The sequence below is a fragment of the Enterococcus sp. LX10 genome (assembly GCF_023539285.1).
Lineage (GTDB): Bacteria > Bacillota > Bacilli > Lactobacillales > Enterococcaceae > Enterococcus > Enterococcus faecalis.
This window is the reverse complement of the sequence record NZ_CP092784.1, coordinates 668,872-784,214: the sequence shown is the minus strand read 5'-3', so window position 1 is coordinate 784,214 and position 115,343 is coordinate 668,872. Positions and strand designations below refer to the sequence as shown.

115 protein-coding genes, 2 tRNA genes, 1 pseudogene, 1 riboswitch and 1 other annotated feature (2 of these 120 only partly in view) are annotated in these 115,343 nt (G+C 37.6%); of the genes and pseudogenes, 25 read left to right on the top strand and 93 right to left on the bottom strand.

The window, feature by feature from the left end:
* Positions 1-278: the 5' portion of a DNA polymerase III subunit alpha gene (gene dnaE, locus MKZ30_RS03795; RefSeq protein WP_033600700.1), read on the bottom strand. The gene continues 3,052 nt to the left of window position 1, outside the view; only the first 278 of its 3,330 coding nucleotides appear in the window; the start codon lies at positions 276-278; its stop codon lies off the left edge, out of view.
* 117 nt (positions 279-395) lie between these two features.
* Between dnaE and MKZ30_RS03790 the strand changes: the two genes are divergently transcribed.
* Complete coding sequence (locus MKZ30_RS03790) at positions 396-581, top strand: YjzD family protein (protein WP_002355945.1); 186 nt, start codon at positions 396-398, stop codon at positions 579-581.
* A 54-nt stretch (positions 582-635) separates the two neighbouring features.
* Here MKZ30_RS03790 and MKZ30_RS03785 read toward each other — a convergent pair whose 3' ends face one another.
* The 3 genes from MKZ30_RS03785 to MKZ30_RS03775 form a co-directional block, all read right to left on the bottom strand.
* Positions 636-1,832: a multidrug efflux MFS transporter gene (locus tag MKZ30_RS03785; protein ID WP_002381323.1), complete on the bottom strand. Its 1,197-nt coding sequence runs from the start codon at positions 1,830-1,832 to the stop codon at positions 636-638.
* 208 nt (positions 1,833-2,040) lie between these two features.
* On the bottom strand, positions 2,041-3,447 hold the full coding sequence (locus MKZ30_RS03780; RefSeq protein WP_016614762.1) for an NCS2 family permease: 1,407 nt from the start codon (positions 3,445-3,447) through the stop codon (positions 2,041-2,043).
* Positions 3,448-3,600: 153 nt separating this feature from the next.
* Entirely contained in the window at positions 3,601-4,176 is a 576-nt protein-coding gene (locus MKZ30_RS03775; RefSeq protein ID WP_002386206.1) for a DUF1361 domain-containing protein, read from the bottom strand.
* 205 nt (positions 4,177-4,381) lie between these two features.
* Between MKZ30_RS03775 and MKZ30_RS03770 the strand changes: the two genes are divergently transcribed.
* A complete protein-coding gene (locus MKZ30_RS03770) occupies positions 4,382-5,185 on the top strand; it encodes a Cof-type HAD-IIB family hydrolase (RefSeq protein WP_010775688.1) in 804 nt (267 codons plus the stop codon).
* Between the two features lie 115 nt (positions 5,186-5,300).
* Here the strand turns inward: MKZ30_RS03770 and MKZ30_RS03765 are convergent, their stop codons facing one another.
* From MKZ30_RS03765 to MKZ30_RS03740, 6 genes are all read right to left on the bottom strand, one after another.
* Positions 5,301-6,272: a hypothetical protein gene (locus MKZ30_RS03765; RefSeq protein WP_502799337.1), complete on the bottom strand. Its 972-nt coding sequence runs from the start codon at positions 6,270-6,272 to the stop codon at positions 5,301-5,303.
* A gap of 252 nt (positions 6,273-6,524) precedes the next feature.
* Positions 6,525-8,135: an aspartate 4-decarboxylase gene (gene aspD, locus MKZ30_RS03760; RefSeq protein WP_002355939.1), complete on the bottom strand. Its 1,611-nt coding sequence runs from the start codon at positions 8,133-8,135 to the stop codon at positions 6,525-6,527.
* A gap of 159 nt (positions 8,136-8,294) precedes the next feature.
* Complete coding sequence (gene ndk / locus MKZ30_RS03755) at positions 8,295-8,705, bottom strand: nucleoside-diphosphate kinase (RefSeq protein ID WP_002381321.1); 411 nt, start codon at positions 8,703-8,705, stop codon at positions 8,295-8,297.
* 109 nt (positions 8,706-8,814) lie between these two features.
* Entirely contained in the window at positions 8,815-9,468 is a 654-nt protein-coding gene (locus MKZ30_RS03750; protein ID WP_033600702.1) for a DUF4767 domain-containing protein, read from the bottom strand.
* Between the two features lie 42 nt (positions 9,469-9,510).
* Entirely contained in the window at positions 9,511-10,455 is a 945-nt protein-coding gene (locus MKZ30_RS03745; RefSeq protein WP_202566408.1) for an aminoglycoside phosphotransferase family protein, read from the bottom strand.
* A gap of 76 nt (positions 10,456-10,531) precedes the next feature.
* The gene (locus tag MKZ30_RS03740) at positions 10,532-12,718 is read right to left on the bottom strand and encodes a lipoamidase (protein ID WP_033600703.1); all 2,187 of its coding nucleotides are present in this window, start codon (positions 12,716-12,718) and stop codon (positions 10,532-10,534) included.
* Positions 12,719-12,880: 162 nt separating this feature from the next.
* On the opposite strand from MKZ30_RS03740, the gene MKZ30_RS03735 reads away from it, so the two are divergent.
* Entirely contained in the window at positions 12,881-15,118 is a 2,238-nt protein-coding gene (locus MKZ30_RS03735; protein ID WP_002383429.1) for an ATP-binding cassette domain-containing protein, read from the top strand.
* Positions 15,119-15,221: 103 nt separating this feature from the next.
* Here the strand turns inward: MKZ30_RS03735 and MKZ30_RS03730 are convergent, their stop codons facing one another.
* The 3 genes from MKZ30_RS03730 to MKZ30_RS03720 are packed head-to-tail and all read right to left on the bottom strand — an operon-like array spanning position 15,222 to position 17,557.
* A complete protein-coding gene (locus MKZ30_RS03730) occupies positions 15,222-15,878 on the bottom strand; it encodes a 5'-methylthioadenosine/S-adenosylhomocysteine nucleosidase (RefSeq protein WP_002379209.1) in 657 nt (218 codons plus the stop codon).
* Between the two features lie 16 nt (positions 15,879-15,894).
* On the bottom strand, positions 15,895-16,950 hold the full coding sequence (locus MKZ30_RS03725; RefSeq protein ID WP_002387048.1) for an endonuclease/exonuclease/phosphatase family protein: 1,056 nt from the start codon (positions 16,948-16,950) through the stop codon (positions 15,895-15,897).
* Positions 16,951-16,972: 22 nt separating this feature from the next.
* Entirely contained in the window at positions 16,973-17,557 is a 585-nt protein-coding gene (locus MKZ30_RS03720; protein ID WP_249958783.1) for a hypothetical protein, read from the bottom strand.
* A gap of 176 nt (positions 17,558-17,733) precedes the next feature.
* On the opposite strand from MKZ30_RS03720, the gene MKZ30_RS03715 reads away from it, so the two are divergent.
* Positions 17,734-18,468 carry an alpha/beta fold hydrolase gene (locus MKZ30_RS03715; protein ID WP_002358908.1) on the top strand — a complete coding sequence of 245 codons (735 nt, stop codon included), beginning with the start codon at positions 17,734-17,736 and terminating at the stop codon, positions 18,466-18,468.
* Entirely contained in the window at positions 18,465-20,996 is a 2,532-nt protein-coding gene (gene mprF, locus MKZ30_RS03710) for a bifunctional lysylphosphatidylglycerol flippase/synthetase MprF (RefSeq protein WP_002358907.1), read from the top strand. The genes MKZ30_RS03715 and mprF overlap by 4 nt, the downstream gene beginning before the upstream one ends.
* A gap of 70 nt (positions 20,997-21,066) precedes the next feature.
* Here the strand turns inward: mprF and MKZ30_RS03705 are convergent, their stop codons facing one another.
* Together MKZ30_RS03705 and MKZ30_RS03700 are read right to left on the bottom strand one after the other, a co-directional pair.
* Complete coding sequence (locus MKZ30_RS03705; RefSeq protein WP_002383425.1) at positions 21,067-21,879, bottom strand: pyruvate, water dikinase regulatory protein; 813 nt, start codon at positions 21,877-21,879, stop codon at positions 21,067-21,069.
* A gap of 12 nt (positions 21,880-21,891) precedes the next feature.
* Positions 21,892-22,521 (bottom strand): helix-turn-helix transcriptional regulator, encoded by a 630-nt coding sequence (locus tag MKZ30_RS03700; protein WP_002355926.1) that lies wholly within the window; start codon positions 22,519-22,521, stop codon positions 21,892-21,894.
* 169 nt (positions 22,522-22,690) lie between these two features.
* Here MKZ30_RS03700 and ppdK point away from each other — a divergent pair, with 169 nt between their 5' ends.
* Complete coding sequence (ppdK, locus tag MKZ30_RS03695) at positions 22,691-25,336, top strand: pyruvate, phosphate dikinase (protein WP_002383423.1); 2,646 nt, start codon at positions 22,691-22,693, stop codon at positions 25,334-25,336.
* Between the two features lie 113 nt (positions 25,337-25,449).
* Here the strand turns inward: ppdK and MKZ30_RS03690 are convergent, their stop codons facing one another.
* From MKZ30_RS03690 to sfsA, 16 genes and pseudogenes are all read right to left on the bottom strand, one after another.
* The gene (locus MKZ30_RS03690; protein WP_002358903.1) at positions 25,450-25,782 is read right to left on the bottom strand and encodes a putative quinol monooxygenase; all 333 of its coding nucleotides are present in this window, start codon (positions 25,780-25,782) and stop codon (positions 25,450-25,452) included.
* Between the two features lie 34 nt (positions 25,783-25,816).
* A tRNA-Arg gene (locus MKZ30_RS03685) sits at positions 25,817-25,890 on the bottom strand.
* A 320-nt stretch (positions 25,891-26,210) separates the two neighbouring features.
* Positions 26,211-27,404 carry a GNAT family N-acetyltransferase gene (locus tag MKZ30_RS03680; RefSeq protein WP_033600704.1) on the bottom strand — a complete coding sequence of 398 codons (1,194 nt, stop codon included), beginning with the start codon at positions 27,402-27,404 and terminating at the stop codon, positions 26,211-26,213.
* A 57-nt stretch (positions 27,405-27,461) separates the two neighbouring features.
* A complete protein-coding gene (gmuD, locus tag MKZ30_RS03675; RefSeq protein ID WP_002355921.1) occupies positions 27,462-28,856 on the bottom strand; it encodes a 6-phospho-beta-glucosidase GmuD in 1,395 nt (464 codons plus the stop codon).
* An 83-nt stretch (positions 28,857-28,939) separates the two neighbouring features.
* Positions 28,940-30,217 (bottom strand): PTS sugar transporter subunit IIC, encoded by a 1,278-nt coding sequence (locus tag MKZ30_RS03670; protein WP_002355920.1) that lies wholly within the window; start codon positions 30,215-30,217, stop codon positions 28,940-28,942.
* Between the two features lie 65 nt (positions 30,218-30,282).
* Positions 30,283-30,603 carry a PTS lactose/cellobiose transporter subunit IIA gene (locus MKZ30_RS03665; protein WP_002355919.1) on the bottom strand — a complete coding sequence of 107 codons (321 nt, stop codon included), beginning with the start codon at positions 30,601-30,603 and terminating at the stop codon, positions 30,283-30,285.
* 22 nt (positions 30,604-30,625) lie between these two features.
* Positions 30,626-30,952: a PTS sugar transporter subunit IIB gene (locus MKZ30_RS03660; RefSeq protein ID WP_002355918.1), complete on the bottom strand. Its 327-nt coding sequence runs from the start codon at positions 30,950-30,952 to the stop codon at positions 30,626-30,628.
* 275 nt (positions 30,953-31,227) lie between these two features.
* Positions 31,228-31,638, bottom strand: a complete 411-nt coding sequence (locus MKZ30_RS03655) for a DUF3284 domain-containing protein (protein ID WP_002355917.1) — start codon at positions 31,636-31,638, stop codon at positions 31,228-31,230.
* Positions 31,638-31,838, bottom strand: coding sequence for a DUF3188 domain-containing protein (locus tag MKZ30_RS03650; RefSeq protein ID WP_002355916.1), 201 nt, complete (start codon positions 31,836-31,838; stop codon positions 31,638-31,640). The genes MKZ30_RS03655 and MKZ30_RS03650 overlap by 1 nt, the downstream gene beginning before the upstream one ends.
* A gap of 13 nt (positions 31,839-31,851) precedes the next feature.
* Positions 31,852-32,070, bottom strand: a complete 219-nt coding sequence (locus tag MKZ30_RS03645) for a hypothetical protein (RefSeq protein WP_002378139.1) — start codon at positions 32,068-32,070, stop codon at positions 31,852-31,854.
* Between the two features lie 43 nt (positions 32,071-32,113).
* Positions 32,114-33,577: pseudogene (locus tag MKZ30_RS03640) on the bottom strand (PTS sugar transporter subunit IIC).
* Between the two features lie 141 nt (positions 33,578-33,718).
* Complete coding sequence (locus tag MKZ30_RS03635; protein WP_104807305.1) at positions 33,719-34,036, bottom strand: PTS sugar transporter subunit IIB; 318 nt, start codon at positions 34,034-34,036, stop codon at positions 33,719-33,721.
* 228 nt (positions 34,037-34,264) lie between these two features.
* Positions 34,265-36,970, bottom strand: a complete 2,706-nt coding sequence (locus MKZ30_RS03630) for a sigma-54-dependent transcriptional regulator (RefSeq protein ID WP_002381314.1) — start codon at positions 36,968-36,970, stop codon at positions 34,265-34,267.
* Positions 36,971-37,014: 44 nt separating this feature from the next.
* Entirely contained in the window at positions 37,015-38,316 is a 1,302-nt protein-coding gene (locus tag MKZ30_RS03625) for a DEAD/DEAH box helicase (protein ID WP_002383417.1), read from the bottom strand.
* Between the two features lie 26 nt (positions 38,317-38,342).
* On the bottom strand, positions 38,343-39,341 hold the full coding sequence (locus tag MKZ30_RS03620; protein WP_002383416.1) for a Gfo/Idh/MocA family protein: 999 nt from the start codon (positions 39,339-39,341) through the stop codon (positions 38,343-38,345).
* Positions 39,342-39,446: 105 nt separating this feature from the next.
* Positions 39,447-40,178 carry a DNA/RNA nuclease SfsA gene (gene sfsA, locus MKZ30_RS03615; RefSeq protein ID WP_002383415.1) on the bottom strand — a complete coding sequence of 244 codons (732 nt, stop codon included), beginning with the start codon at positions 40,176-40,178 and terminating at the stop codon, positions 39,447-39,449.
* A gap of 198 nt (positions 40,179-40,376) precedes the next feature.
* On the opposite strand from sfsA, the gene MKZ30_RS03610 reads away from it, so the two are divergent.
* From MKZ30_RS03610 to zwf, 3 genes are all read left to right on the top strand, one after another.
* Positions 40,377-40,745 (top strand): DUF4828 domain-containing protein, encoded by a 369-nt coding sequence (locus tag MKZ30_RS03610; protein ID WP_033601123.1) that lies wholly within the window; start codon positions 40,377-40,379, stop codon positions 40,743-40,745.
* A 171-nt stretch (positions 40,746-40,916) separates the two neighbouring features.
* Positions 40,917-41,585, top strand: coding sequence for a transcriptional regulator EfaR (gene efaR, locus MKZ30_RS03605; protein WP_002358896.1), 669 nt, complete (start codon positions 40,917-40,919; stop codon positions 41,583-41,585).
* Positions 41,585-43,108 carry a glucose-6-phosphate dehydrogenase gene (zwf, locus tag MKZ30_RS03600; protein WP_002383412.1) on the top strand — a complete coding sequence of 508 codons (1,524 nt, stop codon included), beginning with the start codon at positions 41,585-41,587 and terminating at the stop codon, positions 43,106-43,108. Before efaR ends, zwf begins: the two co-directional genes overlap by 1 nt.
* Positions 43,109-43,159: 51 nt before the next feature.
* On the opposite strand, the gene ileS is transcribed toward zwf, so the two are convergent.
* The 17 genes from ileS to MKZ30_RS03515 form a co-directional block, all read right to left on the bottom strand.
* The gene (gene ileS / locus MKZ30_RS03595; RefSeq protein WP_033601125.1) at positions 43,160-45,940 is read right to left on the bottom strand and encodes an isoleucine--tRNA ligase; all 2,781 of its coding nucleotides are present in this window, start codon (positions 45,938-45,940) and stop codon (positions 43,160-43,162) included.
* Between the two features lie 310 nt (positions 45,941-46,250).
* A complete protein-coding gene (gene divIVA, locus MKZ30_RS03590) occupies positions 46,251-46,952 on the bottom strand; it encodes a cell division protein DivIVA (RefSeq protein WP_002355904.1) in 702 nt (233 codons plus the stop codon).
* A 151-nt stretch (positions 46,953-47,103) separates the two neighbouring features.
* Entirely contained in the window at positions 47,104-47,886 is a 783-nt protein-coding gene (locus MKZ30_RS03585; protein WP_002355903.1) for a YlmH family RNA-binding protein, read from the bottom strand.
* Positions 47,887-47,912: 26 nt separating this feature from the next.
* Positions 47,913-48,170, bottom strand: coding sequence for a YggT family protein (locus MKZ30_RS03580; RefSeq protein WP_002355902.1), 258 nt, complete (start codon positions 48,168-48,170; stop codon positions 47,913-47,915).
* Between the two features lie 28 nt (positions 48,171-48,198).
* The gene (locus tag MKZ30_RS03575) at positions 48,199-48,843 is read right to left on the bottom strand and encodes a cell division protein SepF (RefSeq protein ID WP_002355901.1); all 645 of its coding nucleotides are present in this window, start codon (positions 48,841-48,843) and stop codon (positions 48,199-48,201) included.
* A gap of 13 nt (positions 48,844-48,856) precedes the next feature.
* On the bottom strand, positions 48,857-49,534 hold the full coding sequence (locus MKZ30_RS03570) for a YggS family pyridoxal phosphate-dependent enzyme (protein WP_002358890.1): 678 nt from the start codon (positions 49,532-49,534) through the stop codon (positions 48,857-48,859).
* 16 nt (positions 49,535-49,550) lie between these two features.
* On the bottom strand, positions 49,551-50,783 hold the full coding sequence (ftsZ, locus tag MKZ30_RS03565) for a cell division protein FtsZ (protein WP_002355899.1): 1,233 nt from the start codon (positions 50,781-50,783) through the stop codon (positions 49,551-49,553).
* Positions 50,784-50,809: 26 nt separating this feature from the next.
* Entirely contained in the window at positions 50,810-52,132 is a 1,323-nt protein-coding gene (gene ftsA / locus MKZ30_RS03560) for a cell division protein FtsA (RefSeq protein ID WP_002355898.1), read from the bottom strand.
* Positions 52,133-52,305: 173 nt separating this feature from the next.
* Entirely contained in the window at positions 52,306-53,430 is a 1,125-nt protein-coding gene (locus MKZ30_RS03555; RefSeq protein ID WP_033601126.1) for a cell division protein FtsQ/DivIB, read from the bottom strand.
* Between the two features lie 8 nt (positions 53,431-53,438).
* Positions 53,439-54,530: an undecaprenyldiphospho-muramoylpentapeptide beta-N-acetylglucosaminyltransferase gene (gene murG, locus MKZ30_RS03550; RefSeq protein WP_002355896.1), complete on the bottom strand. Its 1,092-nt coding sequence runs from the start codon at positions 54,528-54,530 to the stop codon at positions 53,439-53,441.
* Positions 54,531-54,534: 4 nt separating this feature from the next.
* Complete coding sequence (gene murD / locus MKZ30_RS03545; RefSeq protein ID WP_010715078.1) at positions 54,535-55,905, bottom strand: UDP-N-acetylmuramoyl-L-alanine--D-glutamate ligase; 1,371 nt, start codon at positions 55,903-55,905, stop codon at positions 54,535-54,537.
* 22 nt (positions 55,906-55,927) lie between these two features.
* The gene (gene mraY, locus MKZ30_RS03540) at positions 55,928-56,893 is read right to left on the bottom strand and encodes a phospho-N-acetylmuramoyl-pentapeptide-transferase (RefSeq protein ID WP_002368238.1); all 966 of its coding nucleotides are present in this window, start codon (positions 56,891-56,893) and stop codon (positions 55,928-55,930) included.
* A gap of 27 nt (positions 56,894-56,920) precedes the next feature.
* Positions 56,921-59,149: a penicillin-binding protein gene (locus MKZ30_RS03535; protein ID WP_002383404.1), complete on the bottom strand. Its 2,229-nt coding sequence runs from the start codon at positions 59,147-59,149 to the stop codon at positions 56,921-56,923.
* Positions 59,149-59,556: a cell division protein FtsL gene (gene ftsL, locus MKZ30_RS03530; protein ID WP_002419342.1), complete on the bottom strand. Its 408-nt coding sequence runs from the start codon at positions 59,554-59,556 to the stop codon at positions 59,149-59,151. The genes MKZ30_RS03535 and ftsL overlap by 1 nt, the downstream gene beginning before the upstream one ends.
* A gap of 16 nt (positions 59,557-59,572) precedes the next feature.
* A complete protein-coding gene (gene rsmH, locus MKZ30_RS03525) occupies positions 59,573-60,529 on the bottom strand; it encodes a 16S rRNA (cytosine(1402)-N(4))-methyltransferase RsmH (RefSeq protein ID WP_010710705.1) in 957 nt (318 codons plus the stop codon).
* Between the two features lie 14 nt (positions 60,530-60,543).
* Complete coding sequence (gene mraZ, locus MKZ30_RS03520) at positions 60,544-60,975, bottom strand: division/cell wall cluster transcriptional repressor MraZ (protein WP_002355890.1); 432 nt, start codon at positions 60,973-60,975, stop codon at positions 60,544-60,546.
* 287 nt (positions 60,976-61,262) lie between these two features.
* Complete coding sequence (locus MKZ30_RS03515) at positions 61,263-61,655, bottom strand: DUF3397 domain-containing protein (RefSeq protein WP_002383401.1); 393 nt, start codon at positions 61,653-61,655, stop codon at positions 61,263-61,265.
* Positions 61,656-61,899: 244 nt separating this feature from the next.
* Between MKZ30_RS03515 and MKZ30_RS03510 the strand changes: the two genes are divergently transcribed.
* Both MKZ30_RS03510 and MKZ30_RS03505 read left to right on the top strand, forming a co-directional pair.
* On the top strand, positions 61,900-62,865 hold the full coding sequence (locus MKZ30_RS03510; RefSeq protein ID WP_002383400.1) for a magnesium transporter CorA family protein: 966 nt from the start codon (positions 61,900-61,902) through the stop codon (positions 62,863-62,865).
* Positions 62,866-62,932: 67 nt separating this feature from the next.
* On the top strand, positions 62,933-63,043 hold the full coding sequence (locus tag MKZ30_RS03505; RefSeq protein ID WP_002383399.1) for a DUF4044 domain-containing protein: 111 nt from the start codon (positions 62,933-62,935) through the stop codon (positions 63,041-63,043).
* Between the two features lie 90 nt (positions 63,044-63,133).
* Here the strand turns inward: MKZ30_RS03505 and recN are convergent, their stop codons facing one another.
* From recN to MKZ30_RS03450, 11 genes are all read right to left on the bottom strand, one after another.
* A complete protein-coding gene (gene recN / locus MKZ30_RS03500) occupies positions 63,134-64,807 on the bottom strand; it encodes a DNA repair protein RecN (protein ID WP_033601127.1) in 1,674 nt (557 codons plus the stop codon).
* A gap of 17 nt (positions 64,808-64,824) precedes the next feature.
* Positions 64,825-65,274, bottom strand: coding sequence for an arginine repressor (locus MKZ30_RS03495; RefSeq protein ID WP_002358881.1), 450 nt, complete (start codon positions 65,272-65,274; stop codon positions 64,825-64,827).
* 138 nt (positions 65,275-65,412) lie between these two features.
* Entirely contained in the window at positions 65,413-66,228 is an 816-nt protein-coding gene (locus tag MKZ30_RS03490; protein ID WP_002383397.1) for a TlyA family RNA methyltransferase, read from the bottom strand.
* 13 nt (positions 66,229-66,241) lie between these two features.
* Complete coding sequence (locus MKZ30_RS03485) at positions 66,242-67,123, bottom strand: polyprenyl synthetase family protein (RefSeq protein WP_002355879.1); 882 nt, start codon at positions 67,121-67,123, stop codon at positions 66,242-66,244.
* Positions 67,123-67,353, bottom strand: a complete 231-nt coding sequence (locus MKZ30_RS03480; protein WP_002383396.1) for an exodeoxyribonuclease VII small subunit — start codon at positions 67,351-67,353, stop codon at positions 67,123-67,125. The genes MKZ30_RS03485 and MKZ30_RS03480 overlap by 1 nt, the downstream gene beginning before the upstream one ends.
* A gap of 1 nt (position 67,354) precedes the next feature.
* Positions 67,355-68,701, bottom strand: a complete 1,347-nt coding sequence (gene xseA / locus MKZ30_RS03475; RefSeq protein WP_002355877.1) for an exodeoxyribonuclease VII large subunit — start codon at positions 68,699-68,701, stop codon at positions 67,355-67,357.
* Between the two features lie 9 nt (positions 68,702-68,710).
* A complete protein-coding gene (locus tag MKZ30_RS03470) occupies positions 68,711-69,556 on the bottom strand; it encodes a bifunctional methylenetetrahydrofolate dehydrogenase/methenyltetrahydrofolate cyclohydrolase (protein ID WP_002419352.1) in 846 nt (281 codons plus the stop codon).
* 103 nt (positions 69,557-69,659) lie between these two features.
* The gene (gene nusB, locus MKZ30_RS03465) at positions 69,660-70,112 is read right to left on the bottom strand and encodes a transcription antitermination factor NusB (protein WP_002355875.1); all 453 of its coding nucleotides are present in this window, start codon (positions 70,110-70,112) and stop codon (positions 69,660-69,662) included.
* Complete coding sequence (locus tag MKZ30_RS03460; protein WP_002355874.1) at positions 70,105-70,536, bottom strand: Asp23/Gls24 family envelope stress response protein; 432 nt, start codon at positions 70,534-70,536, stop codon at positions 70,105-70,107. The genes nusB and MKZ30_RS03460 overlap by 8 nt, the downstream gene beginning before the upstream one ends.
* Positions 70,537-70,868: 332 nt before the next feature.
* Positions 70,869-71,189 carry a MazG nucleotide pyrophosphohydrolase domain-containing protein gene (locus MKZ30_RS03455; protein WP_002355872.1) on the bottom strand — a complete coding sequence of 107 codons (321 nt, stop codon included), beginning with the start codon at positions 71,187-71,189 and terminating at the stop codon, positions 70,869-70,871.
* Positions 71,190-71,202: 13 nt separating this feature from the next.
* On the bottom strand, positions 71,203-72,267 hold the full coding sequence (locus MKZ30_RS03450; protein WP_002391500.1) for a M24 family metallopeptidase: 1,065 nt from the start codon (positions 72,265-72,267) through the stop codon (positions 71,203-71,205).
* Between the two features lie 171 nt (positions 72,268-72,438).
* Here MKZ30_RS03450 and MKZ30_RS03445 point away from each other — a divergent pair, with 171 nt between their 5' ends.
* On the top strand, positions 72,439-73,254 hold the full coding sequence (locus tag MKZ30_RS03445; protein ID WP_002355870.1) for a metallophosphoesterase: 816 nt from the start codon (positions 72,439-72,441) through the stop codon (positions 73,252-73,254).
* Positions 73,255-73,324: 70 nt separating this feature from the next.
* On the opposite strand, the gene psiE is transcribed toward MKZ30_RS03445, so the two are convergent.
* The 4 genes from psiE to rplU form a co-directional block, all read right to left on the bottom strand.
* Positions 73,325-73,777 (bottom strand): phosphate-starvation-inducible protein PsiE, encoded by a 453-nt coding sequence (psiE, locus tag MKZ30_RS03440; RefSeq protein WP_002355869.1) that lies wholly within the window; start codon positions 73,775-73,777, stop codon positions 73,325-73,327.
* A 197-nt stretch (positions 73,778-73,974) separates the two neighbouring features.
* Positions 73,975-74,262: a 50S ribosomal protein L27 gene (gene rpmA / locus MKZ30_RS03435; protein ID WP_002355868.1), complete on the bottom strand. Its 288-nt coding sequence runs from the start codon at positions 74,260-74,262 to the stop codon at positions 73,975-73,977.
* Between the two features lie 12 nt (positions 74,263-74,274).
* A complete protein-coding gene (locus tag MKZ30_RS03430) occupies positions 74,275-74,619 on the bottom strand; it encodes a ribosomal-processing cysteine protease Prp (RefSeq protein WP_002355867.1) in 345 nt (114 codons plus the stop codon).
* 31 nt (positions 74,620-74,650) lie between these two features.
* Entirely contained in the window at positions 74,651-74,959 is a 309-nt protein-coding gene (gene rplU, locus MKZ30_RS03425; protein ID WP_002355866.1) for a 50S ribosomal protein L21, read from the bottom strand.
* A gap of 19 nt (positions 74,960-74,978) precedes the next feature.
* Positions 74,979-75,054: a sequence feature (ribosomal protein L21 leader region), on the bottom strand.
* Positions 75,055-75,226: 172 nt separating this feature from the next.
* Here rplU and MKZ30_RS03420 point away from each other — a divergent pair.
* A tRNA-Arg gene (locus MKZ30_RS03420) sits at positions 75,227-75,300 on the top strand.
* A gap of 49 nt (positions 75,301-75,349) precedes the next feature.
* Here MKZ30_RS03420 and MKZ30_RS03415 read toward each other — a convergent pair.
* The 10 genes from MKZ30_RS03415 to MKZ30_RS03370 all read right to left on the bottom strand — a co-directional run bounded on the left by MKZ30_RS03415 (position 75,350) and on the right by MKZ30_RS03370 (position 81,195).
* A complete protein-coding gene (locus MKZ30_RS03415) occupies positions 75,350-75,655 on the bottom strand; it encodes a hypothetical protein (protein ID WP_002388873.1) in 306 nt (101 codons plus the stop codon).
* A 7-nt stretch (positions 75,656-75,662) separates the two neighbouring features.
* Positions 75,663-75,947 carry a hypothetical protein gene (locus MKZ30_RS03410; protein ID WP_033601277.1) on the bottom strand — a complete coding sequence of 95 codons (285 nt, stop codon included), beginning with the start codon at positions 75,945-75,947 and terminating at the stop codon, positions 75,663-75,665.
* Positions 75,948-75,966: 19 nt separating this feature from the next.
* Complete coding sequence (locus MKZ30_RS03405; RefSeq protein ID WP_033601278.1) at positions 75,967-77,523, bottom strand: cutinase family protein; 1,557 nt, start codon at positions 77,521-77,523, stop codon at positions 75,967-75,969.
* Positions 77,516-77,914 (bottom strand): hypothetical protein, encoded by a 399-nt coding sequence (locus MKZ30_RS03400; RefSeq protein ID WP_033601279.1) that lies wholly within the window; start codon positions 77,912-77,914, stop codon positions 77,516-77,518. Before MKZ30_RS03400 ends, MKZ30_RS03405 begins: the two co-directional genes overlap by 8 nt.
* Before the next feature lie 12 nt (positions 77,915-77,926).
* Positions 77,927-78,211 carry a hypothetical protein gene (locus tag MKZ30_RS03395; protein ID WP_002361397.1) on the bottom strand — a complete coding sequence of 95 codons (285 nt, stop codon included), beginning with the start codon at positions 78,209-78,211 and terminating at the stop codon, positions 77,927-77,929.
* Complete coding sequence (locus MKZ30_RS03390; RefSeq protein ID WP_033601280.1) at positions 78,204-78,614, bottom strand: hypothetical protein; 411 nt, start codon at positions 78,612-78,614, stop codon at positions 78,204-78,206. Before MKZ30_RS03390 ends, MKZ30_RS03395 begins: the two co-directional genes overlap by 8 nt.
* 452 nt (positions 78,615-79,066) lie before the next feature.
* Complete coding sequence (locus tag MKZ30_RS03385) at positions 79,067-79,498, bottom strand: VOC family protein (protein WP_002355856.1); 432 nt, start codon at positions 79,496-79,498, stop codon at positions 79,067-79,069.
* Between the two features lie 102 nt (positions 79,499-79,600).
* Positions 79,601-79,960, bottom strand: a complete 360-nt coding sequence (locus MKZ30_RS03380) for a nucleotide pyrophosphohydrolase (RefSeq protein ID WP_033600975.1) — start codon at positions 79,958-79,960, stop codon at positions 79,601-79,603.
* Entirely contained in the window at positions 79,953-80,252 is a 300-nt protein-coding gene (locus MKZ30_RS03375) for a hypothetical protein (RefSeq protein ID WP_033600969.1), read from the bottom strand. Before MKZ30_RS03375 ends, MKZ30_RS03380 begins: the two co-directional genes overlap by 8 nt.
* The gene (locus tag MKZ30_RS03370) at positions 80,233-81,195 is read right to left on the bottom strand and encodes a helix-turn-helix domain-containing protein (protein ID WP_010828632.1); all 963 of its coding nucleotides are present in this window, start codon (positions 81,193-81,195) and stop codon (positions 80,233-80,235) included. The genes MKZ30_RS03375 and MKZ30_RS03370 overlap by 20 nt, the downstream gene beginning before the upstream one ends.
* A 126-nt stretch (positions 81,196-81,321) precedes the next feature.
* On the opposite strand from MKZ30_RS03370, the gene proC reads away from it, so the two are divergent.
* A complete protein-coding gene (gene proC, locus MKZ30_RS03365) occupies positions 81,322-82,137 on the top strand; it encodes a pyrroline-5-carboxylate reductase (protein ID WP_033600970.1) in 816 nt (271 codons plus the stop codon).
* 59 nt (positions 82,138-82,196) lie between these two features.
* On the opposite strand, the gene mapP is transcribed toward proC, so the two are convergent.
* Positions 82,197-83,021 (bottom strand): maltose 6'-phosphate phosphatase, encoded by an 825-nt coding sequence (gene mapP, locus MKZ30_RS03360; protein WP_033600971.1) that lies wholly within the window; start codon positions 83,019-83,021, stop codon positions 82,197-82,199.
* Positions 83,022-83,086: 65 nt separating this feature from the next.
* Entirely contained in the window at positions 83,087-85,255 is a 2,169-nt protein-coding gene (locus tag MKZ30_RS03355) for a PTS transporter subunit IIBC (protein WP_033600972.1), read from the bottom strand.
* 280 nt (positions 85,256-85,535) lie between these two features.
* On the opposite strand from MKZ30_RS03355, the gene mdxK reads away from it, so the two are divergent.
* From mdxK to bopD, 4 genes are read left to right on the top strand one after another with little or no spacing between them, the layout of a single operon-like run.
* Positions 85,536-87,830: a maltose phosphorylase MdxK gene (mdxK, locus tag MKZ30_RS03350; protein WP_033600973.1), complete on the top strand. Its 2,295-nt coding sequence runs from the start codon at positions 85,536-85,538 to the stop codon at positions 87,828-87,830.
* Entirely contained in the window at positions 87,823-88,491 is a 669-nt protein-coding gene (gene pgmB / locus MKZ30_RS03345) for a beta-phosphoglucomutase (RefSeq protein WP_002355844.1), read from the top strand. Before mdxK ends, pgmB begins: the two co-directional genes overlap by 8 nt.
* The gene (locus MKZ30_RS03340; protein WP_002366316.1) at positions 88,481-89,488 is read left to right on the top strand and encodes an aldose epimerase family protein; all 1,008 of its coding nucleotides are present in this window, start codon (positions 88,481-88,483) and stop codon (positions 89,486-89,488) included. Before pgmB ends, MKZ30_RS03340 begins: the two co-directional genes overlap by 11 nt.
* Before the next feature lie 23 nt (positions 89,489-89,511).
* Positions 89,512-90,522, top strand: a complete 1,011-nt coding sequence (gene bopD, locus MKZ30_RS03335) for a LacI family transcriptional regulator BopD (protein ID WP_002358859.1) — start codon at positions 89,512-89,514, stop codon at positions 90,520-90,522.
* Positions 90,523-90,595: 73 nt separating this feature from the next.
* Here bopD and MKZ30_RS03330 read toward each other — a convergent pair whose 3' ends face one another.
* From MKZ30_RS03330 to MKZ30_RS03310, 5 genes are all read right to left on the bottom strand, one after another.
* Entirely contained in the window at positions 90,596-90,805 is a 210-nt protein-coding gene (locus tag MKZ30_RS03330) for a hypothetical protein (protein ID WP_002355840.1), read from the bottom strand.
* A gap of 169 nt (positions 90,806-90,974) precedes the next feature.
* Positions 90,975-91,496, bottom strand: a complete 522-nt coding sequence (locus MKZ30_RS03325; protein ID WP_002383374.1) for a GNAT family N-acetyltransferase — start codon at positions 91,494-91,496, stop codon at positions 90,975-90,977.
* Positions 91,489-91,983 carry a tRNA (adenosine(37)-N6)-threonylcarbamoyltransferase complex ATPase subunit type 1 TsaE gene (gene tsaE, locus MKZ30_RS03320; RefSeq protein ID WP_025189182.1) on the bottom strand — a complete coding sequence of 165 codons (495 nt, stop codon included), beginning with the start codon at positions 91,981-91,983 and terminating at the stop codon, positions 91,489-91,491. The genes MKZ30_RS03325 and tsaE overlap by 8 nt, the downstream gene beginning before the upstream one ends.
* 141 nt (positions 91,984-92,124) lie before the next feature.
* On the bottom strand, positions 92,125-93,108 hold the full coding sequence (gene pta, locus MKZ30_RS03315) for a phosphate acetyltransferase (RefSeq protein ID WP_002355836.1): 984 nt from the start codon (positions 93,106-93,108) through the stop codon (positions 92,125-92,127).
* Between the two features lie 155 nt (positions 93,109-93,263).
* Entirely contained in the window at positions 93,264-93,944 is a 681-nt protein-coding gene (locus MKZ30_RS03310; RefSeq protein WP_002363309.1) for a uracil-DNA glycosylase, read from the bottom strand.
* A gap of 133 nt (positions 93,945-94,077) precedes the next feature.
* On the opposite strand from MKZ30_RS03310, the gene MKZ30_RS03305 reads away from it, so the two are divergent.
* Positions 94,078-94,947, top strand: coding sequence for a Cof-type HAD-IIB family hydrolase (locus tag MKZ30_RS03305; protein ID WP_249958782.1), 870 nt, complete (start codon positions 94,078-94,080; stop codon positions 94,945-94,947).
* A 49-nt stretch (positions 94,948-94,996) separates the two neighbouring features.
* On the top strand, positions 94,997-95,521 hold the full coding sequence (locus tag MKZ30_RS03300) for an LURP-one-related/scramblase family protein (RefSeq protein ID WP_002355833.1): 525 nt from the start codon (positions 94,997-94,999) through the stop codon (positions 95,519-95,521).
* A gap of 184 nt (positions 95,522-95,705) precedes the next feature.
* On the opposite strand, the gene MKZ30_RS03295 is transcribed toward MKZ30_RS03300, so the two are convergent.
* The 3 genes from MKZ30_RS03295 to MKZ30_RS03285 form a co-directional block, all read right to left on the bottom strand.
* Positions 95,706-96,269 carry a GNAT family N-acetyltransferase gene (locus MKZ30_RS03295; protein ID WP_002383368.1) on the bottom strand — a complete coding sequence of 188 codons (564 nt, stop codon included), beginning with the start codon at positions 96,267-96,269 and terminating at the stop codon, positions 95,706-95,708.
* Positions 96,270-96,365: 96 nt separating this feature from the next.
* Positions 96,366-97,586: a 3D domain-containing protein gene (locus MKZ30_RS03290; protein WP_033600838.1), complete on the bottom strand. Its 1,221-nt coding sequence runs from the start codon at positions 97,584-97,586 to the stop codon at positions 96,366-96,368.
* 248 nt (positions 97,587-97,834) lie between these two features.
* Positions 97,835-98,602: a putative ABC transporter permease gene (locus MKZ30_RS03285; RefSeq protein WP_033600839.1), complete on the bottom strand. Its 768-nt coding sequence runs from the start codon at positions 98,600-98,602 to the stop codon at positions 97,835-97,837.
* Between the two features lie 125 nt (positions 98,603-98,727).
* Between MKZ30_RS03285 and MKZ30_RS03280 the strand changes: the two genes are divergently transcribed.
* Positions 98,728-100,455 carry an ABC transporter ATP-binding protein gene (locus MKZ30_RS03280; RefSeq protein ID WP_002363303.1) on the top strand — a complete coding sequence of 576 codons (1,728 nt, stop codon included), beginning with the start codon at positions 98,728-98,730 and terminating at the stop codon, positions 100,453-100,455.
* Positions 100,445-102,211 carry an ABC transporter ATP-binding protein gene (locus MKZ30_RS03275; protein ID WP_002383364.1) on the top strand — a complete coding sequence of 589 codons (1,767 nt, stop codon included), beginning with the start codon at positions 100,445-100,447 and terminating at the stop codon, positions 102,209-102,211. The genes MKZ30_RS03280 and MKZ30_RS03275 overlap by 11 nt, the downstream gene beginning before the upstream one ends.
* A 51-nt stretch (positions 102,212-102,262) precedes the next feature.
* Here MKZ30_RS03275 and MKZ30_RS03270 read toward each other — a convergent pair whose 3' ends face one another.
* Both MKZ30_RS03270 and mgsA read right to left on the bottom strand, forming a co-directional pair.
* On the bottom strand, positions 102,263-102,811 hold the full coding sequence (locus tag MKZ30_RS03270) for a folate family ECF transporter S component (RefSeq protein WP_002385065.1): 549 nt from the start codon (positions 102,809-102,811) through the stop codon (positions 102,263-102,265).
* A 30-nt stretch (positions 102,812-102,841) separates the two neighbouring features.
* Positions 102,842-103,009: riboswitch (THF riboswitch) on the bottom strand.
* A 66-nt stretch (positions 103,010-103,075) separates the two neighbouring features.
* Positions 103,076-103,498 carry a methylglyoxal synthase gene (mgsA, locus tag MKZ30_RS03265; protein ID WP_002355823.1) on the bottom strand — a complete coding sequence of 141 codons (423 nt, stop codon included), beginning with the start codon at positions 103,496-103,498 and terminating at the stop codon, positions 103,076-103,078.
* 185 nt (positions 103,499-103,683) lie between these two features.
* Between mgsA and MKZ30_RS03260 the strand changes: the two genes are divergently transcribed.
* Positions 103,684-104,787 (top strand): ABC transporter ATP-binding protein, encoded by a 1,104-nt coding sequence (locus tag MKZ30_RS03260; RefSeq protein WP_016614024.1) that lies wholly within the window; start codon positions 103,684-103,686, stop codon positions 104,785-104,787.
* A gap of 50 nt (positions 104,788-104,837) precedes the next feature.
* On the opposite strand, the gene MKZ30_RS03255 is transcribed toward MKZ30_RS03260, so the two are convergent.
* The 4 genes from MKZ30_RS03255 to MKZ30_RS03240 form a co-directional block, all read right to left on the bottom strand.
* The gene (locus MKZ30_RS03255) at positions 104,838-105,455 is read right to left on the bottom strand and encodes a hypothetical protein (RefSeq protein WP_002355821.1); all 618 of its coding nucleotides are present in this window, start codon (positions 105,453-105,455) and stop codon (positions 104,838-104,840) included.
* A gap of 127 nt (positions 105,456-105,582) precedes the next feature.
* On the bottom strand, positions 105,583-106,470 hold the full coding sequence (gene rsmA, locus MKZ30_RS03250) for a 16S rRNA (adenine(1518)-N(6)/adenine(1519)-N(6))-dimethyltransferase RsmA (RefSeq protein WP_016614025.1): 888 nt from the start codon (positions 106,468-106,470) through the stop codon (positions 105,583-105,585).
* An 18-nt stretch (positions 106,471-106,488) separates the two neighbouring features.
* Positions 106,489-107,073: a ribonuclease M5 gene (gene rnmV / locus MKZ30_RS03245; protein ID WP_002383361.1), complete on the bottom strand. Its 585-nt coding sequence runs from the start codon at positions 107,071-107,073 to the stop codon at positions 106,489-106,491.
* Positions 107,070-107,840, bottom strand: a complete 771-nt coding sequence (locus MKZ30_RS03240; protein WP_002358846.1) for a TatD family hydrolase — start codon at positions 107,838-107,840, stop codon at positions 107,070-107,072. Before MKZ30_RS03240 ends, rnmV begins: the two co-directional genes overlap by 4 nt.
* A gap of 134 nt (positions 107,841-107,974) precedes the next feature.
* Between MKZ30_RS03240 and MKZ30_RS03235 the strand changes: the two genes are divergently transcribed.
* A complete protein-coding gene (locus MKZ30_RS03235) occupies positions 107,975-110,197 on the top strand; it encodes a HelD family protein (protein ID WP_033600841.1) in 2,223 nt (740 codons plus the stop codon).
* Positions 110,198-110,317: 120 nt separating this feature from the next.
* A complete protein-coding gene (locus MKZ30_RS03230) occupies positions 110,318-110,923 on the top strand; it encodes a hypothetical protein (RefSeq protein WP_033600842.1) in 606 nt (201 codons plus the stop codon).
* Between the two features lie 58 nt (positions 110,924-110,981).
* On the opposite strand, the gene MKZ30_RS03225 is transcribed toward MKZ30_RS03230, so the two are convergent.
* The 4 genes from MKZ30_RS03225 to MKZ30_RS03210 all read right to left on the bottom strand — a co-directional run.
* Positions 110,982-111,203 (bottom strand): hypothetical protein, encoded by a 222-nt coding sequence (locus MKZ30_RS03225; RefSeq protein WP_249958781.1) that lies wholly within the window; start codon positions 111,201-111,203, stop codon positions 110,982-110,984.
* Positions 111,204-111,302: 99 nt separating this feature from the next.
* Positions 111,303-113,312 (bottom strand): methionine--tRNA ligase, encoded by a 2,010-nt coding sequence (gene metG / locus MKZ30_RS03220; protein WP_002355813.1) that lies wholly within the window; start codon positions 113,310-113,312, stop codon positions 111,303-111,305.
* 187 nt (positions 113,313-113,499) lie between these two features.
* Positions 113,500-114,891: an amino acid permease gene (locus tag MKZ30_RS03215; RefSeq protein WP_002383357.1), complete on the bottom strand. Its 1,392-nt coding sequence runs from the start codon at positions 114,889-114,891 to the stop codon at positions 113,500-113,502.
* Positions 114,892-114,931: 40 nt separating this feature from the next.
* Positions 114,932-115,343, bottom strand: the final stretch of a protein-coding gene (locus MKZ30_RS03210) for a GRP family sugar transporter (RefSeq protein WP_002355811.1). It continues 452 nt past the right edge of the window; 412 of the gene's 864 nt are visible here — the last part of the coding sequence; its start codon lies off the right edge, out of view; it ends in the stop codon at positions 114,932-114,934.

The window sequence follows — 115,343 nt, the reverse complement described above, 5'->3', positions numbered from 1 at the left end:
AATTGCTGATACCCTTTTAAATTTTTAGCAAATAAAAGCAATTCGGAATGCCCTTCTTTTTCTGCTGGGGTATATTCTAATCTTAAACCGATAATTGGTTGAATTCCCGCTTCTTGGCATGCTTCATAAAATTCAACCGCCCCATGCAAGACATTGATATCGGTAATCGCTAATGTTTGATAACCTAACGCTTTCGCTTGTTTTACATAGGAACGAATCCTAACCGTACTAGATAAAAGCGAATAGGAAGTAACGGTATGTAATTGTGGAAATGACATTGGACAGCTCCTTTTTGAATCCTTGCTATTTTTTGCCTCTTCTCTTATTTTCCTATCGCGGATTCTTTACTTTTAAAGAAAATATGCTAAACTAAGAGCTAGAAAAGAGGTGCTCATATGCGTTATCTTGTTGTATTTTTCTGGACCTTCGCATTAGGCCAAGTCGTTGGATATATCGGCGGTGCATTATCTGGTGGTTCATACGACTTTAAAATGACAACGATTCTATCGTTGGCAACAGCCGTTATTATTTTATTAATTGCACACTTTGCAGTACCGAAAGAAACCAAACCTGTTAAATAAGAAAAAACCAGTTACTAAAGTTATTGTAACTGGTTTTTTTATCTTTTCAACTGTTTAGAGCTTTTTATTTAAAACTTTTCGGAAATTAAAGAAGGACAACCCAATGTTTCCTAAAACGAAACAAGCGGTTACCAGAAAAACAGAAGAATAGCCAAAACCATGGGCAACTGTCGACCCTACCATCGGTCCTAAAACTTGACCGAAATTACTACACATCTGATTGTAACTATAAACTCTACTTACGCCCTCCGTTGGCGTTATTTTACTAATTAACGTATTAATTGATGGCATTAATGCGCCTGTTGAAAAACCTAAAAGGAATCGTAAAACGCCTAACTGAAAAGGTGTTTGCACAAACGCCATGGGAATGTAACAAATAAAAGAAAGAATTAATCCGCCTAATAAAACTTTTTGGTTCCCAATGCGGTCCCCAATTTTTCCCAAAGTTGGAGAAGAAATAATTGCTGAAACGCCGGCAATCGAAACAATCAAACCACTAACAAATAATACATTCTCTGTATCGCCACTTAAAGATCGAATATACAGCGTTAAGATTGGGCTGATACTTGTAATTCCTAATTGTAAAATTAACGTAGTCACAAACAAACCAATCAATACTGAAACATGATCCATCTTACTAAAAATTTCTTTCGTCGTTAATAAATCCTTTTTCTCAACTGGTTGAAAATCTTCTTTAACTAAAAAGATAGTCAACAACGTTGTAATGAATAAAATAACGCCGGTAATAATAAAGACATTTTCCATTCCAAACCACTGTGCCAGCGCACCGCCAATCGATGGCGCAATTAACGTCCCAGCAATTGCACCTGTTGATAATGTTCCTAGAGCCCAGCCATTTTTCTCTTTTGGCGCCTGCGACGCAATCATCGCTGTTGCGTTAGGAATATAGCCGGATAAAATCCCGTTCATAAAACGCATAATCAGCAGCCAGTATACATTAGGGACAAACGCTAACGCCCCCATTGTGATCGTCATTCCTGCTGCAGCCCGAATCATCATAATTTTCCGACCTTTTCGATCAGCTAAATTTCCCCAAATCGGTGCAACAATCGCAGCAGCAAATGCCGTGACAGAAATTGCCAATCCAGAAAACAACTCTACTTGACTCTTAGGCGTCCCTAATTGTTCAACATATACTGGAATAAACGGCATAACTAAGCTAATACTCGCCCCTGTAAAAAAGCAACCAATCCATGCGACTAATAAATTCTGCTTCCATTTTATTTTCATACTTTTATCCACCTTATCACCTCTTCACCTACCACTATACTCTAAAAGAGTGAATCTCTCAAAAGAAAATTCTTTTAAAAAAAGTCTGGCAGACCGGCCAAAACGACCAATCTGCCAGACTTCTTAACACTTGGGCTTAAGATAAATAGCTGAATAAATGCAACACCTTCGAAGCTAACCGCTGTTATCTCAGCCTCACTTCTGTTTACTATAAAATAGCTAAGATTACAAAGTTTAAGATAAACAACGCATCAATGACCCAAATAATTGGTGAAACTTCTTTGGCTTTCCCTTTGACTACTTTCACCACTGCATAAAAGATGAACCCAGCAGCAATCCCATAAGAGATGCTATAACATAATCCCATGAAAATTGAAGCAAAAAATGCTGGAATCGCATCTTCTAAATTCGTCCAATTGATGTCTTTGAAAGAAGCTAACATCATAATTCCCACTAAAATTAACGCTGGAGCCGTAGCTTGTGCCGGCACAATAGCAATAAGTGGTGAAAAAAGACTACTTAGGGCAAATAGAATTGCTACCACTACCGATGTTAAACCTGTTCGACCACCCGCACCGATTCCTGCTGCACTTTCTACATAAGTTGTCGTATTCGATGTACCAAAAATCGCACCGATAGATGTTGCAATAGCATCTGCAAATAGAGCTTTGTCCATTTTAGTGCTGAAGCCCTTACTATCTTCTAAAGCTAATTCATCTTCTTTAGAGAAAATTCCTGTTCGACGTCCCGTACCGATAAATGTTCCAATTGTATCAAACGTATCTGATAAACTGAAGGCAATAATGGTCATTAAAACTTGAGGAATTTTTGAAGAATCGCTAAACAATGACTGTAAGCCCTCAGCACCAAAAGCAGCGCCAAAAGTTGTACCTAATTCTTGAAATGAATTGCCCAACGAATTAGCATGCCAATCAACCGAAGCAGTGTCTACCACCCCCATTGGAATTGCGACTAACGTAGTAACCACAATGCCAATTAAAATAGCCCCACGAACATTGGTGACAACTAAAATCGTTGTTAAAACTAACCCAATTACCGCCAAAATAATAGCTGGATTATCAAAATTTCCTAAAGCGGGCACGATACTCGAACCATTCACAACACCATTTTGAGGTTCTGCTTGTACTGTGAAACTTAGTAAGCCAGCATTTTTCAACCCTACATAAGCGACAAAAATTCCAATCCCACCACCAATAGCATGTTGCAAACTCTCTGGAATTGCTTTAATAATCATTTTGCGAATTTTTGTCACTGTAATCAAAATATTAATCAAACCACAAATAAAAACCATTGCTAATGCTTGTTGCCATGTATACCCCATCCCAAAAACGACCGTAAACGTGAAGAAAGCATTGAGTCCCATCCCCGGTGCTTGAGCGTAAGGTACATTAGCAAACAGCCCCATAATTAATGTACCGATGATTGAAGCAATAATGGTCGCTAAAAAAACAGCCTGAAAAGGCATCCCTGTTTCTGAAAGAATGGACGGATTAACAAATAAAATATAACTCATTGCAAAAAAGGTCGTAACCCCTGCCATTATTTCAGTTGATACCGTTGTCTTGTTTTCCTTTAATTTGAAAAACGTATTCATAATTGCACTTCTCTCCCTTAAAATCCATGTTTTCGAATAATTACTCTTTGATTATAAGAGAATCGCTATCTTTTTACAACAAAATATTAACTATTATATATATTTTTCTATATAATGTTCGTGTTTTGTAGATATAAAAAAAAAGAAAAAGCTTTACATTGCTTCTTCTTTTCCTAATAATTGGATTAGCCCAAACAACAGCATCTGTAGAAACATCATTAATAAAATAAACATTAATTTTTGAAGGGACCAGTCAAAAAAGATAATTTTCACTGTTTCAATTGGACTCATAAAAAGATAGACACTGTGTAATCGATCAAAACGTCCAACATAAATCGCCAAAGCAGACAAGAAATGAAGGCTGGCTTGAAAGACTACAATTGTTCTATAGTCACAATAACTTTGCAATTTCTGACTAACAGTTGTTACTGTTTTCATCCCTAAAAGTCCATATATAACAATCCCGCTAGTTAAGCAAACAAACGCCCACCAATCACCAATTTGGTTTGCAAAAATCGTATTAAAGCCTCGATAAATAGATAGCGTTTCTAAATGAAAAAAATCCGTAAATAGGTACGGCGCATTAGGATAAAAAATTAACCAAGCAAAACCTATCAACCAATCCCTTTTACGTTTTTCTGCGTTTAAAAGATAACTAAGTTCAATTGGAATATAGGCTAACAACACGTTCAACGCCATAAAATGAAAATGCGTAGCAAATAACCACATATAGATACAATAGATTAAGGTGATCACTCGTAAATAATTTCTAGAATTTTTCAAGATGCTCTGCGCTCCTTTTTCAAACGGTTTATTTTAGTGTAGCATACTTCTTAAGCTTTTTTTTAAACCTTATAAATGAACATGCTTCTCCCCTTGATAATCTTCGGTTTTATGCTAGACTGAGTAAAAGGCATTTAGGAGGAATTTTTACTTGAAAAAATTAATTGCTATTGATTTAGACGGCACAACATTAAATGCACAGTCTTTAATCAGTCCAAAAACCGAACAAACACTAAAAAAAGCGATTGACAACGGTCATTACGTCAGTATTGCCACTGGACGTCCCTATAGAATGAGTCATCAATTTTACCAACAACTTGGCCTAACGACCCCTATGGTTAACTTTAATGGCGCTTTAGTCCACATTCCAGAGAAAAAATGGGACTTGGAAAGCGAAGCCAATATTGAACGTGACCTAGTCTTTGATATTTTGGCACAGAAAAAAGAATTACAATTAGATTTTGTTGCTGCTGAAAACAAAGAAACATTTTATATCGATACGTTAGATGGGTTCGATCCGAAATTTTTTGCTTCCAAAGCAACCTTAGATAATTTACTTAATGCTAAAAATTTACGAAGCAATCCTACCTCAATGATGGTTCGGACCACGCCAAACCAAGCTGAAAAAGTTGCTGATACATTGACAAAACAATATGGTGATTATATTGATGTCCGCACTTGGGGCGGTCCAATGCCTATTTTAGAAATGGTCGCAAAAGGAATTCAAAAGGCCCATGGCGTTGATCAAGTGGCGAACTTTTTATCTGTCAAACCAGCTGATATCATTGCTTTTGGCGATGAACATAATGACGAAGAAATGTTAAGTTATGCTGGTTGGGGTGTTGCTATGAACAATGCCACGGATAAAATTAAATCCGTAGCCAACGATGTCACTGAAAAAACAAATGATCAAGATGGTTTAGCAGATTACTTAGAAAATTATTTAGATCTATAAAAGGCTAAAATAAAAGTATTTCTTTAAAAAGAACTCACTTTGGTTTAGCTGATAATCTTAAGATTACGAAAGTAGGGCATAAGTCGAAACGACTTATGCCCTACTTTCGTTTTTCTTATTCCTTCAATGAATTTTGAAACGGGCTGATTTTTTCAGCCAATCTTTGATAAGTAGTAAAAGACGGATGCTGTAGCTCTTGTTCTTCGTTAACGGATAAAGTTTGTTGTGTCGTAATGGCCTTTGTTAGTGCATCTGCAAAATGAATAAAAGAATTGTTGGTTTGTTTATTGTATCCTGGTGAATAATATTTCGATTGACGATAAAAAGGCCGCAGAGCTGTTTCTGTGATTTTTTCCTGTTCATCTGAAAAGTATTCATCATAGCTGACATGTTTTATTTTCTGCTCTTCTGTTATCACTTGAAGTCGACCGATTAGGCCATTGCCTAAATCTTCTGCGTAACCGATATACGTTTCTTTCGATGGCTCTTTTAGCCAAGTATCCATCTCTGCTGCTAAAGGCATTAATCCTTCACGCGCAGAAGTTGATGAACCACGTACAGTATAAAAATTACCTGTGACACGATTTTCGTCACGCATTTGTTTTTCTACATAAGTAATACCATTAACAACGGTGACTAACGTATCGTCTGTACGCGTTTTGCTTGCTTGAAATTCAGGATAATCCGACAGGCGTTTGTTGACACCCGAATAGCGTGTATCGTAATAAGGATCACTAGCAAACTCTGTAAACTCAACATTCAGAATCCGTTGCGTTTCAGGTTCCGTAATAATCTCTACAATGCCGTAATTTCCGCCAGTAAATACACCTTCATTTTTATAATAGTTACCCGTCATTAATCCCAAAGGCGGTTGATTGGACCAAAACATTTTTTCCTTTTTTTCTTCTGGTGTATATTTTGCTGGTGGGGTTGTCCCAAATGTCGTTTGTGTGGCCCCTGTAACCACTTCGTACGTATATTCATGAGAATCAAAAGTCAATTGATTAGCAATCAGTTCGTCATTTTTAGTCGGCGCTTGTTTTTCCACCGCAGAAGTCGTTTGATTGGTGACGGTAACTTGCTTCACTTGCTTTGTCTCTTGCGGTCCACTTGTTGTTTGTTTCGTTGACTCTTGATCTGGCGCACAACCAAAATAAATAATCCGATAAAAACCAACATTCCTTTAATATGTTTCATTCACTTTTCTCCTTTTTATAAACGCTTAATTTCCTCTTATCTCCAGTGTAGCAAACATTTATAAACCAAAACTGACGGAAAAATGAATAAATAATAAACAAAAACGCTAAGTCTCCTGCAGCTTAAGAGACTTAGCGTTTTTTTATTTAATTGCTTGGCGCTTTTGGCGCAACCACTCTTCTTTAATGTGTTCAGATAGGCGAATCATTCGTTTACCAACTTCACTATATTGGTTAGTAGCTAAATTGGCTAAAGAAATTCGAACTGACCATTTGTCACTCCCGAAAGCATCCGCTTTTAAAAGCATTAATTTTTCTTTTTCTGCTAAAGAGGTTAATACTTTTGTGATCGTCCACGATTTCGTTAAATAACTTGAAAATTCTGGGCCATAACGTTTTTCTGTCCAATCTCTAAAGTTAATTTCACAATAATATGCTGTATTTAAACTTGCTAAAGGCTCTTCAATGCCTAAGGTGCGAAACAAGAGCTTTTCACGCGTATGACAAATATCCATCACTTCGTCTTTATATGCTTGACCGTCTTTTAACAAAGCATACAAACTAAATAAAGCCATCATCGCTTGCTGAATAGAAGAAAGTCCCGCTGCATGGTTCAACGCAATATCGCGGCTGTCTGCGACCAAGCGGCTGATAAAGTTAATTTGGCTTGTGTCTGCATTCAATGTAGCATAACGTGCCTGTAATTCCATTTTTCGAGCCACTGGCAATTCTTTTAATAATTGATCAAAGATGTTCTCTTGGCTGACCGCAATGGTCCCCACACGCCAACCGGTAGCGCCAAAGTATTTAGAATAAGAATAGATACAAGCTGTATTGTAAGGTAACTCCGTAAATAATGAACGGAAAGCTGGCACAAAGGTTCCGTAAACGTCATCTGTTAAAATCATTAACTTAGGGTTATCCACTGCAACGATTTGTTTGATTTGTTCAATGGTAGGTTTTCCCATAGCATTAGCAGTTGGATTGCTGGGATTTACGACAAAAACCGCTTTGATGGACGGGTCTTTTAGTTTATCAATTTCCTTGTTTGAGTATTGATACGTCGTTTTTCCATCAATAATCATTTGCTCTGCTTTGATTTTAACTACGTCAAAATCATAACGTGGTAGTTCTGGAATTTCTAGATAAGGAGCAAACGTTGGTAATAACAACGCAATACGATCACCTTTTTCTAGTAAATAATTATTTGCCAACGTATCAAACAAGTAACAAATCCCTGCTGTACCACCTTCAACGGCAAAAATATCAAAGGGTTGTGCTTCGCTGGAAAATAATTCTTGATTTAAATATGCTTTAATCGGTTGTTCACACGCCTTCAAGCAACGAACAGGATTCGGATAATTATCCCCAATCACATAGTCTAACATGGCATCTAACCACATTTCCTTATCCATCCCAAAATAGTTATGCTCTGCTGTCCAAATTTCTTGTAAGAAGGTTGCCCCTTTGCTAGGATTTTCTGCTAAAAAGTTTAAGAAGCGTTGCGTTCTACCAAAACTTGGCTGAATCATACCAGCCGTTTGTTCGCTCCCCTCTCTTAACGTTTCTTTTGTAGCAAATTGACCTAATAAAAAAAAGGCTTCCCTTGGTGTTGGCGCCGTCCAATTAGGATTGCCTCGCCCTGCATTTAGCAATGTTTCTAAATTATGATTTTCTTCATGTAATTTCTTCTCTAAAAATAGACTTAATTCAAACGGACTAAGGTTTTCTGTCAATTCATCACTTGTTATCATTTTATCCTCCTGAAGCACACGCAGTCATTTAGTATTTAGTATGTAGTCTATACTACTCTTCTACCTCCAGATGTCAACCATTTAAGCGGAATATTCTGACAATTAATAAAAAAGAAACAATCCTTTATAAAAAATAAAGGATTGCTTCTTTTTCGCTGATTAACCAAAGAACCGTTGCATCTCAATTTTTGCTGATTGAACAGAATCAGAAGCATGGATTAAATTTTTGGTGACAGACAACCCATAATCCGCTCGTAAGGTGCCACTTTCAGCATCTAACGGATTCGTTGCTCCAACTAATTTACGCACTTTTTTAACCACATTGTCCCCTACAACGACCATCACAACCACTGGGCCACTTGTCATATAGGCTAATAATTCAGGGAAAAATAGTTCATCTTTTAAATGCTCATAATGTTCCTTCACTGTTTCTACTGTTAGTCGTTCGAATTTAAGGTGCAATAAGTCAATACCTTTATCTTCAAAACGTTGAATGATTTTGCCAACTAACTTCCGTTCAACGCCATCTGGCTTAATAATTACTAAACTTGTTTCCTTCATTTTTTCCATCCCTTTCAAAACTTCCTTTTGCCCTTTCCCAAGGGGTAGCTACAGAATAAAATGAAAGCGGATACTTTGTCAATGATAAATTTTCTTTTCCTTTTGATTAAATAAAAAATTAAAGATTATTCACAAGGTTTGTGAATTGTTCTTTCAGTTCTGTATTACTTGTTTCTTTTAAAAACAAATAAGGTTGCTCTTCTACTGGCTGTTCTTTACTCACATAAACTTTGGCTTCACCATTCACTAAAGTAAATAAATAGACATGCTTCTGGGCAACTTGTGTCGCACTGTCAGAGTATACTGCCACCAGACAATAACCCCCTTCGTTGCCAGTTTCTGACCAATTTAACCAAATGGGATTGTTCCCAATAGCTGGTTGTATTTTAGGTTCATAACTCAATAAATCATCAGGCACTTGAATCGTGTAAAAAGCTACAGAGTGACCTGGTTGGTACGCTTGATAGTTCTGATTGCGTTCTTGACCCCAGGTTTCCATGTATTGTCCTAACTGTTTTGCTTTTTGCTGATTCCAAATCGTCCCTTCTTCTGTAACTAATTCAGTTAATTCTTGTGTTTGCGTTGTTTGCTCTAATTCCAACGCCGTGGTTTGACTAACTTCGGTTGCTGAAATTGCTCTTGTTTCTTCAGTATTTACATTGTTTATTTGTACGGTTTGTACTTTCTGTGATTCCTCTTTCGATTTTTGCCAACCACAGCCAGATAAAACGCTTCCAACAACCGCTATCATAATAATCCCGTTTAGTTTCATTCCTTAAACTCCTGTTTTTATTTTTATTCTATCGAAATAAACCTAAAATCTCAATCCCTTTCTTTGGATAGTTGAAAACCATTTGGGAACTAGTAATTCTCCACAATTATAGTCCTCTAGTAATTGTTGGTATTGCTGTTCCATAGTCCTGATTTCTTTTTCACCAAAGCTCAGTGCCCAAACTAAAGAATAGAGTCCTGCGTGAAAAGTATAAAGCTTTTGAAACTGCCAAAATAAGGTAGGAACTTTCCCAGCAAAATAACCTTGTAATTGACCATAAGCAAACAATGGCGAAACATTTCTTGAAAAAAATTGTAACTTGTAAAATTCTTCATAAGGATCCCCAAAATCCCATCGATTAAAATCAATCACACCGACCTGCCTAGTTGGCAAGTAAATAAAATTTCCCACATGGAAATCTCCATGCTGATAAACCACAGGCCGTTGTTGCAATAATGGTAATTGTTTTTCTAAATATGAAATTATTGGCTGCTGGTACGGCATACAAAATTGAGATTTCTTATACTTATTTAGTTGGCTCTGCTTTTTTTCGTATAAATTTCGCGCAATCTCTCTTTGACTAATCCTTTCAGGCAACAAAAGCTTATGGATTTTGTTTAAATAGTGGCCTGCCTCTACGCCTAAGTTCAGTTGTCTTTTGGGAGAAAGAGCGGGTAAAACATCGCTTAAGTCTTCACCTTCTAGATACGTTAATAACATGTATCCTTGTTCACTTTCAGGAATAGGTGCACATAAAAAAGGTTTAGAACTGGGAAATCCTAACGCCGCTACTTTTTTGATAAATTGATATTCTTGTTGTTTAGCTAATAACTCTTCTTGTTGAAAAATTCGTAATAAAAAGGTTTCTTGATTTTTGGTAACTTTAAACTTTAAATCAGTTGACCAACCACGGTGAATAGCTTCAACTTTTTGCCATTGCTGAAACGCTGGAATCTTCTCAAACGCCCTCATTACTTTCGCCTCCATTTCCCTATTGGTTTTAGTATACCAAAGAAAAAAGGCTGGAGACAATTGGGGATAAATTGTCTCCAGCCTTCACTGGTTATCGTTTTCTAGTTTTCCTTATATAAATCATTCCACTCGTTACTAAGAAAGCTCCTCCTAAAACAATCCAGAAAGTACTAGGTACTTCTGCACCTGCTTTTGGTAATACTTTTTTAGGAAGCTGTTCTTGTTTCCCAATCATACTTTTATTAGAAAAAGCATGCGTACTTTCTGTTGATTTGGTTCCCTGATTTGCTGATGAATTCAGCGAATTATTTAAGGATGACTCACTAGTAGTTTTTCCAGCTTTGTCTGGGTTTTGGTTTTGGTTTTGATCTTTTCCTTCGATTGGTCCTTCACTTGTTTTTGTTTCTTTGCCTTTATCTGGTTCGCCGCTTGCATCTGGTTCTTTGTCTTTTTCTGGTTCGCCGCTTGCATCTGGTTCTTTATCTTTATCTGGTTCGCCACTTGCATCTGGCTCTTTGTCTTTTTCTGGTTCTTCTACATGTGGTTGATTTATCTTGTGGTTATTTTCAAATAAAGCGCCTAATTGTAGCAATGTTCGGTCTTCATTTAATGCACTATTAAATTGAATCCCCAAAGGCAGTCCTTCTTTTGAAACGTAAGTTGGCACACTTAATGCTGGATGTCCAAATAAATTTGCTTGTTGTGTAAACGGTGTATATGTGAACGCCGTCAGCCATTGGTCATAAATCAATTGTTTTTGTTCTGCTGGTGACAATTGATCAATTTTTTCCATCTGTGCTGCATGTTCTGGTTTTAGTAACGGATTATCAATACTAGGTGCGGTGGCAGCTGTCGTTGGTGTTAATAAGATAGGATACTGTTGATAAAATTCGTCCATCGCTTGTGCTTGTAAAGCAATATCTGTCCAAGCCGCAGTTGTCTCTTCACTCGTTATATTTTTTCCTGTTTGAAAAAGCGCCCATGTTAACAGTTCTACATCATTTCGTTCAAGCGGTCTTTTCAATTTCTGCCGCGCCATAAAATCGGCAATTCCTGCTGAGCCAGCAGCTACAGTATAATAATTTTTCATTAGACGTTCCCCATCAACAGGGTGCTTCACTTCAACCAATGTGTACCCTTGGTCTTTTAAAAAAGCAACAGCTTCAGCGACCGCCTCTTTTGCTTCGGCACTTACAGGCGTTCCGGCAGGGGATTCTGTTGTATAAGCAATGGGTTGCGCTTGACTTAAATGTCCCGCAGGAAGATCTTTTTTGGTTAATAAGGTTTCAAACAATGCATTTGTATCCGCCACGGTTCGACTTAAACCAAAGTGAACAGTTTGACCTTTTGCACTATTAGAATTGCCAATGATTACTCCTCTAGAAGGTTTCAAGCCTACGGTGCCTGTCCAAGAAGCAGGGATGCGGATAGAACCACCAGCATCACTTCCAGAAGCAATGGGAACAAATGCCGCGGCAACACTAGCACCCGCTCCGCCTGAAGAACCACCTGAATAATGGTTAGGATTCCATGGATTGACGGAAACGCCATATAACTTTGAATCTGAAATATTCTTCCAACCTAATTCTGGATAATTCGTTTGACCAATGATTATGAATCCAGCATTTTGTAGTGCTTTGACAAAGGTCGATGTCCCACCAGCTACTTGATCTTGGAGAAAACCAAAACCGTTCGTGTTGCTTTCACCTTTCAAGGATTGTCCTAACCCTTTTAGTAAGAGCGGCACACCTAGAAATGGTTGACCTGTATCTTGTAAAGCTTTTGCTTCTGTCAAAGCCGCTTCTTCTCGTAAAGTAATGACCGCATTTAATGTAGGATTTTCACGTTTAGTGATGGCCAACGCAATTTTTACTAATTCTTCGCTCGTTACCTTTTTTTCTCTTACTAAAGTTGCTAACTCCAGTGCAGTTGCTTGTTTATAATCTGCTTCTGAAAAAACATTCTCTGCAGAAACAGCTTTTCTATCTGTATCACTATTTTGTATCTCATTTGTGGTTTCAGTAGTTACTGCCACCACATTTCCGCTACTGCTTTCGGCGATTGCCGAAGAGGATTCTTTTTCCTGCATCACCGTTTGGCTAGTAGTTTCAGATTCCAAATTAGCTACAGTCTGACTGGTTTCTGTTGTTACTGATTCCGTCTCTGTTTGAACGGTTGTTTCTAGTATACTTTCTTGTGCCAACATTGGTACCCCTACCAGTGTTTGGCTAATTAATAAAATAATCCCTAACTTTTTGAACAAAATCGACTTCTTCATAAGTCACATCCTTTATCTATTAATACAGATAAAAAAATCTGTATTACTTATAGCATAAATGAAAGCGATTAAAAAGTAAAGTTCTCTTGAAAATTCCAATGTTCAACTTTTAGGCTAGGTTCTTTTTATATGCTAAAATAGAATAGAAACGGAGGTTTTTTAATGGAATGGATTGAAATTAAGCACGCAACACAAAATAATTTGAAGAATGTCTCTGTCAATATCCCTAAAAAGCAACTAACTGTTGTTACTGGACTTTCGGGTTCAGGAAAGTCCTCCTTAGTATTTGACACATTAGCCGCTGAATCACGTCGTGAACTAAATGATACATTTAGTTCGTTTGTTCAAAATTACTTACCCAAATATGGTCGTCCAGAAGTTGAAAAAATCGAGAATCTTCCTGTTGCAATTGTCATTGACCAGAAAAAAGTAGCAGGTAATTCTCGTTCGACAGTGGGAACGTATACAGATATTTATACGTTTTTACGTTTGCTGTTTTCACGAGCAGGTTCTCCATTTGTTGGTTATTCAGATACTTTTTCGTTTAATCATCCAGATGGAAAATGTCCAACATGCGACGGCTTAGGAAAGATTACCGAAATCAATCTTCATCAGCTAGTTGATTATGACAAATCATTAAACGAAGGGCCTATCGATTTCCCCACATTTACAGTTGGCAACTGGCGGTGGAAGCGTTATGCCCATAGTGGTCTATTTGATTTGGATAAAAAAATCAAGGACTATTCTCCTGAAGAGTTAGCATTATTTTTATATGCTCCACAACAAAAACTAGCTAATCCACCCAAAGAGTGGCCTCATACAGCTTTGTATGAAGGAATAGTCCCGCGCATGCAACGTAGCATATTGCATACAGACGAAGGCAAACGTCATCAAAAATACCTTAATCACTTTGTTACCGTAAAAAGATGTCCTGATTGTTTAGGAAGTAGAGTCAATGAACGTGTTCGTAGCTGCAAAATTAATCAGAAAAGTATTGCTGATGCTGTTGACATGCCACTCACTGAATTACATTCTTTTATTCGTTCAATGGACCTATCCTTAATAAAAAATATTCAAGAAGAGCTACTTGTACGTCTAGAAGCATTAATTAATATCGGTCTCTCCTACCTCACATTAGGACGAGCAACTGAAACACTTTCTGGTGGTGAAGCACAGCGGATTAAAATTGCTAAGTATGTAAACAGCGCCTTAAACGATATTATGTATATTTTAGATGAACCAAGTGCTGGCTTACATCCAAAGGACATCGAACGGATCAGTCGTGCGTTGCTCAATTTAAAAAATAAAGGAAACACCGTGGTTCTGGTGGAACACAATCCACAATTAATTAGAGAAGCTGATTTTATCATCGATATAGGACCTTTCGCAGGCGAAAATGGTGGCCATGTCCAGTTTTCAGGAACGTATGACGCATTTCTAGCCTCCAAAACCTTGACTAGTCAAGCGCTTCAAGAGCCGCTCCCTTTAAACGACCAACCAAGAAAAGCAAGGAAGTCTTTAACAATCGAACATGCGACACTGCATAATTTAAACAATCTATCTGTCGAAGTTCCGTTAGGAGTTTTGACTGTTATTTGTGGGGTCGCTGGTTCAGGTAAATCATCATTAGCGGAAGAAATTTATCAAAAAGCCCAAGCTGATAACCAAGAAATTATTCATCTTTCACAAAAAAGCATTACCGCAAATTTACGATCCACACCAATGACCTATCTCAATATTTTTGATAAGGTCCGCAAACTGTTTGCGGAAGAAAATCATGTTAGTCCAGCTTTATTTAGCTATAATTCCAAAGGCGCCTGTCCTACTTGCAAGGGGAAAGGCATAATTGTCTCCGATATGTCTTTTATGGAGGATGTTACTAGTATTTGCGAAACCTGTCACGGAACGCGTTACAAAGAAGAGGTGCTTCATTATCTGTATAACGGAAAAAATATCGTTGAAGTACTAGCTTTAAGCGTTAAAGATGGCTATGATTTTTTCAAAGACCAGCCTTTTGCTCTTTCATTAAAAAATTTACTGGAAGTTGGCTTAAGCTACCTTAAACTCAATCAATCGCTCTCAACATTATCTGGTGGCGAATTGCAAAGGGTAAAATTAGCAGACACACTTCACCAAAAAAAAGCTATCTATTTAATGGATGAACCTACAGATGGCTTACACTTAATTGATATCCAACAAAGTCTTCAACTTTTCAATCGAATGGTAGAAGAAGGAAACAGCTTGATTTTATTAGAACATCACATTGATGTGATTAAAAGTGCCGACTGGTTGATTGAACTAGGTCCCGAAGGTGGAGAAAATGGCGGACAGCTTCTTTTTACAGGAACCCCAGCAAATATGCTAAATTCCACTCATTCTATTACTAAAGGCTATCTATAAAATAATTGGAACAATAACAATGTTACTTTTATCCCCAACCTATATTACTTTTTAAGCTTGGAACAAAAATCTTTCTGGATTTTTGTTCCAAGCTCTTTCTTTTTTAATTTATATATGCACAGACCAATTCAAATACTTTTTCCATTGCCTGTGTTTGTGTATCTTCTGTTACTTTGACTGCGTTAGCATCCGCTCTATCGCAAATAATTCTTATAGAAACAAAAGCACAATCATTTAAAAAGCAGCATTGTGCAATAGCTGCGGATTCCATATCCACACAGTCAATAGAGAATTGTTCAATTAAGTTTCTTTTTTCAGTTGTGTCACAAACGAAGCCTTCTCCAGTTCCAAAACGAACACACTTTATCTTTTCATCTAGATGTTGAAGTTCGGCCAGCATTCCTTTATCTCCTTTATAGTACAGCTGATAAGGAAATTTATTGATTGACTGTCTTTCACGAATATCGTAATGGCAGTATTCCTCACCTAGCACCATCTCAAAGAGTTGCAGTTTTTCATTTAAACAGCCACAAATACCGATATTAATTAGTTGTTCTATTTGAAATGAATCAATAAGTATTTGACTATATAGCGTAGCATTCGTCTTTCCTTGTCCTGCACAAACCATAATGACTTGCGATGTTTTTTGTTCATAAATATAAAATGTATTTTTTGCTAGCTGTATCTTTCGTTGTGGTGGAAAATATTCCAATAATTTTTGAAGCTCTAAATCCATTGCGGCAATAACCCCTAATTTCATCTATCTCCTCCTTTTTCTATTTCAACCCAACTTCCATCTTCACAGGTTGGTGATCTGTATATTTAAATTGTTCGTCCTTTGTTTTCACGCTATGAACAGCCACATTATCAGAAACAATAAAACCATCAATTACATACACTTGGGATGTTTCATAAGAGCCAGTGTAAGGCTTATTAAGCACCCGCACAGTCGGTTGTTGATCATCATAAGCAAGTGAAAAATGTTTAGGTAAGTCTGCTGGATCAATTTCTCCTGGTACCCAACCAGCTTCCCCTAAGTCAGGATATCGATGACTGCCTTTGAAAACTTGATTAAAGTCACCTCCAGCAATTACATAGTTTCCTTTAGCGTATTCTTGGGATAATACGTCAGCTAACTTTTTGCTTTGAGCAATCTTCCCTTCCCCATTGTCATAGGCTTCCAAATGTAAGTTAAAAACCACTAATTCTTTGTCTGTGCCTTTAATTGGAAAGCGCGTTTCTAGAAGTGCTCGTTTTAAGTTACTAATGCTAACGGGCCAACGAAAGGGATTGGGTAAAGCAATGCGTTTGGCCTCTGTTATTTTTTCATTTGATAATGTTAATAAACCACTTTCTACTCGTCCAATCGGCGGCCAAGGAATGGGCACATAATCTACCTTAAAATTATAAGCAAATGCGCTGTTCAGCTGTAGCTGTTTTTGTAATTCTTCCTCTTGATTGACTTCATAAGAACGTTGCGAGCGACGATCGACTTCTTGGAATAAGTAAATCATCGCTGGTAATTCTTTCAAGGTTTCTTCAATGCCTGTTAAATTCTGTTGGACCATTGCCTTATTAACTGGTTGGACAGTTTTGCCACCGTCCATAAAAAAATCTTCTGTTTGTCCTAGGCCAGCATAGCCTATGTTATACGTGACTAAAGAAATGGATTGCTTTTTTTCGATGGTTTGCTCTGAAAATTGTTTATTTATAGCAACTGGTTCAACCGCTCGTGGTCGAAACTCTCGGAAGGTTAAATATCCTATCAAAATTAAAGCTATGCTTAAAAGAAGGACCATCAAGCTACCGAGATATTTAAAAAACTTTTTCATTGATTCCGATGTTCCTTTCACATTATGTCAAACCAAAAGTAGCAATTATCTTCGTTGCTACTTCTTCTGGTGTCATGTTTGAATTATTTATTTTCGTTATTTTTACATTTGGAAATGTACCTTCTAGTTCACCTTCGTGGCTTACTAATCGATGTTCTTTGAAGGTATTGAGTAATTCTTTTCGAGAAAAGTCGACATCGCGTTTTGAAGGTTTTGCCTCTAGCCGCTCTGGATGAACATTCCGTTCTAGGCGGATTTCTGTTGAAGAGACGAGTTCAACGAAATAAACGGACTCATGTTTACTAAGAAAAATTTCTGATATTTCTTCTAAAAATTGAAAATCCTGTTCTTGATCAAAAGCAATCACCACTGTAAAAATAATGTTTTTTGTTGTATTTGTGGCTGGATTTTCTACAAAGGCATGAAAAAGTTCCTTTCTAACGGAATCAGACAATTGAAACGCACGTTCCGTATACCCAAGATAGTTTGCAAATAAGTCAATGGTTTGATGATTAAATAGTAATTTAGCATCTAACTGCTTTTCTAAAGCCTTGCCAACGGTCATTTTCCCGACAGCTCGGGCACCAATTAAAACGATTAAAGACATCAACTTTCCCTCCTCTAGTCTAATTTTTAGGTGGCTATCTTCTACTATATCACACTATATTACAACACCTTACAAAACTGTTCGGAAAATTTTCTGTTTTTTATTACAAAAAAAAGACAAAAGACTCTATAATGAGAGAGGACTCGATTGATTATAGATGAGATAGGTGACGGAGAATGGCAATAGAAAAATATTTTCAAACAATAGATGGCAGTCAAATTTTTTATCAAATTTTTGGCAAAGAAACAAATTACCCCCTTGTGTTACTTCATGGTAATGGCAATGATCATACTTTTTTTAATTATCAAATTTCTTATTTCTCCAAGGAGTATCAAGTTATTGCGGTGGATACCCGCGGACATGGACGTTCCACCAATACACAAAGTCAATTAACTTTTCCGCTTTTGGCAGAAGATTTAGCTGGTATTATTCAACAAGAACACTTAACAAAAATTAATTTATTGGGCTTTAGTGACGGAGCAAATATTGCCATGGTTTTTACCCATTTATATCCTGATTTCGTCAACAAACTCGTCTTAAATTCTGGAAATGTCACCATGTCTGGTCTAAAAAAATATGTAACGATTGCCACTTATTTTCAATATTGGTTTTGTCGTATTGGCGCCTTTTTTTCAAAAAAATTGCGCGCACGGCTCCCTATCGTGGCTCTGTTATTTGAAGATACTGGACTGACAAAACAAGATTTAGAACACATCCCCTGTCCTACTCTTGTTATTACTGGCAGTCGAGATTTAATTGCGCTTTCCCATTCACGGGCGATTGCTGATGCCATTCCTGCTGGCAAATTGGTCTTGGTAAATAAACAAGGTCATTTATTTGCCAAAAACTCACCAGATATTTTTAATAAAACAATCGAAAAATTCTTAAAGGAAATGAAGGTGTCTAAATGAAACAAATTATTCATTGGATCAAAACGCATACAGGATTACTAAAAACACTGTTTGTTATTGCGGTCTCAATTATTGTTGTTGCCCAACTTTTATCAATTGGTAAAACGATCTCATTTGAACAGTTAAAACAGATTTTTGATGAGATCCCGCTATGGAAATTGTTATTGATGATGGTTATCGGTTTAGTTTCCGTTACTCCGATGCTAAATTATGACTTAACATTAAATCGCATTTTAAACTTGAAAGTCTCAAAACGGGAACTCCTTGAATCTAGCTGGATTGTCAATACAATCAATAATATTGGTGGATTCGGTGGTTTGGTCAGCATGGGACTTCGTTCTGAATTTTATGGAAATAAAACAGAGGAAAAGAAAATTTTACCTGCGTTAACCCATATTTTACTTTTTGTGTTATCCGGTCTATCTATTTATAGTATTCTTTGCTTTTTCCTTGTTCAGTTTGATCCAAAGATGGCTTATTTACAGCAATATTGGATTTGGTTATTAGGTGGCGGTCTTTATTTCCCATTACTTTATCTTATTTTACATTTCCAAAAAAATAGTTCCTTTGGTAACCTCGATGCAAAAAATCGCTTATCTCTAGTTGTTTCTTCGTTTTTAGAATGGACAGGTGTTTTAATTACCTTTATCAGTATTGGTTACTTATTAGATGTACCGATTCCTTTAATTGATATTGTTCCTTTATATGTAGCAGCTTCGATTATTGGGATTGCTTCGATGATTCCAGGGGCTTTAGGTAGTTTTGATGTCATGATGATTTTAGGACTGAGCAACTTAGGTGTCGATCGTGAAATTATTGTTTTGTGGTTATTGCTCTATCGTTTATTCTATTATATTATCCCTTTCTTAATTGGCTGTTTGTTCTTTACAAAACACTTAAGCCAAAAATTGGATACTCATTATCGACAATTACTGAAACAAATTACTTTGGAAATTGCCCACAAATTGGAAGTGGTTTTACTTTATTTTTCAGGAATTATGATGGTGCTCCTAGCCACTATTCCAGAAGCCTTCACTCAAGTGCATTGGTTAAGAGATATTAACCCCTTCCGTTCACATATTATTATTCAAATTCCGAGTATTGTTTTAGGCTTTGCATTATTAATTATGGGACGTGGGATTGCTGATCGTGTTAAAAGAGCCTATTATCCAACGATTATTTTATTAATTGGTGCTATCTTGTATTCATTTGTTGTTGACTTTAGTATGTTTTCCATTTTCTATTTAGCTATTTTATTATTTATCGTTATTTTTTCAAAATCAGAATTGTACCGTGAACAACTGGTTTACTCTTGGGAGTGGATGACGATTGATGGGTTTATCTTTGGCTTGTTGACCTTATTATACCTAGTCATTGGTGTTTATAATTTACCGAACTTCCCACACCATCGTCATCATTTTGTGGAATTTTTCTTGTTCCCTTCCGAACGGATCTGGTTGTCAGGATTTATCGCTATCCTCTTAGTTATGAGTTTTAACTTTCTATTTGTTCGCTACCTCCAAGGGAAAAAACACCAAGTTGGTGAGTTTCCAGAAGATAGTATCTTGCATAATATCTTAACAACTTATGGCGGGAATATTGATAGTGAACTTGTCTTTCTTCATGATAAACAGGTTTTCTTATATCCCAAAGAAGAACCGACTGTCTTTTTACAATTCAACACCATTAATAATAAATGCGTTGTGATGGGCAACCCTTCTGGGAACAAAGAAGATTTTCCTGCGGCGATTGATGCATTCCTTAAAGAAACAGATCGTTTCGGCTATGTACCCGTCTTTTACGAAACCAATGAGGACAGCGTGATGTTACTACACGAATACGGCTACGAATTTATCAAAATGGGCGAAGAAGCCTTAGTTAATCTAGAAACATTTACGATGTCTGGGAAAAAATTCAAAGGTACCCGCGCAGTGTTTAATAAAATTACCAAAGCCGGCTATTCATTTGACGTACTCCAACCTCCTTTTAGTGCCGAACAAATGCACGAATTAAAAGCTATTTCGGATAGTTGGTTAGACAATCGAAAAGAAAAAGGCTTTTCACTAGGATTTTTCGATGAAGCGTATCTTCAAAGAAACCCAATTGCTGTTGTCCGAAATGCTGAAGGAGAAATGGTCTCTTTCGCTAATATCATTCCTAGTTACACAAATGAAGTTGGTACCATTGACTTGATGCGTCACCATAAAGAAAAAGCCCCTTCTGGAAGTATGGATTTCCTATTTATTCATTTATTTGAATATATGAAAACAGAAAATATTCATTATTTCAATTTAGGGATGGCTCCGTTAGCAAACGTTGGTCAATCAAGAAAAAGTTTTATTCAAGAACGGATTGCTGCGTTAATTTATGAATTTGGTTCAGAAATTTACTCCTTCCAAGGATTACGCGAATACAAGGAAAAATTTGCTAGCAAATGGCAACCCCGCTATACACTTTATTCTAAAAGTAGTTGGATTGTCTACGTGATGATCGCTTTACTCATTGTCGATCAAAAAAATATTGACTAATAAAAAGAATCCCAATTAAGTATAAAAAGCTTGGCAACTTCACTGAAATTTAGTGAGGTTGCCAAGCTTTTTAATTTCTTTCATCTAGTTTTTCTTTAATCAAAAAGGCTGTTTCTTCGACAGATTTTGCGGTTACATCAATCACTGGGATACCATACTTCGCAAAAATTTCTTCGGCATAGGCTAATTCTTGTTCAATCCGTTCAACATTGGTATAACTGGTCTCATTACCTAAACCTAAGGAAGCCAACCGACTGCTACGAATCTGTCCTAATGTTTCTGGCGAACAAACTAAACCAATCATTTTTTGTGGATCCATTTCTTCCAAAATTGGCGGCAATGGAACTTCTGGAATTAATGGTAAGTTAGAAACGCGGTAGCCTTGATTTGCTAAATACATACTGACTGGCGTTTTTGAGGTCCGCGAAACGCCTAACAACAATATATCAGAATTAAGAAACCCTTGAGGATTTTTGCCATCATCATATTTTACAGCAAATTCAATCGCTGAGATTTTATCAAAATAGGCACGATCTAGTTGGTGGCGTCGTCCAGGCTCTTCAATAGGATCTACTCCGGCTTTCGCTTGAATTAATTCAAAAAATGGCGCCATTAAATCTAAATATAACAACCCTGTTCGTTCACTAAATTCTTTCGCCGCTGTGATTAGTTGTTTACTGACTAATGTACTGACAACTAAGGCTTTATCTTTTAAGGCATCTTTTAAAATCTCTAATAATTCTTCTTCTGTTGTGACAAAAGAAAAATTGTATCGATTAAGAAAAGAAATATCTGGATATTGTGCGCTTGCTGCAGCTAACAATTTTTGTGATGTTTCTCCAAGTGAATCGGAAATAGTATAAACAATGATCTCTTTTTTCATAATTAAGCTCCCTTATCTATTTTGTGCGGCTTCTTTCGCTTGTTGCGTAATATAGGTTAAAATTTTCGTTTTCGTAATTTTTCCAATAACTTTTTTAGGATTTTCTTTTTCAACGACTGGCAAAGAATCCACTTCGTATTTTTGCAAAGTGTCAGCAGCTTCAAGAATAGTAAATTCTGGTGTGCAGGTTTTCACATGTGGCACTCTTGTCATACAAACAGCAACAGGTGTGCCATCAATATTTGTATTTAAAGAGGCTCGTAATAAATCTTTTCGTGACAAAACCCCTAATAATTCTTTTGCTTCATCCATGACATAAAGAGAACCGACATCATACATAAACAAGTTGGTAATCGCATCTCGAATTGAGGTGTCTTGGGCAACCATCAATGGTGGACTCATGATCTCCTGAACTTTTGTTTGAAAAACGTCAAAAAAGAAAAAAGCCTCCATGTTATCACTTTCGTAAGTATAACCAACTTTCGGACTTGCTTTTAAAATTCCTGAAAGTGTTAAAAAAGACAAATCAGAACGCAATGTCGCACGTGAAACGGCTAGTATGTCCGAAATGCGTTCACCACTAACTGGCTGATGCTCTTTTACAACAGCGATAATTTGCTCTTGTCGTTTACTTAATTTCATCATTTCCTCCTCAATTCCTCTTAAACAAATTGTGCATTCGCTTACAATTATACACATATTTATTGTTTTTTCAACATATTGACAAGAAACTTTTTCTATTGACAAACTTATTTCCGTCTATTATGATGTTTATTGAACATATAAGACACATATTAAACGGAGGTCACGCATGAAAAAGTTTATTTATTCTTTTAACGAAACACACAATGAAGGTAAAGAGACTCTTGGTGGTAAAGGGGCGAACTTGGCAGAAATGACACGCTTAGGTTTGCCGATTCCGCAAGGATTCACGATTACAACCCGTTGCTGTATGGACTATTTGGCAGATGCTACTTTCTTTGAAGAATACTTACAATCAGAAATTTTGAAAGCGGTTAAAAACTTAGAAACTGAAACAGGCAAATCTTTTACCGCGGATAATGAGATTCTCTTAGTTTCTGTTCGCAGTGGTGCTGCCTTCTCGATGCCTGGTATGATGGATACTATTTTAAATTTGGGTTTAAATGATCAACGTGTGAAAAAATTTGCGACCTTAACCTCTCCTGGTTTTGCTTTTGATTGTTATCGCCGACTTATTCAAATGTTTGGAGACGTCGTCTATCACATTCCCAAAGAATTATTTGACCAACAAAAAGAGCGCTTGGAACAAGAGCTCAACAAAAAAATTACCGCTTTTCAAGAAGAAGATCATTTCGCCTTGATTGTCCGCTACCAAGAAGTTTTTGAACAACATCAGGTGGTCTTCCCGCAAGACCCTGTCGCACAACTTTTTGAAGCAATCAAAGCTGTTTTTGATTCATGGAATAATCAACGTGCGGTGGTTTATCGAAACTTACATCATATTGCACATGATTTAGGTACAGCTGTCAACATTCAAGAAATGGTTTTCGGCAATCGTGGACTAGACAGTGGCACTGGCGTTGTTTTTACTAGAAATCCGGTCACAGGGGAAAATCAACTGTTTGGAGAGTTTCTTTTGAACGCGCAAGGAGAAGATGTAGTGGCTGGTATTCGGACGCCAGAACCCATTCGTCGTTTACGTTTGACTATGCCAAAAGTTTATCAAGATTTTCGCCATTACGCAGAACTTTTAGAATATCATTATCGTGACATGCAAGATATTGAATTTACCATTGAAAATGAAAAATTATATATTTTACAAACAAGAAACGGAAAACGAACCGCCGCAGCTACGGTTAAAATTGCTTTAGACTTAGCCAAAGAAAATCGTATTACTAAACAAGAAGCACTGTTGCGTGTGACACCTGATACGATTGATCAATTAATTCATCCCGTGTTTGATCAAGAGAAACGACAACACATGGAACGCTTAGCTATGGGACTTCCTGCTAGTCCTGGTGCAGCAAGTGGCCAAATTGTTTTTACAGCAGAAAAAGCCAAAGAACTGACCAATCTAGGAAAGAAAGTCATTCTTGTTCGTCAAGAAACTTCACCAGAAGATATTGAAGGCATGGTTGTAAGCGAAGCAATTGTGACCAGTCGTGGCGGAATGACTTCTCATGCCGCTGTGGTCGCACGAGGAATGGGAACTTGCTGTGTGACTGGTTGTGAAAGTTTAACCGTCAATGAAGAAACCAAACAACTACACTGCGGTCCACAAGTCATCTTAGAAGGAACAATCATTTCCGTCGATGGCTCAACGGGGGAAATTTATCTTGGCGAAATTCCCACAATTTCTGCTGATAATAACGATGACCTTCAAGAGCTCTTGTCTTGGGCAGATGCGTATGCTGATTTAACTGTTCGTGCCAATGCAGAAACTACACAAGATTTAGAGACTGCTATCCGTTTTGGCGCAGCGGGGATTGGTTTAGCGCGAACAGAGCATATGTTTTTCGGTGAAGAGCGTGTCTTGGAAATGCGTCGCCTGATTTTAGCAGAGTCTGAAAAGGAAGCAGCCTATGCGTTGGAGCAACTTCTTCATTTTCAACAGGAAGACTTTTATCAAATGCTGAAAGTAGTTCAAGACAAGCCCATGGTGGTCCGCTTGTTAGATCCGCCGATGCATGAGTTTTTACCTCATGAAAAGAATGATATTCAATTATTGGCGAAGCAACTACAACGGTTCCCGGTGACCATCGCCAAACAAATTGAACGGTTACAAGAAACCAATCCAATGTTGGGCCATCGTGGTTGTCGCTTAGGTGTGACCCAACCACAAATATACAAAATGCAAGTTACAGCCTTATTTACTAGTGCCATTCGATTAGTCAAAGAAGGAATTACTGTTTATCCAGAAGTGATGATTCCTCTAATCGCCGAAAAAGAAGAACTTCTCTATCTCAAACGCATTTTAAAAGAAACGATTGACGGTCTCTTTGAAGAACATAAAATGACTCCTTTCCCTTACGAAATCGGGACAATGATTGAACTACCTAGAGCTTGTCTGATTGCGGATCAGTTAGCAGAAGAAGCAGACTTTTTCAGCTTTGGAACAAATGATTTAACACAAATGACCTATGGCTTTTCTCGTGATGATATCGGTAAATTCATTAATACGTATCGGGAAAAGAAAATCATTACCCAAGATCCGTTTCAATCACTAGATCAAACAGGTGTTGGTCAACTGATTCAATTAGCTGTAGAGAAAGCGCGTCGCACTAAACCAAACATGAGTATTGGCGTATGTGGAGAAGTCGGTGGTGATCCGCAATCCATCACGTTTTTCCAAACACTTGGCCTAAACTACATCTCTTGCTCACCTTATCGGGTACCTATTGCGAAACTCGCAGCTGCCCAAGCCAAAATTTTAACCGAACCGGCTGTGACTGAAGAACAAATGGTCCTTCTTTAATTTAACGTGTGTAACAAATGATTCATCCTTACAAGATAAAAAGTGCTAGGAACATCAGTCGAAACGATTGATGTTCCTAGCACTAAATTTTAAGATCAATGATTGCACTCTGGTTATTTTCTTATAAACGCAGCATCTTTTGTCAAGGGGTCTGTTACATCTGATACATATCTTTCTACTTTCATATGCAAATCATATTTTTCTCTAAGTTCCGTAATACGGGTCATCATTGGAGAAGCGTGGTGTTTGTCTAATGCTTCCTGATCTGTCCAACTATCAATTAGCAGAACTGTTTCTTCATCGTCCATTGGAAAAAAGTATTCATAGCGACTATTCCCTTTTTCTGCACGAATCGCCTCTACAATTCCGCTGGCAATCATTTCTTTGGCAAATTCTCTTGCACGTCCATTTGTCCCACTATAATAAATATTTATAGTAATCGCCATCTGTCTTCCCCCCCTAAATTTACTTGCCTTTTTACGTTCCCGACTGGAATTGAACCAGCGACCTACCGCTTAGGAGGCGGTTGCTCTATCCTACTGAGCTACGAGAACAATCTGTTTTAATTTTAGAAGTCTTCACTACATCTGTCAATAGACAAAAAGAAAGTATCCCGCATAAACAATTATGCGAGATACTTTCTTTCAGTGAAACACGTCGTTCTTTTATCTATTATTTTTTTTGCCGCCGATCAAGAATCATTTTTCCTAAATAATAAAGTCCTGTCGCAATAGCTATATATTGCCCAATTTTATTATTGCGTGCAACTTTTTCTTGTTTCGTTTTCGCCATTGTCCCCATCACCTTTCTAAAATAATTCTTTTTACATTTTTATTATAGTAGGTTCTGTCATTTTTTGCGAATAAACACACTTTTAAAAATAATCTTCTAAAATTGGCATGCCTTTGACTAAACGTTGGCCTAAACGTTGAACTGTCGTTGCGTCTCCTTGCAAGCGTTCATAAAAAGATAACGTTTCTGCTGAACGATAGCCCAAGAATAGTTGCGTCCACGTTTGGATATCTGCTTTCAAAGCAGCAGTCCCTTCTTTTTCCGCAGCACCTTTAGTCACTGTTGCTTTTCCTTGTTCGTCAATTGTGATTGTCCAAATGCCTTCATTCCATGGCCCATAGGAATCTTCAATCTCTAAAGAATACGTTTCTTTTTCTCCTGATTGAAATGGATACTTTTCCAGAAATGTTTGTAACTCAACGATTCGTGCCATCATGTAAGGTAAAATTTTTACAGAAGCTGCTGGCGTTGGCATTAAATCATTTAAATCTTTTCCAGCAAAACCATTAATCCAATGGAACGATTGAACGGAACCACTATGTGAGCCAATAAACCCAGCTAAAGCTTTAAAAGCTGTATTAGTTAAATAGTTCCATTCTACGATTTCAAAGGTGCCAGCAGCTATCCGATAAATCACATAGCCTTCCGCTTTCCCTTCTGACGAATAATAAATCGCTTGATTATTTGGTTTACTTGCACGATTCAGCGTATAATCCAGCCACCAAGTTTCACGGATCACACCACCAGAGTGCGCTCTTTGATTTTCAAGGTATACGTCTTTAATGACCTCTTTACCGTCAGCCCAAGAAACTCGTTTAATGGTACCTGGAACTCTTTTAACACGTGGCCAATCTTCCGTTTTAATTGTATACTCCACTTGTTCAAATGTTTGTTCATAGCCATATTGACGATAAAATGGATATGAAAACGGTGCTAAGTAAGAAAGGGCAACCTTTTGTTTCGCTAAATCAGCCAACATTTCTTTCATAATAGCAGAGATGCCGCCTTCACCACGATATTCTGGATAAGAAGCCACATAGCCAATTCCAGCCATGGGATAGCGGACACCATGGAAATTCACTTGAAAAGGTGTCGCCATCACTTGACTTGTTAATTGCTCATCAATTAGGAAGCCATAGCTTTGCGTATGTGACAACAATTTTTCAAAACGTTCTTGGCGTTCCGCCGTGGGTTCCTGATTAAAAGCATAGATGACAAGATCAAACATCTCTTTCATTTCTTCTTTGCCCATTTTTTTGACTCTTTTAGTTGTCATTTTCTTTCCTCCTCGCACATTGTATCAATTCATTTTATCACAGAAACAGTTCTCTTTCTAAAAGCCGTTATTTGCTGTCATTTCTTTGAACCAACGACCGCTTTTCTTAATGGTCCGTTTCGCATCATCATCTAAATCCACAGCGATGAAGCCGTAACGATTTTTATAGGCATTAAGCCAAGACCAGTTATCCATACACGTCCACATATGATATCCTTGAACATTACTACCTTCTTGAATCGCTTGATGCACCCATTTCAAGTGATCTTGCACGAATTCAATCCGATAATCATCTTCAATGACTCCTTGTTCATTGACAAAGCGTTCTTCTCCTTCTACGCCCATGCCATTTTCTGAAATGTAGCAGCGAATGTTGCCATAATTTTCTTTTAAATTCATTAATGTATCATAAATGCCTTTTTCGTAGATTTCCCAGCCACGGTAAGGATTCATTTTTTTGCCAGGCATATCGTAGACATCATAAAAATCTTCTGGAAGTAAGCCTTCTGGTCGTGTTTCAACAGGTGTTTCTTTTGCTTTGGCACGACGTGGTTGATAGTAGTTTACTCCTAATAAGTCCACAGTATTTTCAGCAATTATTGCTAAATCTTCTGGCGTTGTTTCTGGCAACAAGTCATTTGCTTTCGCCCAGGCAACCATATCTTCTGGAAAATGGCCTTTAACTGCCGGATCTAAAAACGAACGGTTAAAGAAACCATCGACAAATTTAGCCGCATTTACATCGGCTTCATTGTGCTCATCACGAGGATAAGTCGGCGTTAAGTTTAAAATAATGCCAATTTCACCTGATAAGTTCATAGAATGATAAACAGCAATCGCTTTGGCACTAGCTAAAGCTTCATGATAGAGTACTTGAATCCCTTCTTTTAGATTCACTTTATCAGGATAATGCCAGCCATAGAGATAACCACCTTCAACTGGTACAATTGGTTCATTGTGCGTAAACCATTTTTTCACGCGATCGCCAAACAATTCAAAACAGGTTTTGGCAAAGTCGACATACAAATCAACCACTTCACGGCTTTCCCAACCGCCTTTTTCTTGAAGTACCATCGGCATATCAAAATGATACAAGTTCATAAAGGGCTCAATCCCGTGTTCTAATAAATCATCAATCACTTGATTATAAAAATCAACTGCTGTTTGATTGACTTTCCCTGTTGTAGGGTCTGGAATTAAACGGCTCCATTGAATGGATGTTCGAAAAGAGTTATGTCCCGTTTCTTTCATTAACTGAATATCTTCTTGGTATTTTTTATAAAATTGTGAGGTCTTATCTGGACCGACTTGTTGAAAAAATTTTTCTGGCGCTTCTTGATACCAAAAATCCCAAATATTTTGACCTTTACCATCACCTTCAAAAACGCCTTCTGTTTGAGGACCGCTGGCTGCAGAACCCCACCAAAAATTTTCTGGAAATTGATATTTCATGTTGTTTGCTCCTTTACGATTTAATCATTAAAAAAAGGATTGAACCCTCCGTAAGAGTCCGGACGATTCAATCCTTCGATTTTTTACTCAGCTGCTTCTGCGGCTGCTTCTTGTTTCAAGTATTGATCTGTTGCTACTTTTACGAAAGGCATGTAGATCAAAATAGAAATCAATAAGTTAACAGCTGCTAAAACTCCGCCGGCGATACTCTTCGTTGCTAAAAATCCGCCAATAATTGGTGGTGTTACCCAAGGTGGCATAAAGGTTGCAGCTGGTACTAAACCAGTTGCTGTCGCCACATACGCAACAGTTACAAGAACCATTGGGACTAAAATGAATGGGATAAACATAATTGGGTTTAAAACAATTGGTAAACCGAACATGACTGGTTCATTAATATTAAATAGTCCTGGTGCTAAACTTAAGTTTGTAATGACTTTGTATGGTTTGTTACGACGACCTACGATAAAGATAGCAATTAACAGACCTAATGTTGCCCCTGTTCCACCTAAGTTTACAAATGAATCAAAGAAAGGTTTGTTTACAATATAAGGAATTGCTTTACCTGCTTCTAAAGCTTTAATGTTCGCATCAATCGCTGGTACGTTGATTGTTTGCATTAATGGGTCAACCATGTTGGCACCATGTAAACCAAAGAACCACAAGAATGGTGTAATGAAAGCTAACAATAATGCTGATGGGTAGCTGTTTGCAAGTCCCATAAATGGTTGTTGAACTGCTTCGTAGAATGAAATAACGATATTGTCAATTCCTAAAGCAAATAGAATTGATGTAATTAAACTAAATAAACTGATTGTAATCATTGCTGGTAATAATGCCGCAAATGATTTTGCTACTGCTGGTGGTACACCATCAGGCATTTTGATAACTAATTTAGGATTGCCAGATAAACGTTGGAATAGTTCTCCTGAAATAAGTGCAATAATCAAAGCAATAAATAATCCAGTTGCGCCCATGCCTTCTAAGCCGCCAACTGCGAAGAATGAAGCTACAGAAACTGTACCGGCTGCAATGCCGTCTTTTCCATAAGATTTAACTAAATTGTGTGCTACTAAAAAGGCTACTAAAACGGCAAAGATTGCGAATGTACCGTTCCAAATGTTGCCACCAAAGCTTTTCCAAATTGGTGCATCGTTATACATCATTGGGAAAATTTTGTTTAAAAAGTCCTCATATCCTGGAATTGGAATATTATTAATTAATACCGCCAAAGCCCCTAAAATCATTAATGGCATCGTTACGACAAACGCGTCACGAATTGCTACCAAGTGCCGTTGCGCTGCGATTACTGACGCTTTCGGCATAAAGTGTTTCTCCATCCATTGAACAAATCCGTCCATTGTTATTCCTCCTAATTAACGCTTTCTCAAGCGCGTTTTTCTTATAAGACGTATTGACAACGAGATTACTCGTTATCAATACGGCGATAAAGATCGATAATTTCTTTTGCTAAATCTGTAAATGCAATCGCAGTCATTAAATGATCTTGACTGTGCACTGTTAACAATGTTACTTGCATGTTATTGCCTTTTGCTTCTTCTGTTAACATTCCTGTTTGCGAATGATGTGCATGTACAAGTGATTCTTCTGCATCTGCAATTTTTTTGTCTGCTAATTCAAAATCCCCCGATTTTGCTGCGGCAATCGCTTCCATTGCATCGCTTTTAGCATTTCCGCCATACATGATTAAACCCATGATTGCTTCTAAGTTCTGTTGTCCGTCCATTACCTCTACCCCATTTTCTGCTCTAGTTTGATGATCCCATTAATGAAATTGCTTGATCTAAAACTTTTTCGCCATTCATCATGCCATAGTCTGCCATGTTAATTACATCTAAAGGAATTCCTTTTGGTTGTAATTTTTGTTCAAATTGTCCTTTCATGAAACGAACTTGTGGGCCTAATAATAAAACATTTACCTCTTTATTTTCCAAGTTTGTATCTGCTTCAGAAGCCGATACTGCAAAGATGTCTGCTTCCATGCCACGATCTTCTGCTGCTTTTTGCATTTTTGTTACTAATAAACTTGTGCTCATTCCTGCGGAACAAACTAACATAATTGTTTTTTTTGCCATTTTCCTTCATCTCCTAAATTCTCTTTGTTTTGCTTTACACCTTTATATAAGCAAGAAGCGTGCCAAGTTTTAACACATTGAAAACCTTGATATGACAACGTTTTTCAACATGGAAAGCGTGTACACACTAAAAATAAAACGATTACACACAGCTTTTTTGTGTGCGTTTCCAAAATAATAGGGCAACAAAAGAAAGTGAGCGATAAGTCGAAACGACTCATCGCTCACTTTCTAAAGCTGAAGAGAATCAACTGGACAAAAGCCGCTTTTTCCCTTTAAGCAGTTTCCATCATTTTAAGCATTTTATAAAACTGTTTCTTTTTAAAATAACTTAAAAAGATACCTAATACTGCATCATTCAGTTTTTGTAACGCCCCATAAGAAACCATTGTTTCTGTATAACGCAGTTCACAGCTTTTTTCATCAATTGGCTGGAGCTCATACCGCACCGAGAAATCATTTTTAGTTGTGGATGTTCGAAATTGATAGGTCTTATTTTCTACAGCTTCTTCAATAACTATTTTCGCGCGACTATTTTTACTATATTCTTTGATGTATTCAAACTTACGCAACTGCTTTCTTGTAAGAGTTTTGCCTGTTTGCTTACGGATATCAAAAATAACAGAATTCATTAATTGCGTGTAAAATTCATCTGCTGAAATAGTTAATGTTTTCGTAATTTCCATTACCGTTTCACCTCATCCTTTGTCGCCTCTTCTTCAGCAACTTTTTTTCCTTTAAAAAACAGGTAACCACCAAGTCCAATGAAAAAAATCCCCGTTGTCAGACTTAATAAATCATAGTTTAAGGAGCTGGGATTCAACGAATACAAAACAATCAAGAAGCCAATACTACATAAAAATAATCCATTTCTAATCATTTTCATCCATCCTATCTTTTTAGACTACCGTTGCTTGGAAGTATAAAACGCTACCCCAAGGTTGTTCCTTAATCAGCTGTTTTGCAACTTGTGCAGCAGTTTCAGGGTCTCCTTCAACTTCAAAAAATAACTTAATACCATTCTTTTCTTTAAAAGTAAATGTTTCATTTTCCCCTTGATATGCCTCTAATAAAGTAATAATTTCCTCTTGCTTCATTGCACTTGCAATCGAAATCATGCCGCTCGCTCCTTTCTATACAAGTAATTGCTGTTTTTATTGCTTATTGCTCACTTTCGCCTAATGCAGGATCCATTTTGTTAGCAGCGATAACAAACGGTGTCCAAATCAAGAAAGTGACTACCATACATACCAATGCTACGATTGGTGCGCGCCAGTCGGCACCTGTCGCTAAGAAAGATAATAGCAACGGCGGTGTCACCCATGCGACTTGTTGAGAAACTGGGGCTACTAACCCAAGATACGTTGCAACCCAGCCAATTGTAGTAGCAACTAATGGCGCAATTACAAATGGAATAAACATAATTGGATTCAGAACAACTGGTAAACCAAACATAATCGGTTCATTGATATTAAAGATCCCAGGTCCTAATGATAATTTACCGACTGTTAAATAATCTGCTCGTTTGGAGAATAACAAGATTGCAATAATTAGGACAATTGTACCGCCTGAACCACCAAACCAAGCAAAAGCATCAAACGAACCACGGACCCACATGTAGGCTTTACCGTCGTCAATAGCGGCTAAAACCGCAGCTGTTCCTGTTTTTCCTTCATAACCTTTTTGGAAAATATCAATATTAATTAATTGTGCTTATCCCCAAATTCCTTCAAGAACTGGTGCCAAAACGTTTGGACCGTGAATACCAAAGAACCAGAAAATTTGAACAAAAACCGTTACGATTAACACAGCTCCTAGTCCTTGTGATAACCCAAGGAACGGTTCCGCGATATATTTTTGAATTAAGTCAATTAATAATTGACCGCCTGAAAGTTTTGACACCGTAAAGTTAATAATTGCTACGACATACAACGCGATTGTTGCTGGTAAAATTGCCGCAAACGCTTTTGAAACTGCTGGCGGAACAGAATCAGGCATTTTTATTGTTAAATCCGCTTGCATTAATTTACAAAAAATAATGGTTGATAAAGCCCCCATAATCATCACTGTAAAGAAAGCGTTACCATTTAGATGGTTGAGATTTAACCAACCCCATGGATTGACAGTCAATTGATTATTAGCAATTGACGCACCAATTTCTGCCCCATTAATTGCGTTGGCAATCTTTTCTGGCACTTTCACAGCTAATTCAGCTGTGTTATTTGGTGCAAAAGCAACACCTGAAATTAAGGTAGCTAAACTGACAATCCCACCAGCTAGCTCATTCACATTGTATGCTTTCGCTAAGTTATAGCCCCAAGAAAAAGCGAAAATCAAACCAGCGATAGCCAATGTACCATTCCAAACAAAACCATTAATCCCAATGATGACATTCAATACTGCAAAAATACCTTTGTCTGCTTCCAAACTTGCCGCATAAGTTGAGACAAACTCTTGGGGAAGATCTCGAATAATTGCGTTAATCATTACGGCGACTGATCCAGCCATTGTCGCAGGTAATGTACCAATAAAAGCATCTCTTAGTGCCACCAGATGTTTCTGTGCACCAATTTTTGCGGCAGTTGGTAAGATATATTTTTCCATCCATGCCATTAATCCGTTCATTTTTATTCCTCCTGTATCCATTTATATTTATTAAAAAGGCAGTAGCCTCATTAAACGAATGAATCGAGCGTACAAAATAAAACCTTTGGTAACATGCACTATCCTTGTTTGCTATTCACTTTTCTTAAACGTTTTAATTCCTTATCCCATTAATGAGATTGCTTGATCTAAAACTTTTTCGCCATTCATCATGCCATAATCTGCCATGTTGATTACATCTAAAGGAATCCCTTTTGGTTGTAATTTTTGTTCAAATTGTCCTTTCATGAAACGAACTTGTGGGCCTAATAATAAAACATTTACCTCTTTATTTTCCAAGTTTGTATCTGCTTCAGAAGCCGATACTGCAAAGATGTCTGCTTCCATGCCACGATTTTCTGCTGCTTTTTGCATTTTTGTTACTAATAAACTTGTGCTCATTCCTGCGGAACAAACTAACATAATTGTTTTTTTTGCCATTTTTTCTTCATCTCCTTAAAAGTTATGACGTTATACACTTTATTTATAGCAATAATTGTGCCAAGTTTTTTCCTCATTAAAATACTGATATAACAGCTTTCGCTATCAAAAAAAGCGTGCACACACTAAAAGAAAACGCTTACACACATAAAATTGTGTGTAACTTACAAAAAGAAAACATCAAGAAAAAAGAGAGCGTTTTCTCATTTCTTGATGTTTTTTTATTTATTATTGTTTACTTTTAATTTCATTTTCTAAAAACATTTGGGTAACATGCGCAACTTCCGCTTCTGGAATCGTCACACGATACGCCCGTTCAATTAACATAAAATTCGTGCGTACGACATCGATTTCTAAACGATGTATTTTAACATATTCCGCTAAGTTTGGAAAAGTTCTTGCTTCTTCTCCTTTAATTAAAGCATCTACCAGAAAAGCCAAATGAATCATAATTCCGGCATCCACCCCTGGTTCAACAATAATATGCATGTCTGTTTGTATTTGATGAACTGTTTTTTGTAACATGAGAATTAATTTTTGTAAGGAGTCCACAGAAGTAATGACGCCACTTAGTGAATGAACAATTGTATCAATCGCCACTTCATCACTAGCAATCCGTTTCAGTACATTTAATTTTTCATCATCAAAAATATCATAGACGGAAAAGAAGGGAATATTTTGATATTCAACATCCACAGTTCCCGCAATGGCCTTAATTTCATATTCTTCCATCAAGTTGTCGATATGCTTTTTAAACGTTTCTCGTTCAATAAATTGCATTTGAATCAGTTCCACTTTTGTTTCATCAATAACTGGTAAGATTCGTTGGTATAGTTTTGCGGCAACCCCTTCTCCAGTAAAGCACGTCACGATTACTGCTTTTTTAACGTTTTGACGTTTTTGCAGACTAGAACGAAATTGTTCTCTCACAACGCTTTCAAAAGAAAGTTGAATATTTTGGTAAATGTCCTCTAAACTTCGTCCCACGCTTGCCATTCGAATAGCTTCTAAGACAATCATTGTGCTCGTCATTGTAATCGCCTTCGTTCGGATACCTGTTTCTTCAAACAACATATTTCCAAACGAATTTAATGAACCCATATCGGTCAGTAATAAAATCCCATTGTTTAACGATTCTTTTTGCGTAATTACTTGGTTTCGTAATTGTTCATACATTGTTTGAACTTCCATCGTTAACGGCATATTCATCGCTGTTCCGATTGACGTTCCTAAAAGTTCTTGGGCGGTTTTCAACATACTTGAGGCAGTAGAATCCCCATGCATTAAGACGAACACACCAACATTATTTTCTGGAGTTCTTTCTTCTTTACCGACATTAATAGATAAAAACATACTAATAAAGCCAATTTCATCGAAAGGAATCTCTATGTTGTTCTCTTCTTCAATAATAGAAGATAAATCTAAGGCTACTTGAAATTCTTTTTTCATATTTTTACGGACATTATTTAAATCAGGATGGACAATCACGTGACCTTCTTTGACACGTTCAATCGTACTTTGTAAATGAAGCGCAAAGGCAAAGCGCGCTGTTTCATTGTACGTGTGTTCCAAACGCTCTTCTGCGATATCATAAAGACGATTCGTTAAGTCCCAAATAGCTTCTGGTAGTAACTCCTTATGTAAAGAATGTTGGGTTAATTCTTCGACATAATTTTTAAAATACGCATTCATATCTTTAGAAATCAATTCTTCTAAATCAACATTTTCTAAGTCAGCTTCGGACAAGTCAGCGACTTTTTCTTCGATTTCATTGTAAACTTGCATGTCTCTAGCTGGATCTTGCGACCAAACAATTTTGTTAGTACCTGGCTGGAAAGATAAATAATTACTTTTACTGTCGACAAATTGATCCAAGCGCTCAGGTACTTCTTTAATTTTTAATAATCCTTTTTGGACAGGTAACGACAAATCCCGTTTACGGATAACCAAGTGTTCTAAATTGTGCGTCCGGTAATAAAGAAATGACTTAGCACAAACTAATTTTAAGTCCCGCTTCACCTGACCAATATTTCCTTCTGCATCGTATAACATGAACGCCAAAACTGCTTCGCGTTCGATATCAATTTGTTGGCCCAAACGTGTTGCCTCTTGCTGAATAAATAACGAAATGATGGCATAACGCTCATCTAGCGTCCGTGCATCTAAAGATGGTAATGTAATCGACATCGGAATCCGCCGATTAAAAGTGGTTAAAAAGTTTTCTGAGGATTCCGTTGTCGCACCAATAATTTGAACAGAGGCTTCATAGGTTTGACCACTTTCTCCTAATGGACGGTACACGCCTTTATCAATAAACGTAAAGAGCATTTCTTGACCTTCTGGCGGTAAGCGATGAATTTCATCTAAAAAGAGAATCCCGCCATCTGCTTTTGCCATTAAGCCTGGACTATCTTCATTCGCACCAGTATAGGCGCCTTTTTTTACGCCAAAGATATGACCAAATAATAATTGTGGGTTTTGTGCATAATCAGCACAATTAAAAGAGACAAAAGGGGCATCTTCATCTAAGGTTTTTGAATCAATTGCAAAACGGTACATACATTCAGCAAAAAGAGATTTACCTGTTCCTGTTTTCCCAAAAATAATCGTATGCAAACCTCTTGGTGGATATAAAATAGCCGCCTTGGCCTGCTGAATACTCACTTTTAAAGAATCATTGGCACCTACTAATGTGTCAAAACTAACAGAGGTGGACTCATCTACATGGACTTGTTCTCCTTCATTGATTGTTGGCACTGAATAGATAACAGGACGTCCAGTACTTCTAGTAATTTTCTTTTCTTTGAATAATTCATTTAAATAACGGCTGGCATTACTGCGATCAATCATTAACTGTTCTGCTACCGCTCCTGCCGTTAAGCCAGTTTCATTTTTTTGAAGTAACGCTAAGATTTCTTCCTTCCGAGATTTCATGGAATCCTCCTCGATACAACGTTCTGCTTGAAGCTCGTAAAGCGTTATTTCTTCGCTTTACGAGCTCCTTTATTTTTCGTGTTTTTCTTTTTGTTTTTCTTCTTTTTGCGTGTTTCTTGTGGTTCTTTGACAACAGAATTTACTGTTTCTGGTTTTCTTTCTTTCGTACTCTTTTTTTCTGAAGACGTATCTTTGACTACGTTCTTTTTTTCTAGTTCATCTTTGGCTTTTGGCTGCTCATGAAGTGCACCATCATATAAAAAGATTTCCTGATAAGGAATGGCCAATTGTTTCATCAAACGTTGATAATCCCTTTTGGTGCCATCGTTGATAAACGTAATCACTGCCCCTTGTGCACCCATCCGGCCAACGCGACCAGAACGATGAATATAGCTCTCTTCGGTTAAAGGAACATCTACGTTTACGACGTAAGGGACCCCAGTGAAATCTAAGCCCCGTGCCGCAATATCCGTGGTTAATAACAACTTCACTCGTTCTGCTTTAAATTGATCGATCGCCAATTTACGCAACTGTTTACTTTGATCTGAAGCCAGACCAATAGCCGGCACATTCTCATAAACTAATTTTTCTTCTGCTGCACCTAAATCAGCAACTTGATTGAAAAAGACCATGCTTCTGAATGCTTCTGTATGGGCCAAACGACGTAAGTAATCAGCTTTTTTTCTTGGTGCTAACCGAATAAAGTAGTGGGCGACTTGACCTGCTGAAGTATCTTCTTCCGTCACATCAATCACCTGTAATTTTTGACTTAAAGATTGCGCTTGATTCACGACACGATCAGCAGTCGCTGAATAAAAGACAAGTTGGTATTCGGTTGGTGTGTGTGTCAAAATTTGCTTGGTTAAACTTAGCTCTTCCTCTTGGAAAAGTTGATCAACTTCATCCATTACAATTGTTTTTAACAACTGAGCTTTGACTTTTTTGTTCTTCATTAACTCTAAAATCCGACCTGGCGTTCCGATTAACACTTCGGGACGTTTTTTTAACTTGTCAATCTGGCGTGAAACATTTGCCCCGCCGATTAACGTTTGAACCGTTAATTGAAGTGGCTTAGCCCAAGTCCGAGCAACTTCAGCAATTTGCATAGCTAATTCTTGAGACGGAGCAATAATCAACAATTGATTTCCCTGTCCTTTTTCAACAGTTAAGAGTAAAGGTAGCATGTAAGCAAGTGTTTTTCCAGTTCCTGTCGGCGAAATTCCTAAAACATTTTCTCCTTCGCGAAGGGGCGTAAAACTTTTTTCTTGAATTGTTGATGGTTCGTTAAAGCCAGAAGCTTGCCACTGTTCTTGCCAAGCCTCTGGAAGTTGTTCTAAAAATCTCATATTGTTCCTTTCCTATCGCTTAATTCTTATTTATCAGCATCAAAAATAATGCCGGCACTATGACGTAAATCAGTGACTACTTTATTGACATTTCGAGCAAGCTCAACCCATTCTTCATACTTGGTGCCCCAATACTTATCTGTTGGGTTATTTAAAACTGCTGCAAAATCACGAGCTTCTTCAATCATTGGATTATCGGCTACTTGAATATCTAAGACATCACGTTCTTCATGTGCGCGATCATGGTACTCAGCCGAAGAAATAGCATTGACACTGTCTAAAATCAAGGTCCCGTTTTCAAAGTAAATTTCGGATGGCGCAAAAGAATCACTAATTTTCCCAGTATTTAACGTCACGTCAAACTGATCATAACGTAAAATAATTGTTCCTAAGCCATCGACACCTGTCGCAATTTTACTAGCAAAATAATGGCTTTCCTTTGGTACGCCAAACCAACCTAAGGCTGCATAAACTAAATAAACGCCTAAATCCGCTAAGGCTCCCCCAGAAAAATGAGGAGAAAAAATATTTGGCTCTTTGCCTTCTAATACTTGATCATAGCGAGAAGAATATTTCATATACGTAAAATTCGCACCTAAAATTTGGTTTTTTAATGGCAATAATTCAGCAATTTTTTGGAAACTTTGCTCATGAATATTACGGGCCGCTTCAAAGAAATACACACGATTTTTATTCGCTAATTCAATAATTTCTGCCATCTCATCAGGCGTTGAAAAAGCTGGTTTTTCAACAATTACATTTTTTTTCGCTAAAATTGCTTGTTTCGCTTGTTCAAAATGTAATGAATTTGGTGAGGCAATATAAACCGTATCCATATGTGCAATACCAAAAAACGTCTCTAAATCAATTGCATATTCCACATCCCCATAGCGAGAACCAAATTCTTGTGCCGTTGCTAGTTTCCGAGAATAAACAGCCGTTAAATCATACGCACCCGTTTCTAAAGCTGCTGCAACAAATTGATGACTAATCCAATTGGTACCAATTACGCCTAAATGTATCATAATCAAAAACCTCCATTTTTTGTTTATTTACTCTCTTTATAATAGTAATCTCTCGTACAAAAGTCACGTAATTACCCTGCCTTAAAGCGCTAGGAGTTCTTCAAGTTATTTATTAGGATCATCAAATGCCTGTAATAAATCAAAGGTTACCTGTGACTTAAGTTCAATCGTTGCTGGTGTTACGTGGCAATTGTAAGCAAGGACTTGCACACCTTGATCAATTGCAGCACCCACATTTTCAGCAAAGGCAGGTTGCATCTCTTGGTGAATCGTTGCTTGCTTAATTTCTTCAAATTGGACCACAAACAAAATGTAACAGCGGTAACCCGCTTTAGTTGCAGCCATTAGTTCAGTGACATGCTTCAAGCCACGAAGTGTTGGCGCATCAGGAAAAGCACCGATGCCTTTATTTTCTAAAGTCATGCCTTTCACTTCGACAAAAGCTTGTTCGTCCGCATCCGTTTCCACTAGAAAATCAAATTTTGAATGTGCAAATAGTTGCTCACGTTTAACAGTTTGGATCGTACCAACTAAACCAGGAAGCACAATTTGACCATTTTTTAACGCTTCATTGACTAATGTATTCGGTACTTGGCTATCAATATTAATCCAAAAAGAACCTTTTTTTACTGCAATCAAATCGTAATCTGTTTTTCTTTTAGGCGATGGTTGATAACTAAGCGCCACAACAGCACCTGGTAAAAAAACTTCTTTCCCTCTGCCAGTATTTTTGACATGTGTGATTACTTCTTCATTCGTTTCCATTAAACGACAGTGTGCAATAAACCGATTGGGTCGTTCGATAAAATAAGCAAGTTGGACATTCGGGTACTTCATACACAGACTTCCTTTCTTACACACTATACCATAAAAAAACAAGGAAAAGTATAGACCAAAACCAACAATTTTACTATCTTGTGTCAATCATTAAATATTTGTCAATTCTCAGCGATTTAGTCGAATATTTTAGACAAGTTCTATATAATAAAGGTAACGAAGACGAATAAATGAAAATGAAGGTTAGGAGGAATTTCTTTGAAAAAACATTGGACTTTCTTGGTTGGTGCATCTTTACTTACTGGATTAGCAGGCTCTATCCTCTGGAAAAAAAATAAACAGCTCCCTTCCCCACAGGAGCTTCAACACAACTATACTGGGCATTGGTGGTTTGTGGACGTGAAGAAAGCCACGCAACACACCTTAGAAATCACCTCATCTTTCAATGTTTTCATTGATGGCAAACAAACGCATGCCTTGCTTGTTGAATTAACCGCTAAACGCTTAGTTATCTTAGACAAGTTAGGTTACCATTTAATCATTCAATGTGAAAATGGTGTCCCTGCGACGCTTTACGATGAAGCCGACGACGAAACCTACACACTAGAACGGGCCATTTACAATTAATAAATCACCCACGACACATAAAATGAAGTATGTGCGGTGGGTGATTTATTTTTTTACATCCCTTGCAAAAGCATTCAGAAAGTTTTCTTACAACTTGAATATTATTAAATAGTCAAATGCGCCTTTTTCTGATAAACTTAGGATGATGTTTTTTTGAAAGGATGAGCCCCTATGACACCAAATCGCGAAGACTATTTAAAATTAATTTTTGAATTAGGTGGCGACGAAGTTAAAGTGAATAATAAACAAATTGTTTCTGGACTCGATGTTTCGGCAGCTTCGGTTAGTGAGATGATTTCAAAGTTAGTAAAAGAAGATTTGGTTGAGCATTCTCCTTATCAAGGGGTACAATTAACTGAAAAAGGCTTAAAAAAAGCGAGTACGTTAATTCGCAAACACCGAATCTGGGAAGTCTTTTTAGTAGAGCACTTAAATTACACTTGGAATGATGTGCACGAAGAGGCAGAAGTTTTAGAACATGTTACTTCACAAACACTTGTGAACCGTTTAGCGGATTATTTAAATCATCCAGAATTTTGTCCACACGGTGGTGTTATTCCCGAAGATAATCAACCCATTCATGAGGAGAAACGCCAAACGTTAACAGACTACCCTGTTGGCACAAAAATTCGGATTGCACGTGTCTTAGACGAAAAAGAATTACTGGATTATTTAGTTTCCATTGATTTAAATATTCAAGAAGAATATACGATTAAAGAAATTGCTGCATATGAAGGACCGATCACCATTTATAATGAAAACAAAGAATTATCCGTCAGCTTTAAAGCAGCAAACACAATTTTTGTTGAGCCATTGATTAGAGAAAGTGAGGAAAACTAATGAATGAAAAAGTAGCATTATTTACTATTTTCGGGGGGACAGGTGATCTTGCCAAACGTAAATTGTATCCTTCCCTGTTCCGCTTATATAAAAAAGGATTATTAGCTGAGCGTTTTGCGGTGATTGGTACCGCACGTCGGGAATGGACAGACGAATACTATCGGGAAATCGTTCGTGAAACCATTCAAGACTTAAATCCCACGGCCGAAGAGGCGACTGAATTTTCTAGTCATTTCTATTACCAATCACATAATGTGAATGATACGGAACATTATAATACCTTAAAAGAATTATCTGATCGCCTAAATGGACAATACCACTTAGAAGGTAATCATGTTTACTATCTAGCTATGGCCCCTCAATTCTTTGGAACCATTGTTAATCACTTGAAATCACAACATATTATTTCGGAAGAAGGCTTTGATCGACTAATTATCGAAAAGCCATTTGGTTCTGATTATGAATCTGCCTACGAATTAAATGAAGAAATTCGTGCTGCATTTCCTGAACAAGATATTTTCCGAATTGACCATTACTTAGGCAAAGAAATGATCCAAAATATTTCAGCCATTCGTTTTGCCAATAATATTTTTGAATCACAATGGAACAATCGTTACATTGATAATGTCCAAATCACCTTCGCTGAAAGCTTAGGTGTCGAGGATCGTGGCGGCTATTATGACCACAGTGGTGCACTAAAAGATATGGTTCAAAATCATATTTTACAAGTCGTTGCTTTGCTTTCTATGGAGCCTCCTGTTGCCTTTTCTGAAAAAGAAATTCGGACTGAAAAAGTAAAAGCTTTACGTGCCATCCGCCTTTATTCTGAAGAAGAAGCCCTTCAAAATTTCGTGCGTGGACAATACGGCGAAGGTCAGCTAGCTGATCAAACATTTGCAGCCTATCGTGATGAACCGAATGTGGCAGAAACTTCATCCACTGAAACTTTTGTTGCTGGTAAATTTTTAATTGATAATTTCCGTTGGTCTGGCGTCCCTTTCTATGTTCGCACAGGTAAACGATTAACTGAAAAAGGTACACGCATTAACATCGTCTTTAAACAAGTACCTATTAATGTCTTCAAAGATGATACGTGTGAAGAATGCGATAAAACCGATTTACCACCGAATGTTTTAACTATCTATATCCAACCAACTGAAGGATTTTCATTAACCTTAAATGGAAAAGAAATCGGTCAAGGGTTTAATACAACTCCAGTGAAACTTGATTTCCGTCAAAGTGCTGAAATGACTGAAAATAGTCCAGAAGCATATGAAAAACTTCTATTAGACTGCCTAAATGGCGATAGTACAAACTTCTCTCATTGGGACGAAGTTGCCCAATCTTGGCGCATTGTTGACATTATTCGACATGCTTGGGATAAAACAGACGTTTCTTTCCCTAATTATGCCGCTGGCACAATGGGCCCGCAAGCTGCCTTCGACTTATTAGAAAAAGATGGCTTTACTTGGGAATGGCAACCAGATAACTGGTACCGTGACCGCGGTCAACTTGATCAATAAATAAGCCAAAAAAGATCCGCTAGTTAACGACTAGCGGATCTTTTTCCTTGTTTATTCGAATCCTTCAGCAACCGCTTCTGGATAATTTTCTTCAACAATGTGTGCACAACGGCCACAAAGTGTTGGTAATTTTTCATCTGAGCCGACATCTTGACGAACGGAACGACAACGGTCACACGTTTCGCCTTCTGCTTTTTCAACTAAAATAGCCATGTCTTCAAATTGAACAGCTTCACTAGGTGCTACTTCTTTTGATACTTCAAAGTCGGAAACAATTAGTAATTGAGAAATATCTGCATCAACAGCTGTCATTAATTGACGAATTTGTTCATTTGGATAAACGGTCACTTTAGCTTCTAACGATTTACCGATTAATTTAGAATGACGAGCTTCTTCCAACGCTTTTAAGACATTGTCACGGAAATCCATAAAGGCTGCCCATGTATCCATCAATTCTTCTTCATTAGTAAACGTTTCGTAACCTGGGAATTCAGCTAATTGCACATACTCTTCTTCTTCTTGTAAGAAACTCCAAATTTCTTCCGCTGTATGTGGAATAATTGGTGTCAATAATTTTGTTAATGAAACCAATGTTTGATAGAAAACAGTCTGCATACAACGACGTTGATAATCGTTTTCTGCTTCAATATAAACGACATCTTTCGCAAAGTCTAAATAGAAAGAAGATAAATCTACCGTTAAGAAGTTCATAACTGTCCGATAAATATGCATAAAATTATATTTTTCATAACCATTTTCACGGATTTCTTGAATGACTTGATTTAAACGAACCGTCATGTATTTATCTACAGAACGTAAATCAGCATAAGCTACAGTATGCTCAGCTGGATTAAAATCACTCGTATTCGCTAACAAGAAACGCATAGTATTACGGATTTTCCGGTACACTTCAGATACTTGGTTTAAGATATCCATTGAGACACGCACATCGGCTTCCGCGTCAACACTACTTACCCACAAGCGTAAGATATCTGCCCCCATTTGGTTAATAACTTTTTCAGGTAAGATGGTATTGCCTAACGATTTACTCATCTTACGGCCTTCGCCATCGAGAACCATCCCTTGAGAAATGATTGATTTATAAGGCGCTACCCCATTGATAGCAACACTTGTTGTAATACTTGAGTTAAACCAACCACGATATTGGTCAGAACCTTCTAAATACATATCTGCTGGGAAAGTTAACTCTTCTCTTTCTCGTAAAACTCCTTCATGTGAAGAACCTGAGTCAAACCAAACGTCCATGATATCTGTTTCTTTGGTAAACTCGCCATTTGGTGAACCTGGATGTGTAAAGCCTGCTGGTAGTAACTCTTTTGCTTCACGCATAAACCAGATATTTGATCCATGTTCTGCAAATAAATTCGCTACATGTTCAATTGTTTCTGGCGTAATGATGGCTTCCCCATTTTCAGCATAGAAGATCGGTAATGGTACACCCCACGCTCTTTGGCGAGAAATTACCCAATCACCACGGTCACGAATCATATTATACAAACGTGTTTTTCCCCAAGGAATTAGCCAGTCAACTTTCTCAACTTCATCTAAAATATCTTGACGGAATTTAGAGATTGAAGCAAACCATTGTGGCGTTGCACGGTAGATAACTGGTTTTTTGGTACGCCAATCATGTGGATAACTATGCGTAAAGAAATCTAATTTTAATAACGCGCCTTTTTCTTCTAATAACTCAGTAATCATTGGATTCGCTTTGTCATAGAAAATTCCTTCAAAACCAGGTGCTTCATCTGTAAAGACCCCACGGCTGTCAACAGGAGAAATAACAGGTAAATCATATTTACGGCTAACAATATAGTCATCTTCCCCATGTCCTGGTGCGGTATGAACTAAGCCAGTCCCGGCATCTAGCGTCACGTGGTCGCCTAGCATAACAAGTGATGTTCGATCATAGAATGGATGTTGAGCTGTCATACGATCTAATTTTTCACCAGAAAATTCTCGCAAGACTTCTACTTCTTCCCAACCAATCGCTTCTTTAACTGTTGATAATAAATCTTTAGCAATTACAAATTTACGACCGTCTGCCTTCACTTCAACATACGTAAAATCAGGATTAACTGAAATACCTAAGTTGGCTGGTAATGTCCAAGGGGTTGTCGTCCAGATTACGAAGGCTGTCTCGTTATCTAAAAGACCTTTACCATCGGCCACATTAAAAGCTACGTAAATAGAAGGTGATTTTACATCTTTGTATTCAATTTCTGCTTCTGCTAAAGAAGATTCACTTGAAGGAGACCAATAAATTGGTTTTAAGCCTTTATAAATATAGCCTTTTTCTGCCATCTTACCAAAAACACGAATTTCTGCTGCTTCATACTCTGGATCTAACGTAATGTATGGATGTTCCCAATCGCCTGACACACCTAAACGTTTAAAATCGTTACGTTGTTTATCGACTTGTGATAAGGCATACTCTTTACATTTTTCGCGATACTCAGCGACAGTCATTTCTTTACGTTTAACTCCTTTATTGGTTAACACTTGCTCAATTGGTAAACCATGGGTATCCCAACCAGGCACATAAGGAGAACGGAAACCAGACATTGATTTTGAACGAATAATAATATCTTTACTGATTTTATTCAAAGAATGTCCTAAATGAATATTTCCGTTTGCATACGGAGGGCCATCATGTAAAACAAAGGTTGGTTTTCCTTCGTTTAATTTTTGACGTTGTTCATATAAGCCTTTTTCTTCCCAGTCTTTTTGCCATTCTGCTTCACGGTTTGGCAAGTTCCCACGCATTGGAAAAGCTGTTTTTCCTAATTGCAATGTTTCTTTCATTTTCATATGCATTTGCCTCGCTTTCATTTTATCGATTTAATTGTGTTAGTTCATACTAAAGATGAACGATAGCTGATAAAAGTAGATAAAAAAAGAGTACTCCATCCCAAGGGACGAAGTACTCGTGTTACCACCCAAATTCAAAGTAGAGTTGCCCCTACTTTCTCTGAAATTGATAACGGTAATTATCCGGCAGTTCCTACTCAAGTGTTCAGAACTGCATCTAGGATAGAGGATCTGTTTAATGCCAGTGTCTGTCAAACTTTCACTATCATTGACTCGCTGCTAAGAATAAACATTAAACGTTCTGTTCTATCTATTTTGATTCTTCTTCAATTGTTTCTTCAGTGACTTCAATTACAGGCTTTTTTTCTACTACAGCATCTGTGTTCTCTTCAGAGTTTACAACAGTTTCATTTTCGTTGTCAAGGTCTTGTTCATCAAGAATTTCCTTAACTGCTGTATGTTTGTCTCCGACATAACTAGAAAAAGGCTTTAAAATCTCTTCCCACTCTTCACTCTTTACTTGCTCTAATTGAGTTTCAAGCATTAAGCTTAAGCGTTGATGGAAGACACGTGTTTTCTTCTTCAAGTCTTCTGTTTCCCCAGCTAATTGACGGGCACGTTCAATTGCTTCTGCTAAGATTTGTGTTGATTTCGCTTCAGCATCTGCAATCATTGCATTTGATTTACGTTCAGCTTCTACCAAGGTTTCTTTGGCTTGGTTATCTGCCGAAGTGATAATCATTTCTGATTCTTTATTGGCACTTGATTTCACTTTATCAGCGGTATCTTGTGCAACAATAATTGATTGATTCAATGCATCTTTCAATTCATTGAAGTATTGTAATTTTTCTTCTGCGTGTTTTAATGATTTCTCAAGTTCACGATTTTTTTGTAATGCATCTTCATAATCACGTGTGACTTGATCTAAAAAGTCATCTACATCGTCTTGGTTATAGCCTCTCATTTTTGTTGAGAAGTCTTTGTTTTGAATATCTAATGGAGTTAATGCCATATTCCTTCACCTCTTTGGATTATTTTTGTAAAACCCCTTATGAACACATTCTCATACTAATCCTGAAATAGCAAATATCTTACTTTTTTTATTATACACAACTTCGTCTGAATGAACAGCCAAAATGGTTTTCTTAAACAAAAGTTCGAGATTATTTTCTCAATACCCCTAAGAGGACACGAAATTTTTCTTTCTTTGTTTTTCCTTCTAATTCTTGAATCTGAAGGCGCCCAAATCCTCGTATCGAAACAATATCTAATAAGTCTAAGGCAAAATCTGGTCGTGTCGTTTCTGTCCAATTGACTTTTACTTTACCAGATTCGATCAATTGTTTTGATCGCTGCCTTGAAATATTAAATACGGCGGAAATTACACTATCCAGCCGCAAAGAGCTCATAGTCGTTCGCTCTTCTTGCCAACCATCCTTCGGTATCAAAATTTGTGTATAATCCCGCTCTTCTAAGCGAACAGTAATTTTACCAATTTTGTCGACTTGGTTAACAACGAAGCCAGCTACTTCTTGTGCTATAAAAACCTGCCACTTATCACCATCGGAAATAATATCTCCAAAGGCTTCCCTACGAACCCCAACATTCATCAAGGTGCCTAAAATTTTCCCATGAGATAATGTCGCAAATTTAGATGGATAAATAATTTCAAATAATACAACACCAAAATCTGTCTCTTCTGGTATGTAATACGCTGGATAAATCAAGCAGCGTTTTCGTTCTGCTTGCTCATAACCACCATAAAAAGTAAACGATAAATCACTGTTTTGTCGAATCAACGTTTCCAAAATATACGCCTGTCTAGGATCAAGAAAGTCTGTCAAATAAGGCGCGTATTGCATCTCCACTTGCTCTAGCCAATCCCCGACAGTGTCAATAAAAGGATGTTCATCTTTGCGGAAATGTTGATACACATTTGCGTTCATAGATAAATCATCCTTTCTAAAAGTTATTAATAAACAATAGCTCGTAAAATGACTGCTAAGCCACCCGCTGCTAGGTTAAGGACAATAATCCCTACCATTACGTTAAATCCAACCATTCCAATCCTTAAATTCAAACGGTCAAACAAACTTAAGTATGGTTCACAAATTCTAGAGAGCAAACGCCCGAAAGCAGAATCATATGCTCCTGGAAACCATGAAAGTAGCGCGTAAATCACTAGTAATCCTGAATAGATTTGAACGCCTTTGTATAATAGAGTAATCAGTGTTGCGATAATAACACCTCCCTAAGGCTTAGAAATCAAAGAATTGTTTGTTGGCTAAAGATTGTGCTGTCGCACTATCAATTTCCATATTCGCTGGTGTGCATAAGAAGATTTCATTGCCAACGCGCTGAATATCTCCGTCTAAAGCATACACAGTACCAGTTAAGAAATCAACGATGCGTCGTGCTTGGTCTTCTTCTACTAATGTAAAATTAACTAGCACAGCTTCTTCAGCAAATAAATGTTTCGCAATGCTCATTGCTTCTGAATACACACGTGGTTCAATAATAGTAATTTTATGTGTTTTTGCATTGGCGGTGCTTTCTTGTGCTCGTCTTGTATTCGTAGTCGCTGATTGATTAGAACTACGCATAGAAACCACTTTTTTCTCTGTGTAAGCAGCTTGTTGTGTGTCTCTTTCTTGATGCGCTTCAGCAGAACGATAGCGTGCAGAAGGTTTTTCAACTACAGGCTCACTTTGTTGTGTATAAGCTGGCTGACTGTAACTTTCCTGTTGTTGAACAGGGCGTTGTGGTTTAGGCCGAGCCGCACGACGCGGTGGTTCATTAACTGCTTTGCGCTCTTCATATTCTTCGTAGTTATCATAATAATCATCTTCTTCGCCAGATAAGCCAAAAAAGCTCGATAACGCATCCTTGTTAAAAATTGACATAAATTCCTCTCCTTTACGCATCTCTGAATAACGCTGTTCCGATTCGTATAAAAGTTGCACCTTCTTCAACTGCGATTGGGAAATCGTTACTCATTCCCATGCTAAGTTCTGTACAAGGAGCAAAAGATAAATGTTTCTCATTTACGGTCATTTGCAGCTCTTTTAATTCTCTAAATGTTGCATGTAATACTTCTTCACTTGCCCCAAAAGGTGCCATAGTCATTAGACCGACGATTTGAATTTTGTCCAAATCAGCAAGTTCTTGAATGAAAGGTAAGACGTCTTCTTTACGAAAGCCGTGCTTGCTTTCTTCCCCAGTTATATTCACTTCAACAAAACAACGAATAACTTTCGTTGCTCTTTTTTGAATTTCTTTGGCTAGACTCAGACTATCTAATGCATGAAAATAATCTATCTCATTAATAATTAATTTTACCTTCCTACGTTGTAAATTACCAATTAAATGCCACTGAATATCATTAAATTTTTCCAATCCAGCTTTCTTTTCTAGTAACTTATCTACTCGGTTTTCAGCTAAATTCTGGACACCAAGCTGAACAAGCTCTGCTGCTTCCTCAATTCCTACTGATTTAGTGACGCCAATCATTGTCACATCAGCAACAGAGCGCTGTGAGCTTTTGCATGCTAGCTGAAGTTGATTATTAATATTTGTTAAGTTTTCAGCTATCATTTCTAATCGATGCTCCTTATCGTTTTCTGCGGAAAAATGGTGGCGTACTTAATTCGTCATCATTGTGATTTGGTTCTTCACGGTGGAATGTATCAAATTCTTTTTTGTCTACTTGTTCTAATGAAGATTCGTCAACTTTTGGACGTGTATTTTGTTCTCTGCGAATATCCCAATCGCCAAAAGCACTTGCTTCTTCTTGTGATTTTGGTTGATCCATTTCCACAGATTGAGTTGTTTGTTGCATTGGTTGAACCGCTTGTCTTGTTTGACGGTGCGGTTTTCTATCCTTTTTTGATTCATCAATACCTGTAGCGATTACTGTTACACGAATTTCGTCGCCTAAATCTTCGTTGATTGATGTACCTAGGATGATGTTCACATCACCTGAAGCAGCATTTGTAACGATATCTGAAGCATCTTGTGCTTCAAACAAGGTCATGTCTAAGCCACCAGTAATGTTTAATAAGACTTGTTCCGCACCATCGATTGATGTTTCTAACAATGGTGAAGAAATAGCTTTTTTCGTTGCTTCAATTACGCGTTCTTCGCCGCTCGCTACACCAATCCCCATTAAAGCTGTTCCTTGGTTTTCCATCACTGTTTTCACGTCAGCAAAGTCCAAGTTTACGTAACCTGGTGCAGTGATTAAATCTGAAATCCCTTGAACACCTTGACGTAATACATTATCAGCTTCTCTAAATGCTTCAAGCATTGGCGTTTTCTTGTCAACGACTTCTAATAAGCGGTTGTTTGAGATAATTAATAGTGTATCAACGTTTTCTTTTAATAAAGCAATTCCTTCAGCGGCAAAACGACCACGTTTTGGACCTTCAAAACTAAATGGACGAGTTACTACACCAACTGTTAAAGCGCCTAATTCTTTAGCGATTTTTGCAACTACTGGCGCAGCACCTGTACCAGTTCCGCCACCCATACCAGCAGTAATGAAAATCATATCCGCGCCTTGTAATGATTCTGAAATCACTTGTTCACTTTCTTCTGCAGCTTTTTGGCCAACTTCAGGTTGTGAACCGGCACCTAAACCACGAGTGTATTTAGGGCCTAATTGAATCACTGTTTCTGCTTTTGAATGTTTTAATGCTTGAACGTCTGTATTGGCTGTGATAAATTCCACGCCTTTAACGTTTTCTTCGATCATACGGTTTACAGCGTTTCCGCCGCCGCCACCTACACCGATAACTTTAATGACTGCACCGTTGTTAATGTTATTGTCTAATGAAAATTCCATGATATCGTATCCTCCTGTTTGTGTGATTAGTCGAAAATGTTCGAGAAGAAGTCTTTGATTTTGCCTGTCACTTTTTCACCAGACTCACGTTCGTTGAATTCTTCGTATTCTTCTTGAGGCTGTTCAGCATATGTGTCATAGCGAACTTCTTGTTGGACAGCGACTGATTGTGCTGGTTTCGATTTTTCACCAGGGATTGCATATTTGGCAATGTGATAAATATCGTTTAGTTGCGCTGAATATTCCACAATGCTAATGACATTAGCAAAGACTGGGTTACGTAAGCCCATGTGATTTGGTACGTATAGTTTTACGTTGGCTTCAAAAATCTCTTGCGCCAAATCGACAATACCTGGCATACTAGCGGCGCCACCAGTTAACACAACGCCTCCAGGTAATTCAAACGCATCAATTTCATCCAGAACTTCTTTTGATTTTCTCAAAATTTGTTCCACACGCGCTTCAATAATTTCTGAAAGGTAACGTTCGTCCACTCTTACAGGCTCTGACTTACCGATAACATCAACAGGAAACTCTTCGTTTGCTGAAGTTCTTTCTGGATAAGCATCCCCATAATTAATTTTTAAGGCTTCGGCGTTGTTAAAAGAAGTATTCAATACGATTGAGATATCTTTCGTGATGAACTCGCCGCCTTCTTGGTTAACATGAGTAAATTTCAATTGTTTGTCGTGGATAACAGATGTCGTTGTTTGACCGCCACCCATATCAATGACAATTGTTCCAAAGTCTTTTTCGCCATCTGTTAAAATTGTTTCTGTTAAAGCAAGCGGTGTAATCACTAATTCGTTAATTCCTAAGCCAGCTTTTTCAACACATTTACGGATGTTATGGATGATTGTTTTTGGTCCAGTATAGACAACGCCAAACATCTCCATGCGAACGCCAAGCATTCCACGTGGGTCTTTGATGCCTTCAAAGCCGTCGACGGTAAAGTCTTGCGGTAAGATTGCAACAATTTGACGTTCAGGAGGAGTTGAACGAACCAAAGCTGCAGATGCGACGTTGCGCACATCCTCATCTGTAATTTCTTTTGATTCACTGCTAACAGCTATCATTCCTTGACAGCTTTCTACTTCTAATAAATTCGCTGGTAATCCAACATTTACGCTTTTAATTTGAATGCCGGCTTTTTCTTCGGCTTGTCGAACGGCCCGTTGGATTGCTTGAACTGTTTGATCAATATCGACGACAATCCCTCGATTCAAACCGTCTGATTTTGCATTTCCAACGCCGATGATGTTCATTTGACCTTCAATATATTCAGCGACAACTACTTTGACAGAAGTTGTACCAATATCGAGGCCTACATACATTCCTGTTTTTGCCATGAACGGAATTCCTCCTCCTATTAATTCCAATATCTAAGCGGACAAAGGCGTCCGTTTAACTATCTCTTTTTTAGTATTATTCACTTCTTCCAATTTTACCATAAAAATGGGGGTTTTAGAAAGCAGATTATACGAATTTGTTCGTTAATTTTTGAAACATTTTTGTAAAAAACTTATTCTGCTTGTTGCACTTCTTGATTTTCTCCATTTATCGGCGTACCGTTATTCGCTTCATCCGTTGCTACGCCTGCATTTGGGTCCGCAACTTCTTGATTTTCAACCGCTGAATCTTCGGAAACTTCACTGCCCGTTTCTTCACTTTCTTTTTCATACGGATAAGAAAAAATGCCGACTTCCATATCAACGATTCCAGGTTTGTCCATTTGCTCGGCTACTTGTGAATAATAAGCCATTTTTTCACTTAAATCAGAAATATTAACAATCACTCGATTTCCATCATTCATATAGACATTAATCAAGTCTTTATTGGTTTTGGATGGTGCATATTTAATTTCTGAAATTCCTTGTTTAATTTCTTGAGGTAATTTGTTGTAAGAGGCCATTAATTCAGGGATTAATTTATCCTCTTTGAAATTCTCAAAAATTGGTTTGCCACTTTCAGCAGCTTTGGTGGTTTCCGCCAAAGTTTTACCATTCTCTAAAATCGGATGATAGCCGCCTTTAGTCGCAGCAAGAGCGACAATTTGATACTCTTGAATATCAATTTTAAATGAATTAATACCATTTAACTTAATGTTCGCCTTTTTTATAATTGGAAACTTTTTCTGAATATTTGCAGAAAAATAATTTCTATTTGAATACTGCTCCCATAAGCCACTGCCCGTTTCAAGTTTTGACTGCTGAATAATCGCTTGACTCTCCACACTTTTGTTACCTGAAACTGTTACTTCACTCAATCGACTAAGAGGCGAAACAAAATACAATGCCACTAAAATGGCTGTCCCTAAACAAGTTAAAATAAAGGCTAAACGCCTATATAAGCGCTTGTTCCGTGTTTTCTTAACGTTCGGTAAACGATCTGCAAAATGCTCCTCTTCTTCCACTGTTTCTTGTGGAAGATGTTGTTGAGGCTCTTCTTGACTTTGTTCTTGTAAAGTGATGATGACTTCTGCTTGTTCGTTTTCACCTTTTGAAGCAGCTTCTTCCGCTTGCTTCTTCAAATATTCTTGGTTTTGTTTTTGCCAAGGTGTCAGTTCAGGTTGAGACTCTTCCGATTTTTTTGGAGGTAATGGTTTTCTTTTTTTGAATATATCGTTCTCGTTACTAATCTTCCACACCTCCTATCTCAGACTAACGTTTTCACAACTTGATACAAACGATCACTTGCATCTGGGATGCCTTCCCCTTTGGACGCCGTTGCCATCTGTTGTCTTTTTTCATTGTTTAATAAAATATCATCAATTGCCGCAACTAAACGAGCGCCGGTCAATTCTGCATCTGGAATCATTTCAACAGCACCAACTTTTACTAAGCTTTGCGCATTTTTCGTTTGATGATCATTCGTGACGTAAGGACTCGGAATTAAAATTGCTGGTAATCCTAATGCGGTGAACTCCGCAATTGAGGTTGCTCCTGCACGTCCCACCATTAAATCGGTATTAGCCATCACTTCAACCATTTTATCAATATACGGTTGCACACTTATGTTTGTCAATTTCTTTTCAGAAAGCTTTAGACTTTCTTGAAGTTCCTGATAATATCTTTCTCCTGAAGCGTATAAAACTTGATACTCTCTCTCTTCAAACAAAGGAAAGGCCTGTTCAAACGCTTGATTGATTTTCAAGGCGCCACGACTTCCGCCAAATAAAACCACCGTTTTCTTTGCTGGATCCAAGCCAAACTCTGATAAAATAGCTGACTTTTCCACCGTTACGACTTCTTGTCCCCGCGGGTTCCCTGTCAAAATTGTTTTTTCTTTCGGGAAAAAACTAGCGACATCCGGAAAACAAATCGCAATTTTATCCACATAACGACTTAAAAATTTATTTGTCATTCCAGGGATACTATTTTGTTCATGAATAATTGTCGGTATTTTTAATTGGTGGGCCGCATAAACTACTGCACCAGAAACATAACCGCCTGTACCAATGACCACATCTGGTTGAAATTCACGAATAATTTTTTTTGCTTTATTAATACTTGTTAAAAATAAATAAATTGTTTTAAAATTTTGAGGACTCAGCGAACGCTTGAATCCTTGAATTTTAATCGTTTTAAATGGAATTTTCGCCTTTGGCACAATTTGACTTTCTAAACCATTTTCTGTTCCCACATACAAGAATTCTGTTGCAGGTGCTTCTTTTTTGACGTGTTCGACGAAGGATAACGCAGGATAGATATGCCCACCTGTGCCACCACCAGTTACTAGTATCTTCATTTTCTCACATTTCACTTTCTTTTAATTGTTGAACAGCTTGCATAAAGGCTTCCCCGCGTACTTCAAAATTCGGGTATTGGTCCCAACTTGCGCAAGCAGGTGATAGTAAAATAGTATCATCTTTTTCCGAATAATCAAAGGCAATGGTAACCGCCGTTTGAACATTTTCAGCAAATAAAATTGTTTCAATGTTCGCTTTTTTAGCAGCTTCCGCCAATTTTTCTTTAGTTTCTCCAAATAAAACAATTGCTTTGAGTCCCTGCAGAGCAGGAACCAATTCATCAAATGAGTTACCGCGATCCAAGCCGCCCGCAAGTAAAAGTAGCTTTTGGTTGTCAAACCCACTTAACGCCATCTCTGTAGCTAAAATATTGGTTGCTTTTGAATCGTTATAAAAACGTCTTTGCTGAACTTCGCCAACAAATTGCGTTCGATGGGGAACGCCTGAAAAGTTTGTCAAAGTTTGTCTAATCTGAGCATTCGATACATTTTTTAATTTAGCTACACAAATCGCTGCGAGTGCATTTTCAATATTGTGACTACCAGGAATCCCTAGCTCATCGGCGGGCATAATATATTCTTCATTGAAATATAATTTCCCATCTAAAAGATAAGCACCTTCTACTGCTTCTTTCGTTGAAAAAGGCAATACGTTGGCTGCTGTGGTTTTAGCTAACGTTTGAAGCTCTACTTGATTCCAATTTAAAATCAAGGTGTCCTCTGCGGTCATGTTTTTTTGAATGGCCCATTTTGCAGCAACATATTCTTTCCGCGAACCATGATAATCCAAGTGTGCCTCAAAAATATTTGTAATTACTGCAATTTGTGGGTGAAACGTCTCAATTCCCATTAACTGAAAACTAGAAAGTTCCATCACAAGATCATCCTTGGCTGTTGCTTCTTGAGCCACCGTACTCGCTGGAAAACCAATATTTCCCGCCAAACGTGCCTCACCAGCCGTTCTGTCAGCGTTTAGCAATAAACCAATCATCGTGGTCGTGGTTGTTTTGCCATTGGTGCCCGTAATGCCGACAATTGGACATTCCGCAATTTGACCTGCTAATTCCACCTCAGTTATGATAGGAATTTTCCGAGTTAGTGCTTCTGCCACAAGTGGGTTTGTATAAGGAATACCAGGATTTTTAACGATTAGTTCAAATTCTTCATCCAACAATTCAATTGGATGCCCTCCTGTAACAACACGAATACCCAAGGTTAATAAATCTTGGGCGTCAGGGTTTTGATCAAATTGTTTTGCGTCATTAACGGTAACGAGCGCACCTAACTCATGTAAGAGTTTCGCTGCGCTGACACCACTTTTAGCTAGTCCTAAAACCAACACTTTTTTGTTTTGATAGGTTGTTATTTTTTTCATTGTCAATTTCCCCTTTGATAGATTAGAAAAGAATCCATAATGTGATTCCTGAACAGATTAAACCGACAGACCAAAAGACAAAATCAATTTTCCATTCAGACCAACCACACATTTCAAAATGGTGATGAATTGGTGACATTTTAAAAATCCGTCGACCAAATAATTTAAATGAAGCAACTTGTAAAATAACACTTGCTGTTTCACAAACGTAGACAAGTCCAATTAAAAGTAGCGTCCATTCTTGATGCAAAATAATTGAAATTGCTGCTAACAATCCACCTAATGCTAATGAACCAACATCACCCATGAAGATTTTTGCTGGTTTTCTATTATAAGGGAAAAAGCCAATCAGCCCACCAATCACACTTAGGCAGATAATCACAACATCAAATTGTTGTTGTTTCCAGGCAATAATTGCATAAGTACCAAATGAAATTGTTCCTAAACCAGCAACTAAGCCGTCAATCCCATCTGTCAAATTCACGGCATTAGAAAAACCGACTAACCAAAAAATAATAAACACGCCATAAAAAATACCTAACGGAACTTCTGCTAATCCAAACAAATCTAAGGTGTCTGAAAAGCCTTCACTTCGATAAACAAAGTAGAAAACCAACCCACCAAAAATTTGACCAATTAATTTTTGACGAGAATTTAAGCCCATGTTCCGTTTTTTAAAGACTTTTATGAAATCATCTAAATAACCTAGCAAACCGTATAATACTAAAATAAATAGAATAATTAGTAGAGACGGCGTAAATTGGTGGAAAAACAACCCCATTGCTAATGAAGTAATCAAGCTGGCTACAAGGAAAACGACTCCCCCCATTGTAGGGGTACCTGTTTTCACGCTATGCCAAGTTGGGCCATCTTCACGAGTAACCTGCCCTTGTTTTTTCATTTGAAAATAGCCAATGAATAGTGGCATTACGCTCACTGTAATGGCAAAACTCACCACTATGGGAATAAAAATCTGTGTCCACTCCATGTTATCTCTCCTAATTATTCTACGTTATTATTCTGTGCCTTCTAAAGTCACGGTTAATTTTTTCTCCGTAATTTCAGTTTCAGCAGCGATACTTTGTTTCGTCACATAGCCTTCACCTTTAAACTCGACAGTCAAACCTAATAGATCGCCAAACTTGGTAACATCGCTCTTCGACCAGCCGGTTAAATCAGGCATATAGTTCGTTCCGTTTGTGATCAAAATCAATTTTTGATTAGGCATTAATGTTTGACCAGACGGCGTTGATTGTTTCTTGATTTTTTCACCATCGCCGATAATCACAGGATCCACCCCGTTCACTTTGGCATTGGCCAACGCTTCCGCTGGCGTCATGTTTTTATAATCAGCAACTGTGACTTTATCAGAAGCTACTTTCGTTGTTTCCGGATCTGTCTCTTTAATGTCTAACGCTAATTTCATTAATGGGTTTGCAATTGCCGCCATTGCTTCTGAAGGCGAACCTGATTTTGCTTGTCTAAGTGTAATATACAAAACATATTCAGGATTATCCGCTGGGACCATTTCCACTACAGAAGACAAGACTTGACTTGCTCCATCAACGTACCCTTTACCATCTGAAATCTGGGCAGTTCCTGTTTTGGCAGCAACATGATAGCCTGGTACTTTATAAATATCATACGCAATCCCGTAAGTCGGGTCTTCAACGGTATCAATCATGTACGTACGAATCTGTTGAGCTGTTTGCGCTTTGATTGGGGTTCCTACGATTTGTGGTTCCGTAATCGTTTCTTTTCCTGTATTTTTGTCAACAATTTTGCTGATGTAATGAGGTTGCAACATTGAACCGTCATTTGCAATAGCTGAGAAACCTTTCATCATTTGGAAATTAGTAACCGTAATTGCTTGACCAAATGCCGACATTGCTCTATCTACAAAGTTTGTTCCTGGCAATTTACCAGCAGATTCACCACTTAAACCTGAATGCGTGCTCGTACCAAAACCAAATTTTTTCAAATACTCCATCCATTTTTCATCACCCATTTTTTGTTCTAGTTTTACCATACCAATATTACTAGACCAAGAAATGGCTTGACGATAATTCAAATATTCTTTGCCGTTCAACCGAGTGTAGTCATGGTCATTCACAGTTACATCCCCAACTTGAATTCCACCAACACGATTGAATAATTCATTAGGATTAAACTGTCCTTGTTCCATAGAAGCAGCTGTTGTAAATAATTTGATTGTTGAGCCTGGTTCATAAGGACTTTCAACTAATAGGTTCTGCCACGTGCCATTATCGTCTAACCCTTGTTTCGTTTCAGGATTAAATGTTGGCCGTTGAGACATGGCAACAATTTCGCCTGTTTTTGCTTCCATTAACATGGCAGTCATAGAAACTGGTTCATATTTTTCATTAACTTGCGTCATTAAATCTTCTAAGGTATTTTGCAAGCGACTATCCAGCGTTGTGTAAATATCTTGACCATCCACTGCTTTTTTCTCTTCCGCCACAGTTCCTGGTAAGGCATTGCCATAAATATCTTTTTCAAAATATACACGGCCATCGGTTCCGCTTAAAATATCATTATAGGTCTGTTCTAGTCCCATTGCGCCTACTAAGCCTTCTTTATCATCATCTGGATTGGCTGCTTTCGTATAGCCAATAAAGTGAGAAGCAAACTGCCCATTGGGATATAATCTGGCTGGATGTTCATTGAAATAAACACCTGAGATTTTTTTCTTTTTCAAATCTGCTTCAATTTTTTGGCGTGTTTCCAAGGTAATGTTTTGACCACCTGCACCAAATTCCACTTGATATTGTGTTGACCCATCTTCATGGATCCCATTATTCAAGTATTTCAATGCTGTTTTTTTGTCTAGTTTGGTATATTTCGCTAAAATTTCAGCAATATCATCGAAGTCTTTTTTCTCAGCATAGAGCTTTTCATTATTTTGTCCCGTATATTTTTTTGATAATACAACATATAACGAGTAGGAGGTAGCATCTTCTGCGATTGGATTACCATATCGATCTAAAATTGATCCTCGCTTAGCTTTTACCACTTGGCTTCCTTCATATAAAGAAGCTGTTTTTTCCTTTAGTGAGACACCGGCTACTTTTCCTGTTGCCACAATGTATGTCGTTCTAAAGGCAAATAAAAAGAACAATCCAATACTCGTAGCGAATAAAATGATGCCTACTTTTTTACGATTGTTCATCGGATTTAAGTTTTTCTTTTTCATGAATTGTTTAAATTTATGTCTTTTACTCATTATTTAACAGTCCTAACATTGTCGCCGTTATTTTCTAGTCCTTGTTTTTTAGCGACATCTTTGATTCGATCTGATTTAGAAAGTTCGCTTCTTTCTTGTTCCAATTTCAAAGCGTTATCTTCCTTTTCTTTAATGACTGTTCGCGTATCTGTAATATCGTTCATGGTTTGGACAATTGTCGTTCTTACTTGAATTGTCGCAATTGCAATACCAATCGTTGCACAAACTAATACAACACCGATTAATTTTTCTAGCAAAGAGACATTTTTTAGTTTCTTTTTGGGTAATAGAGTGGGGACAGGTAGTGTTTCCTCTTGCATTTTTCTGTCTTGCTCTGTTGCCACAGTTGGCTGATCCATTTCTGGTGCTTCATAATGGAAATCATTTACTTTCTTCAATTCAGCCATGTGTCTACCCCTCTCTCTAACTAGATTTTATTTTTTCGGCAATGCGTAACTTCGCACTTCGTGAACGATTATTCTCAGATAACTCACTGTCACTTGGTAAAATTGGTTTTCTGGTAATTACTTTTAATTCTGGTTGAAATTCTTCTGGTACCACTGGAATGCCTGGTGGCAAATCTTGTACCGTACTGTATTCTTTAAACATTGTTTTAACGATACGATCTTCTAACGAATGGAACGTAATCACACTGATTCTGCCATTTTTCGCTAGCAAATCAATTGCTTGTTCTAGCGACTCTTCAACTGCCCCTAATTCATCATTAACGGCAATGCGAATTGCTTGGAAAATTCGTTTTGCGGGATGTCCACCTTTGCGTCTTGCTGGAGCTGGAATCGCCGTCTTAATAATCTCAACAAGTTCACCTGTTGTTTCAATTGGTTGCTTTTCGCGAACACGTTCAATTTCTCGAGCAATCTGTTTCGAAAATTTCTCTTCCCCATAACGAAAGAAAATTTTTACTAACTCACCATAGCTATACGTATTCACCACTTCGCGAGCCGTCAAGGGTGCGTCTTGATCCATGCGCATATCTAAGGGCGCGTCTTGATGATAGCTAAAACCACGTTCTGCTTCATCTAATTGTGGTGACGAAACACCTAAATCGTATAGAATTCCATCAACATGGAACACCCCGTGTTCTGCCAATTCTTCTTTAATATTTCTAAAATTTGATTTGATGAAGGTCACTTGACCTTTGTCTACATATTTCTGCAAACGAGTCTTAGCATGTGCCAACGCTTTTTGGTCTTGATCAAAGGCATATAAATGACCGTGCTCATTCAATTGTGTCAGTAAGTATTCACTATGTCCGGCACCACCGAGTGTGCAATCTACGTATACGCCATCCGGCTTCACTTGTAATCCATCCACTGTTTCTTTTAAAAGAACGGTGTAATGGCGAAATTCTTCAGTCATCATTTGCCTCATTCCTAAAATCCAAAATCAATCATTGTTTCTGCTAATTCATCAAAGTTTTCTTCAGCTTCATCAGAGAATGCATGCCAACGTTCGTCACTCCAAATTTCAATTCGGTTAGAGACGCCGATAACAACACAGCCTTTTTCTAAACTGGCATGTGTTCGTAAATTCGCCGGAATATTGATACGACCTTGCTTATCAATCTCACATTCAGTTGCAGCGGAATAAAAGAATCGCACAAAGGTACGTGCATCTTTCTTAGCTAAGGGCATTTCTTGAAGTTTTGCTTCAAGTTGTGACCATTCATTTAAAGGATAACCAAATAAACAGCCATCCATCCCTCTCGTTACCACAAATTTTTCACCAAGTTCCTCACGAAACTTTGATGGAACGATTAGGCGGCCTTTGGCATCGATATTATGTTGGTATTCACCCATAAGCATAGCCAATACACCCGCTTTTCCACTTGATAGAACAAGTCTACCACATCCCACCACTTTCTACCACTATAAATCTAAAAACTTCTATTTTTTAACTGTTATTTAAAATTTCTGTAATATTTACAGGGTTTTATGTAACAAGCATCATCCAACAAAAAATGTTATTATAACAAGGTTTTTACTATGTTTTTTATCAAATAACCCCCAAAATAACAAAAAAACCCCACGGAGTGGGGAGTTGTGGGGGACATTTTCCCACAGCGTATTTCCCCTATTGTCTCCACGCTTTATTACAGTAGATAATGACTGATATTTAGCAAGATAAGCAACACATACAACACAAACGTTAGTAAAAACGTCAACCGCCAAAACATCTTGAAATATCGTCTATATAAAATCTCTCCATAATAATAAGCTTGAAACAGGGCAACAGCGACTCCTAATAACAAAATAGAAATCACAAAATACGGCATAATCGATTCATCATAACTATCTTTGGATAACTCATGGATCCCTATGAATAAAAACGGAATGGCCAAATCCGGTGCTTTTATTTTCCAACGTTCCGTTAGGGAAAAAGTGGACACGAGAAAATTGCACGCAAAGAGCACAATTACCGGAAAAATATACCAAAATAACATTATTGCCGAAAACGACACCATTCTCTCAACAAATCCTTTCATTCCACCTGCTATAACTATACTTCATCAACGTTACACAGATGTTTCATTTCGTTTAAATATATGTGCTAAAAGCCCTTTTTGCTTGCTTTTTCATATAAAAAACGGATTACTTATCAAACCATTTTCAAAACGAGGCCTCACCTATCGCGGCCACTTATTTTTGAATGTTTTTTATAAGCTTTTCTTCTCGTATTGTGTCATACTTCTATTATAATGGATTTAGAACAAAAAATGTTGATTCGGGGTGAATCTTTTGATTAATTATTTATTATTGAAAAATGACTATTTTGAACCTTGTTCACCAGACGATGAAGCCCTAAGTTGGATTTCGGTAGAATCTCCTACAGAAGAAGAAATCGAGCGTCTCGTCAATCAATACCACTTACCAACAGATTATCTTACCGGCGTTTTAGATGATGAAGAAAATGCTCGAGTGGAAGGTTTCCGCCACGAAAAATTACAAACGCCTACGTTACTTTTATTTCGTTATCCCAAAGCTAGTATCAGTCCTAGTGGCTATCTGCAAGTAGAAACGGTGCCGATTGCTTTAATCGCAACCGTCGATAACAAACTAATTACTGTTAGCAATGGGCCTAACGACATCGTTCATGGGATTCAAAAAGAGGCGTTCACGCATCAAGATCTTTCTATCGAAAAGGCCTTAATTTTAGCCCTTTCATGGAAGATGGCCCTTTCCTTCAATAAAAACTTACAAGCACTTATCCAACAAACCAACAAACTTGAAGGAGAGCTCCAAGTAGCCACAGAAAATAGTCAATTATATCAGATTATGGACATTCAAAAAAGTCTAGTTTATTTCGAAGCAGCTTTAACGGATAATTTAAAAGTATTAAAACGTTTATATAGCGCTGAAATTTTTAATCATCCAGAAAAACATTTGCCATTTTTAAGGGATATTTTGATTGAACTAGAACAAGGACTGAATACGACTAAAATACAACTAAAATTAGTTGATAACATTAGTAATACTTTTTCAGCAATCGTCTCAAATAACTTAAATAATGTCATGAAAATTTTAACATCCTTAACAATTGTCCTAACCATCCCGACCATCATCGGGGGAATCTACGGCATGAATGTGAAACTCCCTTTTGCAGAGCATGAATATTCTTTTTGGATTATTTTTGCTATCACTACCTTAATCTGCGTAATTAGTATTCGAATTTTAAAGAAAAAGAATCTCTTATAACTTTAGGTTGCTGTTTTCAGGAAAAGGTTGTACACTATTAGCAGAAATTAAAAAGGACGTGTCATTTATGAACGACAAAGAACAAAGTCGCTTTTCAAAAATCACGAAAGTCGTGGTTTGGCTAATGCTGATCGCAATTGTAGGTTCAACTGTTTTAACAGCAATTCTTAGTCTTTAAACTGGAGAACTTTTTCACACATTAAAAGTAAAAAAACAGCCCCTTCTATCAATTGAAGGGGCTGTTTTTTTACTTGCTCAAATAGAGCGGCTATTTTTTCGCCATCGCTAACAGCTCTTGTGCATGTTCAATGGTTAATTTCGTAATTTCACTTCCTGCGAGCATACGCGCAATTTCGTTTACTCGCTCTTTTTCAGATAAAATTCGGACGCTTGTTTCTGTCCGACCCGCCACGATTTCTTTTTCAATAAAATAATGTTCATCGGCAACGGCCGCCACTTGGGGCAAGTGCGTGATACACAACACCTGCGAATTTTCTGAAATCTGATAAATTTTATCGGCAATCGCCTGTGCTACTCGGCCACTGACTCCTGTATCCACTTCATCAAAAACAATACTAGTGATCCCTTGCGTTTGAGAAAAGATTGTTTTCATAGCTAGCATCACTCGCGAAAGTTCTCCGCCAGAAGCCACCCGAACTAACGGTTTTAATGGTTCCCCTGGGTTAGTAGTAATATAAAATTCTACTCCGTCTAAGCCATTTTCTTGTAAATGCTCAAGTTCTGTAAAGCGGACTTCAAATTCAGTTCGCTCCAAATATAGTTCTTTTAATTCGGTTAAAATTTGTTGTTCGAGCTCTTTGGCTAGGCGCTTTCGCTCTTTTCGTAAAACTAACGCTTGTTGATGAGCCGCTTGTTGTTTCTCTGCAAGCAATGCTTCTAAGTCACCTGTACCACCTTCCAAAAAATCAGCCTCTGCTAACTCTTTGGTGATTTCTTCATAGTAAGATAAAATCGTTTCGATTGAATCGCCATATTTACGTTTCATTTGACGGATTAATTCCAAACGATTTTCTACTTCATTCAAGCGACCTTCGTCTAGTTCTAAGCCATCAATTAACCTAGAAAGATCTCCACTGGCTTCTTGTAGTAAGTAGTAAGCATTTTGAACAGTATCTGACAATGTTTTATATTCTGAATCAAGGGATTCAATCGAAGCGAGTTCATTCATACTTGTTCCAATTTTATCCAAACTACTATCGTCTTCACCATTTAGCGCGGCATAACTAATCGTCAGTGCATCAGCAATCTTTTGAAAATTGTTCAGTTTATTGCGTTCTTCTAGCAATTGTTCTTCTTCACCAGCGACTAACTGTGCACTAGCAATTTCATCACTTTGAAAATGAAGCATGTCCATTCTTTGGGCAAATTCTTTTTCATTTTTTTGTCGCTTTCTGACTTTGGCTTCGAGTGCGCGATACTCTTGATACGCCTGTGTATATTTTTCTTTGACTGCTAAAAGTTTTTTCCCACCAAATTCATCTAACATATCAATATGGCGTTCACTTTGCATCAATTCTTGATGTTCATTTTGGCCATGAATATCTACTAAATATTCCCCAATTCTTTTTAAATTAGTAATGTTGACAATTCGTCCGTTGACACGGCAAACATTTTTACCAGAAGCGGAAATATCTCGTTGAATCACTAAAGAATCTTCTTCTGTTTCAATACCTAATTCTTCTAATAATTGCTTTAATTCTTGACTTTTCGGCATTGAAAAAAGTCCTTCTAAGGTGCATTTATTTGCTCCTTGACGAATATAGTCACTGGAGCCGCGTCCGCCTGTGAGTAATCCCATTGCATCAATAATGATGGATTTCCCCGCACCCGTTTCTCCCGTTAAAACGGTCATACCCATTTGAAACTCTAATTGTAACGAAGAGATAATCGCAAAATTTTTCACGGAAAGTTCTTGTAACATCTTGTTCACCTCATTCTTTATAGATAGCTTAACAGCTCTTTATGAAGTTTTTCTGCCGCCTCCTCAGTTCGTGCAATCATGAGGACACTATCATCATCGTTGATGACGGCAAAAAGTTTCTCTTGGTAATTCTTTTCGATTAAACTACCACACGCCGCTGCATTGCCAGGAATGGTTCGTAATACGACATATTTTTCCATTTGTTCTGCAGCTACAAAGGCATCTTTTAAAAGCTTTGCAAGTTTAGCACTCGTATTAGCTTGTGTTTCTAATGGAAGGCTATATCGATAACCCCCTTCTGCAGAAGGAACTTTAATCAGTTTCATATCTTTAATATCGCGAGAAATTGTTGCTTGTGTTACAGCTACGCCCTTTTCTTGTAAGTAGTTGACAAAATCTTCTTGCTTTTGAATATTTTTTTCAGTCAATAAACGTGTAATTAAACGGTGTCTATCTTGCTTTCTCATGGCGCCGCTCTCCTTTTCAGTTTACTCTTGCCCTCATCATAGCTTATTTTTATGCATTTTAAAAGATGAATTACTAGATTTATACAAAAAAGAAGCTTTCACCCGTAGGCGTCCACTTCTTTCTTCTAACTTTTCTCATCATTCCACTAATTTTTGATGCGCATGCGCGACAACTTCTTCAATGGATTCTGTCGCTTGATAGGATCCTTCCCCATCAACAGAAACTAAATGTGCCAAAAATTCAATGTTTCCTTCGCCACCAGTGATTGGTGAAAAATCTAAGTTTTTCACATCATAACCGTTATTCATGGCAAAGCGTGTGATTTCTTCCACAACCATTTGATGGGTTTCTGGATCACGCACGATTCCTTTTTTCCCAACAAACTCTTTGCCAGCTTCGAATTGTGGCTTAATTAACGCCACCACACTACCACCTTTTTTCAAAATATCATGGAGAGGTGGCAAAATTAAGCGTAATGAAATAAAGGAAACATCAATCGTTGCAATATCCGGCACCCCTTCAGTGAAATCTTCAGGTTTACTATAGCGAAAATTGGTACGTTCCATTACCACCACGCGTTCATCTTGCCGAATTTTCCATGCTAGTTGGTTATAGCCAACATCTAAAGCGTAACTCAAACGAGCCCCATTTTGTAAAGCGACATCGGTAAAACCACCTGTGGAGGAACCAATATCTAGCATTGTTTTCCCTTGAACGTTGATTGCAAAAACATTTAGTGCCTTCTCTAGTTTTAAGCCCCCACGAGAAACATAAGGCATTACTTGGCCCTTAGTATGTAAGGGTGTCTCCACAGAAATTTTTTCCCCTGGTTTATCTAAACGTTCATTTTTATCATTGTAAACCAAACCAGCCATCACGCTGCGTTTTGCTTTTTCTCGTGTTTCAAATAGTCCTTGATTAAACGCCAAGACATCTACGCGTTCTTTTTTCATAAGTGCCTTCTTTCTATCTCAATTGTAACTGAGTTAACAAGTTTGCTAAATGTTCTTCTGAAAAGTTAGGAACATTTGCTTTGATTTTTTCTAAAACAGCGCTGCCTTCTGCTAATTGATGTGTTAGCGCATCTTTCGCGCCAGCAATCCCTAGAAGAGCTGGATACGTACTTTTATTCAACGCTTCATCTCGGCCTACTTTTTTACCTAAATCTGCTTCTGTACTTGTGGCATCTAATAAGTCATCACGAATTTGAAAAGCCAAGCCATAGTGATGCGCAAACTGTGTCAGTAAACCAATGACTTCTTCTGTTTGATTGGCTAATACGCCCCCAGCAATTAAGGCGAATTCAATTAGCGCTCCGGTTTTCTTTTCATGAACAGCCGCTAACTCTTCTAAAGTCAAGCTGACTTTTTCTCCTTCAATATCACCCATTTGGCCGGCAACCATGCCTTGATTCCCCGCTGCCTTTGCCAGTTGTTGCATCAGTAAAACTTTTTCACTTAAGCCTAATTGGCTCAAAGAAAGTAACTGAAATGCGCCTGTTAATAAGCCGTCCCCTGCTAAAATGGCAGTCGCTTCACCAAACACTTTGTGATTGGTTGGTTTGCCACGACGTAAATCATCATCATCCATTGCTGGTAAATCATCATGAATTAATGAATACGTATGAATCATCTCTAAAGAGGCAGCCACTTGATAGTCTTGTGTTTCCATCTCTTTTTGAAAAGCGGCCACTGTTGTTAACACTAATAGCGGGCGTAATCGTTTACCACCTGCGTGTATTGAGTAGAGCATTGCTTCTTTCAAACGCTCATTTTCAGTATATTCTGCGATAAAATCGACCATGACTTTTTCAACCAACGGTAAATGCTGTTGACTAAAATTCGTCATTACGCTTCCTCGCTCTCTTCAAAAACAATTTCTTCATTGTTTTCTGTCATCATTTTCGTTAAAGTTTTTTCCGCTTTTTCCAATGTATCTTGACATTGTTTACTTAATGCCATGCCCTCTTGAAAGGCAACTAAGGCTTCTTCCAAAGGAACATCTCCTCGTTCTAAGCGCTGAACGATTTCTTCTAAGGCATTTAATGATTCTTCAAACGTTTTTTCTTTTGCTGGCATGTTAAAACTCCTCTTTTTTCGCTGTTATTGTTTCGACGTTTGCTTGAACTGTACCGTCAGCATAATGAATCGTTAATTGATCTGCTGGCTGTAACTCGGTAACAGTTTTAACGACACGGTCCTCTTTTGTAGTATAACTATATCCTCGACCCATAATTTTGAGTGGGCTGAGTAAGTCTAATTGTTGAACAGCAGACGTGAATTGCTTTTGTTTGTTTAGGAACAATTGTGTCATTTGTGTTTGCAAGTTTCGTTGTAAAAATGCCAATTGTTGCTGACTTTCTCTTAATTGTCCCTTTGGTGTCTGTTGTTGCAATTGAGCGATAATTCCTTGGGCTTGACGTTGCTTTTGGTGATGAATCGTTGTCATTGCTTGGAAAAGACGTTGCGTCATTCGATCTAATTTAATCGTTTGACCTTCATAAAGTCGCTCAGGTTGCTTAAACACATAAGAGTTTTGTAGTCGTTGGAAACGTTCTGTTCGTTGTTGTAAGAGATATAAAAAGCTTTGTTCTAAACGACTACGCCGTTCACTAATTCTTAATAGTTCTTCATTTAAAACTGGTACCGCTAGTTCCGCTGCTGCCGTTGGCGTTGCTGCACGAACATCTGCTACCATATCGGCAATTGTCACATCTGTTTCGTGACCAACCGATGAAATAATCGGTGTGGTGGCAGCATGAATGGCTCGAGCCACTTTTTCTTCATTAAATGGCCATAAATCCTCGATTGAACCACCGCCACGGCCGATAATCATCGTATCAAAATCGCCTTGCGCATCGGCTCGCTGAATGTTCCGCACAATGTCATCCGCCGCCTGCTCGCCTTGGACCAAGGTTGGAAAAAGGACCAGTTGCGCAATCGGATACCGTCTTTTGACTGTCGTAATGATATCCCGAATGACAGCACCACTAGGACTTGTAACCACAGCGATTCGTTTGGGATAACGAGGCAACTGTTGTTTAGGCCCTTCAAAAAGTCCTTCTTTTCCTAGTTTTTCTCTTAATTCTGCCAATGCTTGATAAAGTGCACCGACACCATCTGGTTCCATATGTTCAATATAAATTTGATAGGAGCCGCTGTTTTCATAAAGCGAAATCCGCCCCACCACCATGACTTTCATGCCTTCTTTTGGTTGAAACTTCAATTTTTGAAAGGCTGATTTAAACATAATTGCAGAAATCTTCGCATGATCATCTTTTAAACTGAAGTACTGATGCGCGTTCGCTCGGAAGCGAAAGTTCGAAATTTCACCTGTTAAATAGACACGTCCTAAGTAAGGGTCTGCATCAAATTTACGTTTTAAATACTTCGTTAAGGCTGTTACTGTTAAATACTGTTGCGTCATTTTTTCACCTTACTTTTGTTTTTTTGTTGCCTCGACTGTTTGATACATTAACATGGTAATCGTCATTGGGCCAACACCTTTGGGAACCGGCGTGATATAGCTTGCAATTTCAGAAACTTCATCGAATGCTACATCACCAATCAGTTTTCCTTCTTGATTGCGATTCATACCCACATCAATCACTACCGCACCTGGTTTCACGAACTCTTTGGTGACAAAATGCCCGCGTCCAATTGCTACAACTAAAATATCCGCTTCTTTTGCAACTTCTGCTAAATGTTCAGTTTTAGAATGGGCAATCGTCACGGTCGCATTTTTCATTAACAATAATTGTGCCATTGGCTTGCCAACAATATTACTTCGACCAATAACCACCGCACGTTTACCTGTTAAATCAATATCATAGGCTTCAAACATCTTCATAATTCCATACGGCGTGCAAGGAATCATTTCAGGTTTGCCTACAAACAAGCGGCCTAAATTCATTGGATGGAACCCATCTACATCTTTTTTGGGATCAATCGCTAATAAAATCTTTTCTTCATCAATATGTTTTGGCAAAGGTAGTTGTACAAGAATGCCATGAAAGCGTGAATCTTGATTATATTTGTCAATCTCAGCCAATAATTCTTCTTCTGAAATAGTTTCTGGCAGTTTTTCGACCTTTGACAGAATGCCAATTTTGGCTGCTGCACGTTCTTTATTTCTCACATACGTTTGGCTGGCAGGATTTTCCCCAACTAATAAAACAACTAATCCTGGTTGGATGCCTTGTTGTGTCATCTTTTCTACATCTTTTTGAATCTCTGCTTGCATTTGATCTGCTAATTCACGACCGTTAATTACTGTACTCATTCCTTCGCTCCCTCTATTGTTTCTTTACTTCTTTAATAGTATTTATTTTAGCATATAACCCAGTATCTTAACACCAGTTAGATAGTAAAAAAAGATTCAGAGCTTACGCCTCTGAATCAATTTCTTTCATTACATTTGATAACACACCATTAACAAATTTACGTGAACGGTCGTCGCTGTATTTTTTACTTAACTCAACGGCTTCATTTAATGCCACAATGTTTGGCACATCTGAAACGTATAGCATTTCAAAAATAGCTAAGCGTAAAATAACAATATCTATTTTTGCTAAGCGTTGCATAGACCAGTTATTACCTAAATGGTTCGTAATTACTTCATCTAATTCTGCTTTGCGGCTACACACACCACCGACAAGTAAATCTAAATACGTAGGAACTAGGTCTTCGCCATCTTCACTGACGATTTCCCGATTATCATAAGCCAACGCATAATCAATGGCATCTTGTTTGGTTAAATCAGCATTAAAATCTAAAGGAAAAAGGGCTTGGAGCGCTTTTTCACGAATCTCGTGACGGGTTAATTCTGTTTTACTCATTCTCTTCTCCATCTTCATCTTCTGGGAATAATTCATTTAAGTCTGGTTGAGGGATTTTTTCAGGTACTACCGCTACAACATGAATATTCACTTCAACTAAATCAATATCTGTCATAAATAAGACTTGTTGTTTCACACGGTCTTGCATTTCTAACGCAACTTTTGGCACAGAAACACCGTAGTTCAAGTAACAATAGATATCGACTTTTAAGCCTTCTTCTTCTGTTCGTAAATATACACCTTTGCCGTGTGCTGCACGGCCTAATAATTCATTCACATTATTGGCGAACGTGCCACGCATCCCATAAACGCCCTCTACTTTTGAAGCAGCGATTCCGATAATTACTTCAATGACTTCAGGAGCAATCACGATTTCTCCTAAAGAATCGTTTGCATTGATTACAAGATTTTTTTCTTCTGACATTTGGTTGTCCTCCTTATCTATTACGCACAAAATCGTTAAATAAACGATTTATTTGATGAATCACTAAGTCTCTTAAGGATTCTCTTTTAAGCAACGGATGATTCTTAAAAATTAAAACAACACTGGTTTCTTCAGTTAGTTGTGAAAGAACGTCCAAATTTTGCTTATCAATACTCGTTCTTAGTTTATCATTAATTAGCCTATTTCGCTACCAGAAAAGCTAAGTTCTGACTAAAAGAACAGATAATTTCTTGTCATAAATTTCTAATCCAAGCCTTTAGACGTAAAAATAAGAAAGACCAAGTAATTTTGGCTTTCTTATTTTTGCGTCTTTATTCTTCAGGATAACGTTCCATTAGTTTCGTCCGATGCTTTTGCATAATCATTTCTAAAGAGATGTCATATTTATCGGCTAAAATAAATAAATTATCCAACACATCGCCTAACTCTTCCGTTAAATTTTCCAGATTCTCTTCATCCGCCAAAACTGTTTCATCCGGTCGATCACGGCCAATTTCAATTGTCCGAATGGCCCGACAAACTTCGCCGACTTCTTCTGTTAAAAAGTTGGAACGAATAAACGGATCATATTGATACCAGTTACGTTTTTTATAAAACGCGCTAATAAACCGCTGATACTCTTGGATATCCATGTTCTCCCAACCTTTATAAAATGATTAATTCTTTTGGCGCATGTGTTAATACACGATTACCTTCAGCAGTAATCAATAAATCGTCCTCAATACGCACGCCACCAATTCCTGGCAAATAAATTCCAGGTTCGTCCGTAATCACATTCCCTGGTACAAACTGTTTATCTGCTCGGAATGAAACATTTGGTCCTTCATGAATTTCTAACCCAATGCCATGACCAGTGCTGTGACCAAACGCATCGCCATAGCCATAGGAAGCAATATGATCCCGTGCAATCGCATCTAATTGAATGCCCGTCAACCCAGGTTTAGCTTCTGCTAACACTTTTAATTGTGCTTCTAAAACAATGTCATAAATTTCTTTTAGTTTTGGCTGAATACTACCAATGGCAAATGTACGTGTCATATCAGAAACATAGCCTTCATAATAACAACCGAAATCTAAAGTGATTAACTCACCTTTTTCGATGACTTTATGGCTAGCAACGCCATGTGGCATCGCCGAACGTAGACCGCTGGCCACAATTGTCTCAAAAGAAACACCACTGGCTCCTTTTGAACGCATGAAGAAATCTAATTGATTAGCCACTTCAATCTCTGTCATTCCAGGTTTAATCATCTCTAAGACAAAGGCAAATCCTTGATCCGCGATGGCACACGCTTTTTCAATAATCGCTACTTCTTCTTCATCTTTCACTTCTCTTAATTCTTCAATCAAACCCATTACAGGAACTAATTCACATGGTAAAATTTCTTCCAATAAGCTATAATCAGCGAAACTAACTTGCGTTTCTTCAAAAGCTAAATTATCTAATTGCAACCGTTCAGCTAAATCTGCTACTTCGTCAAAAATATGTCCTGTGTTTTTAACGATAGTAAAACCAGTTGCTTGTTCCGCAGCTTGTTCCGTATAACGAAAATCCGTTACAAAAAAAGCTTTATCTAATGTAATCATTGCCAAGCCTGTTGTCCCAGTAAAATTGGTTAAATAACGTAAATTATACGGACTTGTCACTAAAAATCCTTGTAAATTATTTTCTTTCATTAACTCCCGTAGCTTTTCGACTCTTGCCATCATTGGTTCGACCTTCTTTCTTTTTTCTCATTTTTCATTATAGCAAATTTACTTCAGAAAAGCATGAATCACCAAAAAACTTCATCGAGAAAGTTTACTGAAAATTTTACCTTTCCTTATTTTTTGCTTAACACTTTTGTAGTAAACTAATGTAGCGACTTCAAGGAGGAAATTATGAACGTTTATTTATTTCTGGCACTATTTTTCATTATTATCGGCATTTTAAGCTATAGTTTTTTTATTGAACCTAACTGCTTAGTCATACACAAAAATCAAATTAAAGTAACAGAATCAGGGAAAACCTTACGGATTGTTCAACTCTCTGATATTCATTTAAAAAAGAATTATTCTGTGAAAGCCTTAAAACAGATTGTTGAAAAAACAAATACATTACAACCAGACATAGTCGTTTTTACAGGAGACTTGTTCGACGATTATGCCCGTTTCGGTATCGAAATTCAGGATGAAGTGAGTCAACTTTTCCGTAAAATTAACGCCCCTTATGGCAAATTCGCTATTTATGGCAACCACGAGTATAGCGGGTTAGATACCAATTTTTACGAAACAATCTTAGAAGCTGCCGACTTTACCGTACTAAAAAACACGGGCAAATTACTGCCTGTCTCACACCGTATCTCCTTGTACGTCGCTGGTTTAGAAGATTCGTTATATGGACAAACCGACTTAGCTGCGGCTTTAGTCAACCGCCCTACTGGAACGCCCACTCTGCTACTAACCCATGAGCCAGATGTCGCAGACTCAGCAGTCAACAAAAACATTGACCTCATTTTAGCAGGACATAGTCACGGCGGACAGATTCGCTTGCCTTTTTTCACTTACAAAAATCAGCTTGCCAAAAAATATACACATGGGCTTTATCATTTAGAAGATGAAACGCCGCTAATTGTTCACCCAGGAATCGGAACCACTAAAATCAGCGCACGCTTTGGTGTCTTACCAACAATTGAACTGATTGAGTTAACTATTTAACTATGCATTAAAAAGACCGCCCCACGTTAGAGAAAACTTCTCACGTTGGACGGTCTTTGATTATGTTCGATTAATGATGAAAATCTTGCTCGTGATCTTCTTCTACTTTCGCTTTTCCTAGCGTATAAAATTTGCTGCCATTTAACCCGAGAATAAATAGCACAACCACTAGTAAAAGAATTGATAAAGATAGCAATAAGGTCTGCAAGCCATCGCCATGCGCAACCATTAATTGACGTAAAATTGCGGTTAAACAAATTAAAATCAAATAACGAATCGGAATATGGTGTCCTTCTTGAATATAGCGAAGAATCATCATAATAAACTCAAATAACATAAAGAATGAAATAATTTCTTGCATGATAACTGAAAAATTATCCGGCGTCATTGGCTTCATGAGATATGTAGCGAGGTCAACTAAATAACTAGCCATAAATACTAATAAGAAAACTCCTAAAATCCCTAATACAATATCCAAAATCAAATTCACGTACTTCTTTACTACACTAAAATTCTTCTGCATAATACCCTTCTTTCTTTTGACTCAATTATTTTATAACATGCTTGTTATTACATTAAATATATCATCAATTAACCTTGTCAGACAAGCAGTTAAACCCAATGTGAGATTTTTTTTATTTTAAGATCTTCCTCTATTTCCGTCTAACCCTTTAACAAGACAAAAAAAGCTGAATCCGCAGATTCAGCTTTTTAATCATATTAGTTAGCTACTGGATAAACTGATACTTGTTTTTTGTCGCGGCCTTTACGTTCGAAACGTACCACACCGTCAACTTTTGCAAATAACGTATCGTCGCCACCGATTCCAACGTTCACACCTGGATAAATTTTAGTTCCGCGTTGACGGTATAAAATTGAACCACCTGTAACTGTTTGGCCATCAGCACTTTTAGCGCCTAATCGTTTAGATTCAGAGTCACGGCCGTTTGATGTAGAACCGCCACCTTTTTTATGGGCAAATAATTGTAAATTCATAGTCAATAACATAGTCTGCACCTCCTATTTCTCAGTGATTGTTTTTATTTGAATAAATTCAGTATTTTCGTTCTCTATTGATTGTAAACCTAATAAAAGATTTTCTAATAGAATTTGGGCAATATTTTTTTGTTCCTGATTGACAGTTGTTAACATCTCGACATAAAGGTAGCCACCTTCTACATCGTCAACTTCCACAATCGGTTCAAAACCTGCTAAGGCATCAATCCCATTGACTGTGCTAATTGCTAAGGCAGAAACTGCCGCGCAAACCACATCGCTGCCATAAGGACCTGCTTCAGCATGCCCGGTTAATTCGAATGAAACGATTCGGCCGGAGCCTGTTCGTTTAAAAGAACCTTTAATCATTGATAGGCCTTCTTTCCTGTCAACAAAAGAATTAAGCGTTGATTGCTTCAATCATAACTTTTGTATATGGTTGACGGTGACCTTGTTTACGGTGAGAGTGTTTTTTAGGTTTGTATTGGAAAGTCACGACTTTCTTTTGTTTTCCGTGTTTTTCAACCGTACCTTCGACAGTTGCGCCTGCAACAGTTGGCGCACCAACTTTTGTAGATTCGCCACCTACTAAGATAACTTCGTCAAAAACAACTTTCTCGCCAGCTTCAACGTTTAATTTTTCAACGTAGATTGCTTGACCTACTTCAACTTTCACTTGTTTACCACCAGTTTTAATAATTGCGTACATGCTATACAGCACCTCCTTCTTCTAGACTTAGACTCGCCATCCCAAGTGATGATTCCTCATGCTTAAAAACTTGTTCTGTGCGGTTGTAGCTGTGGAGCCCACAATTACAACACTAACTATAATAACAGAACCAGAAAACCTCGTCAATATAAACTCTATATTTTCTTCACTTTCTCTCTCCAAAAAAACTTCTTCTGTTATTTAAATTTCCGATTGACTTTCTAACACTACTTCCATTATAATTAGCTTTGTTGTGTTACAACTATTGTCATAGTAGCTCAGCAGGATAGAGCATCCGCCTTCTAAGCGGACGGTCGGGGGTTCGAATCCCTCCTGTGACGTAACAGACTGACAAAGACAGCGTTACCTTTAGAGGTGACGCTGTTTTTTTTAGAGTTTATCCAATTCTTTTCGATATGTCCTCGTCCATTCACGTTCTTTTTCCTCTAATTGTTGTCTATAACGATTTCCTTCTTGACGTATCAAGTGATCACTTTGTTCCATTGCATGGTAAAATTGCTGTTTGTGCCATTGATCATTTTTCGTTAAATAATTGACTTTATCTACCAATTGTCCAGTTTCTCTTCTAAAGTTTACTAATTGATTACTCAGCACTTCTTGTTGGCGGTGAATTTTATTTTTTTCTTCATAATATTGTTCTTCTAAATATTGCCGTTTTCTTCGCTGTTCATCCATTTGTCGGTCACTCTCCCTTGACAGGTGTTTTTAAATTTGGTTTCTGGCTTCCTTTTAAAAATTTTTCTGCTGATTCTGCACTTTTCCCCTGCAAAGCTCCGTTCAAGGCGTTAGGTAGGGCACTATTTGTTTGTTGAAACATGGCTTCTGAAAGTTCTTTCAAACTGGCGGTTGTGTTTTGTTTGGTTGTAGCAATTCGTGTTTTTTTAGCAGTAATTACTGTCTGGATTGCTACTCGTTCACGAGCTTTTTGTTCTACTTCTAATTTTTCTTGAAATTCTCTTTCATTCATAAGAAAACCCTTTCATTTATTATTTTTGAAATAAACTACTTCTTGCTTGTTGATCGTATGCTTGAATATTTTTAGCAACAGTTGTTAATTTTCCGCTAAAATCAGTTAATTTTTGCTTGTATTGCTTGGCTTGGTTGCTAGTATTTGTTGCTTCAGCGCTATCCCAAAGACGACTTTTTTCGTAAGGAGCAATCATTGCTTGAACTTCTGCATAGGATAGATACTGTCGGATACTCATTGCACTTTCACGAATTTCCTTTGAAACTGTCTGGACTTCATCTTCTGCTTCTTGGAGGATATTTTTCACAAGTAGTTCGTATTCTTTTCCAGCTTGCTGCGCTTGTTTTGCAACTAGTTCTGCTAATTCACTACGTAATTCAATCTTTTGACTACCTGAAGCACTGGCTAAACTTTTCTGAATACGACTCACTTTCCCTTGCCATTGGCTGGCAATTTTTGCTTCGTGAATGATTTTTTCATATTCTTTGATGATTTTCTGGCGATTTTCTTCAGATAGCAGACTTAACAAAAATTGGAGGCTGTTTTTAGCTAAGGATTCACCTGAAGCATCCATGATTTTCCCTAAATATTTATCAATAAGTTTGGAAACTTTTACTCCTGCCGCAAAAATATAGCCATGTTCCTTTAGATTGGCTTCTTTGAGAGTACCATCAGGATTTAATTGATACTGACCAAAATCATGACTAGAACCGTATTTGTCCGTCAGATCAAAAGTAGTGGTGAACGTTTTCGGTAATAGATAATGCACCCGACCAATTTCATCTACCCCTTTTTTATTTCGATTCAACATGGAGACAATATCAAACGCATTCACATAATAATCGATTTTCCCTTGTTCTTCTAATTGTTGAATATTTTCCTGAGCTTGTTGAGACATTTTATTAATGCTTTCTCGCGCATCAGGCCCTTGAAACAATACTACTTTATCAATTTTAGCAAGATCTGCTTGGGGGAGATTGGCCACCGCTTGAATAGAAATCATGGTTCCTAAAGAATGACCTGTAATCGACATAGTCGCATTTGGGGCTTTAGCACTCATCTCCATTATCTTTTGATGCATGGCTTCATTGGCTAATTTTGCTTGAGGCAAATAGGCATTAAATAACGTAAAGGAACCATTATTATTGACCCAGTCATTCAAATTATTCCCTGACCAACCTTTTTTCACGTCCATTGAAACGCCGTCACTACCGCGAGTGGCAAAATATGTATGTTGCGTTTTTGGACTCAAGGTCGGCGTATCTGTTACATAATAAGAATTATAGCCAGCTTTCTCATCTGTTAATAACCCTTTTTTATAAACCTTTTCCCTACCTACCCAGTTTTTTTCTTTGATTGTTTTTACAGTGTTGTCGGGTTGGAGATAGACAATTCCATTATTGGGGAGATTTTGACCTCCTTTAGTTAATTTCCCACTAATCTTCTTATCTTTTGAAAAGTCAAATTCCCTTTCTGTTTTCATCTTTTGATAATTAGGGAACGGATTAGGTCGGTTATTATAAGAACTTTCTGCCAAGTTAGCATAGATATTATTGAAATTCTCTAAATTACTCAAAAATCTCACCCCCAATATACAAAGAACTTAGCAAGCCTACCGTATCTAGCTTAGGCATTTTTTTAGTATCAAGAGCAAAGCTTACTATAAAATTAGATTCTTTTATATTATTAAATCCTCCTTTAATAGTCAGTAAATTCCCAGCTCCTATAGGTGTCCCGTTACCAATAGTTCCAACCTCTACACTTTCCCAATCATATTGAACACTGTAAATCTTTGAATTTTGAGATTTTACATACTCCGTCATTTCTTCTTCATGCTCTTTTAAAAAAGCAATTTGTCTTTCTTTTTCTGTTGGTTCGTTCATTTTTTTCACTCCAATCGTGCCGATTATGGCTACTGATATTACTGCGATTAAGATACCAATTTTTATTCGCTTTCTATTTTTCACTTTTTCACCTCCTTAATATGTATGAGGAAGAGTTTCTATGTGATTTATTTTTTCGATTTGAATTGTTTTTACAGTGTTGTCGGGTTGGAGATAGACTGTGCTAGCATCATTTCCATGGGCGTCTTTGGCGTTGGGAAAATGGAATGGAATAGCTTTATCTTTTTCTAAAACTCTTTTTTGTTTTTTTGTCATACCATTTACAAAGTTGTATCTAACTCCCACACTATTTTTTCGATTATGATATGAACTTTGTGCTAAATCAGCATAAATATTATATGGACTGTCTAAACTATTCATTTTCTAATCCCTCCAATGCCTCGTCAAAATTATTGGTTGCTATTTCTTCCATTTCAGTAGGTCTTTGTATATTGTTTGGTAAAATTTGAATTGTTCCCCCGTCTATTTCATTGTTAGCTAGGTCATATAGCTCAATATCCACTATATACATGTTTCTAGTGAAAGCGCCACTATCTTCTATCCGAAATGATTTCCAATCATACTTGATAATATTTATATTACTTTTCGGATTTCTCCCTTTAATATACTCCGTCATTTCTTCTTCATGCTTTTTCAAAAAAGCAATTTGTCTTTCTTTTTCTGTTGGTTCAGTCATCTTTTTCACTCCAATCGTGCCGATTATGGCTATTGCTGTTATTGTTGCGATTAAGATACCAAATTTTATTCGCTTTTTGTTTTTCATTCATTTAGTCTCCCTTTGTATCTACACACAAGAATTAATCTTTCGCTTTCTCCTTTTATTCCATTGATTTATCAAGATTTTTACAGCCAGTTTTTCTTTGTTTACAGTTTATCAAAAATCAATCTGGCATTTTCTCAATTTTTTTAACGTTAGATTAATTATTAGAGAATAATGCTGTATTTCTATGATACACTGACTTTCTATCTCAAATTTTTTACTGTCTTGTTGATCACTACAGGATCATTGGTATTTTACTTCTATTGTAAAATAAAAAAAGAGCGTGGGACAAAAATCACTTTGGATTTTTGCTCCACGCTCAAAAACTAATAAACGGCGGGAACAGAAGCAACTCCTTCGGAAATAAGCCGAAATTCTCCAAAAATTAAAGAACAATTTTCGGAAATTCCTTCTTATTTCTCGGAGTTAAACACTTCTGTCCCGACCTCTCCTTACTACATTTCTTTTTCTAAAATTTCTGTTCGCTCTTCAAAATTTAGTTCTTGGTTAATTTGATGTACCATCCACATGTAACCAAATGGATCAACAAATAACGAATTTTGAATAGCTCCTTCCATCATTTCTGTAACTGGTTGCATCTCAATGCACTTATTTGCTAAGGCTTTTTTATGAGTTTGCACAATATCTGCTACCGTGATATTGAACCAAATTGTATTGGGATGTTCTGAATCTGGTGCTTTTAAACCAAATTCTTCATTAGCATCTAACATATGGAACCGAGTATCATATAAGTTAAACACTACTTCATTCCTTCCAACAGGATACTTTGTCGCTTCAACTACATGAACCTCAAAGATTTCTTTATATAAAGCTAATGCCTTTAAACTATCACTAACAATAAAATCAATTTCTGTGCCTGTAATCATTGATTGTTCCTCCTTAAAATTTTTTGCAGCAGAAAACTACTTTTTATTTCTGTTTTCCGCAAACCCTTCAGAATTTCTTAATACTGGCTATTTTCCACTTCGTTATTCTTTTTTAGAAGTTCTTCGATTCATTTGTTTCAACACTTGTTTTTCTGGCACTGGATATTTCACCGCATTTTTCTTCAACTTTTCTTCGATAATTTCGTCCAAATCAAACCCTAAATTATCAGCCATCATGTAGGAGTAAATGAGAACATCAGCCAATTCTTCTTTGATTCGTTCTTCTTGTTTGATGCCTTCTTCTGCTGTTTTCCATTGAAAAAGTTCTAACAATTCTGCCGCTTCTAAACAAATTGAGAGCGCCAAATCTTTTTCATTATGGTGGGGGCGCCAATTTCTTTCATCTCGAAATTGATTAATTTTTGCCATTGTATCCATCTGTTCCCCTGCTTTCTTATTCATTTGATGGCAACTGAAACCCATCGAACATTTCACCATCATAGTATTTTAATAACTGTTCTGTAGACAATAATGAGGAGGTTATTTCTTCCTCTTCAACAACTGCTTGATTCTCTTCTCTATACAACAAATAAGCCTGTAAAAGCTGTTGGTAGAGTTTTTTTCGTGAAGAGGCTTCCGCTGAAAGAAACGTTAATTCTTTTAAGTGTCCGCGATAGACAGGCAAATCATCAACGAATTCGATTGGTAATTCTACTACAGTTAACTGAAATTCTTCAAAGACTTCTTCGTACATCTGCCATTCCCTCTTTCTGTCGATATTGTTTTGGGGTCATGCCCATTTCTTCTTTAAAACGTTTATAAAAAAAGGCTTTGTCTTGATAGCCGATTCGTTCAACAATCGTTTGAATCGATAAATCTGTTTGCTTCAAGTAGTTTTTCGCCAATTGGATTCGGTAGGCTAAGACAATTTCCGTAAACGTTTTGTTTGTTTTGTCTTTTAAAAAATTCGATAAGTAATTCGGATGAAAATGAAATTTAGCGGCGACTTCTGCTAAAGTGACATGCGCAATCTGTTGCTCAATATACGCTAAAATCACCTCAACACGTTGATGATTCGACAAATAATTATCTTGCATCTTTAAAGCTTCTCTAGGCAGTTGACCTAGTTCCACCACTAGCAAAACAAAGGCCGCTTTGGTCACTTTATTATTAAAATAGGCCATTTTCACAATTTGTTTTAGTAATAATAGCGAATAGACGTGAACATCCGAATTTGGCTGACTGGCAAAAACGAAATATCGAGGAATGTTTTCAAATTCACTGCTAGCAATTTCTGTAAAAAAACGATACATGACTGGTTCTTCCGCCAGCTGATTTAAGAGCGTATCAAGAAAATAGTGCTTTTTAAAATAAAATATAATCATAGACATTCCTTGCCCCTGATAGCTAACCGAGGTGGCCTCATTGACAATCATGACTTGGCCAGCCGAAAACGAACACCTTTGTTGATCCAAATAAGCATTGCCATCTTGCTCTAAACAATAGAGCATCCGAATAAATCCTTTCGGAACGTCAATGGTTTCCGAAGATGCCAACATAAAGCCCGCAATTTCTCGATGCGGATTTTCCTTAAATTGCGCTACTTCATTCTCAAGAGCATTGGTAGTGGTTAAATAACAATCTAAGGTCTCTAAAAACTGATAAAATGCTGCATATTGTTCTTCTTTGCTTGCCAATTAATCACCTCATAATCCAACACTTTTTACTTTGCTCCCTCTATTTTTTTCTTTGGCGTTTCCTTCTATACTAGATACATGGTAACACGAAAAAAGAGATTCAACAGTTTTTAGGAGGAATTTTTTATGAAAATTAGTTTTATCGGTGCTGGAAATATGGCATCCGCCATTGCCAAAGGTGCGCTAAAAAAGCAATTTATTGCCGCAGAAAACCTTTATTTTTATGATATTCAAGTCAAAAAAACCGCCGCTTTTGCACAAGAAATTGGTGCACATGCGGTTGCTTCGCCTCAAGAAGCTATTGCAGTAGCAGACTTAGTTATTTTAGCGGTGAAACCGCAATTCGTTCAAGCAGCTTTACTTGAAGCGAAAGAAGCAATTTTAGACAAGCAACCGTTAATTGTTTCCATTGCAGCAGGTACGACTATTGCAGAATTGTATCAACTGTTTGAGACTACCCAACCGCTTCGTCTTGTTCGTGTGATGCCCAATATGAATGCATTGATTGGCGCAGGTGCAGCAGCTGTTTGTGGCAACGCTTTCGCATCCCCTGAAGACATCCAGACTGTTTTATCGTTGTTTCGAGCAGTTGGCCAAGCCTGGGAATTAGAGGAACAGTATTTTTCGATTTTTACTGCTATTGCAGGTAGCACTCCTGCGTATGCTTTCTTATTTATTGATTCGATTGCCCGAGCAGCCGTTAAAAATGGTATGAACAAAGAGTTAGCCTTAGAAATTGCCACACAAGCTGTACTAGGCAGCGCTCAAACTTTGGCAAATAGTACAGAGAATCCTTGGACTTTAATCGACCAAGTCAGTTCTCCTGGTGGAACCACGGTTGCTGGGATTGTCGAATTAGAAAACAATGCGTTTATTTCAACAGTCATCAAAGGGATTGAGGCCACCATCCTTCGGGATCAAGAATTAGCCAAACAAGACTGAGAAGAATAGTTACATGAGCGAATAAATAAGAAAAAGCGCTGAAAATTCAGCGCTTTTTCTTATTTTAGTTGAATGAGTAAGCCAAAATGATCACTGACTATCGGTGTTTTCCTACCATCAAAAATTACTTCATATTTTCGTACGTGCCACTGTTTTGGAACAAATGCGTAGTCAATCCGCAAGGCTGCTTCATTTTCTTCCCAGCCATCTATTTTTTTCTCTACTGTCGCTTCACCGCTTGTTTCTTCCGCTACAACAAATGCATCTTGAATCGGCAAGTAACTATTTTCCACTAATTGATAGCCAGCTGTACCAGCTGGGTTGTTTAAATCGCCTAAAATGACTAACGGTTGTTGCCCCGTCGCTAAGTATTTCTCTAATTGTAGCCATTCATAGGCAAAACCTGTACAGGGTGTTTCCCACCAAGAAAAGTGACCAGAGACAACAGTAAGCGTACCTTTTGAACTCTCTGTCTCCGCTACTAAGATTTTTCTTGTTCGATAATTCGTTGGTTCTTGGCTTTCTGAAATAAGGAGAGCTTCACTAGTCAACGGACATTTCGAAAGTAGTGCGTTCCCTTCTTCATAAATAGCATAACCAATGTGGCTCATTTCCCAACTCCAATAATAGTGTTGGCCTTTTTCAGCTAGATATTGAACGATTAGATATGCAAAATTATCTTCATGGATCGGTGTTTGGGTCGCCACGGGACAAAAAGTAGTTAACTGTTCTAACGGCACTTTCTTGGAAGCGACTTTCTGATTCACTTCTTGTAAGGCAATTATTTCACTTTCAGAAGATAAAATCACCTTGGCAATCTCCTCTAATTTTTTTAATGGTTCTTCTTCTAACCAGCTATGAGTATTGATTGTTAAAAGATTCATCTTTTCACCTTCCCTTACATGTGATTATGTCGGGCACAATTATTGATTGTGCCCGACATAATCATTTAAATTTCAATCTGTCCGATCACAGTTCCCGCAGTGGCGGTTCCTAGTTGATTAATGACTACTTGTTCCACTTTGTCGCTGTTTGTAAAAGCGACAATAATCGTTGTTTCTTTGCCAGCTTGTTCAATCACATCCAAGTTCATTTTAGCTAGTTTCATCCCAGCTTTCAATGATTGTCCTTCTTTAACAAAAGATTCAAAAGCAGGTGTTGCCATTTCGACTGTATCAATCCCCATATGGACAAGTACTTCAATACCTTCTTCTGTTTGTAGCCCAATCGCATGTTTGCTTGGGAAAACACTTAGAACTTTCCCCGAAATTGGTGCCACCACTTCTCCTTCTAGAGGCTTAACCGCAAATCCATCCCCCATCATTTTTTGTGAAAAGACAGGATCATTGACTTGCGCCATTGGAATAACTTCCCCTGTCGCCACAGCCACGAAATCTTTTTTCTTGCCTAAGAAATTCGTTGTTGGCACTCCTGTTGTACTTTCTGCTATAACTGGTTCTGGAATGTCAACGCCGGAAGCTAGTAAATCTTCAATATCGGATTTTAAAACATCGGCTTTTGGTCCATAAACGGCTTGAACGCCATTATCTTTCACAATCAAGCCCATTGCGCCTGCCCGTTTCCACGCCTCTTCCGAACCGACTTTTTCTCGATCCTTTACACTGACACGTAAGCGTGTCATACACGCATCAACTTCTTTGATATTTTGTTTACCGCCAAGTAAGTAGACAATTTGCGCGATTTGCTGATCGACGACGCCTGAACCAGCCGCGCTAGATGCGATTTCTTCGCCGTTATCATTGTCATAGTTTCCATTTCTTCCAGGTGTTGCGTAATTAAATTTTTTAATTAAGAAATTCGCTAAGAAATAAGTGACAACACCAAAAATGATGACCATTAAAACAAAATTGATTAAATCGCCACCTAAACCAGCTTTTATTGCTAGCGGTGTTCTTGTTAACAATTCAATATTTCCAAACGAATGCACACGCAATGGTAAAATATCAGCCATTGCAAAAGCAGCACCTTGGATTACGGCATAAATCACATAAAGCGGCACTGCAGCAAACATAAACATGAATTCTAACGGCTCTGTCACACCAGTTAAGAAAACAGCTAAGGCAGCAGAAAAATACATTGATTTATATTTAGCTTTTTTATCTGCATCGACATTACGATACATCGCCAAAGCCATCCCCATTAAAATCCCTGAAGAACCAATCATTTGGCCTACTTTGAATCGAGCTGGTGTCCAATTTTCTAAGACAAACTGATACTTGCTCATGTCACTAGCGCCTTTAAGATTCACTAAGTCTGTTGCCCAAGCCAACCATAAAGGATCTTGACCAAAAACTTGGGTTCCAGCTTGTGCGCCAGATAAAATTTCATACGTTCCACCTAATTGTGTATAGTTGATTGGAATCGTCAACATATGATGTAACCCAAAAGGTAATAACAAACGTTCCAACGTTCCATATAAGAATGGCGCTAAAATAGGTGCACTATCTTGAGATTGCGCAATCCATAACCCAAAATTATTAATTCCCGCTTGAATATTTGGCCAAATAAGTGCTAATGCAATTGAGACAATTGTAGACCACAAAATAACGACAAATGGGACAAACCGTTTACCATTAAAAAATGATAGCGCATCTGGTAATTTCCGATAATTGTAATACTTGTTGTAAGCCATCGCACCGACAAAACCAGCAATAATCCCTACAAAAACACCCATATTTAATGCCGGAGCTTCTAAGACACTTGTAAAGAATCCCTTCACCATAATCTTGGTGCCAAATAAGGTATGCGTGAAAGCTTGTTCATCTGCCAACATTTCATTTGTTACACCAAAAATGGCTCCAGTAATACGATTGATTAAAACAAAAGAAATCCCCGCTGCAAATGCGCCACCTGCACGATCTTTGGCCCAACTGCCACCTATTGCTAACGCAAATAGTAAATGTAAGTTGCCAATAATTGCCCAACCGATACTCTCCAGAACTCCGCCTGTTGTTACTAACAAACCTAAATTAGGATCGATTAAGGGAAGCGATTTCCCAATACTAATCATTAAACCCGCTGCGGGCATTACTGCCACAACGACCATTAAAGCTTTCCCGAATTTTTGCCAAAACTCAAAACTAAACATTTTTTTCATTCCTGCCACTCCTTACGCAATCGGTTTCGTTATGTTGCCATTATATACTCCTGTTTCCTTTTTGTAAATGCTTTAATTTCAAAAATATTGTGGAAAACAACTCCCTACTACTTAACCCCTTTTTATTTTGTCTTTTAATAAAGCAAATAAAGCTCCTTCTATCCTACCTTTTTTTCAGCTTTTATTCATAAGATTACACTTTTTAAGCATTGACTATTGACTAATGCAATCGGTTGCGTTTATGATAGACCTATCAATAAAATCACTGAGGGGGATTCTCATGAAACAAATCAAACGTTTATTCCAAATTGATCCTTGGAAAATCCGTACTACACACTTAGATAAAGAAAATTTACGTTTACAAGAATCATTAACGAGCATTGGCAATGGCTATATGGGGATGCGGGGAAATTTTGAAGAACACTATTCTGGCGACCACCATCAAGGAACCTATTTAGCAGGTGTTTGGTATCCAGACAAAACACGTGTTGGTTGGTGGAAAAATGGTTATCCTGAATATTTCGGCAAAGTGATTAACGCAATTAATTTCATCGCAATGGACTTACAAATTGATGGACAAACAATTGATTTAGCCACTACACCTTACGAAGATTTTTCTTTAGAATTAGACATGCAAAATGGGGTCCTTTCTCGGCAATTCACCATCCAAACACCGAAGAACAAAGTGCGCTTCTCTTTTGAACGTTTTTTAAGCTTAGAAAAAAAAGAAGCAGCTTACATCCACTTAACAATTGAAATGCTGGAAGGTACAGGCACAATCACTCTTCACTCAAAATTGGATGGCGATGTTCAAAATGAAGACAGCAATTATGAAGAACATTTTTGGGAAGAAAGAGCTATTGAAACACAAGAAACACTTGGCTTTGTTACGACTAAGACCATTCCTAACAACTTTAAAATAGAGCGTTTTACAGTGACTGCAGGCATGCGCCATTTCATCGATGGAGCCGCTGTTGTGCCTACATATACACAACAGCCCTTGGCTTTAACCGCAGAATTGACAGTGTCCTTAAAAGAAGGTGATACGACCGCCATCACAAAAGAAGTGCTTGTCGTTACCAGCCGTGATGTGCCAGAAACGCAACAAATCACACGAGTAAACGAATTATTTGCAGAAATGACTACCTTGTACCCTGAAGCAAAAGCTGGTCAAGCTGCCGCTTGGGCAAAACGTTGGCAATTAGCTGATGTTGTTATTGAAGGAGATGACGAAGCCCAACAAGGCATTCGTTTTAATCTTTTCCAACTTTTCTCAACCTACTATGGTGAAGACGATCGTTTAAATATCGGACCAAAAGGCTTTACTGGCGAAAAATATGGCGGTGCCACATACTGGGATACCGAAGCATATGCTGTCCCACTTTACTTGGCGTTGGCTAAGCCCGAAGTTACTAAAAATCTACTGAAATATCGCCACAATCAATTGCCTCAAGCCATTCATAATGCCCAACAACAAGGGTTAAAGGGTGCGCTTTACCCAATGGTTACTTTTACTGGTGTGGAATGTCATAACGAATGGGAAATCACTTTTGAAGAGATTCACAGAAATGGTGCGATTGCTTATGCGATTTATAATTATGTCAACTATACAGGAGACGAAGACTATCTCAAAGATGCTGGTCTAGAAGTACTTGTGGCAATCGCTCGTTTTTGGGCAGATCGGGTCCACTTCTCCCAACGTCATAAACAATATATGATTCATGGCGTAACGGGGCCAAATGAATATGAAAATAATATCAACAATAACTGGTATACCAATACCATCGCTGCGTGGGTTCTACGTTACACCCGTGAGTCTTATTTAAAATTCCAAGAAGAAACAACGCTCAAAATTGCAGACGACGAATTAGCTAAATGGGCAGACATTGTAGAGAATATGTACTTTCCAGTGGATAATGAATTAGGCATTTTTGTACAACATGACACTTTCTTAGATAAAGATTTAATGCCTGTTTCTGATTTACCACTTAGTGAGCTGCCTTTAAATCAACATTGGTCATGGGATAAAATTTTGCGGTCTTGTTTCATTAAACAAGCCGATGTTCTTCAAGGAATTTATTTCTTTAATGACGCCTTTTCTTTAGAAGAAAAACGCCGGAACTTTAATTTTTACGAACCAATGACTGTCCATGAATCTTCCCTTTCACCAAGCATTCATGCTGTGTTAGCTGCTGAATTAGGTATGGAAGAAAAAGCAGTGGAAATGTATCAACGAACAGCGCGCCTTGACTTAGATAATTACAATAATGATACAGAAGATGGCTTACACATTACCTCAATGACTGGTAGTTGGCTAGCGATTGTGCAAGGTTTTGCCCAAATGAAAACGGACCATCAACAACTAAAATTTGCACCCTTTTTACCAGCGACATGGACAGCCTACTCGTTCCACATTAATTACCGGAATCGTTTACTATTTGTTGAAGTTGCAGCAGACCAAGTAGCCTTTAATTTACTCGACGGCCCTGCAATTCCATTAACTGTTTACGATCAAAAATACACATTAAAAGATCGATTAGTTTTACCGATCAGAAAGGAAGAAGTTCATGTTTAAAGGCGTTTTGTTTGATTTAGATGGCGTTATTACTGATACAGCAGAATTTCATTACCACGCTTGGAAAAAATTAGGGAACGAAATTGGAATTTCCATTGACCGTGTTTTCAACGAACAATTGAAAGGTGTAAGCCGTGAAGATTCTCTGCAGTTACTGTTAAAATACGGAAAAAAAGAAGGCACGTTTTCTTCTGAAGAATTTGCCCAGTTAGCGCAACGGAAAAACGATTATTACTTGGAAATGATCCAAGCAATTACGCCTGAAGATGTCTATCCAGGAATTCTTTCTTTATTAACGGAATTACGTGAAGCCAATATTAAAATCGCCTTGGCTTCTGCAAGTAAAAATGGACCTTTCCTTTTAGAAAAAATGCAATTGACGCCCCTTTTTGATGCCATTGCTAATCCAGCAGACGTCCAGGCAGGCAAACCCGCTCCAGATATTTTCATTTTAGCTGCGAAAGAAATTGATTTGACACCAGCAGAATGTCTTGGCATTGAAGATGCCAAAGCTGGGATTCAAGCGATTCTTGCTAGTGGAGCGCAGCCTGTTGGCGTTGGCCGCAAAGAAGAGTTAGGCGAAGGGTTGCCCATCGTGCCAGAGACGAGCGCTTTAACGTTTGATTACTTAAAAAAAGTGTGGCTTGATCATGAAGGATAATCGTATCACCGTAACCGATATTCCAAACACAAACTTAAAAAAAATTACTTTGAAGAACGACTTTTTAGAAGTCGTTCTTCTCAATTATGGCGCGCGCCTCCATCAACTTTTGATGCCAAACAAAAATAATCATTGGGAAAATATCCTTTTATCGTATGATTCTTATCAAGATGTATTAAAGGATCAAAGCTTTTTTGGCGCCACTGTTGGACCAGTTGCTGGACGCATTCGTAATGGCCATTGGCAAAATGGAATATTAGAACAAAATAGCGACGGTCATCATATCCATGGTGGCTCAAAGGGGTGGTCTTTTCAATATTGGACAGTCGAGCCCTTTGAAAAAAAGGATATCATTGGCGTTGCTTTTCATTTAACCGACACCCTTTCTGGCTATCCCGGACCAATTGAGGCCACCATCACCTACCAGCTAGAGGATAATCATTTACGAATGATCAGTACTGGACGGAGTAAACAGGAAACACTTTTTAATCCTACAAACCACGCCTACTTTAATTTATCTGGCAATGGAAAGTTAGACATTCTGTCACATTTGCTATCTTTGAACTGTCAAGGTATGTTAGAATTAGACGATAATAAGCTGCCTACTGGACGGATTTTACCAGCTTCTGAACTATCCATACGTTTTAATGAACTGACACCTATCGAAACAATCCTCCAACGCTATCCAACTGGGTTAGATGATGTTTTCCCCTTAGTTGGCTCTGACTTAAGACAGCCACAATTATGCTTACAAGAACCTACTTCTGGAAGAAAAATGACGATAGCAACAACGAACCAAAGTATGGTATTATTTTCTACGACTGGTTTTGAGGCTCCTTTTTCTATTAATGGACAAGCGATGCATTCAAACTATGGCTTAGCAATTGAACCTCAAGAGTATCCAGACATTGTTCATCATCCTCAGTGGGGCTCTATTTTATTACCAGCTAATAAAAAGCAAACCTACCAAACGGTTTATCAATTTAACCTTCTATAATCACTAAGAAAGGCGTGGCAAAAATGGCAATTACAGTAAAAGATGTCGCTAAGAAAGCGGGGGTTGCAACTTCAACCGTTTCGCGTGTCATTAACGATCATCCAAGTATTTCTGAATCGACAAAAAAGAAAGTGCGAAAAGTCATGGATGACTTAGGCTATGTGCCAAATATGACGGCACGGAATTTGGGTAAACGAATTTCAAGTGCCATTGGCGTAATTTTACCTCCTTTAGATTCGAAAGAACGGTTAGGGAATCCATTTTATTTAGAAATTATGGAAGCCATCAACGAGGAAGCCCGTCTTTACGATATGACTACTGCTATTGCAACTGCCAAAAGTTTTGATGTACTATTGGAAAACGTTAAAAGAATGCATCTTCAAAAACAAGTGGACGGTTTTATTCTTGTGTATTCAGATAGTAAGGACCCCGTCATTGATTACTTATACGAAAACAACATTCCCTTTACTTTAATCGGCCAACCTTACCAACATGAAACGGAAATAGTTTACGTGGATAATGATAATCAATTATTAGGGAAACAAGCGACAGAATTTTTAATTGAAAACGGCCATAAAAATATTTTATTTGTGACCAATACAACGCATGAAAGTTTGTACTTTGAACGTTACTTTGGTTATCAAAAAGCAATGATGATGCAAGGATTAACTGTTTTACCAAGCGTTGCGTTAGAAAAACCTGAAGATTACATGGCTTTCGATGACATTCTTCATCAAAATAATGCCACGGCGTTGGTGGTGATTGATGATATCTTTGCTTTGCGGACGATGCAACTTGCGCAAATCTATGGTTATCAAGTTCCTGAAACGTTATCCATTATTAGTTTTAACAACTCAATCTTTTCAACATTGACACATCCTTATCTAACAAGCATTGACATCGACACGTCAGAATTAGGTCGAATGGCGATGAAAAAATTATATGAATTAATCCATGAAGAATTGACGAATGGTGTCCGTCTCGTTATTCCTCACAAATTAATTAAGCGTGAAACAGTTATTCCTATTCATTAAAAAAGAAGCGTAAGCAGTTTGACACTGCTTACGCTTCTTTCTATGTGTACGCTCTTATTCGTATGTATTACTTTTATAAAATAACTTTTTGCGAAATTTTTTTCCAAAACGTTTCTTCTTTTGCATCAAATTGAGCTGGTTCCCCGTCAGACAATTTTTCATTTAATAATGATAATTTTTCTTGATGTTTTGCATACTCATCTTTTTTTATTAGCTCTAAACGATACGCACGATCCAAAATCGACTCTCGATAGTTAACATTCATTTTCGTCGCCTTCGCCATTTCTTACATTCCTTCCCAAAATAAATTTTCATTTTTTCGTTAAATTCTTCTATAATTATAACAAAAATATCAGAAAAATAAATATGAAACAAACGATAATTGCGAAAATTTTGTTTTTTCATGCAATTATCGTTCGATTATTTAAGAAATTAAAATTATTAACCAATAATTAATCAATCAGCAAACGCATTAAATGAACATCTAAAAATTCACCTTGGTCTGTTTTGGCGCCTCGAGGCATAATTGCTTCTGTTTCAAACCCTAATTTTTTATAGACGTGAATCGCTCGTTGATTGCGATCCTGTACCGTTAATTCCAAGCGACGAATAACATGACTTTCATGCGCCCAGCGAATAAGTTCTTCCATCAGGATACTGCCCAGTCCATAGCCCCAGTACTCTTTTAAAATACTAATGCCAATTTCACCAATATGCTCCATCCGCTTTTTAGAAGAAGCAGACACAGAAGCGGTCCCAATGATCGCTTTTCCCGCTAATGCCACCAATAAAACATTATTTGGTGATTCATAGAGTGTTGCTAGATTTTCAGCCAATTCTGTTGTCGACATGGCCATTCCTCGCTCATCCATTACCAAATAGGGCGTTTCACTCCCAATTTTTGACATCACAGATAGTAATTGATCCGCATCAGTAGGCACTGCTTCTCGAATAGAAAATGTTTGTTCAGTCATATTCGCGAGCCTCCCACACTTGTAGAATCTCTGCTATTCTTTCTTCTGCCAACGGACCAGTTCCGCGGAATTCAAGAACTCTCTTGTCAGCTTCTTGAGAATCTTTATTTAAAATAATTTCTAAATAATCTTCTGGCAATTCTTCTTCAATCAAGCTGCCCCATTCTACAACGGATAGCCCATCTCCTTCAAAATACTCATCTAACCCTAATTCATCCGCACCCTCTTCAACACGGTAAACATCCATATGGTATAACGGAAGTCGTCCTTGTGGATATTCGCGGATAATCGTATAGGTGGGACTTTTAATCATTTGGGAAATGCCTAATCCTAAAGCAATCCCTTTCGTCATTGTCGTCTTACCGGCCCCTAAATCACCAGTCAGGACAATTACATCACCAGCTTGTGCCTTTTGTCCAATGATTTTAGCAATTGCTTCTGTTTCCAATGGATTGTTCAGGACAATGTTCATTTTTTTGCCTCCCATCTGCAAGAATCTATGTATGAAAGTATACCGAAAATTCAATAAGTTGACTAGTGGCAGCTTCAAAAAAATAAAGTTGAGGCCCAAGTGTCCTGGGAACCTCAACTTCTACTTTGCTTATTTATCATGCTTTGACATAGTTAATTAGTCGTTCATTAATGTTTGAGCAGCTGTAATGATTGATAATTTATAAACATCTTCTTCGTTTGCACCACGTGATAAATCAGAAACTGGTTTGTTCAATCCTTGTAAGATTGGGCCAATTGCTTCAAAGTTACCTAAACGTTGAGCAATTTTGTAGCCAATATTTCCTGATTGTAAATCTGGGAATACAAAGACTGTTGCTTCTCCAGCCACTTTTGAGTTGGGCGCTTTTAATTGTGCGACAGAAGATACATAAGAAGCATCAAATTGTAATTCACCATCAATCGCATATTCAGGTGCTAATTCTTGCGCAATTTTTGTAGCTTCAGCAACTTTTGTTACTTCTGGTGCTTTTGCAGAACCTTTTGTTGAAAAACTTAACAATGAAACTTTTGGTTCAATGTCAAATAATTCAGCTGTTTTGGCACTATCAACAGCAATTTCAGCTAATTCTTGTGCAGTTGGGTTCACGTTAATCGCGCAGTCTGAGAATAAATATCTTTCTTGGTCACGACCACGAATCATTAAGAAGGCACCACTTGTACGGCTCACACCTGGTTTTGTTTTAATAATTTGTAACGCAGGACGAACTGTATCACCTGTTGAGTGGATAGCACCACTAACCATACCATCAGCAATACCCATGTAAGTTAACATAGTACCGAAATAGTTGACATCTTTTAAGATTTTTTCAGCATCTTCTTTAGTAGCTTTTCCATTACGGCGTTCAACAAATGCTTCGACCATTTCATCCCATTTTTCATAATCATTGGGGTTGATAATAATAAAGTTTGATGTGTTGATTCCACGAGCCATAGCAGCATTTGCGATATCTGTTGGATCACCAATTAAGATTGGTTCTACTAATTCATCAGATTTTAAGCGGGCAGCAGCACCTAAGATTCTAGGATCTGTTGCTTCAGGGAAAACAATTTTGATATTACGGCGTACGACTTTAAATTTTAAGCTATCGAATAATTCCACGATAAACCCTCCAGTTTTATATTTACAAAATCCATCATACACTATTCTCAAAGAAAATAACAGTTTTTTCTAGCTGTATTAGTCAAAAAAACCAATAATCCGATAAACTTTTCACAAACTAACTCTTCTACACTATAACAGCATACACTGTTACACTACACTGTTTCAGGAAGTTGCCAATCAATCGGCGTTTCCCCTAAACGTTCTAGAGCAGCATTCGCTTGAGAAAACGGACGTGAGCCAAAAAAACCACGATGCGCTGACAATGGACTTGGATGTGGTGATTTGATAATCACATGCCGAGTCGTATCAATCATTTTAATTTTTTCTTGAGCTGGACGTCCCCATAAAATGAAAACAACGGGTTTTTCACGCTCATTCAACTTTTCGATAATGACATCTGTCAGTTGCTCCCACCCTTTACCTCGATGGGAATAGGCTTGACCTGCCCGAACGGTCAACACAGTATTTAATAATAACACGCCTTGTTTGGCCCAGCTTTCTAAAAAGCCATGGTTGACGGGTTGGTACCCTAAATCAGCTTGTAATTCTTTGTAAATATTCGCAAGAGATGGCGGCACTTTCACACCTGGCTGGACAGAGAAACTTAGTCCGTGTGCTTGATTGGGTCCATGATATGGGTCTTGTCCCAAAATTACTACTTTTACTTCTTCAAAAGGGGTTAGTTCTAACGCTGAAAATAAATGATACATATCTGGATAAATCGTTTGTGTCTGATATTCTTTTTTCAAAAATTCCCGCAATTCTTGATAATACGGTTTTTCAAATTCAGCAGATAAAACGGTTTGCCAACTATTGTGAATAATTTCTTTCATAATGCTCACTCCTTCGCTCTCTAAGCATAACGAATTTCTCCAAACCTGACAAGAAATTTCTGGGTACTTTCTCTTGGAAAAACGTGGTAAACTATAGGTAAGCTTTAAATAGATAATGAGGTGTAGAGAATCGATGATTAAATTAATTGCTTCAGATATGGATGGAACACTTTTAGATGCAAAAATGAGCATCACAAATGATAACGCTTCAGCAATTCGCGAAGCGGAACGTTTAGGAATCGAATTTATGGTTGCTACTGGCCGCGCATATACCGAAGCGAAACCCGCTTTAGAAGAAGCTGGAATTGACTGCGCCATGATTACTTTAAACGGCGCCCAAGTGTTCGACAAAGATGGACACTCACTTTTCACGGCTGGGATCGAAAAAGAAACAGTAACCGAAGTACTAACTATTTTGAGTCAACACAATGTTTACTATGAAATCTCTACAAATAAAGGTATTTTTTCTGAACATCAAGAAAAAAGAATTGAAAACTTTGCCGCTCATATTGCAGAATCCATGCCCCATTTAACTTATAAAGTGGTGATCGCCATGGCTTCAGCACACCTATCTTTATTGCATATTACCTATGTTGATAGTTTAGACGACATTTTAAAAGATGATTCGATTGAAGTCCTTAAAATTATTGGCTTCAGTATGGATGGGCCGAAAGTATTAGGTCCTGCTGGGATGGAAGTAGAAGAACTAGATGATTTGGTTGTTACCTCTTCTGCGCTTAATAATATTGAAATTAACCACCGCCTAGCACAAAAAGGGATTGCGGTTGCGCGCGTCGCTAAAGAACGTGGGATTCCCGCTGAACAAGTCATGACTATTGGTGATAATTTAAATGACGTCAGCATGATTCAATGGGCTGGGGTAAGTTTTGCAATGGGCAATGCCGAACTGGAATTAAAAGAATACGCTAAATATGAAACAGCCACTAATTTAGAAAATGGTGTTGGCGAAGCCATCCTGCGTGCAATAAGAGAAGATTTGTAATAAGCACTACCAGTTACAGCACTCATTTATATAGAAAGGAGATCGTGTCGTGTCTGAATTTTTTATTCAAGAACAACAGTTAGGAAAAGTTACGCGAACCATCGTGAAAGACCAAGCAGGCCGTTCACTTTTTCTATTGGTGGGGCGCTGGGGCACACGAGGAGATGCGCTTTCTTTATATGCAATGAACGGAGAAATTTTAGCCAGTATTAAACAAGTTTCTTGGACTTTCGGCACACGATTTGAGTTATATCAGCGTTTTGAAAAAGTGGGTACTCTACGGAAACTGTTCAATTTGAATGCTGATTTCTATTATGTTCAAGGCCTTCACTGGGCAGTTGTTGGGGATATCAAAGCGCACCAATATTCAATTTATCAAGTCCATAAAAAAATCATGTCAATGGATAAAACCATGCTTTGTACAGGCGACTATTTTGTTTTAACTGTTGCCAATGATGAGGACGCACCGTTGTGCATCTGCATAGCAGCTGTCCTTGACTACTGGTTATATAATAAGAAAAAACAAAAAACTTCCGATGATTTTGGATTAGATTTTGATCCTTTAACGGATTAATGAAAAATAGAGCCTGGGACAAAAATCACTTTGGATTTTTGTCCCAGGCTTAAAAATTGATAAACGGCGGGAACAGAAGCAACTCCTTCGGAAATAAGCCGAAATTATCCAAAAATTATAGAACAATTTTCGGAAATTCCTTCTTATTTCTCGGAGTTAAACGCTTCTGTCCCGACCTCTATTTTTACACTTCTTTTTGCATATGATTGTATAAGTGACCACTAATAGTCATTGTTGTGACATCTTTAAAGCCTTTGCTTGCGTATAACTTTCTCGCACCTGGATTGTCAAAATCAACATTTAGACCTAAAGCTCGCTTCCCGCTAGCTTTAGCTACTTCAGGTAAAGCATCTAATAACTTAGAACCAATGCCCATTCCACGGAAACGTTCATCCACTGAAATCGTGTCTAAATACCATTCATTAGGCAAAGTTTCTTCTTCAATAAATAGCCGAACATCTTCTGCTAAGCCATGTTTTTTAAAGACTTCTCTTAAAGGTTCATCAATAATCTTTTCATCTTCCGCAGGATAGCCGACAGCAATCCCTGCAACTTCACCTGCATGTTCATAAACTAAAATTCGTTGATAGCCATAGCGATAGGTTGGATACGCCGTTGCCTCTGCTAATAGGTCAATCATTTGTTCTTCTGAGACTTCTTCTAAAATTGGTAACTCCATATCTTTTAAAATAACTAAGACCAGCCGAGCAATCGCTTGACCGTCTTCTTTTGTTGCCGAGCGAATCATTGTAATTCTCCTTTACATTTAACTAAAAAAAAACTGGCTACTATCATTACTGACTTAGCCAATTCCTTTTATCTTGTCTTTAGTATAACAAATTTATTATTGAATTTCTACTGTAACCTGACGTCGTCCCCAAGCAATGCATTGCTCTACCGAATCAAAATGAACATCAATAATATTCCCTTGAATAGCGCCACCTGTATCTCCAGCAATAGCAAAGCCATAACCAGAGACTTTCACTAATGACCCCAGAGGAATTACGCTCGGATCAACTGCAATCACATTGCTTTGTTTACTTAAGTCAATGCCAGTAGCACTTAGATTACTTGCACCAGCTTCGCGCCAAGAATAAGCAGTTGATTCCATCTGAAGCACACGACCAGAGCCAGTTCCTGGTGTTGATGATTCGTCTGTCGTTGATTCTGTCGTTGATGACGATTCGGATGAACTAGCAGAACTTGAAGATTCAGTGCTACTGCTTTCTGTACTTGTAGAAGAGCTTGATGCTTGACTGCTTGACTCTTCAGCAGCTTCGGCTTCTAGTTTAGCCGCCGCATCTGCTTGCGCTTGTTTGTCGGCAGCTGCTTGTTTCTTCGCTGCTTCTGCTTTGGCGGTTTCTGCCGCACGTTTTTTCTGTGCCTCAGCTGCTGCTTTTTCGCTGACTAAGCGTTGTTGCTCTTTTTGTTTGTCTGTCGAAATTTGAGCCAATAATTCTTCATTATTCGCCATTTTTTCTTTTAACTCAGAGACTTTATTATTCATTGAAGAAGCTTCAACTTGTAATTTCTCTTCATTTTGTTTTAAAGTTGTTTGCGTATTTTCAACTTTTTCTTGTAATGCAGCTAATTTTTCTTTTTCGCTAGTTAAGCTTTCAATCTTTTCCCGTTCAAAGTTTTGTAAAACGGTCATGGCGTAGGCCCGATTAAAGAAATCTGATAAATTTTCTGCATCTAATAAGGCTTGCCAAGTACGTTGGTCGCCATTTAATTGAATATCCTTCATACGATCGCCAACAGCTTCTTTACGACGAGAAATATTTTTTTCTGTTTTTTCTATTTCCTCTTTCGAAGTTTTCAACGTATCTTCCGCTTTTGAAATTTGCGTTTTTAAACGTTCGATTTCCGCATATTTAGCATTTACATCATCTAAGGCTGAATTGATTTCTTTACTAATTAACTCCCCAGATTGTTTCGCTTGCGCTTCTTTTTCTTGCAACGAATCAAGTGATTCTGCTGCCGCAGCGACTGGAAGTCCAAAATTGATAAGCATCATTGTTGTTAAAAATGGTATCAACTTTTTAACCTTCACTAAATCCAACACCTTTCCTAACTTATCTAAAACACCTACTCATTATACTAGTCAGGAGGGCTTGTTTTATTTCAATCGTGTTACAATTTGTTACAATTTAAATGCAACTCTTTTTTTATCCTGCGTTTATTCATTAGTCCATTTCTATCTCAATTCTTTAAGAATTTCTTAAGACGCCTTAAAAACTAGCTTTTGACGATTTTTCTTTTTTTCATCCAATTAGACCATTGATTGAAATATTTTGTAATATTTTTTGTTAATTATTGGCCTTTCTTCTTCAAATCTTCTAAGAGATGCCGCACTTCTTTGGAATTTTTAATGTTTTTTAAAGTTAGTTTTGGGTAATTGTTAATAAAACGACGTTGTTGGAAATTTAATCGATTTTGGAAATGCTCTTTTTTGGTTCGCTCTTTTAACTTCTGCCAATCAGCTGTAGCAATTTCCATTTTTGTGTTCAACCGTTGCTTAAATTCTTGTTGGTTCGTTTCCAACGTTTGTCCCATCTCGGTAATAAGTTTTTTGAAACCTTGCATGTTCAGCAACGTATAAATTAAGTCAAGCCCCATTACAATCACTATGCAAAGGGCTAAGTAGTTGCCAAAGGTTGCTTGTAAAAAGCTGACAACTTTGGCGATTTCTGGTTGAATAACTTTGACAATCAAGACACACCCCAATCCCCAAAAAAGAGAAACCGGTAAAGCCACGCGACCGTTTAAATTAAAAGGTACATCATGATAATCCCACCAAGAGGCATGGAACAGTTTTTCCAAGCCATAACTAGTGACATATTCTAAAATTGTCACTAAAACAACCGATCCGATATACAATACCAAGAGATTGTTTTCAAAGGGTTCCACAAAATAGAGAACGCTTAAGACCCCAAATCCATAAATAGGACAATAGGGCCCTACCAAAAATCCTCGATAAACAAATTTTTTAGCTTTTAATGAACAATACACCGTTTCCCATAACCAACCTATAAAGGAATAAATAAAAAATAACAAAATAATCTGACTCATTTTTTCCATGTTTCTACCACTCTCCACTTCTTTACTCTTTTCTTCTATTTTACCAGAAGTTAAGAAAATGTAGCGAACAACTTTCTTTCATTGAAAGATTAGGCTACAATGAGAGCAGCAAAGGGAGGAATCTTATGTTTGGTTTATTGAAATACGCAAAAAATTATCGAAAACAAATTATCCTCGGTCCAGTCTTCAAATTTTTAGAAGCTTGTTTCGAGTTAGTCTTGCCCTTATTCATGGCTCACTTAGTCGATGTCGGTATTCGTCAAAACGACCGACAGACTGTCATAGAAATGGCCCTCTGGATGCTTGTTATGTCGTTAGTTGGTTTATTTTTTGTCATGATTTGTCAATATTATGCTTCAGTCGCTTCGCAAGGTTTTGGGACGGAGCTAAGAAATCAATTAATGAAAAAAATTAATCAGCTTTCACACAAAGAATTGAATAGTTTTGGTACAGATACCCTCATCACTCGGATCACAAACGATATCAACCAGCTTCAATTGGCTTTAGCGATGTTTATTCGGTTGGTCATTCGGACACCTTTTTTAAGTATCGGTTCTGTGGTCATGGCTTTTTACATTGACGTGCAGATGGGCTTTCTTTTCCTATTACTTTTACCAATTTTTAGCCTTATTCTCTTTATTATCATTAAAGTGACTGTGCCTTTATATCAAAAAGTCCAAGAATATTTGGATCGGTTAAACCGTCAAATCAGCCAAAACTTAAGCGGTGTCCGTGTGATCCGTGCGTTTGCTAGAAAGGAAACAGAGCAACGACATGTTGATAAAGCTTCCGATGATTTAGGCGATATTTACATTCGCGTATCGAATGTCTCTGCTTTATTAACGCCTTTAACCACTTTGATTATGAATGTTGGAATTTTATTTTTACTTTATTTTAGTGGCTTAAAAGTTTCTTTTGGTTCTCTGCAACAAGGGGAAGTTTTAGCCTTGATCAATTATATGAATCAAATGATGCTCGCTTTAATTGTTGCTTCTAATCTCGTGGTAATTTTTACGCGAGCCGCCGCTTCCGCAAACCGTGTCAATGAGGTTTTAACTGTAGAAAGTCAGTTAACAGATACACCAGAATCAGCAAAAACATCGCCACAATTTGGTGATATTACCTTTGACCATGTAGATTTTCGCTATGAACCAGAGGCCGGTTTGGCTTTGGAAAATATCAATTTTACGATTCCTAAAGGCTCAATTCTCGGCATCACAGGACCTACCGGCAGCGGGAAAAGTACCTTAACCCAACTCATTCCCAGATTTTATGATGTGAGTGCAGGAAACCTTTTTATTAATGGTATAAATGTGCGCGATTGGCCGCTCTTTACTTTACGCCAACAAGTGGCAAGTGTCCCACAAACTGCCGTCTTATTTACAGGGACTATTCGAGAAAACTTACAATGGGGCAAACCAAATGCAACTGATGAAGACTGTTGGGAAGCATTAGCTATCGCCCAATGTAAAGAATTTGTTGAACAATTAGACCAAGGGTTAGACACGCCTGTTAACGAAGGCGGAAAAAACTTTTCTGGTGGACAAAGACAACGGCTGACCATTGCCCGTGCCTTGATTAGGAAACCACATTTACTTATTTTAGATGATTCCTTGAGTGCCCTCGACTATCAAACAGATTTGAATCTGCGCCGTGCTTTACAAAAAGAACGAGCAGAGACAACCGTTATTTTAATTTCACAACGCGTGAGTTCGATTGCTACGGCGAATCAAATTTTAGTCCTAGATAGTGGAAAAGTCGCTGGCCTTGGCACCCACGAAGAATTACTTACTTCTTCTAAAGAGTATCAAGAAATCGTTGCATCACAGGAGGAGGATACCCATGCAAACTAAAAAAATTCATTTTGGTGCCTTCTCACGTTTTAAGCCGTATTTACTACGCTATCCAAAAGAAATTATCGGCGCCTTAATCCTAGGAATTCTCAGTGGTTTTTCGACTGTCCTCATGACTTATTATATAGGTAAATCCGTTGATACAATGGTTGGTAAAGGGCAAGTCAATGCTGCGCAACTCATCAAAATTTTAGGTTTATTAGCAGGAATTTTACTCGTAACCGTTCTAAGTCAATGGCTGATTCAACGTCTCGGTAATCGTGTGTCTTATTTATCGACCACACAGCTGAGAAAAGACGCCTTTGCCCATTTAAATCAATTACCGTTAAGTTATTATGACCAAACATCACACGGAAATATCGTCAGTCGCTTTACCAACGATATTGACAATATTTCAATGGCTTGCTCGGCTGTCTTCAACCAATTATTTTCCGGCATGGCCACCGTCGTTGTTGCTTTGCTCTTTATGATTCGGCTAAGTCCCCTGCTCACATTAGTGGTTCTTATCAGTACGCCGATTATTTTTATTGTAAACTGGCTTGTTGCAAAAGCTTCACAAAAAAACTTTGCTGCACAACAAACGATTGTTGGTGAAATTTCCGGCTTCGTTTCAGAAATGGTTGGCAACCAAAAAATTGTTAAAGCCTTTCAACAAGAACAAGCTACGCAAGAAACATTTGAAGCATTGAATCAAACGTTGTATGAAAAAGGACAGAAGGCTCAGTTTTCTTCCTCCTTAACCAACCCACTTTCTCGATTTATCGACCATTTATCTTATTTATCGATTGGATTAGTCGGTGGCTTGTTAGTTTTAAGTGGCAATCCTTTAGTCACAGTTGGTGTTATTTCCAGTTTCACCATTTACTCTAGTCAGTTTTCTAAACCTTTTATTGAACTCTCAGGAATCACCAACCAAATCCAAGCAGCCTTAGCTGGATTGGAACGTACTTTTGATATGATGGATCAACCAGTTGAACGTCCTGATGCCCCGAACGCAATTGTTTTGAAAGAAGCGCGAGGCCGTGTTGAATTTAAAGACGTTGATTTTTCTTACACGCCGACGCGACCTTTAATCGAAAACTTTAATTTAATTGCTGAACCAGGAGAAACAATTGCCATTGTTGGGCGAACTGGTGCGGGTAAATCAACATTAGTGAATTTGTTAATGCGCTTTTACGAGGTCGACCGTGGCCAAATTACGGTTGATACTCACGACATTACTCAAATTACTCGGGATAGCTTGCGAAAAAGTTTTGGCATGGTTCTCCAAGATACTTGGCTATTCGATAGCTCCATTCGGGAAAATTTAACGTACGGAAATCCTGAAGCCTCTGACGAAGAAATTATAGAAGCCATGAAAAAAGCCCATATTTTTGATTTCGTCATGCGTTTACCTCAAGGACTAGATACTCAGATTGGTTCCCAAGGCGTTAAAATTTCTGAAGGACAACGACAACTAATGACTATTGCACGCACGATGATTAGTAATCCGCCGATGCTTATTTTAGATGAAGCGACCAGTTCAGTTGATACGTTGACTGAGCAAAAAATTCAGGATGCTTTTTTACAAATGATGACTGGCCGGACCAGTTTTGTTATTGCCCATCGCTTAGCAACAATCAAAAGTGCTGAAAAAATTCTAGTTATGGACAATGGTCAAGTGGTTGAAATTGGCACCCATGACGAATTATTGCAAAAAGAACAGGGTTATTATCGTGACCTTTACGAAGCACAGTTTAATCAAAAAGCACAATAAAAAAGAGTCACTTTTCTGGGATGATGAAAAGTGACTCTTTTAATTTTAAATTTATTGATCTAATTCAGATAATGGCTTTCCAAATAAACGTTTAAAGGGAATTTTATTGCCTAAATAATAAGTGGCAATTACTTGAATAGGAAAGAAAATAACTGTTTTAATTAAGCGTGGCACCCACCAAGCAAAATTTGCTAGATTGACGCCATACATTAAACTTAACCACAAAGGAGTTAAAATGATATTAATTAAAACGGTGACCAACAATGTCGCCAAAATCACTCGTTGCCATGTCATTTCTTTCTTATAATAGAAATAACCATAAATAGCACCAGCCAAAAAGGCATTTAAAGTAAACCCAGGAAAATAGCCTGCCTTTGGAAAAAGCAGCATTCCTACTACATCAGCCACCGCCGTGCCGATTCCAGCCCAAAAAGGTCCGAAAATCATCCCAATCAATGATTCTGGGATAAACGTGAAACTGATTTTTAAAAACGTTGTTTCATACGCAAAAAAGCGTGAAAAGACAACGACCACCGCAATGAGTACGCCCATTAACGCAATGGATTTTGTGCCAAATTTTTTCTTTGTCATTTTTAGCATCTCCTCTAAGAGCTGCTACATGACGAACCATGCAGCGAATGCGAAAACAAAACCGCGAACATTAAAAAGCTGAACGTGTTGTTCTGATGATAAGCAAAGTAAGAACCTTTGCTTTCTAGCAACACACTGTTTATGTTCTTCGTCCAAAAGGCAACATCCCATCCTTTTAGCACTTAACGCTTTGTCTCCTACTCTGTTATTTTATTTGGACAAAAGTCCTCATAAAATATACCACAAAATAGTCAAAATAACCATTAAGGTTCTCTAAAAAGCTAACGGTCGACGATCCCCTTCATGGATAACCTCACGGAAGTCCGCAAACCCCGCCTCGACACCTCTCAAAAGAATTTCAGCACTGCCGATATTGGTCGCTAAAGGAATTTCATAGACATCACTTAGACGAATCAAAGCCGTCACATCTGGTTCATGCGGTTGCGCGGAAAGAGGATCTCTTAAAAAAATAACTAAATCAATGTTGTCTTCTGATATCATTGCGCCAATCTGTTGATCCCCACCTAATGGCCCCGATTTAAAGCAATGCACGGGTAAGCCAGTTGCTTCCATCACTTTCATGCCTGTCGTTCCCGTTGCATACAATTCATGTTTTTCTAAAATATGTTTATAAGCGGTTGCTAGTTTGATCATTAATGTTTTTTTACGATCATGAGCGATTAAAGCGATTTTCATGTTATCCAACTCCTGTCTTTGTTATATTATAACAAAAGTTTAGCGATAAATCCGCTGAGAGTGTTTGTCCTTTGTCACCTTGACGAAAAAGTCTTCTTTTTCTTGTGCAACTCTCCCTTGCTGAAAGATAGCGTTTTCATTTAAACTATGAGTAACAAATCAAAAAGAAAAGAGTGACGTATCAAATGGTGGAAATGGCGCTTAGAAATGTGTATAAAAAATATGACAATGCAGAACATTATTCTGTTACAGATTTTAACTTAGAAATTACAGACCGTGAATTTATCGTCTTTGTCGGACCTTCTGGTTGCGGTAAATCAACAACATTGCGAATGATTGCTGGCTTAGAAGATATTACTGAAGGTGAATTATCAATTGGGGACAAAGTCATGAATGACGTTGCACCGAAAGATCGTGATATTGCCATGGTTTTCCAAAACTATGCGCTTTATCCGCATATGACTGTTTTTGATAACATGGCTTTTGGTTTAAAACTAAGAAAATATGATAAAGCTGAAATTAAAAAACGGGTGGAAAATGCTGCGGATATTCTGGGCTTAACAGAGTACTTACAACGTAAACCTGCGGCGCTTTCTGGTGGACAACGCCAACGTGTTGCACTTGGCCGGGCAATTGTCCGTGATGCCAAAGTCTTTTTAATGGATGAACCTTTATCAAACTTGGATGCAAAATTACGTGTAGCCATGCGTGCTGAAATCGCTAAACTACACCAACGTTTAGAAACTACGACAATTTATGTGACACATGACCAAACCGAAGCGATGACCATGGCTGATCGAATCGTAATTATGAAAGATGGCTTTATTCAACAAATTGGTTCACCAAAAGAAGTTTACAATACACCAAAAAATATGTTCGTAGCTGGGTTCATCGGCTCACCTGCCATGAATTTCTTCAAAGTTACCTTAAACAATGGGGTTATTTCTAACCAACATGGCTTAAAACTAGCAATTCCTGAAGGAAGAAACAAAGAGCTTGTTGAACATGGTTATGAAGGCAAAGAATTAATTTTCGGTATTCGTCCAGAAGATATTCATAGCGAACAAGTGGCTTTAACGGCAATGAAAGATGCGGTGATTAAATCTGAAGTCGTTGTTTCTGAATTATTAGGGGCTGAATCCATGCTTTATACAAAAATTGGTGAGACAGAGTTTATCTCAAAAGTAGATGCTCGTGACTTCCACCATCCTGGTGAAATGATTGACTTAGCTTTTGATATTAACAAAGGACATTTCTTCGACCCTCAAACAGAAGAAGTCATTAAATAAAAAAATCTCGAGGCATCCGTCGCAATGACGGATGCCTCGATTGTTTCTCTTTATGCTAATTTAACCTTCTTCTTTATCACTTTGGGTTGTTTTGCTTCTGTAAAAGTTGGAATATCTACATGTTTACTTAAGGTACTTGCTAAAAAGTAGGCAATACTGAAATCCACCAAACTATGAATTAATCCACCAACGCCCATCAAAAGAAAAATAGAATACATGAAGCCGGCTGTATAATAGGTTCCTGGCAAGTTGCCCATTGTGTAAAATACAGAAACAACCACTAGCTCGGCAGCGGAATGAATCACTCCAATTCCCACGTTAAACAACTGTAATTTCCCATTTAATAAAGTGAATTTCCCCTCTTTATTGATTAAAATTTCTGGATGCTTTTGTAAAATCACTGCGCCAATGACTGCAAAAATCAAATGAGATAAGGCCCGCAAAGCAATAATCGGTGTTGCGGATAAGAAAAAACCAAAACCTGTTCCTAGACTAACCGCAATTGCCACCACTGGAGAAATAAACATGGCAATAAAAACTGGGACGTGACTTGCTAATGTAAAACTGGCTGGACCAATGGTAATTCTTGGCATAACCATTGGAATGATAATCCCCATTGCAATTAAAAGTGCTGAAATTGTTAAACGTTTTACTGAGTTTGTTTTCATTAATACTGCCTCCTAAAGGTGTCATGACACCTTTTTGTTTTTCTCAAGTGTAGCTGAACAGCCGTAATGTGTCAAGACACATAAAAGAACTTTCTGTTATTTCTCATAAATAACAGAAAGTTCTTTTTTATACTGGTTTATTTTTTTCTAAAGCATTACTTAAACGAGCGAATTCTTCTAAAGACAATGTTTCACCACGTCTAGAAGGATCGATTTCTGCTTCAGCCAGGCTTTCTTTTAGCCAAGCCACCGTTTGTTCATCTTTCCCATAAAAATGCGTTAAGTTATTCCACAATGTTTTGCGTCTTAATTGGAAACTGGCTTTGGTTAATTTGAAAAATTCTTTTTCATTGGTCACTGTCACCGCTGGTGTAGCACGGCGCGTCAATTTAATAATCGCCGAGTCAACATTGGGTTGCGGCACAAAAACTGTTTTTGGCACAATAAAGGCGACACTTGCTTCCATAAAATATTGGACAGCAATTGATAATGAGCCATAAGCTTTCGTTCCTGGTTTAGCAGCAATTCGATCAGCGACCTCTTTTTGCATCATCACAACCATTTCGGCTACATCTAAAGAAGATTCTAAAAAATGCATCATAATTGGCGTAGTAATATAGTAAGGTAGGTTAGCTACCACTTTAATCGGATACTTCTCTTGAAAAACTTGGTTGGTTGTCTCGACCAAATTAGCTTTTAAAACATCCTGATGAACCACTGTCACATTATCATAGCGACTTAAGGTATCCGCTAAGACAGGAATCAAGCGATCATCAATCTCAAAAGCCACAACTTGTGCCGCGTTCATCGCTAATTGCTCTGTTAATGCACCAATTCCAGGTCCGACTTCGACAACATTTGTCTGCTGATTAATTCCCGCTGTTTCTACAATTTTTCTTAAAATATTAGGCTCTGTCAAAAAATTTTGACCTAAACTCTTTTTAAATGAAAATCCATGTTTTTTTAGTATTTCTTTGGTTCTGGATGGTGTGGCAATTTCTTTATAGTCCGTCACGCTTGTTCCTCCATGTAGTTATTCTTCGTTTGCAAGTTCTTTTAAAATACGTGTCATGCTTTCTTTCAATTCTGCTTCTGTAATCCGAAACATGCTTAACCGTTTGACTAACTGTTTGCTATTTGTATAGCCAATTCTTAGGTCATCTCCTAATAATTCACGGTATTTTTTGGCATTTGCTCCCGCTATTAAACCATATTCAACTAGTGTTTGTCTAGGAATTTCTTGATAGTCTTCATCAGCTTGAACAGGTGTTACGACTTTTTTTAATGCTTCAATAATTGCTTCATCACTAGCATGTTCAACCCCTAGGCTACCGCCATTTTTTTTAGGCACTGCGACTTTTCTTGATAAAAAAGCATGCTTTGCATCAGGGACAACTTCCATTATTGTTTTACGAATTTTTTCGCCCGAATAGTCTGGATCTGTAAAAATAATCACGCCTCTCGTTTCTTGTGCGTGTTCAATTTGTGTCAAAATTTCATCATTGATAGCAGAGCCAATCGTTTCAATCGTATCTGCTGTAACTACCTCTTGAATGCGGCGTGTGTCGTCTTTTCCTTCAACGACAATGATTTCTGCAACTTTCATTTTTTCCTTCATTTATCTATCCGAAACAAGCGATGAGCGTTGACTCTCGTTTGTTCTGCCACTTCTTCAAAGGTTAGTTGTCGTAATTCAGCAATTTTTTCCACTACGTATCGTGTATAGCCTGGTTCATTCCGTTTACCACGATAAGGAACGGGAGCTAAATAGGGTGCATCTGTTTCCACCAACATTCGTTCAAGTGGTACCGCCATCGCCGCTTCTTGAACATCCAACGCCTTTTTAAACGTTACGACTCCACTAAAAGAAATATGCAAACCTAAATCTAAAAATTTCTTCATCCACTCGGCATCACCACTGAAACTATGCATGATTCCACCAATATCTGAAATTTTTTCATCTTTTAAAATTCGATAGGTATCTTCTAATGCCTCTCTCGTATGCACACTAAACGGTAAATTCATTTCCCTAGCAATCGCAATTTGGCGGCGAAAGACTTTTTCTTGCACCTCTTTAGGATCCTCCATCCAGTAATAATCAAGACCGATTTCACCTAATGCGACAATTTTTGGCAACGTTAATTGTTCTTGTAATCGTCGTTCAACCTCTGGCGTATAGCTACCCGCTTCTGTTGGATGCCAACCAATGATACTATAAATATTGGCATATTCCTGACTAAGTAAAAGAGATTTTTCAATCGTTGGTTCATCAAAACCGACCACGGCCATCTCTGTAACACCCAATTCTTGGGCATGTGCAATCGTTTCTGGAATATCATCATTAAATTGTTCTGCATTCAAATGTGTATGTGTATCAAAAATCATTATGATTGCCTCCTTTATCTCCTCTCTACTTTATCATATTTCTTGAAAAATCTGAATGACTAGGCGACAAGATTCGCCATTTCCTCATAAACAGCGCTTGCATTTATGCTAAAAGTAACGTATACTATTCAGTCATGTTATTAAAAGGAGGAATCTCCATGACCGATGAAAAAATTTATGAACAACAGCATTTAACAACGGTTTATCATGAGCTGCAAGCGGCTAAAAAAGTTTACGAAGAGCAATTGGCGAACACAATGAAAGATGGCAAACATATGCTAGAAGAATTTGGTCGCGATTCTAAGCTGAATTTTGATAGTTATGCCGATAATCTAGAAACGTTTGCCATGTTGGAAATGAAGAACCGTGAAATTGATCAATGGAACTTAAAAAATGAAGCAACGGCTAAAAATTTAGACAAAGTGAAACGCCTATTACAAGTTCCTTATTTTGGCAAAATTGGCGTGACTTTTGAAGACAGCCCTGAAGAGCCAGAAAATTTTTATATTGGCGTAAACGATTTTACTTCTTTAGAAGAAGAAACGCGCATTCACGATTGGCGCTCACCGATTGCTTCGTTATTTTATGACAATGTTTTAGGGAAAACAGCCTACATGGCACATCAACAAACCATTCCTGTACAACTTGATTTGAAAAGACAGATAATTATTGAAAAAGATCAATTAATCAACTATTTTGACACAACCATTGCGATTCAAGATGATGTGTTATTGCATTCTTTAGAAGAAGATGCTTCTCCTTACATGAAGGACATTACGACAACCATTCAACAAGAACAAAATCAAATAATTCGTGACGAAACGCAGCCACTCCTACTAGTCAACGGGATTGCTGGTAGTGGGAAAACGTCTGCGATTATGCAACGGATTGCTTATTTACTTTATCAACATCGAGCAGAAATTACAGCGGATAATATTTTATTACTTTCACCAAATTCAACATTTATTGATTATATTTCTCAAGTTTTACCGAATTTAGGCGAACGAAATCCCTTGAATTTGACTCTTTTACAATTTTTGCGCTTCACTACCAAAGAAGCATGGCCAATGGAAGAAGAAACGGACTATTTCGAACGCATTACTCGCTCTGAGGTAACGGAGCAAGAGCACGTTATTCGTTCAAAAGAATTTGCAACGTTTCTTTTAAGCAATCCTGAAAAAGCAGTTGTGCAGCCACATTTTTTCCGTCCTTTAACTTTTAAAAAGCAGACCTTATTTACTTCAGAAACAATTTTTAAACTTTATCAAGAAACACCAGCTGACTTGAGTATTCGCCAACGAATTTCAGCCACAAAAGAAAAATTAACCAGTCTTTGGACACGGTACTTATTAAAACAAGCCCATTCTAAAAAAATGTTGGATCAATTCCAAGATTTAACAGAAGCTGAACAAGTTCGTTATTTTGGCACAGTGATTACCGAAGATAATGAAAAACATCTGGCTGATTTTGCTTTAAAACGTTTGAAGAAAAAATATCGCTCTATTACTGCCGCTATTAAAAATGATGCTTGGCTAGATCAATGGACCTTTTTTGAAACGTTTTATTCTTTATTCACTGGAAAATCGTATCAAAAAGAGACAGCTGTTTTCACAGCCGATGAAATTGTGGCCCTTATTTTGGTGAAACATGCATTTATTGAAAACCTCGCCAACCAACAAATGGCTTTTATCCTAGTCGATGAAGTCCAAGATTATACAGAAGCCCAATTATTATTACTGCTGACACTTTTCCCTAAAGCTAGTTTTACTTTAGCTGGTGATGAAAATCAAGCCATTTTTAATACAGCCATTGAATTTTCTGAAGCTCATGATTTATTGGTTAACGAAACCAGCCGTTCTGTTGGAACGTATCAATTATTAAACAGTTACCGTTCAAGTAAAGAAATTACACGACTCTTCCAAACATTAGGCACTCAACCAGAGCAATTAACCATTGTGCCCATCCGGCATGATGGAGAAAAACCGACATTTATTCCTTGTGACTCTGCGTCTGACTATCTTAAAGCAATCGTCACTTCCATTGCAACTTTTGATCCGAAAGAAAGCACCGCCATCATTACTAAAACTTTTGCAGAAAAAGAACAATTAACAAAAGAACTCAGTGCTTCTCTTTCATTGGAAGAGCATCCGTCACTGCAAGTTTTATCAATTGATATGGCAAAAGGTCTAGAATTTGATAATGTAATTCTTCATAACCCAAATGTTAATCGTTATTCCGACAATAAACGAGATAAAAAAATCCTGTATACTGCTATTTCTCGTGGAATGAAACGGGTCGTTTTACCTTATACCGGCACACTTTCTGAATGGTTTACACCTTACTTGGCAGCCCAGTAACTGAGACTTAAGGCGGATTTTATTTTTAGAAAAACCACTTATAATAGACGAGTAGGCACTGCTTTTTAATTAGCAGACCTACTCGTTTGTTGTCTCTTAAGTTGAGAGGAGCGTGATAAGGTGAAACAATCACCTGATTTAGAAAATTTTTTAAAAACCTCTATCCAAAAAAATGTAACTATTGAGCGAAAACAACAAAACCAAACCATTTGGCACTGGCTACTGCTTATTTTATTTGGCTTACTAACTTTTGGCTCACTGACACAGCAGTTACTCCTAATTGGCTTGTTTACACTTATTGCCGCTATTGTTAAAGGTCCCTTAATGCTCGTCTGGGGAACCATCTATTCGGCGTTAGTGGCTTTGTTTCCACCTTTTGCTTTAGTCCTATCTTTACTTTTTTTTATAATTAATTTAGGCACCGTTATGAAAAGTTGGCGTATTACTTTAACAAGTGCTTACTTTTATCTAATTCCTTTAGGTTTTAGTCTCTTGAAAACGACCGACTGGGTATCAACGCCTTATTTCCTGACAGGCTTGGCTTTGTTAAGTATTTTAGGACTGCATTTTATATTAGAGTGGCTCTATAAAAATAATAGCTTAGGTCGTTTACTCACGTGGCAAATTATTAGTCTCCCTTTTTCACTCTTACTGATCATTTTACCAAGTCGCCTAACGAAAGGCCGTTTTGGTAAAAAACGAATACCTAAAAAAGTGAAACTCTAAAATAGAAAAGCCTAGGAAAAATCGCAAATGATTTTTCCTAGGCTTTTCTTCGATTCTTTTAATTTAAAAATTCGTTGATTTTTGATTTTAGGACGTCGATAATATTATTTACTTCTATATCGCCACTTTCTATTTTTTTCCACAAAACAAAGCCCCCAATAATTATATTTATCGTAACTAAAGCACCAATAATACGTTTATTCCTAGCAGATGTATAGGCCTTTCTCCATTTTGGATCATTTTTACGTCTTTTTAAAAATTCATAAGTATGATAAGCCATCAAACTTCCCCCACATCAAATCACTTTTCTTCTAGTATACAAAAAAAGTAGTAAAGATAAAAGGTTACAATTCACCTTTTATCTTTACTACTTATGCTTTTATGCGATTCCTGCACCATTTGGCATTTCTTTTGGTGCTTCAACAATTTGAAGTTTCCCTTCTGGTGATTCAGCTGAAAGAATCATTCCTTGGCTAATTTGACCACGCATTTTTCTTGGTTTTAAGTTAGCCACAATAACTACTTTTTTGCCAATTAGCGCAGCTGGATCTGGATAAAATTCAGCAATACCTGAAAGAATTTGACGATGGTTTTCATCTCCAGCATCTAAACGGAATTGCAATAATTTATCTGCTCCTTTGACTTTTTTGCAGTCAATAACTTCGGCAACTTTTAATTCCACTTTATCGAAATCATCGTACTTAATTTGTTTTTCTTTCGTTGAAACTAACGTTGTTTCTTCTGGATTCCATTTAATATCCTCTTCTGTAGCACTTTCGCTTTGAGACATTTTCTTTTGAATATACGTTACTTCTGTTTCAATTTCTAAACGTGGGAAAATAGGTGTTCCTTTACTTGTTACTGTTACGTCTGTTGGGAACTCACCAAAATGAATATTTTCCATGTTCATTGTTTCTGGATCTAAGCCTAATTGTTCGAAAATTTTCCCTGGTGTTTCTGTCATGACTGGTTGCAATAAGATTGCCACAATTCGTAAGCTTTCCGCTAAATGGATCATGACACTTTCTAATTCGTTGCGTTTTTCTTCTTCTTTAGCCAATACCCAAGGCGCTGTTTCATCAATATATTTATTGGCACGAGAAACTAGCGTCCAGATTTCTGCAATGGCCGTGTTAAATTCCATTTTTTCCATTGCTTCATGATATTTTCCAATAACATTCGCCGCAGTTGTCGATAGTTCGCTATCAAATGGGGTAACTTTTGAAGCATAGGCTGGTACTTTGCCATCACAATATTTATTAATCATCGCAATTGTTCGATTCAACAAGTTTCCTAAGTCATTAGCTAAATCATAATTTAAGCGAGAAACGAAATCTTCTGGTGTAAAGACGCCATCACTACCAAATGGAATTGCTCGTAATAAATAATAACGTAACGCATCTAGACCGTAGCGTTCTACTAACATTTCAGGGTAAACAACATTTCCTTTAGATTTAGACATTTTTCCGTCTTTCATCAATAACCAACCATGTCCAAAGACTTTTTTCGGTAATGGTAAATCCAAGGCCATTAACATAATTGGCCAATAAATCGTATGGAAACGCACGATTTCTTTCCCAACCATTTGCACGTTCGCAGGCCAATATTTTTGGAATAATGAATCATCTTCTGAGCCATAACCTAGTGCTGTAATATAGTTTGATAACGCATCAATCCATACGTAAACCACATGTTTTGGATCATTTTTTAATGGAATTCCCCAAGAGAAAGTCGTTCTTGAAACGGCTAAATCTTCCAATCCTGGTTTGATGAAGTTATTTAGCATCTCATTTTTACGAGATTCTGGTTGAATAAATTCTGGATGTTCTTCGTAATATTGTACCAAGCGATCCGCATATTTACTCATGCGGAAGAAATAGGATTCTTCTTTAACTAATTCGACTTCGTGACCACTTGGTGCTTTCCCACCAATGACATTGCCTTCATCGTCACGATATACTTCAGCTAATTGTGTTTCAGTGAAAAATTCTTCATCAGAAACTGAATACCAACCTTCATATTCTCCAAGGTAGATATCTCCTTGTTCTACTAAACGATCAAAAATTTGTTGCACAGCTGCCATGTGATAATCATCCGTTGTCCGAATAAATTTATCATAGCTGATATCTAATGTTTTCCATAATTTTTGAACATCTGCTGCCATTTTATCAACGTACTCTTTTGGTGTCACATTCAACTCAGCAGCTTTTTTTTCAATTTTTTGGCCATGTTCATCCACACCTGTTAAATAAAATACATCAAAACCCATTAAACGCTTGTAACGGGCCATTGCATCGCAGGCGATTGTTGTATATGAATTCCCAATATGTAACTTCCCACTTGGGTAATAAATTGGGGTGGTAATATAAAATGTTTCTTTCTGTGACATACAGAAAAAACCTCCTTTAGTCATTTTCCTAAACCCTCAGGATTTACTCCTAAACAGTATACCATAATTAGACATTATTAAACTATATTTCTTGTCGGTTTTCTCTTGAAAATGAAGAAAATGCCAGAAAGAAAAGAGAGAAACACCTGTCTATTTGACAAGTATTCCTCTCTTTTTTCGTTCACTTTTATTCTTTTGTCTCGAAACGAACGATACTATGGTGTCGTCCATAAAAGAAATAAATAGCCAAACCAATCACTACGGCTATGCCAAATACTTGCCAAGTAGCTAAAGACAATTGGAACATCAAAGCCGCGCAAACCACGATTGAAATTAATGGTAGAACCGGCACAAGTGGTACTTTAAATTCACCTGCTTGCGGTTCTCCTTTCATTGTTCGTAATTTGATAATTCCTAAAGCGAGAAACATCAGATAAAAGAGTGTCACGATATTTGTAAGTTCAGCCAACATCTCCATTGGAACAACACCAGCAAAAACCATTGCTAAAAATCCAGCTACATAGGTTGCATTCTTAGGTGTGTGCCGCTTCTCATCGATTTTGCTCATAAACTTCGGCAATAATCCATCTTTACTAATCGCATAAATCACACGGGCTAAACTGTACATCATCGCAATCGTCACTGTTAATAAGGTTAAAATAGCACCAACTGAAATGATTGTCGCAATTGCGCCATGATTAATGAAGCGCATCGCAAAAGCCACCGGATCCTTGACCCCTAAATCCGTAAATGGAACAATCCCAGTTAAAACTAACGTAACAACAATATATAACAATGTTGAAATAATAATGGAACCAATAATCCCTTTTGGAATATCTTTTTTCGGATTCTTCACTTCCTCCGCGGCCATGCTAACCGCATCAAACCCTAGAAAGGCAAAGAAAACTAAGGCAGCACCACTGAAAACGCCTGAAAAACCATAAGGAATAAATGGTTGCCAGTTCGTTGGTTTCACATAAAAGATCCCAACGAGAACAAATAATAAAATAATCCCAAACTTCACGAAAACCATTAAGTTATTTAAACGTAACGCTGTTTTCGCTTCTAAAGATACCCAAAAAGTTACGGCTACAACGACCAACATGGCAATCAAATCAATATATGTACCATTTGTTGGATTATAAGCGCCACTTAACGCTTGCGGCAAAGAAAAACCTAAGCTATCCAAAAAGCCATGGACATAGCCTGACCAACCTGAAGCAACGGATGAAACCGCCAAGAAAAATTCACAAATAATCATCCAACCAGTCATCCAAGCCACAATTTCTCCAAAGACCACATACATGTAGGCATACGGCCCACCAATGACCGGAATACGTGATGCAAATTCTGCATAGCATAAACCAGATAAAATAATCGCGGCTGCTGCTACCAGAAATGATAAGACGAGCCCTGGACCTGCATAGCGTTCCGCTGCGACACCTGTCACAACAAAAATCCCTGTTCCTACTACAGCCCCAATTCCTAGAAAAATTAAGTCCATCGTCTTAAGATTTTTTTTCATCCCACCACTGTCATTGACAGGCACAGTGATTTCTTTTTTTCTGAAAATAGACATGTGTTTACCCCCGTAAAAAAAATAAGCGTAAATAAACTATTTACGCTTTCATATACCCTAAAAGAATACCACCTAGAATAACAAAAATGCAACCAAAAATAACATAAAACATTTCTTTTTTTGATTTTCTTTCGCCTAAAAGGAAGATGCCCCCAAGAGTCGAAATAATAATCCCCATTTGTGATAAAGAGAAGCTAATAGCTAAGCCAATTTCACGCATGGTTAATAACATACAAATATTTCCTAAGCCCCAAAGCAGACCCGTCGTCATATTCATCCAAACAAAACGATCAACTTTGACTTTTTTGAAGGCAAAGAAACTAGCCCCCACTAACATACCAATACTTTGTGGCAAAATAATTCCCCACGGATCCAAACCAGTGGCATTAATAATGATGGTATAGACACCATACCCAACTGTTGAGAAAATCAAGGCCCGAATCCCTTTATTA

What these genes read in the sequence shown, in the direction of transcription:
- MKZ30_RS03515 (WP_002383401.1), bottom strand. Translation starts at nt 61,655, where the DNA reads ATGAAAGGATTTGTTGAGAGAATGGTGTCGTTTTCGGCAATAATGTTA.
- MKZ30_RS03395 (WP_002361397.1), bottom strand. Translation starts at nt 78,211, where the DNA reads ATGAATAGTTTAGACAGTCCATATAATATTTATGCTGATTTAGCACAA.
- MKZ30_RS03305 (WP_249958782.1), top strand. Translation starts at nt 94,078, where the DNA reads ATGATTAAATTAATTGCTTCAGATATGGATGGAACACTTTTAGATGCA.
- MKZ30_RS03270 (WP_002385065.1), bottom strand. Translation starts at nt 102,811, where the DNA reads ATGCTAAAAATGACAAAGAAAAAATTTGGCACAAAATCCATTGCGTTA.
- mapP (WP_033600971.1), bottom strand. Translation starts at nt 83,021, where the DNA reads ATGAATCTTTTAACAATCAATACTCATAGCTGGTTAGAAGAAGAACCA.
- ftsA (WP_002355898.1), bottom strand. Translation starts at nt 52,132, where the DNA reads ATGGCAAAAACAGGAATGTATGTAGGCCTCGATATTGGTACAACTTCT.
- MKZ30_RS03730 (WP_002379209.1), bottom strand. Translation starts at nt 15,878, where the DNA reads ATGAAATTAGGGGTTATTGCCGCAATGGATTTAGAGCTTCAAAAATTA.
- MKZ30_RS03285 (WP_033600839.1), bottom strand. Translation starts at nt 98,602, where the DNA reads ATGGAAAAAATGAGTCAGATTATTTTGTTATTTTTTATTTATTCCTTT.
- divIVA (WP_002355904.1), bottom strand. Translation starts at nt 46,952, where the DNA reads ATGGCATTAACTCCATTAGATATTCAAAACAAAGACTTCTCAACAAAA.
- ppdK (WP_002383423.1), top strand. Translation starts at nt 22,691, where the DNA reads ATGAAAAAGTTTATTTATTCTTTTAACGAAACACACAATGAAGGTAAA.
- bopD (WP_002358859.1), top strand. Translation starts at nt 89,512, where the DNA reads ATGGCAATTACAGTAAAAGATGTCGCTAAGAAAGCGGGGGTTGCAACT.
- MKZ30_RS03780 (WP_016614762.1), bottom strand. Translation starts at nt 3,447, where the DNA reads ATGAATACGTTTTTCAAATTAAAGGAAAACAAGACAACGGTATCAACT.
- MKZ30_RS03630 (WP_002381314.1), bottom strand. Translation starts at nt 36,970, where the DNA reads ATGAAATCTCGGAAGGAAGAAATCTTAGCGTTACTTCAAAAAAATGAA.
- MKZ30_RS03215 (WP_002383357.1), bottom strand. Translation starts at nt 114,891, where the DNA reads ATGTCTATTTTCAGAAAAAAAGAAATCACTGTGCCTGTCAATGACAGT.
- MKZ30_RS03410 (WP_033601277.1), bottom strand. Translation starts at nt 75,947, where the DNA reads ATGAATGAAAGAGAATTTCAAGAAAAATTAGAAGTAGAACAAAAAGCT.
- MKZ30_RS03620 (WP_002383416.1), bottom strand. Translation starts at nt 39,341, where the DNA reads ATGATACATTTAGGCGTAATTGGTACCAATTGGATTAGTCATCAATTT.
- mprF (WP_002358907.1), top strand. Translation starts at nt 18,465, where the DNA reads ATGAAACAAATTATTCATTGGATCAAAACGCATACAGGATTACTAAAA.
- MKZ30_RS03790 (WP_002355945.1), top strand. Translation starts at nt 396, where the DNA reads ATGCGTTATCTTGTTGTATTTTTCTGGACCTTCGCATTAGGCCAAGTC.
- MKZ30_RS03255 (WP_002355821.1), bottom strand. Translation starts at nt 105,455, where the DNA reads ATGAAAACAAACTCAGTAAAACGTTTAACAATTTCAGCACTTTTAATT.
- ndk (WP_002381321.1), bottom strand. Translation starts at nt 8,705, where the DNA reads ATGGAAAAAATGAAGGAAACAAGTTTAGTAATTATTAAGCCAGATGGC.
- sfsA (WP_002383415.1), bottom strand. Translation starts at nt 40,178, where the DNA reads ATGAAGTACCCGAATGTCCAACTTGCTTATTTTATCGAACGACCCAAT.
- MKZ30_RS03225 (WP_249958781.1), bottom strand. Translation starts at nt 111,203, where the DNA reads ATGGCTTATCATACTTATGAATTTTTAAAAAGACGTAAAAATGATCCA.
- mgsA (WP_002355823.1), bottom strand. Translation starts at nt 103,498, where the DNA reads ATGAAAATCGCTTTAATCGCTCATGATCGTAAAAAAACATTAATGATC.
- MKZ30_RS03665 (WP_002355919.1), bottom strand. Translation starts at nt 30,603, where the DNA reads ATGGACGGACAACAGAACTTAGAAGCAATCATGGGTTTAATCATGTAT.
- mraY (WP_002368238.1), bottom strand. Translation starts at nt 56,893, where the DNA reads ATGGAGTGGACACAGATTTTTATTCCCATAGTGGTGAGTTTTGCCATT.
- xseA (WP_002355877.1), bottom strand. Translation starts at nt 68,701, where the DNA reads ATGACGCAACAGTATTTAACAGTAACAGCCTTAACGAAGTATTTAAAA.
- MKZ30_RS03280 (WP_002363303.1), top strand. Translation starts at nt 98,728, where the DNA reads ATGTTTGGTTTATTGAAATACGCAAAAAATTATCGAAAACAAATTATC.
- rpmA (WP_002355868.1), bottom strand. Translation starts at nt 74,262, where the DNA reads ATGTTATTGACTATGAATTTACAATTATTTGCCCATAAAAAAGGTGGC.
- ftsL (WP_002419342.1), bottom strand. Translation starts at nt 59,556, where the DNA reads ATGGCTGAATTGAAGAAAGTAAATGATTTCCATTATGAAGCACCAGAA.
- MKZ30_RS03650 (WP_002355916.1), bottom strand. Translation starts at nt 31,838, where the DNA reads ATGAAAATGATTAGAAATGGATTATTTTTATGTAGTATTGGCTTCTTG.
- proC (WP_033600970.1), top strand. Translation starts at nt 81,322, where the DNA reads ATGAAAATTAGTTTTATCGGTGCTGGAAATATGGCATCCGCCATTGCC.
- MKZ30_RS03785 (WP_002381323.1), bottom strand. Translation starts at nt 1,832, where the DNA reads ATGAAAATAAAATGGAAGCAGAATTTATTAGTCGCATGGATTGGTTGC.
- psiE (WP_002355869.1), bottom strand. Translation starts at nt 73,777, where the DNA reads ATGCAGAAGAATTTTAGTGTAGTAAAGAAGTACGTGAATTTGATTTTG.
- MKZ30_RS03275 (WP_002383364.1), top strand. Translation starts at nt 100,445, where the DNA reads ATGCAAACTAAAAAAATTCATTTTGGTGCCTTCTCACGTTTTAAGCCG.
- recN (WP_033601127.1), bottom strand. Translation starts at nt 64,807, where the DNA reads ATGTTACAAGAACTTTCCGTGAAAAATTTTGCGATTATCTCTTCGTTA.
- rnmV (WP_002383361.1), bottom strand. Translation starts at nt 107,073, where the DNA reads ATGAAGGAAAAAATGAAAGTTGCAGAAATCATTGTCGTTGAAGGAAAA.
- MKZ30_RS03235 (WP_033600841.1), top strand. Translation starts at nt 107,975, where the DNA reads ATGTTATTAAAAGGAGGAATCTCCATGACCGATGAAAAAATTTATGAA.
- zwf (WP_002383412.1), top strand. Translation starts at nt 41,585, where the DNA reads ATGAATGAAAAAGTAGCATTATTTACTATTTTCGGGGGGACAGGTGAT.
- MKZ30_RS03480 (WP_002383396.1), bottom strand. Translation starts at nt 67,353, where the DNA reads ATGCCAGCAAAAGAAAAAACGTTTGAAGAATCATTAAATGCCTTAGAA.
- MKZ30_RS03700 (WP_002355926.1), bottom strand. Translation starts at nt 22,521, where the DNA reads ATGAAATTAAGTAAACGACAAGAGCAAATTATCGCTGTTGTAAAAGAG.
- MKZ30_RS03375 (WP_033600969.1), bottom strand. Translation starts at nt 80,252, where the DNA reads ATGTACGAAGAAGTCTTTGAAGAATTTCAGTTAACTGTAGTAGAATTA.
- MKZ30_RS03485 (WP_002355879.1), bottom strand. Translation starts at nt 67,123, where the DNA reads ATGACGAATTTTAGTCAACAGCATTTACCGTTGGTTGAAAAAGTCATG.
- MKZ30_RS03715 (WP_002358908.1), top strand. Translation starts at nt 17,734, where the DNA reads ATGGCAATAGAAAAATATTTTCAAACAATAGATGGCAGTCAAATTTTT.
- MKZ30_RS03260 (WP_016614024.1), top strand. Translation starts at nt 103,684, where the DNA reads ATGGTGGAAATGGCGCTTAGAAATGTGTATAAAAAATATGACAATGCA.
- MKZ30_RS03750 (WP_033600702.1), bottom strand. Translation starts at nt 9,468, where the DNA reads ATGAAACTAAACGGGATTATTATGATAGCGGTTGTTGGAAGCGTTTTA.
- MKZ30_RS03430 (WP_002355867.1), bottom strand. Translation starts at nt 74,619, where the DNA reads ATGATTAAAGGTTCTTTTAAACGAACAGGCTCCGGCCGAATCGTTTCA.
- ftsZ (WP_002355899.1), bottom strand. Translation starts at nt 50,783, where the DNA reads ATGGAATTTTCATTAGACAATAACATTAACAACGGTGCAGTCATTAAA.
- MKZ30_RS03570 (WP_002358890.1), bottom strand. Translation starts at nt 49,534, where the DNA reads ATGATAGCTGAAAACTTAACAAATATTAATAATCAACTTCAGCTAGCA.
- MKZ30_RS03645 (WP_002378139.1), bottom strand. Translation starts at nt 32,070, where the DNA reads ATGATTTCGATTGCAAGTGCAATGAAGCAAGAGGAAATTATTACTTTA.
- MKZ30_RS03680 (WP_033600704.1), bottom strand. Translation starts at nt 27,404, where the DNA reads ATGACAACTAAAAGAGTCAAAAAAATGGGCAAAGAAGAAATGAAAGAG.
- MKZ30_RS03735 (WP_002383429.1), top strand. Translation starts at nt 12,881, where the DNA reads ATGGAATGGATTGAAATTAAGCACGCAACACAAAATAATTTGAAGAAT.
- MKZ30_RS03535 (WP_002383404.1), bottom strand. Translation starts at nt 59,149, where the DNA reads ATGAGTAAAAGACATAAATTTAAACAATTCATGAAAAAGAAAAACTTA.
- ileS (WP_033601125.1), bottom strand. Translation starts at nt 45,940, where the DNA reads ATGAAAATGAAAGAAACATTGCAATTAGGAAAAACAGCTTTTCCAATG.
- metG (WP_002355813.1), bottom strand. Translation starts at nt 113,312, where the DNA reads ATGTCACAGAAAGAAACATTTTATATTACCACCCCAATTTATTACCCA.
- MKZ30_RS03725 (WP_002387048.1), bottom strand. Translation starts at nt 16,950, where the DNA reads ATGAAAAAGTTTTTTAAATATCTCGGTAGCTTGATGGTCCTTCTTTTA.
- MKZ30_RS03505 (WP_002383399.1), top strand. Translation starts at nt 62,933, where the DNA reads ATGAACGACAAAGAACAAAGTCGCTTTTCAAAAATCACGAAAGTCGTG.
- rplU (WP_002355866.1), bottom strand. Translation starts at nt 74,959, where the DNA reads ATGTACGCAATTATTAAAACTGGTGGTAAACAAGTGAAAGTTGAAGTA.
- efaR (WP_002358896.1), top strand. Translation starts at nt 40,917, where the DNA reads ATGACACCAAATCGCGAAGACTATTTAAAATTAATTTTTGAATTAGGT.
- murD (WP_010715078.1), bottom strand. Translation starts at nt 55,905, where the DNA reads ATGAAAAAAATAACAACCTATCAAAACAAAAAAGTGTTGGTTTTAGGA.
- MKZ30_RS03460 (WP_002355874.1), bottom strand. Translation starts at nt 70,536, where the DNA reads ATGTCAGAAGAAAAAAATCTTGTAATCAATGCAAACGATTCTTTAGGA.
- MKZ30_RS03455 (WP_002355872.1), bottom strand. Translation starts at nt 71,189, where the DNA reads ATGGATATCCAAGAGTATCAGCGGTTTATTAGCGCGTTTTATAAAAAA.
- MKZ30_RS03490 (WP_002383397.1), bottom strand. Translation starts at nt 66,228, where the DNA reads ATGAAAAAAGAACGCGTAGATGTCTTGGCGTTTAATCAAGGACTATTT.
- MKZ30_RS03380 (WP_033600975.1), bottom strand. Translation starts at nt 79,960, where the DNA reads ATGAATAAGAAAGCAGGGGAACAGATGGATACAATGGCAAAAATTAAT.
- MKZ30_RS03660 (WP_002355918.1), bottom strand. Translation starts at nt 30,952, where the DNA reads ATGGCAAAAAAAACAATTATGTTAGTTTGTTCCGCAGGAATGAGCACA.
- MKZ30_RS03240 (WP_002358846.1), bottom strand. Translation starts at nt 107,840, where the DNA reads ATGATTTTTGATACACATACACATTTGAATGCAGAACAATTTAATGAT.
- MKZ30_RS03495 (WP_002358881.1), bottom strand. Translation starts at nt 65,274, where the DNA reads ATGAGAAAGCAAGATAGACACCGTTTAATTACACGTTTATTGACTGAA.
- MKZ30_RS03450 (WP_002391500.1), bottom strand. Translation starts at nt 72,267, where the DNA reads ATGATGGCAAGAGTCGAAAAGCTACGGGAGTTAATGAAAGAAAATAAT.
- pgmB (WP_002355844.1), top strand. Translation starts at nt 87,823, where the DNA reads ATGTTTAAAGGCGTTTTGTTTGATTTAGATGGCGTTATTACTGATACA.
- MKZ30_RS03745 (WP_202566408.1), bottom strand. Translation starts at nt 10,455, where the DNA reads ATGGAGGCGAAAGTAATGAGGGCGTTTGAGAAGATTCCAGCGTTTCAG.
- MKZ30_RS03575 (WP_002355901.1), bottom strand. Translation starts at nt 48,843, where the DNA reads ATGTCAATTTTTAACAAGGATGCGTTATCGAGCTTTTTTGGCTTATCT.
- MKZ30_RS03655 (WP_002355917.1), bottom strand. Translation starts at nt 31,638, where the DNA reads ATGGAAATTACGAAAACATTAACTATTTCAGCAGATGAATTTTACACG.
- gmuD (WP_002355921.1), bottom strand. Translation starts at nt 28,856, where the DNA reads ATGAAATATCAATTTCCAGAAAATTTTTGGTGGGGTTCTGCAGCCAGC.
- MKZ30_RS03470 (WP_002419352.1), bottom strand. Translation starts at nt 69,556, where the DNA reads ATGAGTACAGTAATTAACGGTCGTGAATTAGCAGATCAAATGCAAGCA.
- mdxK (WP_033600973.1), top strand. Translation starts at nt 85,536, where the DNA reads ATGAAACAAATCAAACGTTTATTCCAAATTGATCCTTGGAAAATCCGT.
- mraZ (WP_002355890.1), bottom strand. Translation starts at nt 60,975, where the DNA reads ATGCTTATGGGTGAATACCAACATAATATCGATGCCAAAGGCCGCCTA.
- nusB (WP_002355875.1), bottom strand. Translation starts at nt 70,112, where the DNA reads ATGAGTAAAACAGAATTAACCCGTCACGAGATTCGTGAAAAAGCGCTC.
- MKZ30_RS03325 (WP_002383374.1), bottom strand. Translation starts at nt 91,496, where the DNA reads ATGACTGAACAAACATTTTCTATTCGAGAAGCAGTGCCTACTGATGCG.
- MKZ30_RS03625 (WP_002383417.1), bottom strand. Translation starts at nt 38,316, where the DNA reads ATGAGATTTTTAGAACAACTTCCAGAGGCTTGGCAAGAACAGTGGCAA.
- murG (WP_002355896.1), bottom strand. Translation starts at nt 54,530, where the DNA reads ATGAAGATACTAGTAACTGGTGGTGGCACAGGTGGGCATATCTATCCT.
- MKZ30_RS03415 (WP_002388873.1), bottom strand. Translation starts at nt 75,655, where the DNA reads ATGGATGAACAGCGAAGAAAACGGCAATATTTAGAAGAACAATATTAT.
- rsmH (WP_010710705.1), bottom strand. Translation starts at nt 60,529, where the DNA reads ATGACTGAAGAATTTCGCCATTACACCGTTCTTTTAAAAGAAACAGTG.
- MKZ30_RS03340 (WP_002366316.1), top strand. Translation starts at nt 88,481, where the DNA reads ATGAAGGATAATCGTATCACCGTAACCGATATTCCAAACACAAACTTA.
- MKZ30_RS03690 (WP_002358903.1), bottom strand. Translation starts at nt 25,782, where the DNA reads ATGGCGATTACTATAAATATTTATTATAGTGGGACAAATGGACGTGCA.
- MKZ30_RS03330 (WP_002355840.1), bottom strand. Translation starts at nt 90,805, where the DNA reads ATGGCGAAGGCGACGAAAATGAATGTTAACTATCGAGAGTCGATTTTG.
- MKZ30_RS03445 (WP_002355870.1), top strand. Translation starts at nt 72,439, where the DNA reads ATGAACGTTTATTTATTTCTGGCACTATTTTTCATTATTATCGGCATT.
- MKZ30_RS03740 (WP_033600703.1), bottom strand. Translation starts at nt 12,718, where the DNA reads ATGAAGAAGTCGATTTTGTTCAAAAAGTTAGGGATTATTTTATTAATT.
- MKZ30_RS03720 (WP_249958783.1), bottom strand. Translation starts at nt 17,557, where the DNA reads ATGTCTTTAATCGTTTTAATTGGTGCCCGAGCTGTCGGGAAAATGACC.
- MKZ30_RS03390 (WP_033601280.1), bottom strand. Translation starts at nt 78,614, where the DNA reads ATGAAAAACAAAAAGCGAATAAAATTTGGTATCTTAATCGCAACAATA.
- MKZ30_RS03635 (WP_104807305.1), bottom strand. Translation starts at nt 34,036, where the DNA reads ATGGCAAAAAAAACAATTATGTTAGTTTGTTCCGCAGGAATGAGCACA.
- MKZ30_RS03585 (WP_002355903.1), bottom strand. Translation starts at nt 47,886, where the DNA reads ATGAACGCAAATGTGTATCAACATTTCCGCAAAGATGAACATCCTTTT.
- MKZ30_RS03670 (WP_002355920.1), bottom strand. Translation starts at nt 30,217, where the DNA reads ATGGACGGATTTGTTCAATGGATGGAGAAACACTTTATGCCGAAAGCG.
- MKZ30_RS03310 (WP_002363309.1), bottom strand. Translation starts at nt 93,944, where the DNA reads ATGAAAGAAATTATTCACAATAGTTGGCAAACCGTTTTATCTGCTGAA.
- aspD (WP_002355939.1), bottom strand. Translation starts at nt 8,135, where the DNA reads ATGATAACAAGTGATGAATTGACAGAAAACCTTAGTCCGTTTGAATTA.
- MKZ30_RS03295 (WP_002383368.1), bottom strand. Translation starts at nt 96,269, where the DNA reads ATGATTCGCTCGGCAACAAAAGAAGACGGTCAAGCGATTGCTCGGCTG.
- MKZ30_RS03705 (WP_002383425.1), bottom strand. Translation starts at nt 21,879, where the DNA reads ATGAAAAAAGAGATCATTGTTTATACTATTTCCGATTCACTTGGAGAA.
- MKZ30_RS03385 (WP_002355856.1), bottom strand. Translation starts at nt 79,498, where the DNA reads ATGATTACAGGCACAGAAATTGATTTTATTGTTAGTGATAGTTTAAAG.
- MKZ30_RS03355 (WP_033600972.1), bottom strand. Translation starts at nt 85,255, where the DNA reads ATGAAAAAAATGTTTAGTTTTGAGTTTTGGCAAAAATTCGGGAAAGCT.
- tsaE (WP_025189182.1), bottom strand. Translation starts at nt 91,983, where the DNA reads ATGGGAGGCAAAAAAATGAACATTGTCCTGAACAATCCATTGGAAACA.
- MKZ30_RS03775 (WP_002386206.1), bottom strand. Translation starts at nt 4,176, where the DNA reads ATGTGGTTATTTGCTACGCATTTTCATTTTATGGCGTTGAACGTGTTG.